This window comes from Klebsiella electrica (genome assembly GCF_006711645.1).
GTDB classification, from domain to species: domain Bacteria; phylum Pseudomonadota; class Gammaproteobacteria; order Enterobacterales; family Enterobacteriaceae; genus Klebsiella; species Klebsiella electrica.
In genome coordinates this window covers 167654-278071 of sequence record NZ_CP041248.1, presented here as the reverse complement: position 1 = coordinate 278071, position 110418 = coordinate 167654, and the positions used below count along the sequence as shown (strand labels likewise).

Sequence of the window (110418 nt, the reverse complement as noted above, 5' to 3'; positions counted from 1 at the left end):
AACCATCTTTTTTGGCAGTTCTTTATCATACTTGTATGGTTCTACGTTATTGGCATGTATCCAGATAAAGTCTTGCAGCGAGAGATCAAAATAACGCTGCACAGGAATTTCGGGTAAAAGGCCAAACTGGTCATCTTCAAAAAGAGGCGACTCCACTTCTGCACCGTAGGCATCGCACTCACTATCAGGCAAATCGTGTATCAGTTTATGCCCTGCTATTTCCAGATTCCGGTCGCTGTAGCTATACGATTCCATTCTGACAGCCCTGCCGGTTGCTTTAAACTGATTGCCAAATTGCCCGTCGACCACTTCCTTAAACCGCGTTAGTTGTTCCAGGTACTCTTGTTTCAGCTCATGCGTTTCATGGTAGATATCACGGTCGGCCAGTGTCTTAGCGACACTGCGCCGCGCCACCTCATTAGGCTCGAAATTCAGGGCGGTAAGCTGGGTTCCGTAAACCTTTTTGGAGTGCGAATATTCGCCGAACCCATACCAGCTGATTTGTAACAATAGTGATGGGGGACGGTCAGAGTTTTTTTCTGATTTTACTTCTTTTATTGCTGTAACAAGACCGGGGTACAGGTTGCCGTCATGACCGCGTCGGTATATCCAGCCATCAATTCGATTTGACTTCAGATACTGTAGTAACACACGACCGAATGCCGGAAAACTGCTCACAGGCTTATCGAAATCACCTTCCAGTGCAGTGATGATCGATTCAAGAGCTCGTCGATTTTTTGACTCTCCATCACCACGACATGCCTGTAAAAGTTCATTCAGATCATCCCGAGATAAACATAGCGGATCGACGGCAATCTCATCGTCAGAACTACGGTGGCTATAACGATTACGTAAAGCCTCAAATGTTGGGCTTGTGGTAGCTTTTAGTGTTTCTGTTTTTATCGTGAGTGCCATAGCCGTCCTCGTCAGTAATTTACTTTGATATGCCTTAAGTTCACATGGAAGGGGCAACTTCGAACGCATTAGGAACTCTGATCCGCGAGCCTATTTCCAGTTTAATGGTTGCCTTTACGTATTCACCCTCCTTCAGATAGGTGATGTCTTGGTTATGAAATGTTGACTTTTCATGTGTAGCCCACCATTCCATAGAGCTTGGGATTTTTAACGTTAGCCCAAGATGTTCAGTGAGATAGCATACTCCCATGTTTGAGTAGGTCTTAACGGGGTTCGGGTAGAATTGAAAGTTACCCTCTACGAGACAATCAGTACGAGGATCGATGAACGAAAGGAAAACGCTAAAAGTACCCTGACGTTTTAGCTCGGCGTAAGCCTCAAGAATCGTGAAACGCTTTAATGCGTCATTTGAAAACAGGGTTACAATTTTTTCCGAAAGCATAGCCACCTCATGAGCTGTTTTTTTCCTATTATCAACCGGTGTCTCCTCCTGACGAATAGGTTTGCGGCCAAAAAAAAACTGCACCAGGAGGTGCAGTTTCGATAATCAAGCAATGGCGAATTGTTATTTTTCGCTACTCAGTTTATCCGTAATAAATGCTTCAATTTCTGCCATGAGCTCGGTACTCATTCGGTTAAATTCAAAGCGAACTTTACGGCCCGATGCATTTTTGCTGATACGGGCGTATTTGTCCTTATTAGCAAAATTAGCCAGATCACGGGTTTCCCAACTTTTTGCAGGTGGCTTTTGATCGAGTAATTCAACCGCCTTTGTGATCTGCGCCATGACAATTTTCTGCGCTTCCGGGATGTCACTGATGTCCAGATTAGCAATTTCTTCTTTCACCCTATCAACTACATCTGCAAGAATGAAAAGGTTGCTCTCTACGTATTTCTGAAGTTTGGACAACCGGCTGTAGAAGGAGTTTGGTATACCTTCATAATCCGGGAACAGAGCTATCAACGAACCGTCAATACGCGCCGCCTGAATACGTTTAAAGACTGACACATGGCTTATGCCAAGAAAGAGGGCAAGCTCTTCATTTTTGGTGAATCCTTTTTCCTGCATTAGTTCCAGATACTGAAGCCCAACCTCTCGGTATGAGAATCGGCGTGATGTTTGTGCAGCGGTAATAATCGCCTTGATGTCCTCAGCTGATAGATCATCTGGTAGCACCCATAAAGGCAGATCTTTTTGAGCCGCAATACAGCAAAAACGTCTGCGGCTACCTTCAATAAGCAGGTACACGCCATCACGTTTAACGGCAACACCTTCAGTATCAACACCCCTTGACTCAATTTGTTGCAGGATATCTCGTACTGCGTTTGTGGTAAGCGCTTCCTGATTTCGCGGGTTCATTGGGTGAACGGCGGTCTCAGTAGCGACATTTTCAGCTGCTACAGTGACGTGCTCAGCTTCAAGTTTTCGCCCGTTATGAAGGGTAAAGAGTTTCTTAATGCGAGGGGGACTCTTAAGGTTAGCTAACCCGGAACGGTGGCCTACATCGGTTCGCTTTGGCGTATTTAGATAACGCGATTTATCGTTTCCGATATGCTGTTCATCACTCATGCGTTAACTCCTTCCTTCGCTGAAAAACTCTTTATCTCATTAATAAACTGTTGATATACGGACATTACGGATTCTTCGGCAATATCCAGCTGCTTTGGTGAACATAACTCTTCAGATTTCTTAATATCGAGAACCGACCTACCCCGTGACGCAGCTGCTTTGAATGCTTCAGAGTTTTTGATATTGGTTGCCATAAACAGGTCTTGAACGGTTCGAATTAACTTATCGAGGACTATTTTTTCGTATGGGCTTTTATCATCGACGTTAACGGCCAGTACTTTAAACCATTTAATATTTTCACCTTTATTGGGAGACTGACGGAATCGCTCACTGATCGTCAGCATAAAATCAGTTGTGGATGCATAGTCGTATTCTCGCGGAGAAACTGCGACAAGAATACCGTCAGCGGCCTCATCAGCGGCCCAGATAATTGGCGAGTCTTCTGGAGGGGTATCGAAGATAATAAGGTCATACTTAGCTTTCAGGACTGGCATTATCACTTCTTTGAATCGTAGCAACAACTGAGTGCGCTCTTCTTTACTGCACTGCCAGTATTTATCTTTGAATCTCGCATCGGTTGGGAACGCAGTAATTACATCAAGATTTGGCAGATGGGTTGAGAACGGCATATTCTCAATGATTTCAGCCTCAGAGTAACCCATGTCGAGGTATTTTTTATATTCAGAACCTTCTTCATACACGCCCAGGATTGCGTCGATTGCAGTCAGGAATACGTCGTCTTCAGATACGCTTTGAATCATACCGCTACCAATAGAGCCTTGCGGATCCCATTCAATTACTAAAACTCTGGCATTCAACTGGAGATCAAGTGCTGCTGCTACAGCCAGAGCCACTGAGGTCGTGCTTTTTCCTGTCCCACCTTTATGATTCTGAACAATGATTGTTCGGCTCTGGTAGTAATCTCTATAGCGCGGATAACCCAGGGCATCCATAATATTCTGGACATCCCAGCGGGTATAAAGGTGGTTTTTGTTCTGATAAATAGGTTGACCCACCAGCCTTTTTTCTTCGAGATCAGCGAGAATTTTATTGAAGGTAACTCGAGATTTTCCAAAGAAGTCGGAGAGATTTTTTTTATTCAGGCAGTGGTTATAGATAAGGCGATCTACCCCCTCCACACTGTCATCTGATACAGATACCCGGGAAGAAGCCAGTAACGATTCTTTCAATGAAATTTGTTCGGACTTCATGCGTTGCCCGACAAGGGCAATTTTATCTATTAGATTCATTCTCGTCATACCCTCAAACCTGAATTATGAATTTAAACGCATATGCGTATACTTTACGTATAATGCGTAAAATGACGCTCTATGCGTATAATTGTAACGGCAATCAGATTGAGACGCTAACATTCTATTTTGTTTTTTCTTCATTTTGCGATCTCGAAATGCAGTTCAATGACACATCATCTTTCTCTTCTGGCGATTAAGGGGGTTAAGTAATCCACGGGGCGGGCAGAACCCGGAGAGACTGACTGGCGATTAAGGGGGTTAAGTAACCCACGGGTCGGGCAGAACCCGGAGATGCTGGCTGGCGATTAAGGGGGTTAAGTGACCCACGGTACGGGCAGAAACCGGAGAGGCTGGCTGGCGATTAAGGGGGTTAAGTGACCCACTGTACGGGCAGAAACCGGAGAGGCTGGCTGGCGATTAAGGGGGTTAAGTGACCCACGGTACGGGCAGAACCCGGAGAGGCTGACTGGCGATTAAGGGTGTTAAGTAATCCACGGGTCGGGCAGAACCCGGAGATGCTGGCTGGCGATTAAGGGGGTTAAGTGACTTAGCGCTGGAGGATACGCCCTGCAACTATTGGTAAATGAATGACAAGGTTTCCCGTAAGACCCATCAAATAAAAAAGCCTCTGAAGTAGAGGCTCTTGGGTATTCGATATAGTTAGGCTAATTCGTCCGGGTCGTTGATGGCACTAACGAAGAACTCCGTGCGGTAATCATTCCCCCATCCCAACCAGACAGAAGGTGAACCCTCCTTTGCCAACGAACGGTCACCCGTCATGCTGTCCGCTTGGACAGGAACTGTCACGCATTCTTTAATAGTATCGGCCTCGGCAACCAGTCCAGTACTCTGGGTTTCAAATCCGGCAATTACGACAACAGCATCAGGGTCGTGTAGCTGAAGCTGGGCGATAAGCTCTTTAACTTTCATAGTGATCCTCTGCGCTAGAATTATCCAATTCTACCACGCTTGATGGTCAGGCGTATAAGTGCTTACTGTACAGCTCGAAAGCTTCATCATGTTCCAAATCGTCCAGGATAACGATATCAGGGCCATGTTCTTTTTTGATTTGTGCGATGTATGAAGCGTATTGAGCCTGGCTTTTGTAGCCCACTGTCCAAAGTCTACCTTCGCGTAAGACGCAGATTTTCTTGCGGTAAACCTTCTTGAAACTTGATTTAGTTTTCCGGTTACGCTCCTCGTCACTGACAAGCTGGTCGATTACTTCAATCAGGTTTGAGTCTATGAGAAATGGCTTGCCATTGTGTTCGCCAAGGCAGATTGGCAGAAGACCCTTCGCATATGATTCGGCCTGGCGGAACAGCTCTTTTTTTCCTGGTTCGAACAGTACGCGAGTTTCGCCACCATGCCCATCATTATCAGCTGTACCTATGCTCAGCCCGTCGAAGAGGACAGTAGCGTTAAAGCAGACTGTTTCCTGGCTCATGCCAGTATAGATTTTGAGGCCTTTCAATTTGATTCTTGTCTGAGTGTTCATTGTGTGTTCCCCGCTTTCTAATTGTGATTCTATTTTCAATCACCTTGAGCAGGTGACGAAGTGATACGGAGAAATAATTGTTGGGTCGCCTGATAGCCGGGCTGGTGGCAGCCGCAACCCTTAGTCAGTACTTCGGGATCGTAGTTCCGAAAAGCCACAACAGTCTCCACAGCGTTTTGGGGGTGTTAACCCCCATACGCTTTGAGACTTTGCCCTAGCGGGCCGCGAATTCGCCTAATCGCCCCGTGAGGGCTCTATTCGAATTTACATGCCGTGCCTGCTTCGCTTGAGAGCGAAGCTTTTGGACGGCGATTGCCCGCGTGGCGGGCAGACATTTTTACGTGCGCATTGCGCACGATTTTCTTCGGTTACATTACAGGGCTGGCTGGGGATTGGCTTATTGCAATATTCTACAACGAAGCTGGGAACGGCTGGCTGGAACGCGAAGATTTAAATCATACTCTATATCGACTGATATCAACGACGGTATCAGCGGGGTCTGTTGCCAGCTTACAGGTCACTTGACCTTCCTGATCCAGCATCAGTGTCGCGGTTAACGGTTCATTTTGAGCATCGATTACAGTGACATTCACGCGTAACCGTGTTGGAAGCATCATCAGAATTCGCGTAGGGCTCTCTGATAATGACACGTTTCTGGCTTGCAGAACCGCTAAAACACTCTTCATTAACTCTGCTTGGTCGATCATATAGTCACATGCCACTGGATGTATTGGGATGAAATCGTGCCTACCGCAGGGCTACACGAAAGATATAAATCAGTATGACATGCGGGCCGGACTCAAACCATCAATTACTGGAACCAGTCCGAAGATAGCGCTCTGGTTTTTATGCTGTTGAATTTACATAGTTGTTATTTAGTGAATTATTCGTACCTTATCATTCACTGATATCACTTAAATTCAAAGTGAACAGGAGAGGATTGGATTAAAAGTCCATAAAATGTGAATTAAAAGTGCGCTAGGAAATGCGATAAACTGATTGATTTGTTTTGATATGGTTTTTATGTGAATTATCGGTGAGTTACTTGTGTGCTACTTATCTCCATGCTGCTATGCCTTTCCAATAAATAGATTGGATAGGGCAGGGAGATGGAAGAGGGGAGAGGGCTTACTCCGCAGGTGATTTCACTTTAAATTCAAGCCATCTTGCCCCGAGCCTGTTTTTATCCAGATTGTAGAACAACGGTTTTATACAGACCCCTTCATACTCAGGGAACTCTATACCGCTGGCGAAGTGAATCTGTAGTGTATCAGGATCAATACCCATCATGTTTGTGTCAAACAGCCTGTGGAATGTTGGTGATAGCAAAATGCCGTTACTGGCGTTATAGCAGCCTGCTACGGATGTTGGTTCAATATGTGCTGCCTCCAGCACACCGTTGAGGTGTTTGCCCGATACCGCGCACAGGCTTCCGAAATTCTTATCCACCAACTCACGGAACTGAGACTGGACATGCACATCGCGAACGCTAACCTCTCGGCGGAAGCTCGGGGAGCGCATACGGATATCTGCATGGGGGAGGTGACCGCGTGGTAATGGCAATACAGCCGGTTGCTCATCCATTACTGGATTCTGCTCCTCGCAGTAGGTGTCCACGGACTCAATCAAACGGGATGTGTCATTACCAAATCGGCGAGTGAACCAGAGCCTGAAGTGAGCCAACCGTGATGCCGGAATTTTGTTACGTGCGTACTCCTGAGCATTCTCCTTTTCGATTTCAGTATTTAGTAAAGCCAGACGGGCCTGAGAAGCACGAATTTCTTCCTGGACTCTGAGATATCCTGCCAGTAGACAAACTTTGGATTCCTGATGTTCAGGCCGTCGCGGATAACCAGATCCTGTTTCAACCACGCCAAAGGCTTTGTACCGGAACATTCGGGGAAAAAGCGTTAATGCCACCCGGTTGTTACGACGAACGAGGGAACGAATCAGATTGGTTATCTTCCTCATGTTCTGAATAGTGCGGGGAGAAAAGAACGCGGCGTATTACCTCTGCTCTATCTATTCCCGACATTATCCCTCTGCGAATGACACCACGGAGGTGAGCATTATGTCTTGCCCCGCTTACTAGGCCGAACTCACGGGACAAACTGACATACTCTTTCAGGAGGTGATGCTTAGGGTCGGTAAACGCCTCTGGAGGAATCACCTGATATGCAACTGACGAAAGTATACGGAAAGTCAGTTCAGATGCTGTCCAGCCCTCACGCCGAAGCCGAATAATTGTTATAACGAGATCATCGATACCAGGCATATCCGGTTCGATATATAGGGACATCAGAGTGTCGTTCATTCCGGGAGGAAGGCTAGCAGAGTGTGACGGGTTGCTCATAGGGTAAGGTACTGATCGGACGTAGAAGAAGCGCTTATGTTACGGAATTCGCTCTGGTGGGTTTTAGCTCCAGTGGCGAACGCTGGAACTACGGGTAAAAAAATCCCCGGTTTACCGGGGAAGTTAACAACTACCTCCAGAAGGGTTGGAGGCAAAGCCGGTTGGGCGACCGGCCACAGGGAATGCTACGGCTTAATGCCGAGTACTACACCGCCATAGACCAGGTACATCACGATGGCGAACAGCATGAAGAAATGGGTTACCGGGTGCGCCAGCGCGGCTGCTGCCGCATTGCTTGCGCTGAGCTTCAGTGAGCCAAAAGAGTGATTACGAACAGCTTGTGCTTTCATGGGTCGCTCCTGATAACGGGTTACATGTTGTGGCTTCTGTATCCAGTATCTGGTGAGTGACTCAGGTGACGAAGAAAACCAGGGCATAAAAAGCCCTGTATTTTCAGAAAGATAATATCGGTTTCGTTTTGTGTTGTGCTTGCTATTCCGGGCATAAAAAAACCGCCTGGTGAACCAGACGGCTTTGGGATAAACAGGCTTTACACAGACAGGTCAGTGGATCATTTAAGTCACTTAACCCCCTTAATCGCCAGTGTATTGCCACCAGCAGTACGTGGTCTAACGCTTAAATATCGTAGCGACCTTCTTTGATTTGCTGGAGCTGTTCAGCCAGCACCTTCGCCAGTGGTTCGGCTTCTTCTTCATCATCAAGATTGTCGATGAGCGTCAGATTCGACTCACCCGCACGGCGGGCATAAACCCCATACGCTCGCTGGCCGGAGATATCGGTGACCGAAGTCTGAGAGTGATCGCAGATGATATTGCCGTGACGGTCTACCGGCCCGAAGCTGATGGCTTCATAATCCGCATCGTGGCCCAATGGTAAATCGCGCAAAACAAACAGGCGTAATGGGAGAACGTCGTACTCAGCACCACATTTTGCTGCCACATCCAGATCGTTAATTTCACGGAGAAAATCTTTCGCTACCACCGAGTCAGAATGCATCCGGTAAATGGTCGATGCGGCCCAGATTGCACCAGCATAAAATTGTGATTCTTCTTTTGTCATTTAGCACCTGCTCTTATTGTCATGGGTATGCCGGTCGAACGGTATCCCCGTGCAGACCGTCAGTAAACGGTTATTTCCTTTGCGCAGCAGTCGCATTGGTATTCGTTGATACCACCAGTTGCGACCCAGTTTATTGCGCCGCAGCGGCAACTCAACAGCTGGCGCATACCAGGAGCAAGTGCCCGCTCTGAAAACGACTCAACCGGGACTTCGCCCGGGTAGTAGTAACCTTTTATCAGCTTGCTGCGTGAATGCCCGTCAGTGTCGGTGTAATGCAGATACACCTTCCGGGTATAAATCATACCCGAGTCAGTGCCGAACTGCGTTTTCAGAAGCATACATATCCTCCAGACGCTGAATACATTGTTGTGCGGCCTTATCAAGTAGTTCAGCCGTGGGTTCATCATAGATGCCACGTACCAGCAGACCAAATATTTCCGGGTCTACAGACAAATCGTACATGCATACGCGAACGCCAAGCGCTGTACGTAGCGCATAGACATGGCGGTTAGGCTTTCCGCCGATACCGGTGACTGACGCGACATTTTCAAAATTACCAGGGTTAACCAGGTTAATCACGGGGCACGATATACACTCAGGGATCCGCTTCAGAGCCACAGCATCCAGATACAGGCTGTGGCCCACTTTCAGGTTTTTTGGCAACGCTTGCAACGGCATGGCTTCGAGGGCCAGATTTTCTTCAAGATGCAGGTTATCCGGCAAAGTGGTAATACGGGTGTTTGACAGCATCATACTGCCAGCTACTTTCAGCGTATCCGGCAGATAGGCGATATCAGTACACATGATGTCCAGAACGCGGCCCACCGTCAGATTTTCCGGCAGATACTTAAGACGTGAAGAATTCGCCATGAGCGTACCGGTAATGGTCAGGTTGTCAGGGAGAGATTCCAGCTCAGAGTAGCTGATAAACAGATTGCGGGCCACCAGCCCGGCAGGGATGCTATGAATGCCCGACAGAATGGTCAGGGTGTTCGTCACGGTCAGATTCGCGGGAATATAGTCGCAGGGAATTGCCGGATCTTCTGGCTCAAGCGTAAACCCGACACGAAGATCGCCTTCAACGATGATTCGTCCGTCCTGAAGGGTAAAGGCCACACCATTCGCTGCCAGTTTATCAATGAAGTCTGTCATATCGGTTTCCTTTTAATGGCCCGACGAGCCGGGCCGGAGGTTCAGAGTTTGCTGACAAAGTTCTGCTGCGTGAACAGGTACATATCGTCCTGCTCATTGAACATGCACAGATTTTCGAGGATGCGCTTTTCAATCCAGACGACCGGCTTTTCACGCATATCCTTCGCGAGCGAAAAGGTGTTTCGCAGCCGGGTAATGCGGTGCTGATCATTGATTGCCTGGTGAATTGCGGCCTTTGACGCTGCCGCCTGCTTTTTTACGTTGTTGCGGGCACACCATAATTCGCCACTAGCGGCTGATGCCCGCGCTGCTGGCTGACGTGAGGAGTCCAGTTGGTCATAACGTAAGAGATTCGGCATGATGCCCCCTGTCATAGTTTTGTCGTTATTGACCTATTATCTGGCAGGTGGGGCTGGTGACGAAGGGCGCTGAGGTTGTCTGATGGTTAAAAGATTGCCGTTAGTGTTCCATATGGTATAATTGAATTACCAAATGGGAGGGCTAGTTATGACGATGAAAGTTTTTTCTCCAGACGTTACCAAAACGAATCAGCACTGCTTATGGCAGGTTGCTGGGCTGGATAATGACGGTATCGCGCTGATGGATAAAATCAATCACGGTCTCGATGGCACAGTAGCTAAGCACATTTCTGAATGGGCTAACATCACGCCGTCTGAGCTGCGCAAAATGTCGGGTATACCTAATACGACGTTTAATCGTAGCATCAAAGACCGTTTCACTGCCGATCAGAGCGAACGTCTGGTGCGCATTATCCGCGTAATTGAACGCGCTGTAGAGCTGTTTGAAGGTGACAAAGAAGCGGCGCACAAATGGCTGAACGAAGCGAACCGTGGTCTGAGCTGGAAATCACCGGCAGAGCTTGTTTCTTCTGAGACAGGTGCGCTTGAAGTGATGCGCCTGATTACGCGTATTGAGCACGGGGTATACTCGTGATCCTTTACCGACTGACCAAGACCCGTTATCTGATGACTGCGTGGTCTGGTCTGGGTGCGAAAGAAACGGGGGGCCGCTGGAACAGCGTAGGCACTGCAATGGTCTACCTGTCTGAAACGGCCAGCCTTACCATGCTTGAAACGCTGGTACACATTCACGCGCCGCAGTTACTGGACGACTTTACACTGCTGAGTCTTGATGTACCGGATGATCAGATCCAGACCTTCGACATGAGCCGTCTCCCTGATAACTGGGCGAGTGAGGATGCTCCTGCTGAGCTGGCGCTCTACGGTGATAACTGGGCTGAAAGCGGTTCTTCTATCGCGCTGCGTATTCCAAGTGCGTTGTCTCCGGTTGAATTTAACTACTTGCTGAATCCGGCACACCCTGAACTCTTTGACCTGATGGCTACGGTTAAGAAAATTCCGTTCCGGTTTGATTCCCGCCTGAAATAACACACAGGCAACTCCCCGGCATTGACGAACTGAGGTGTCTCTGATGATTCAGAAAGCGAAAGTCGCTAAAGCGTTTATCTCTGTAATTGCCTTGTTCGCCTTTGTCTACTGGGGACTTGATCCCGATTCAATTTGTCAGGCAGTTGGTGACGCATCTCAAACCTGCGGTTACTCCGGCAAGAATGGCGATGCGAGTCTGGTTGGTTCCGTGTTTGCTCTGATGCTGACGGTGTTGGCGGGTGCGATGCTTTGGGCGTGGGTCAGGAAAGGCTAATCAGAACTCTTGCAACTCCCTCCGTGATGCCGGGTGACGCTCCTCACTGAGCGCCACCAGTCAGTCATTACAAACGGGTTGATGATTCAATCGCGGGCGGAAGGCTACTATTCAGCGCGTCGAACCCGCCAAATGCCCGGCCCTCTTTTGTCAGCACCAGATGCATCGGCGTTTCGTTGATATTACGGGCGATGTAATCGTTGATGAATGCCCGCGCCTGATCGGCATTTTTAACCTCTGCTGTTTCCGGCATGGAGTTATGGGAACGATTAAAGACGACAGAGACATAATTCCCTTCAATTCTTACCGGGCGAGTCGATACGGTGAGTTTCATGGTCATTTTCCTGTAGTGAGTGTTGTGTGTATTGGTGTTCTGCCACTATCTACTGCAACGTTGCGGCCACAGGGCGAAGAATTGCTATCGCCTTTGATAACGCCTGCCGCTCACCACCATCAAGGATTCTGACTGCTTCTACGCAAGCCGCTTCTGCTGTATCAGCACGTTCTACCAACGTCCTGACGGTATTTTCATATGATCCGCAATCAGGCTCCTGATTGCTGTCTTCGCTCAGCGTGTTCCATGACTCAGTGAGGTTAACTGCAACAGCGACCAATTGGTCAGTGCTGATATCACCTTTTACGCAACGGCAGGCCACTTCAGCGCCCAGACGTTCAGCAATGTCGTAGTACCAGACTCCCGGTTCTTCAGATGCCTGATACGCAGGTTCGCAGGCTTTACAGATCTGCTCTGCGGCATCCAACATCCAGTGAGCACATTCAATTTCGCCACCAGCCAGCGTTTCACAGATCATTGTCTGTACGCTGTCACAGTTGAAGGTGAGGGGGATAGGATTAGCCACTGATAATGCGGTCAGACGGGAGACTTCATGCTGGAAGCCCTGAAACATGAACATGGCGCAGATAGCTGGATTTAACATGGTAGACCCCTGTAGTTATGTGTGTTGTTCGTTTTGTTTACATAACCAGTTAACCACGCTCCCCGCAGGTGACGAAGGCTTTCGGGGCAGAAAATTCACAAAAAAAACCGACCATTAAGGCCGGTTATGATCTGGAGTATATGGGGCTGAAAACCGCGTTATGCCTTCACTTTCGCCATAAACAGCTGCATGGTTTCTTCAGCAAGCGGAGTGCCAACCTGCTCAAGAACATACTCCGCGACATGCGGGGTGAGAATGAAGTCGATAAACTCCGGCAAGGACATGCTGTTCAGGCTCGGTAGCTGTCTGGACAGTGCATTCTGGTAATTTTCCACTTCACCCAGTTTGCGCTCGGGCCAGCCCACCAGCTCAGGGTGCTTTTCCTTAAGTGCGAGGCCGCGCTCCGGGAAACTGTTACTGATGGGGTGTCTGGCGAGGGTGGGGATCAGGAGATTCGCCAGAAAATCCACTTTCTCGTAATCAAGACAGACAGAATTCATATAGGTTTACCTCTTGCCACTGGCTATGATGTTCGCTTGCTATCTGGAAAACTCTACCAAAGCGGCTGGCGATATCTCATTGAAAACGCCAGCAGAATGCGGTCATTTCCAGCAGGAGTTACCCCATCTGATAACTGTCATAAGATGCCCCGCAGGCTTCCACCAGCGCATCCAGATCACCGGTAAACTCTCTGGCCCGCTTCATCAATGCACGGTGTAATTCCGCTGGTGGAATGTCATCGCTACTCTTCGCCGGGTATTCAACACTGAACGCGATGGTAAACGCATGGCTATACCACGGCCCGGCATTCTGGTTTTCAAAGCGGGCCATCAGCTGGCTTTCGGTTGTATCGGTAGCAAATGTATCGAGGTGGACGACATCGACCGGCACGTTGAGTGCCCCGGCAGTGGTTGATGCCAGCTGCCGGGCTTCGTCTCCTCGCTCTGGTGGTGCGCAGTAGAGACATTTCCCGTTCAGTACCACCAGCGTCTGACCGTAGGTCGTACTGACGATACTCACGGTGTTAGCCGGTTGCGGGTGTGTGGTTGCAGTGTGCTGCATGGTGTTCTCCATTAGGTCACTCACATGGCAACCAGCTTACCCGGCACAATTCAGCTGACGAAATCAGGACGGACTGGTGTATATCGTTCGCAAAATAAAGATATTTTTTATCATCAGCACCGGTAGTTACGGGGCAAATTGCAGGTATCCGGTACAATGGTGATATGAAGGGCATTACATGCAGAATCGTGTGGCCCGGCAGACGGATACCGAATATCAGCAGAAGGAACCAGGACAATGCAGGAACTCGACTTTGACCATATCCAGATAAACCTGAACCCGCGAGCGTGTGCTGTCACACCTATCCCGGAAGACCTGAAAAGGGAGCTGGCTTATCTGGGCGCTATCGCAGAGAGAAAGAAATTCGCGGCAAGCCTGATTGTTAATCTCTACAACCCGGACGTTTGCGGGGCGAATATGTACAAACTCACGGCCTATTGCCGTAACGAGTCATGCGATACCCTTCGCGATGGCATGATGACCCTGATACAGCTTTGTGCATACATGGAGTCACATGAGATCTATGGCGAGACGTTTGTCAAAAAGCTGATTAAACAATGGGAGTTTCGTAAGTAGTCTGCTGCTTCAAAATACCTTTCTGACAGGGCGCTATGTGCGCCCTTTTATTTTAAAAAAACGGGAAGGTCTTGCCCGGGTATTACCTGCTATTTTCAACTACCAAACCACAACGGCAGAAGAAAATTGACCAGTCGAAGCAATTCGACCAGGAGTTCGACATACAGGAAATGGAAGTCTTTCATAACAGTCTCTTCATATAATTGGCTCGACAAAATCGTTGCATCACGACGATCGCAGGTGTGAGGTTTGTTTTCTTCGTGGGGGTTGTCAGCTATCACGACATTGAGGCAGGCAAGCGCAGGTGTCACAGTTTCGGGTATATTTTATGCTGGTGGGGTGACCACCAGCTGCGGGTATAGTTACTTAATGGTTTTCAGGAGGGTGAACTTGGTTTTGCACCGGGTGCATTGCGCTTTCAGAGACCCGGAGCGCACCTGTTTCAGTTTCCCGGCGCACTGGGTACAGGCTACGTCCTTCACACGTTGTGCCATTCGCTCATCCACAGCGAGTGTTTTGGTCGGGTTATGCTTACGCTTGGGAGCCTTCAAAAGCCCCAGCGCCCGCAACGTGGCTTTGTACTCCCGGGTGATCCATTGACCGTCGCGCTCATAGTGCAGGCCATCCCCCATCATATCGCCAAGCGGTATCAGCCGCTGATGCAGCACTTTTTCTTCTTCAGGACTCATATACCGTGCTCTCTTTAAATTATTGAGACGGAACCGAGCCGATTGATACCTCATATGAGGCCACCAGCGTCTTTACTGGCGTTTCAACGAAGCTGACGCTCTGCTGAGTAGAGTCGAATGAGAATCGCGTCCAGCGCCCCACAGAGCGCGATCCTGAAGCTTTCGCTATGACCGTCCCGTTCGCGCATCTCCAGAAGGGCATCCAGCTCGTTATCGTCAATCGGCAGTGGCCCGGAACAGAAGGTTTTCACCATGTCAGAGGTGTCAGGGTTTATACCTGCAATGCGCAGGATATCGGGAACCTCAGACCGGTAGATCACCGGTCGGCCTGATGGCGGTGTCCACGTTATCGGCTCTATCTTCAGTTGCGGTAAGCCAGCACCGGCGAGGGCGTTATTCAGATCGTCTATAAGCACGACATCCGCTCCTGAAGGAGGATGTACGCCGAGGGCCGCAGGGATTTCGACAGAGATATTGTGCATGGCGTTTACCTCAGTGAAGGACGTGATTAACCAGCGACGGGGGGATATCGAGTGACCCGACACTCCAGCCATTGGCAGTTGTCGCAATAAGATCTGGCCGGAACCCACCCCAACCCGTCACACGGCCCGAATCGTTGACCACCACCACCAGCGGCGCACCGGTATTTTGTGTCAGGCGAACGAGATCTGCGTTGTCCACCAGCGGGATCTCATTCACGTCCACCCCAGCCAGAGAAAAGCGGGTAAGCGTCATGCGACATTTCGGACAATCAGGGGCAGTAAACACAGTAATTTTCATTGGGATAGCCTGGTGTATACGGGATATATTCATTATCCCAGCTTTCCGCTTCTGACGAAGCGTTGCGCGGGTAATCAGAGCGTAAGCAGGTAAGATATTGTTGGGGCCATCCTGCAACATCAGTTGCGCCAGTTGCCTGGCTATTCGTCGCTCTCTCCATTAGAGAAAATAAACCAAATAAGCAGAACGCCTCCGACCCACATTCCAACAAAGAGGCAAATACCGATCAGGTCATAGACGTATTGTGGGATTTCATTCATAACGCATCCTCATTAATAATTTGTATTCAGCCTTAAACCGGTCATTTCATTAACCGAATCCGGTCTATCAAAGCGCTACCCTGCGTTGCATTCAGCCCCTCGTGCCGGTGAGTCAGGAACAGGGCAGGGCAGTCAGTTGGAAAGAGTCGAGCGGTATCGTCCACGAAGGTGTAATGCTGTAGGCCGAACCGTTTAACGACCGCCATGCATTCGTGATAACGCACGTGGTTATTCACCAGCCCATCCAGATCGGGATTGAGTCCAGCAATCCGATCGCGTATACCCGCAGGGAAATGACTCAGCACCATCTCCCGGGGTACGCCGGTACGCCAGTTTGTGGAAAGGATAATTCCCGTCTGCGGGCATTGCGTCAGCACGTGATCCAGCACAGGCATAAACTCCAGTGACCCGTTTTCCGCCCGGTGGAGTACACCGTCGATGTCCAGGAAAATCCAGTGACGACGGGCATCTATTTCCAGCCAGAACTCGCCCGCAGAGCGCCGGGTCGACATACAATCTATATCGTCCTGACAGGTAAACCTGACTAACCACTTCTGTAATAATCGGAACATAGAGGCCTCTCGCGGTAGTTGACTATATGCAGAACCGGCAACCATCAAAATCATACGGATTCTGTTGCCATGAAATACGGCCACACCCGGGGCAATTCCAGCGAGTCAGCCCCTTTGACTGTCGGCGATTTTGGCGTTTCAGCCAGGCAGGCATCAGCAGACCGGCCCCCTGCGTCATTTTACGGCGGTCTATCCGCTCAACACTGAAGGTAGGGCGCTTTGCAGCGTCAGGGATGTGATGGGGTAACCAGACGACATCAGGTCTATCTGCCTGTGGTGAGTCAAAAACTCTGGCAAGGGAAAAATCCGTGGTAGTACCCGCATCAGCCAGCCAGAACAGATCGTTTCCGTCCCATTGGCCATTAACGAAGCCGACATATTTGGTGGCGCTTTCGGAGAGAATGGTTTTTCCCGGTACAAACTGATGATCAACATGAAACACGAGATGGCGGTCGACTGCATCGGCATCAACCGGCAGGTCAAACTCCCGTCCCGTATTCCATGCGCGTTGTGCTTCCTCGCGGGTGTAAACCCGGGCATTACGCTGATCGGTGCTGTAACCTCTGCCGTGATGGCTATGAAAAGCGGTATTGCTACCAACGGTGTCACGCAAGCTGACCAGATAAAAACGGTCTTTCATGAAACACTCCAGAGGATGATGGCAGGAAAATAGCCCGGCGCGGCGGATACCGACACCGGGGAGGAGGGGTTAGCTTTCGATTTTGCTGACGTTTACGGTGTCATCGTCGTTACGCTTTACACCCAGCATGGTATCGCCATCGACTTCGATAATGCCGTCAAAGTAGTCGGTCATTTCGTCATAGCTGACTTCATCAAGGTCATCCAGCCGGTAGGAAGAGCCATCCGGCAGAACAAACTGACCATCCAGCGTGGCAAGGTCATACGCCAGCGGGGTAACCGTGAAGTAATACTCATCGGTGAACCAGACCGCGCCAACCACCAGTGGGTGAGAAATGTGGAATTCGACGGTGTTATAGCCCTGCGCTGCGATTGCATCCAGCAAATCAATGAAGCCGGGCATCGTATCGCCATCCCAGCCATCAGCCGATAAGGAAGGCTTGAGGTTATCCCAGTCGCTCAGACTGAAAAACACTGTGCCCTCACCGTCATCGCTGATATGGGATGAAATGTACGTCGCGCTTGCTTTTGAAGCCATTGCAAACAGGAAGTCCTCATCGAGCACGTGTTTGAGGGAGGTTTTAAAAACCTTGTCAGTGCCTGCTGCCGGGATAATCGCTAACATGAAACACCTCAGTGGTTGTGTTGGTCTGTTTTTATTATCGAACGACTGAGTCTGCTGACGAAGGAAAAAAGGGGACAAAAAGAGGCTGTTTTCTCAATAAAATCAGAAAGATTGTGACGGCCCGAATTCAGATGAAACGGGCGCAGACGGGGGGTTATTTGCTGGCGGATTCGGCTTCGTAAATGACTTCGTCGGCCCAGTCTCGATCAAATCCCGGCATCACCGGTAATGCTGCAACGACATCGGTAGGGAGGGCATCAATATAATCGCGCATGGCTTTTGCCACTTCCAGCAGTTCATTTTGCTTCATCATTTTCTCGCTCATTATCTCTGTCAGAAACCATCCAGCAGGAAGTCCACCGCACTTTTGATAGTGTGCCGGAACGGAGATGCGTCCATGACCGCCTGACCGAGCTGCTTCACGCGGACTGAAGCCATTTCATGCGTCATCAGGATAACGTCATTCCCTTCCACCTGTATGACCGGAGTTAATCGCGCAACCGGGGCCGAGGCTCCTTTTTTAAGCCGATGAAGGGGGATCACCAGGCGGGTATTTAACTCGCCAATGATGTCGCTCTGTATATCCAGCAGGTAAGGGTATGCCTGGCTGTTGCCGGGATTGCGGTAAACGGTATATTGCATTATCAGAACGTCCTGTATTCGTCAGACAGTAACCCATGCTCTTCAGTGATGCGGTTCAACTCCTGAATACCAGCACGATTCTGTCGTTTCCATTCTTCCGCTGCACTGGCCTTCAGTTTGCTCTGAAGCGCTTCTGCCAGCGTGGCGGACAAGTTAATCCCAGCGTCTTTTGCCTGCTGTACGAGCATTGGCTCAAGGGTGACACTGACGGTTTTTTTCTGGCGAGCAGCTGTAGCCTGCATGTGTCCTCCAATAAAAAAGCACGTGTCGATTACACGTGCTTTAAGTATGCGCCCATTTTATCCCACCAGCAAATTTGTTTGCCTCCGAGAGAGTCTACTGCGTCAGTTCAGCAGGTCAGATGGCCTAGACCGCAGAGGCTACGTTTTTCCAATCATGATAAGCAACACACGCCTGTTTGGCAGGTTGGCTGCAACTTTAGCTGCTTTATCAATGCTTTGTGCTGTATACACTACCCCTCTTTCTTTCAGGTTCTCCGCGTTCTGACGCAGCGTTTCCTCTGAAAAGCTGGACGACTCATCAATGCCAACTGGGCCGGGCTTTGCACCGCGCAAACTGAATGGCACAGGGCCATGCCAATCATTCTTTACCAGTAACAGTCGGGCATCAATGATCCGTCCTGGTAGCGTTCTTTCGATGAGGTAACTTTTTCCGGTTCCAGTGCTGCCAATCAGGCAAACGGTGTAACCGAAACGCAATGCCCATCGAATGATTAGAGCCCAATACCGCGCCCGGAACGCGGAAATGACAGGCATTTCACCTGGTCTAAATACCGCTGCGAAAAGACATGAATAGCTATATTTCTCAGCGTTACAATCTTTCATAAAACTTTATCCAGTGATGTGTTTTTGGGGAATTTTCTGCCCGCCCAGCAGGTAGCTGGTGTATCTGAAGTACATAACATCTTGTAGTTGCCTCTGACTATCTCTCTGGATATAGACTTATCAAATTCATTTCTATCCATATCAAATAGCCAGTAGAACCCATCAGCATAGATAATTGTGGTTCGATTGGGATCCGAAGCTACGACGCGAGCATCCGTAATCAAATTCTCCTCATAGCGCAAAGGCGAAGCGGAGAAAAAGAATATTATTAATACGAACCAACTCCCTATGAAACACGGTAAAACATGTTTTTTGCAATCCTTTAAACCATCTTTGTTGCCTTTCATTTTGTAGTCATAAAGACCAAGCAAAAAAAGTAAGAAAGAAAAAGCAAACCCCAGAAAAACGTGAGTATAAAACTGATGGATGCCGTCACTCCATGTAATACTGATACTTCCAGCATTTGTTCTTTTTGTTGTTATTTCTGGTAATGCTGCCAACTTACTGATTTAGTGTATGATGGTGATTTTAAGGTGCTTGCGTGGCTTCCATTTCCATCAGATGTCCTTCCTGCTCCGCTACTGAAGGCGTGGTGCGTAACGGCAAAAGCACTGCCGGACATCAGCGCTATCTCTGCTCTCATTGCCGTAAAACATGGCAACTACAGTTCACTTACACCGCCTCTCAGCCCGGTACGCACCAGAAAATCATTGATATGGCCATGAATGGCGTCGGATGTCGCGCCAGTGCACGCATTATGGGCGTTGGCCTCAACACGGTTTTACGTCACTTAAAAAACTCAGGCCGCAGTCGGTAACCTCGCGCATACAACCGGGCAGTGATGTGATTGTCTGCGCTGAAATGGACGAACAGTGGGGCTACGTCGGTGCTAAATCACGTCAGCGCTGGCTGTTTTACGCGTATGACAGGATACGGAGGACGGTTGTGGCGCACGTCTTCGGTGAACGCACTCTGGCCACACTGGAGCGTCTTCTGAGCCTGCTGTCGGCCTTTGAGGTCGTGGTATGGATGACGGATGGCTGGCCGCTGTATGAATCCCGCCTGAAGGGAAAGCTGCACGTTATCAGCAAGCGTTACACTCAGCGCATTGAGCGACATAACCTGAATCTGAGACAACATCTGGCAAGGCTGGGACGGAAGTCACTGTCGTTCTCAAAATCGGTGGAGCTGCATGACAAGGTCATCGGGCATTATCTGAACATAAAACACTATCAGTAAGTTGGAGTCATTACCTTATTTCTAATACGGAAATGAAAATGGCTGTTAACTGACTAAAACAAAATATTTTTATGCTTAATTCAGACTTAAACGCTTTGTTATATACTAATACAATCACAAAAAGTATTACGATTACAAAAGCTGTAATCATAAACTCACTCATCATCATGAGCACACTGTTATTAATACTGTAATTTATGTTCATCATCACTCCTTAATTTCACAACTTTTCATCATTTTATTTGAGAATTGACAGGCTTATCGAGTAGGGGGTTTAGCGTCCTTGAATATGTTCGCTCGTGTGGCGCTCACTAGACACCAGATAACAGAAGAAAGCAGAGCAAGCATTGCGTAAACCATTCGGAAGTTTGAATCCCACTTCGCGGTTACTATTGATTCATCGACCGCCTCGCGAACGCAGGGAGATTCGATAAGTGTCGGGGGAGTCGTGGATTGTGGCTCTTCGGTACATACCATTAGTTTGCCGACCGGAGCACCATCAATGACAGCCCTGGCTGCACTAACCAGATGCGCTGAAGGTGAACCTGAATAGTTCATGCAGATGAACGTGATAAATAAAGCAATCGCCGGGCCGGAGACCAGAGTGAAGAATGCGAAGCTGCGGCAGGCCGTAGTATGGCGATGCAAATTAGCGAGAAATGTCATCATGATTTGTCACTCTGGGTTTTAGTCGTATCCGACTCGGTGTCACATCGCTGGAAAGCTACTTGAGGAGGAATTTGATCAACCCCGGTAAAGCAATATTTCAGGGATAGTTGCTTTTTTCCCTCATCCAGTCCAACAAAAAAGATATCGACCGGATCTTCATGAAGTAGCTCTTTTGAGAGCCGGTTGTAGGCCATCCAGCTCCCAACCATATCGACCATTGGCTTAAATTTATCAGTTGCGTTATCTGTAGGTTTAAATGGAATTACACGGAAAACATTCCATCGTGAGCAACGAACCAGCAATTGAGCATCACTCTGAAAGACGTCCAGATCAGTGTTATTTGTCAGGACTTTACACAGCGACTTGAGATCGTTACCCCTGACCTCCAGTTGGCTGAAGCTTCTATAATACTTTTCACATCCAGTTAAGTGCTGAGCGTAGCACTGCTTCAACAGTGTTGTGTCGTTACTGGCCTGCAATTGAGTATCTTTCGCCACATAGGCATCACTGATAAGAAAATCGGGATAGAGGTGTCCCTCCCATAGCAGTTTCTCGGCGATAGCGCCCCCCAGCACCACCACCAATAAGATAAAAAAAATTGGGAACGTCTTACCCAGAGGTATTTTCATAAATCTCACCAGTCGTTAATTTGAGGTAAATTTGCTTTCCAGATTCAGAATGCATTTTTCATGTGCATACATGACGGCGGAATCATGGCCGTAATAGAGTTCGCCATTTTCACGCTGCCACTCACGCGCTTTTCGGGTACGGAATGCTTCTGACATATGTTTTCCACACAACTCACATGGCCCGAAAAAGTCGCTGCTGCGGCCTGTTGATTTTGTGAGTCTGACGATATTGCCTGTAGGTCTACCCATACTGCCCCCTGTGCTGCTGGCATTGACCGGCTGTCTGCCGTGCTAAATGAGTGGTTATTTATCCGCGTCATCATCGGATTCTTTCGGCACGAGTTTTGTATAGCTAAATGTCATATCAGAGGGACGGATCCCATAGCGCCACGGCTTTCTGCGGTAGTTAACTGCCTCGCTTACCATCCAGCAGATAAGAGCGATACCCGCCACTATCAGGTAGCCTTTGAGCAACAGCGAGTCCCATTGTTTAATGGCATCATCGGCATTCACCACGTGTCGCTGGCATTCTGAGGAGCGGAACGCGGCAAACACTGCTTTCTCTTCAGGGCAAACCATGACCGAGGTGCTGGTGGCATTTCCAACCAGACTACGGGCCTGATCGAGGAAGACCTTGGATGGTGAACTGGTAAGAACTGTGCAGAACAGAATGAGCAGTAACGCAACTGCCGGAGCAGTGACAAACGAGAAAATGAATGCCTGCCCGGATTTCCATAAAACGTCGCTGATGTAAAATTTCATGTCGGTGTTTCCTCTTATCGGTATTCAGGCCCAGAGCAGCCCGGGGCTTAATTTATGCTGACTGGAGTCCGCCAGATTGTTTCTCTTCAGCGCGGGTATTCCAGCGCGTCACAGCGGCTTGTTCGGAGTCCTGAAACGCCACCGTGGCCTCACAGGAATTGCAGCAGGCGCGAAAATTATTCGAAATCTCCCGAACCCGGATAGATGAACAACCGCAGAAAGGGCAGGGCTTGACGTTATCGTGTCTCATCGTATTTCCTCGCTGGTGGGCTTTATCCACCGAAGCTATTGAGCCGAATTTCAGGTTCATCACCGAGCTCGTACATGTGTCCCATTTCGTTCATGATGGTGCTACTGCCATTGAACCAGGTAACCATGCATCGCCAGTGCTGACTGCCGTTTTCACCCCAGCGGCTCACGCCCGCAGCATCCATTTCGTCTTCAGTGATAAAGAAATCCGCGCCCGGCAGTTTCTCGGCATCAAGGCAGATCTCAGGCTCAACGACGAAGCAGATACCGTTGCTGTTCATGACGTACATACGCCGCTCAAGGGTTTCAGTACTGACAATGACCTGCTTATCAGAAGTAAGGTGTGATTTAGTGACTTCCATGCGAATCAGGTTCTTTGCATTAGCCTGTCCACTCGCAAAAACCATTGACGCATTGCGAACCATTAACTCAGCAGCTTCTTCACCGAAGCTACGAAGGCCCATCAGTGCAAGCAACTCACTACATTCGGCTTTACCGAGGTTGCCAGTAGTCAGATTAACCACGCCTTGTAGAGTGCTCAGTTCAACCGGTTGTGACCGGAGGATGTCGCGAAGCAGTGTATTACCCGCCGTGCCCGGGTCGCTCCAACTGGAGGATTCGGGACGCTGATTTTCAAGAAATAGGGCGCTTTGCAGTAAAGCCGCTGGTGGCTTTCCGGCAAAACTCAGTTTTACTCTGACCGAATCGAATGGGTGCATGACGGCGGTTTCTCCATAATATCGTGAAGCTAAAAACTGTTTTAATCCTATTATCCCACCGGTCGACAATTGACGAAGTAATCGGGTATGAAATGGACACCCCTTCGATAATTCACATATAGCGAAGCCTTTACGCCTTTGTCTTATCCGCAGGCTGGGGAATGCAATAACTTAAGATGGTGATAGTTTCCCCACGCTTTGCTTTAGGCGCGGCACTCTGGCATTCATCATAGGTTTTGTAGTCAGGTATTTTCTGAGAGGTGACACCACTTGGATTAAGACCACTTGAATAAAGCCCAATCACGAGAACTAAAGTAAACATGTTATTACTCCAGAATGTATTGATGGAAAGTAAGTGAGAATGCCATTATCCATTTCTCCTAAAATCCCGAAAAAACTTTTCAAGAAAGGTACTTTTCGGTTACTTCAGCGTAAGCATACTTAGATCGCAAAATGAGTGAATAAATAACTTTGCTCTGCAATTGTTTTTGCTGAACTTCAAATTAATCAGTCATCGATTTCATCAGGCAAGTGAAAAGCTGAGACGTAAAGCTTGCCATCATGAAAATCCAAACCATCTTGGCAGTGATAATCGGAAATTCGAGAGTGCCAATATAATAAATAATAATTATCAATCCCCCCAAGGCCAGACATCCAAGGAGACCTGCTGCTGCCTTTAGGAAATCACTGCCTTCAGGATTCTGGAATGTGAATCCAGTTATAATCAGCGAGGAAAAACAAGCGAACAAACAAGTTCTATACAAAGGCCAGTCCCCGGATATAACATTTTCTCGAATAAGCACTGCCCATATCAAAAATTCAATGCTGAAAATAATCAGCGGAACTGCGAGCACACGAAATGAAAGTTTTTCATATAAAGTGGTAATAATTGATGTCATAGCAAACCCCGCTTGCAATATTCAAATTAATTTTCGTGGTTTTTACCTGCTTTTAACAAACGCGTTATTTCATCAGTAAGGCAGAAACTTTTCCCAGATGATGGTTTCCCGATAACCACAACGTGACCAGTACTTGGAGTTCCCTCTACTTTAAAAAATGCAAGTTTTGCATCGATAATTTTATTTTTCATTGCATCGGTAACCTTGTATGACGTGGGGGTAAATTTTGTGCGTTAATGTTCAATGATAATATTAATCGCGAAATACTGTATCTATAGGGTCTGTTGATTAAGACTATCCCTCTTGAAGTAAAATACAATCATCATTCCTATCTGTATGGAATAGGAAGCCAATTCAGCATATGTTACATAATTGCTTGTGATGAAGGAAAAACCTCGCGCGATTACAAGTAGGAGTATTGATGCAATAAACACTAAAACCCAAACGGTAAGCATTCCCAGCACTGAAAGAAAGTACTCATATTCATTTGGGTCGTAAAATACAAATGCTGTTGAGAATATTGCAATAATACATAACGGAAGTGATGTAGCGAGTTCCGACCATTGAAGGTCAATTTTTCCAACCACCAGCAATGTAGAAATGACAGCGTACTGTATAGCCGATAGAACTGTTACCGGAATCGCAGCTCGAATGAACTTAAAAACAGAATGTTGTGTTTTAGCCTGGTTTTTCATGTGTTACCACCTGTCATTTGTTTCGAAACCAATCATAACCAGAGTGATAGATTTCAGAGTGAATAAACCACTACAAAACGCCCCCATTTATTGCTGGACATCATCCGCAGGAGTGGCATAAAACTCACGACCTGACGCGCCGAGTTTTTTCTGAAGCTTCTTTGTTGCTTCAGCCTGACTTCGGGCCTTGAAATAGAACGTCCTGATAAAATCCCCATTGTTGTAGTTAACGTCCTCTGGATTTGCCCATTTCTGCATAGCAACAAACCGGATAGAAGGCTTCGGGATGGTTTTCACCTCGACATACCCCCGGCCCTTGCAGCGAAAACACACACCGCCTTGAACGTGCCGGAACGCTCGGATCTCACCCTTACCACCCAGACAGCGTGGGCATTCAATTTTATGCATAGCAACCTCTCGACTGTTGATTAACGAATTTCGCGCCTGAAAGGGGGCAGGGATGCGAGGATGTCTTTCCCGTAGGCTTTTGTCTTCAGGCGTTTATCCAGGATAGTCACCGCGCCGGTATCGCTCTCTGTGCGGATAAGCCGACCAACGGACTGGGTCAGTTTGAGGCAGGCCTCCGGTATCGAGATTTCCCGGAAAGCATCACGCCCGTTTTTCTCCAGCCACTCCGTCAGGGTCTGGCCCACCGGGTCGGTCGGAACGCTAAAAGGCAGCTTGGCAATGATGACGTTGTTGCAGTACACGCCAGGCAGATCCACCCCTTCACTGAAAGAAGCCATACCAAAGATAATGCTCGGCTCACCACGGTCGATTCTGAGCTTATGGCGCAGCAGTATTTCCCGTTTTGGAAGTGCCCCCTGTATCAGCAGAAGCGGTGAAATGTGTTGAGGCATCGCCTTGCTGACTTCTTCCATCTGCCTGCGGGAGGCGAACAGCACGAGGCAACCCTGAAGCCGAAGCACCAGTTTGGGAAGGAGTTCGATGATCTCCGCCGTATGTTCTTCATGATTGGTCGGAACCGAGCGCATACGGGGGATGAACAACACGCCGTTGTTCTGGTAATCAAACGGGCTGCGGGCCAGCAGGGTAGGTGTATCGACTGGAAGACCGGCCTGCTCCAGGAATGCGTCAAACTTGCTAAGGGAGCGGATTGTTGCCGAGGTCACAATGGTGGCATAAGCCTTCGACCAGAGCTCGGATTTCAGGTGTTCGCCCGCATAGACCGGACTGCAATTAATCACCACTTCGGTGCTGCGTTTAGTACGACGGACGTTAATCCACCGGGCCATAGGCATACCAGAGACGGTTTTATTCCCGCAGTATGAGGCCAGAGCCTGATGCATACCCGCCAGGCGATTTGCCAGCTCGCCGACAGCCATCTTTTGAAGGGCCAGTTCTTCCTCGCTGATATCCCGCCCGGCCTCATCTACAATCGCCGTCATTTTCACAACGATATTCTGCATCTCGTTTACTGTCTTTAACCCAGGCTTAAACAGGGCCGCAATATCTTCAGGAACGAAACCTTCCGGGAAGCGATAGATGTCCGATTCCGTGCCATTTGGCATTTCGTGATCGTTTCGCCAGTTCAGGGAGCGTAAAAGTGTCCCCCGCAGCTCACCGAGCTCATCACCGGCATGGCCCGCAAGCTCCACCAGCTGCTGCACGTGCTTTTCCATAGTCCCGCCGTAGGACTCTGGCATGGTCATTACCATGTCGAAGATTTCGCTCATGAAATGCCTGCTGGCATCGAGAGAGGCGGAGGTCGCAAAGTGGTTAATTGCTTTCTGCGGAACGTGGTGACCTTCGTCGAACACATAAATGGACTCTTCCTGCGGGGGAAGGATAATACCGCCTCCCAGTGACAGGTCAGACAATACGATGTCATGGTTGGCGATAACCACATCCACCGACTCCAGCAGGGCGCGGGCGAGGAAGAACGGACAACGGTGATAATGTGGGCAACGCTTTTTAGGGCACTGACTGCCAATAGCATTGACCCGACCCCATACCGCCTCATTGATCTCATCAGGATAGGAATCACGCTCTCCTGTCCAGTGACCACCAGCAAAGGCCTTGCTGATATCCTCCACATCATCGCGGATGTAGCCATAGGCATTCATCTCGCTTTCCATATGAACGTCACAGCGCATCTGGCAGAAGTAACGGCTACGGCCCTTCGCCATCGCATAGGAGAAGCTCAGGCCCGCTCTCGCCTGTATTTCTGGCAGATCCTTGGAGATGATTTGTTCCTGAAGCGCAACGGTTGCCGTGGAGATGATCAGCGTCTTATGCTTTTCCATCGCCAGGGGGATCAGCGGCAGACAATACCCGAGTGTTTTCCCTGTCCCCGTACCGGCCTCAATAACCCCGACGCGATACTGCTCCTCAGCGGGGGTAGCGTTAACGACTGCGCTGCAAAACGCCATCATGTCTACCTGCCCGGCACGAGGGGACAGACCCTTTGCGTCCAGGAAGAAGTGATAGGCTCGCTCAGTCATTTCAGCGGCAGTCATCCGGGGTTTATTGTCTGGCATATCCGTACCTTGTCCTCTGCTGCTCAGGAGGCACAGCCCGGCAGCGGCTATCGAAGTCAGGTACATCCTCATGCTGGTGGATGTACCGGGTTCATCAGTCTTCCAGTGAATGGCCTTTAAAGCGTCTCACATAGCGTTTAATTTCAGTTTCGGCCTGTTCCAGTACAGCTCGGTTGCAGTGCTCAAGAACACAGTAAGGCCCATGTGCTGGCCCGCCATCGCTGGTTTCGCAGGCATCAAGCTTGAGCCGAACGGAGGCATCGAAGATAAATTGGGTGATTTTCGCAATGGAGATCTGGTCTTTGTCTTCCTGCTCTTTGGTGTCGATGACATCGCCGTTATACACGTCGAAATCGAGCCGCAGGCGGTAAACTGTGTCGATTGCCATAATCGGATCCCTTCAGAGGATGTCGTAGATGACTGGGACGCGGCCACGTTCTACCTGTTGATTCAGGGTGCGGAAACCACCGTGATCAACGATGTAGAATTCACCCGCCACGGCGGAGCGATGGAAGTCGGCGAGCTCTTCAGTGCCAAAGACGAAAACCGGGGTTCCAGAGGGGACGGTCATGCAGGCAGTTTTTCCGCCATAGCCGCGAACCGTAAAGGTGATTACCCCATCCGCGCTGGTGGGCAGGAAATCGGCGAAAATCGAATGAAAGGCTTTATTCGCCTTATCGCTGAATACGTCGGTCAGTGTCTGCATGATGCGCCCCGTGATCTCGTTTTATGTTGTACTGATACCAGTACAACACGGGCCCGGCAGGTGACGAAGGCGATACGTCGGGTATTATCAGAATGAATATGTCGGTCTGAAATGGTTTATCAGTGAGCCATCAGCTCCGGCCCCGGGACGCGAATCAACGGTCGTTATGCTGTAGCACCTCCACGAACTGTCCGCAGCTGTCGCAGCAGTACTCATTGGCGAACCTGCCATCGTCTTTCCAGTTGTTTGCCCCGCAGCGGCAGAGCAGTACACGTACCTGAGAAGGGCGGATGCGAGCTTGACCGAATTTGGTTGTCCACTGAGGCTCGCCATCAAAGCGAAAAGAGTCAATGCGAAACCTGCTTTCGCGTTCGTAGGTGTTGAGGTATTTGAAGTACAGCTCTTCAGAGAGAATGGCATCGGTCATCGTGTATTCCCTGTCTGGCCCCGTGGAGGGTGATTTGCGGCAGAGTGTTGCGTTGCGAAAACTGCCAGGTTGTCGGAGCCATTACACCACGGGTCATACAGGTCACGAAGGGGGTTACTTACCAGCCAGCGCTTTCTCTTCCCTGGTAGCCAGGCGCATTTGCCCGAAACCTTCACGGATCAGCAACGGCTTTTCTTTCTTCCAGCCCTTAACGACGGACTCACCGAAACGACGCGGGGCGTTACCATTCCAGGTGGCTATGACGTGGTTATCATGGACTTCGACAATCACGACCGGGTGGACGACAACTGTTTTAAGTGTGGTGTTGCCCATATTTACCCGGCTAACCGACCAGACACTCATCCCGACTTCCAGCTGGCTTATTTTCATCTTCATTTCCTTCTAAACGAACGTAGTGCGCCACGGCGTAATGTCGTGACGCACATTACCATGCCCGGGGCTTATCAGAACATAAGCCAGGTGGCGTTACCGGCAGTATTTCTGGACTGGTAGGCTTTTGCCTGCGCGTGAAGCAGCTTCCACAGCTGACGAAGTGTAGCAGCATGATTTTCACCACCAGCATTAACCCGCAGTTCGCCGATCTCGCGGGTAACAGTGAAACAATTCCGGCTCTCATCCCAGCCTGAATGTTCACGCGCTTCCACCACCAGATCATTAGACGTATCAGGGCCGGTCTTTGCTGCATTCAGCACGAACTCCGTTTTAACAGTAATACGGCTGGCGTTATCCGGCGCATCCAGAAAGACGGTGAACCCCTCAGTTCGGCGGTCAGTTATACGACGGCTCCCCCAGGAGGTGATCCCCCTCTGGACACGCATCATTGAAAGAGCGTGGGACTCGGTTGCCTGCACTGTGCGATACAGGTCGGTCAGGGAAGAAAGGCTGAAGCTTTCAGGGGCAGTCTGGATAGCGTCGGTCATGGTAGATCCTCGGTTATATGGTGTGTTTTCTGGCTTCAGTAGCTGTCGTTTGCCACGTAATAGGACGTGCCTGGATAGAAGTAGCGGTAATCCGGCTGCATGTCATTGGTGATGACGGATGCTTCTTCCCAGACCCCGCTGGTGGACATAAACTCATCTGTCGTTTCATTCTCCAGCCGCATATAGCGTTCAGGAGCGCATTCCGCCCAGGCGCGTTTCACCGTATCCCAGTTAGCGTACTGGCTGATTTCAATATTCAGGGGCGCATTCTTCTCAGGCTGGTTACGGCGGGAACTCAGCACGAAATTCAGCTTCAGGACGATACGACTGTCGTTGTCAGGAGTATCCATCCAGATCTGGTATTCAGCCGTAGGCCGGGATGACTGGTTTTTGCGGCCCCACGAGGTGACACCGGTTTTAACCTGGACTATCGAGACTTTATGCGCATCAGTCTTGCCAACGCTGGTCATCAATTCAGACAGACTTTTAAACATGGTGCATCCCCAGTGATTATTGGTATGTTCGTTTTGTTTACTTATTAAATCACTGGTTACCCGGGTGACGAAGTCAGAGCCGGGTAAAAAAAGGACAAAATTTGCGGATTAGTGGCTGGTGGTGGTATTGGCCTGCGGGACAGGGCCATCGAACAATTTGTCAAAAAATTCCACGCCACGCTGGTACACATCGCGCAGCTCCATATCTTCACGCTCGGTCAGGCCCATCTTATTGAGCACGGCAAGGCCGGTACGAAGGCGAGGAATCAATACGGTTTCCAGATAGATCCTGCGGCCCGCAATAATTTCCGGGGATGCTTCATTGATGTAAAAATCAACGGTTTTCGTGATGCTGAAGTGCTTTACTTCGCTCATCGTCTGGTACTCCTCAGAATGATGTCATGATACTCGGTTTGATTCAGGGGAGGGGAGCAACCCGGGCAAACAAGCCCGGGCGCAGGCAGCAGTTATTCGAGACCCAGTGCAACGTGATCGCCATCATCAGAAAGGCGAATGAATAGCATCTGCGTACCGCCGCTCAAGCCGAACTGGAGATCCCAGCCTGGGACAGAAGATGTCTCGCATTCACGCACATCGATGACCTGGTCACGGTAGAGCAAGAAGCGTGTATCAGACTTGTCATCTTCAGCGACGTGGGCCATCTGATCAGCAAATTTGTCTTCGAGGTCGAACCAGCTTTCCAGCCAGACCTTATCAGAGACCAGGCTGATACCGCAGGCGGATTCCGCCGTGCCGGTCACAGCCTCAGCGACTGGTTCTACAGAAGTCATATTAAATACCGCATCAACTACCAGTGCCTGCTCTGAGGTCGCCGGGTAGATACCTTGCAGATAAACGCTATTGCCGTTCACTTCGAAGCCGTCTTCAAGACTGATGTCGTCATGATCAACGTCATAAACATCCGCGAGGTTGCGAAGACAGATCAGGTTGGCTTCATCTTCGTTCTCCGCTTCAATGCGCATCAGTGGCAGTTCGCCACCACTGGAGTCGGATTCATAGTAGTGAACGTAGAATACATTTTTCTCTTTGCTGGTGGTCATGGCGTTGCCCCGTGTTGTTCGTTTTGTTTACTTATAGTCTCACGGGGTATTCAGGTGACGAAGGAAATCGGGCATAAAAAAGCGGGGATTTAACCCCGCCAGTTTTGATATTTATAATTATGCCAACATGTAGTTCCAGCGCAGTTATTACTTAGGCCTTGGGCCTTTTCGTGTATTACTTTTTTCTGGCTCTTCCACCGACTCTTCTGCTGGTTTTTCCACCGACTCTTGTGTTGGCGTTGTAGTGGCTGCGGCTGCTGCTGCGGCAGTAGCGGTTGAATCGTCATAATCAGTGGTAGCAGTAACATCACCCGATTCAGTCATATGGAGAGTGACAGTGACAGGTTTGCCATCAACAGCAAAATTGAGACTAACTGAACCTTTCATCTTCAGTAAGAGTGCGGCCCGGGTATATCCATCGGAAAGTTTTAAACCAACAGAAGCTAAAGCATCAGCAATTTTGTTATGAATATCGTTGCTCATTTTCATTCCTTAATGTGTGTGTATTAGCGGAATATCAAATCATAAGACTTCAACTGAAAAAGGGTCAGAAGTGAAAAGTTATTTTCTATACGTATGATGGCACAGGAAGGTGGGGTGACGAAGAAGAATAAGCAAAAAAAAAGCGGGGTATTATCCCCGCAAAACTACACACAGCAATTCAATAAAACAACTTCCAGGGGGGCGATGCACACATCACAACTTCGGTCTGTCAGACGGGAACCGGCCTTGGGCGCTTGTATCCCATTTGACGAAAATTTGGTTTTAAAACCGGTAAATCGTTACTCTTTCTTCCTGCTACCCCGGTCTATCACCGGGGTAGCGGAGTCCGCCATTCTCGGCAGCGCCAGCTGATCAGATTACATAGACTCAGATTTAAAGTTACGCGTTCGCATATAACCTCCTTAGTGTGGGCCGGTTCACTGGATTGTGAATTGTCAGTAACGCTAAATTTGTAGACTTCAGGTCTACAGCCTGGCTTATATAGGCAGGCGCGGCAGTTTTTTAAGAGTTTGAACGTAACGAGAGCATTTACATAAATCCTCCTTTCTGTAGCTGACCAGATTTAACGTCTTTGTCTATTCAGTGAACCATACCCTATTCATGTGACGAAGGTTTCTGAGTGTAAAAATACGTAATAAGCAACGCTATTATCGCTAATTCTAAAAATAGGGCGAATTAAAATACCGGCAAAACGCGGACGTTTATACCGGTATTATTTCTGAGCTGCTGGTGCAATATCGCGAGGTAAGCTGTAGTCAGCGCGGCAGGTACTTAACGGCTAGGCTTGCTGGTGGTTAAGGCCTCATCCTGCGCCAGCAACGTGATCACATCCCCGGCAATCTCCGGGCGGATACCAGGCGATTTATGCGCGGCATGGGCCGCGACAGCCAGCGGTCTCCAGTTGAGTGATGCTGCAATACGTCTGATCTCTTCAATAACCCGGAATGTATCGCTCTCCAGCGCCAGACCCGCACGGGCGGTATCGAAAGATACGCGCTGCGCCGAAGTGAGCGGCGAGTGCTTCTTCAGTTCTGCGGTGATGATACGCTGCGCTTCAGCACCGATTGACGCGCCACCTTCGACGACCCCGGTTAAACCGACGAGCTTACCTCCATCACTGCGGCTATTATCGTCTTTAACCCTGGGTGGCGGGGCCAGGGCGGTCAGATCCACGTCCTGCTGTAAGAGCTCCAGCAGGTCAGCCAGCATATCGGGTTTAATCACACCTTTTAAACCCGCTGCGCGTTTCGCTAGGCTGACAGGAGAACGGCCCAGGCGGGCGGACATCGCAATAAGGCAATTAGCCAGAACAAAGAGGTCATCAACCCCAATCAGTGGCGCACACTCTTGCCTGAACGTCTGATCATCCCGGAATGCAGGAGCTGGTGGGGCCGGTTTAGGCGTTTTGGCCTTTGCCTGCGGCTTGTCATAACCACGTAGGGCTTTTTCTGCACTGTCTGAAACCTTACGGATGCTTTGCGTCAGATCATCACCACCTGCCAGGCCTGCGGTCAACTGAAGCATATAATCGAGCCTGCCGAGCATGTCAGGGGAAGCAAGCCCGGTCGCTATCTTCTGGCTGATGTCGTTAAGGTTGCTGAGTATACCACCGGCGATTTTAGACGGAGGAGTAACAACCGCCTGGACATTATGGCTGGTATGAATTTCCCGCGACACCAGGGTGAGGACTTTGCGCCAGTCAGGTTGTACACCAGCATCAAGCGTCTCAAGGTGGCTTATTGCATTTCTCAGGCTATCCCATCTGGATAGCTGTAGAGGGTCACCGTTCTGCTTTCCTGATTTCAGCCACTGAACGAGGTAGACGAAGTCAGATGTAGCTGAGGCCACCAGCCCGGCAATAACGCGCTCTCTTGCTTGAGGCGTTGTAGGGTTAGATCTTCGCACCGGCAGACGGTCATTTTTATGTGCCGTTGGTCTTTTCATTTCGAATATCTCAACTTGGTTCCATCAACGATAACTCCGCGCCCGGGAGCCAGACAGCATGAAACAATGTATTTACCATGTTTGATAAAAGCGCAACCGGCAGCGCCGTCAAAAAAATGCTATATGACAGCGCTGGTTAGAGCAGAAAGATTCAGGGAGGTTTTACATCTACTCTCGATCATCTGTGAGGAAGAGATGCAGTTGAGTCACAAAGGCATCGAGATAAGGGGTATTTCTGGCATTGTCTGCAAAGTTCATTTTGGCATTGGTGTCGTCGTATACATGCATCCAGCCGCTGTTTCTGGCAATACGACGTACATCAGTATTTGCCGGGTAGAGTTTCCCAATAGCTTCACGCAGACCTTCAATTTCTGAGATCAACTGCCGGGCATTCGCAGCAGGCTCAGGAGCCGATGGGACGAGAACCCGGAATTCAGCGGTTTCCGGCTGCATCTTAATCACTTCAATGACTTTGTCCCGGGCAACGGAATTCCATTCAGTAGTCATGCCGTTGTACTGGTTTCGGATGCGGAACTGGTAAACCGGCTGCTGTTCGTTAACAAGCAACCAGGCATCGGCAAGTGCAAGATAGAACGAGACAGGCCGGTTTATCATCTGGTGTTCCTGAAGGGCTTTTTTATAGCTATGGACATCTTCAGGAAGGACATCAGTGATACTGGAGGTGAATTTTAGCGGATCCAGTGGACAGACCGGGCCGATAACCCTAAGCACAGCAACAGGATTATTACCATCATCAGTAAACCAGAAGTCATTTTCTGGGCCGATATTGAGCCTTACATCTGCGGTCTGATTCTCTGCGAGAACGGCCTGCACCCGACGACCGTTCTGCCACCAGCGTGGTGTACCTTGCATACATACCTCGTACAGGAAATTAGCCCGAAGCCCACCTGCTGGTGGGCGGTCGGAACACAAGTCTACTGAAGGTACTGCTCTGCCTGAGCAATACGAGAAAGAGTACCGGCATTCGGTTCAATCATCTGGATACGTCGGCTGTCCTCCAGTAAACCGGCAATAAGGTGCTTGTCGGTATATGGGGCATCGTCATCCCCGAGCATACGGCGGATAGCAGATAAATCGCCGGATGGAACCGGGTATACCGACTCAATAAAGAGCTGGTCACCGTGAGGATTCTCCCACTCATATGGGGTTTGGGCGGAAGCAGCAAAACCCGAATCATTCAGACGTGCGAAATCTTCAAGCGCCTGGAGGCGGGCCGCAGATTCATCGGTAGCGTAGATTAGGATCATTCGCGCCGTCTCAGGCGATGAGCAGAACAGCAAAATGAGAAATGGCAGCATGTTATAGACTCCTTCAGTTTGCGACTTGTTGAGCTGGCGGTGTGGCTACGCTAGTGAGTTGCTTAAGGCGAATGTTCAGCTCATGAATTACATCATCGCGTTTGCGCCAGCTGGTGGATGGTAGAGCCAGGAGCGCTTCAGCTTCGGACACGGAGAGACCGGCCAGGTGAGCTTTCGATGAAATCTCTGCGTTATATAATTGCTTCAGCACAATCAATGAGTGCTGGGAGGATGCAGCCATCATCATGAAATGGCGAAGCACCGCACAATAGATTTGAGTAGACATATTAAGCCGCCTCGTTCAATGCGTGAGGTAATGATTAATGGCATGTTCAACATAGCCAACAGATTTACCCACCAGGTGTGCAAGCTGCTGCACATGATGATGGTGAACTTCACGGCACGGGCCAAATGAAGTGGTGTAGCGATACCAGAGGCTGCGGCCTACAGAAAAAAGTTCTTTCTCTGTCTGCGGGCGAACTGGATAACAAACAGGACGTGCAGATGTAGTGCGACGAACGTTATTTCGTACTTGATGAATTGCAGTATTCATAAATCACCCCGCGTATGTTTTTCGTTTTGTTTACTAACTTCAGTTAAACACACGCTGGGTGGCTGACGAATAGAAAATCCATAAATAAATGAGCTAAAGATTTAAGCTCTTTATGAAAGAATTATTCTGGGGTTGGAAACCAGATAATGTCCGAAATAGGCTTATTGCCCGTCAGTAAAGCGAGGCTGGAATGCAGTTCTTTAACGACCTGCTTATTATCCTGCGTTTGCTCAAGTGCGGTTATAGCCTTTAGCAGGGTATTTGCCACAGATGCTTTAGCATATGCCTGCGGTGAGCCGATTAGCACCTGACGCATTAGCTCCGCATTGTTAGAAGCCAAATAGCCTTGCTCCTCGGAAATTCTTTCTGCATCGGGTGCTGAAATAACCAATGCGGCAAGTTCGTGATCGTTTGCATAGTTGATAACATCAGATAGCATTTCGAGAGCTGTGGTATCTGTCATGATAAAGCCGTCAGCTACCCACTGAGGAGCAACATCGAAGCGAACTACCCAGGAATAAGGTTTAACGTTTGACATACAGAGACCTCATTAAAGAGAGATATAAGCGTCGGGATTTTCTTCAACAGAAAGAAACTCAATATCTTCGAGATGCATTCCTGCATTACGAATGCCTACCTCGGATAACCACGACAGTATTGTTTCATGATCCGGTTCACCAGAAAAATCAACAAAGGCTGGAAGAGCCCAGTCGGGTGTATAGCCAGCGCTATACATTACAGTGGCAGTAAAGCGCCCAATGTGGGGAATTTTGAAAAGGATGGATGCCTGCTCAGGGGTATTAATTACCATGCCGTGATGATAGACGACATCCCAGTTTACCCCATGCTCCCCTGTATTTCCTCGATAGAGATGGTGGCGGTCAACGGCCCAAAGGACACCTTCGCTATCCAACCAGCAGAAATAATTATTATCTGGGGATAACGTGATCCCAAGGTTCATTAACTCCGCCACCAGCAAGCAAGGGTTAATATCAGTTACAGTTTTAATAATCGTCAGCCCCATCTCGGTTCCGGTAGTAACTGTCAGTACCTTGGAGGCACTGATCCAGAATTGATAACCTGCTTCTTTAGCCTTCGCGATTAAATTAAACATTGTTGCTTCCCATTGAATGGCAGTTAGGTCAATAACAACATGAGGCTGGTGGGTGACAAACAGGGAATCTGACGATATTTCAAGAAAGAATTTAGCGATGAGAAATGCAGGGGGAACAATATGGTCTGTACTTGCCAGCGCTTCGCTCGGCCAACCCCTCGACAGCCCGAAAACAAGTTTCGGTCTGCCTCACGGTTATCTACTGACAAAGGCGGGGATTATTCGGGGTACTGTATGAACTACACAATTTCAATCGGAACAAAAGAAAGCAGCAACCCCTAAACAAATGATTGAGAGTAACCAGAAAAAGGCGAGTACTACTACAGCGCTTAAAGATAGTGGAACGGTTTTTGATAGCATAACGCCCATACCTACACCAAATGAACATAGTGCGATAGATCCTAATTTCAATTTGCTCTTATACGAAATTAACATTGGCTTCTCCTCAAAATAGGTGTGGTGCTTGCCAGCGCTTCGCTCGGCCAACCCCGAGACAACCCGAAAGCAAGTTTCGGTCTGTCCCGGGGTTCCGGGTAACGGCCAGACTTACCGCAGATCTTCTTTAGCGTTAATCATATGACATATGAATAAGAATTAATCACGATACAACTGGATAAAACTCTCCACACGGGTTCCATCACAATAGCTCGGCCAGGCGTTCATCACAGGTAGTTCTTCTGTTGTGAATCTTCCCAGTGCGAGAGCTACAGAATACCAGACCGGGAAAATCGTATTGGCTGATGTCATATTCCCATTGTTGATTAACTCATAGAGTCCGCGTCCATTAGCCCATGCACTTTCTGGTGTATCACCGGCAAGGTAGTTATCCACCCAGATGGATGGTGACAGAGCCTGACCTTTCGCCAGTCTCGCTAACAACTCGTACCACTTCAGATATTCCGTGGTTCGCAGTGAGAGAATCGGGATTCCGCCACGTCTTAACAGTGCTGCCGCAGAACGTGAGTCTACCGGTGCGGCAATTCTATCCAGGTGGTTACGGGCTTGCTTTATCCGTGCTGATATTCCCGCAGGGCTCACTCGGGAGATGTATTTCTCCACCGTCTCAGTAGCTTCAGCGATATCCGGGGCCAACGAACCATCAACATGGAGGGGACATAAAACAAGGCCGGTATCATCGTGAGTCACCCAGGCAGAATTGTCAGTCGGGTTCCTGACGATAGACAACGACTCACTTTGACCCAAGATCGTTAACCTGAATGACTTAAGCCTTTCGGCTATCCAGCTGCCTCCATCACCAAAAACCTCAATGCGCTCGTGACTCATACCGCATCACCTCTACAAGTGCTTTACATTCAGACCTAATCATAACGGCTTCCCCGTTCGGAACAAAATCAGGGCATAGCCAAACCATACTCAGGAAATTTACAGATATGTCGATCTACAAAACGCGCTCAAAACGCTCAGGCGCGTTTTAATCAATCCGATCGTGAAAATACCAGGGGGATAAGCTCAGAATCGTTCTGAGGCGATTCTGGCGTGGTTTTATCCCAATAACGGATCCTTTTGCGAATACAGATCGGTTTACAAGGGAATTTGGCTGGTATGAGACGGAGATGATCCACTTTGATAATCTGAGCGATAATTTGTTAATGGTTTCGTTTTGTTTACGCGTGTATCGGGAGGGAAGTTATTCCGAACGAGGGTATCGACTTCATATTGTCCGTTTCGATAGCCGATCACAATTTCTAAGCGGTACTCGCCGCGACAAAAACCCCCGGAGGAAAACCATGTTGGTTATTCACTTTTGGTTTTCCCCGGCGATTAAAACCAGGGCAACCTCCGGTTGCCCATAAAAACCCCCGGAGGAAATTCATCTTTCCTCCGACATCGTGCGGTTTGATTATTACCATGCTCAACCTCCCGATGTAAAAATAGAGAAAACCGACGCTATCGCTTCCGCTTTGTTTACCTTCCATATTCGCGCCCGCGAAATAGTCCGCTGCATTCCCACCCGATCATACCCGGGCGAAAACACTCGCGATCATATTGCGATCATCCTGATTCATTTCCGCCGCGATAAGTCCGCTATCGCCTGAAGGCTCACTAACAGATCGCCTGAAGGCTCACTAACAAAAATACCAGGTCATCGCCTGGTATTCATGTATATCCGTTATGTTTACTCCAGAGCGGTTTGTATTTCTAAAGCTGTTTTCTTAGGTGAGTTATTCGAAGTGAAAGTGCCTGCCGAATTGCACGGTTTTTTCGTAACTCATCACGCAACCAAATAAGCTGACCTTCATACAGTTCGATAAGCGCAAGTTCTCGCTGGCTTGCATCCTTAAATTTCGCTGGTGGATATGATTCGCCTTTGTTGAGAGGTAGGTATTTGGGAACGACACGATCAATGCCTCCACCAGCTTTGCGCAAAGGTGTCAATCTGGCCCAGCGGATCCTGATAGTTGTTCCTTGCCTGGTTACGTTAAAGCTGTACCGTGCCTTCTCGTCATCAGCAATAGCTTTGTCCCAGTATTCCTCCCGAAGACTATTGGCCTCGTTAAACAGAAGTTCTGCGGCTGAATCAACCGCATCACGAGCCTTTTCCAGATCATTGATGTACCCGACGAGTTGCATAAAACCACCTCGATGTTTTTTGATTAGGACTTAACCCCAAAAAAGAGAATCTCTATTATTACGCCAGAACTCTATGTTTCTGGAGAAAGAGAAAACTCCTTTTCAGGTTCGATTTTTAGTTTTCAGTTCCAAAACAGGAAAGATTGATTCTCCAGTTAAGTATCTTTCTGGGTGTTCTCATTTTTTGCATGTTTCTGGAGAATACAATGGCAATCTGGTGATTGAGCTATTAATATCTATCTGTACGGGTACTTTTATCAAGCCATTTTATTTTAATCAAGCAGTTTGCCAATCTCTATATGATATGGCAGAAAACTACGTTTCTGGGCATTTCTGATTTTTAATAGGTTTCTGGGGAATATAATGGAAACTTACTTCCCCTAATGTAGAGGCGATTAACGGGATGACGCCCACCGCTGCACAAACCTCTTAGTAAACGATTATGTAGAGTCGCTATATGATATGGCAGAAACTTATGTTTCTGGCTTTTCCACTTTTTGTTACCTTTCTGGAGAATACAATGGCAAACGCAGCTGAAACTTCCATCACCTCCCTCCGTCTTCAGGATCAATCCTAAATCACAGTAACTTCATAGTGATTTATGTCACATTTTGTAGGTATATATACTAGTTTGAGAGAGTTTTTTTGGGGGGGAAGTGAAGGGGAGATATGCATATTTAAGTGAAATTATAACTTGTGCTTAAGTAAAATTTTCACGAAGTGTACCCTTGAGTAATCGCCACAACATACCTTAATTCACCTCACCGAAGCATGTGTTTTTAGTATATATACTCCGCGAAATCCCCAGGCGGAAAGCCAATCTAAATGTGTTGCCCTCATACATTACCACCTAATTTCCTCAGTCTGATTTAGGTTAGGGGTTAAGGTTTTTAGGGCCGGATTTAGCCATATATGACGTCCAGTTTCATGCAGCATTTATGTACATATCTGACATTTTAAACGTCCGTATCTAGCCATTATTAATGTCAAAAATGGGGACGTTTTGCCGATAAAAAAAATGGTAATCGATGATCGTTTGAATACCATGTTACAACTTGTTAACGGTTAATTCCCGACGTTGACAGAGGGAGGCCACCTTTCTTTACGTTAGTGCGAACCCCTTTTTGGCGCTCAAATGTTATCGGAGTGGCAGTAATTCATTTTTAACTTGCAGGGTTAACGAATGAGCAATGACAAATTGGTTGTCTGCGGAATTGATATTGGATACAGCAATGTAAAAATTGCTGTAGGGGATTCAGCGGATGACAAACCCACAGTCAGTATTTATCCGGCCTACGCTACGAATGAGCCAGTAGATGATGTGCGGCTGGTAAAGCGTAGCTGCGAACATGAAGTGTTGGTGTACCCAGGAGGTAAAGAATGGCGGGCTTTTACCGAACGCCCCGATGCGCGTGAGCTGCATGACCGTTACCACATGACAGAAATGTACCTGGCACTATATCTGGCCTCACTGGATAAAATCACTGCTAAAGCAGGCAATGAAATCGACCTGGTAGTAACTGGTTTACCTGTCCGTCTTGCTAATGAAAGTGAACGCGCGAAACTGACTGCGAGGCTCACCGGTACGTTTACTATTGCGCCAGGAAAAACAGTGACTGTTAAAAAATGCCTCGTTCTTCAGCAGGGCGTTGGTGTCATCAATGACATCGTTAACAGACCGGGCCTTATCAGTCAGGAAGAATTAGAGAAGTCGACCATTCTCGTGGTTGACCCTGGCTTCTTCTCGATGGACTACATCGCCTTTAAGAGCGGAAGCAGGGTATCAGGCTCTTCAGGTTCATCATTAAAAGCAACCAGTGCAATTATCGAAAGCATTGTGAACCGCCTTAATGCCGATAACCCGGAAGAGCGAATTGATGATCTACCAGAAATTATTGAAATCGCTCTCCGTAACAATGAGCAGTCTTTCTTTAATGGGTTCCGCCACATTTCCCTACGTCCTCTGCTTGAAGAAGCTATTCCCTCCATCGCCAGTGATGTAGTCAAAGAGTTGCGAAAATCGACAAGGGTTCTCGGGCCAGTCCATATCATTGCAGCTGCCGGTGGTGGGACAAGGTTCTACGAACAGACCATACGAGAAGAATTCCCCCGAGCCAGGATCGTATCGAGCCCGTTGCCTGTTGCCAGTAATGCCATTGGTTTCTGGAACTATGGCGTTGACTTGATGCTTTACGGCGATGATTGAGCAAAGGGGGTTTCATGCAAGTTCGAGTGACGATTAATCCAATACTGTTTCCAGAGCTGATTAATTATCTGGAATCAAAACAGTCTGGCCAGCGCAGCAGTTCACTATTGGCGCTGGCAAACCGAGCATTGCTAGCAGGTGACAGTTTTATACCCGGTATCGTCCGTGAGACTTCAAAAAAACGTAAATCAGAACAGAAGAAATCAGTCCGTGGGCCGAATACAGAAAATGAGACTGGTCTGATGACTAGTCAGAGAGACGGCCACTTACCCAAAGTAAATGAGGACACTGAACCAAAATTTCGTCACGTGGTTAGCAACGATATAGTCAATACAGGCCCGCCATTTTGTGTGGGCAGTGATATTCAAGAGTTCGAAGTTAAAGATGACCAGTTATCGACGGCGAACCTTACCAGTAAGCCTGAGATTGCTGGAAAAATACCGGATCCCAATCCTGGAGATAAATCGGGCGTTGGGGAGACAGGCGACAATCAAGATAGCGGCGTTAATGAAAAGGTTACACCAAGGCGTGTTCGCATAAGTTGATGCCGTTGTAGGGTTTGTGGGGAGGGGAAATGCAGATAGCAACGAAGAGTTTGGTGCTCGCTTTACTATGTGCTGCTTACTGCACGAGTACGAACGCCAGGCTTGTAGATCTTCGTGGCACTTCTTGGGAAAAGCATTCCCAGAAAGAGTGTGGCCTCGATCCGTACCTTCTCTACGCGGTGGCACTCACCGAGAGTAAAAATAATGCAGGAACCAAGGGGTATGTTGTTCCCAGCCCCTGGGCATTGAACAACTATGTTTATGGGTCGTATTACCCGACAAGTTATGAAGATGCAAAGAGAGCGCTAGCCCGCTATCTCTCAGCCACTCCGGTAACAGATATTGGAATCGTTCAAATTAATTTTCGTTGGAACGGACAGTATGTTAACCATCCTGAAGAACTCCTGGATGTCGATACAAACATCCGAATCGGGGCAAAGACTTTGTGTGCAGCCATCAAAGCTAACCCTGGCGATATAGAACTGGCGATAGGTGGATACAACACTCAAAACCCTAAGTTGGAAGGCAAGGCTCGTGAATATGGTCAGCGCGTATTACGCGTATGGAAGAGGCTTATCGAAAATGATTAATCAAAATTTGTATTTTCTACAGACTGCCATCTCAATTATTACCCGTGCGCAATCGTTGTATAAAAGCCCTTTTGAGTTAGCAGAAGGAGACCGGGAATTTTTGATAGAGAAATCTAATCAGGCCAAGCTCGCTTTATCGATGGAGAAGTATGACTTGCCCATCTTTAATATCTGTCATGATCCCGAGCGCAAGATATCTACTGAGGTAGAAAAATTCGTTCGTCATGACTCATACATCCTACGGCTTGCCCTGCTGGTATTCAGTGTTCGTGTTTTCATTAATACGGGGACTGTTGCCCAAACGTTCTACTGGTTTGATAATGAAAAAACCGTACAGCTTGTCGAACGTATGGATGATGCACAAACAATCGATGCAATCATAACCGGCAAAATATATTTTAAACCTATTCGTCCATTTGCCGATTTAGTAGATTGTGACTTCAGTACAGTTATTGGAGCCCCCAACCCAACCTTAGAATTAACAGGTTACTTACAGTCGCGCTATTCTCATTGGAGTAATTGATTATGAAGGCTGCTCTTGTCCGGGATGAAGATAAATTTGCTTTAACACAGAAAATGGTAAAATTAGGATTTCGTAGAAAGATCATTGTGCATTCGCTTAATGCAAGTGACCGTGTTATTGATTTTTTGCGAAAAGAGTTCCATCTGAGTGATGTATCAATCGGACGACTTAAACATTCAGAGACGCTGCTCAATACGACACATAAAAAGGTTGAGGCAACCAATTTTATGAGCATCTATCTGCGTCGTTCGAAAGACCCAAACAACAGTGACAACATCGTTGATGTGGTGAGTGCGTTCGAAATCTACCGGGAACTAAACCTTAAATTCCGCCCGGAAGAAGCCTCGAAAATGATGATTGATGCCAACGAGGCCTGGACTCTTGCTCGTGATTTTCGAGCTGAAGAAATACGTATGGTAAGGTGTTACCGTTGCGATCTTTCATTTATTTCACCGCAGAGTTGTGACCGTCCACGGAAAAAACATATTTGTCCGTTCTGCTCTGATACAGAAGCTGAAAATGAAAGCTCGTAAGTGACTAAGTTAAATTTCATAAAAAAGCCCGTTTTAACGGGCTTTTTTATTGCCTGGATACTTCGTCACGTGAATGAGTCGGGTTAGTATTGAATAACAAACCTACTGGTGTCCCAAGGAAAATAAAATGAAGAAAATCTCTGGTCTTGCTTTGGTATCGCTGATGTTAGTTGGTTGCGCGGCTTCTCAACCACCAGCTATGCCGGTTGACAGCAATCCATCTGATGCTTTGAAATTTGCCCGAGCGATGGATTTACGTCAGATCACCGATGCTGGCGATCAATACCTTATCTATAACGGTTTCGCGTCCAATGGGCAGCTTGTCCCTCTCAAAACCCCGGTTAAGGCTGGTGAAAAAGGTGTAACCAACCTGGGAGGTAATGGAGTGGCCGATGTGGCTGCGGGCTTCGCGACACACACATCTTTCATCCCTGTGCTGTCTGTTTTAACGGCCCAACAGCCTACTGCTATTGTTGATGGCGTGGTGCGTGTCGCGTCATGGAACGGTAAATCTCAGGAAGATAATGAGCGTGAGGTCAATGCGATTTTCTGGAAAACACTAACCCGGATGGATGGATACAAAGTTGGTGGGATGTGTGAGGGGAAAGGCGGTGCTGTTGAAAATGCAGTTCGTCGGAAAGCGACGAACGGTGATTGGGTATCGTATGCTGATATAGCTCCAACGTTGCCGAAACCACCTATCAGCACCAGCGGTCAGGTGACATTCATTATCGGTAATGACTGCTTCAACCTCTATGCAACACGAGCCTCTAACGTAGGTCTGGTTAAAGAAATGAGTAAAGAACTGGGTGCTCAGCGGGCTCTGTTCTTACCAGGCTCTCCTGAACATGAACCAATGGTATTCAGTGACGGTAAGCAATACCTGTTCAGAAAGTAAAAAAAAAGCCCCGACATAAAGTCGGGGCTTCTTATCCTGCAAAGCTATTGAGTTTTCAAAACAGCCTCTGTGCTAGATTTCGCCGCATCAACATCGATACTGTCAACACCGCTCTGGAATCGCTCCAGGGAGTTCTGGCGAGATCCATCTATATTCAATACGTTTCCTTTACCGGTTATCTTATCCAGATTTATTTCCGACGCTTTAGGTAAAAGTTTCGCCTCGTAAAGTGAACCAATCCACTCTGACAAATCGAGTTTGTTAAAATCAATCCGTCCAAATTCTTCTAACGTCAGTGGTCGACAATCCGGGTTCTTTTTATCCCCCCAGCCGATACCTAACATTGGTCTCCCTTGTTCCTGAATGATGCGACCAATCTGAGAATCAAACGTGCAATAACTTGACCGTTTCTCGATACAGACACCCAGAAACTTTGTTTCACACCAGCTGGATATATGCACGGCCAATTTTGTTTCTTTCTTAACGGCAAGCTTAAATTCATCAGGAGTACAAGCCCAGATGATGTTGACCAGTATATTAGCAATCTGGTACGCCATGTAAGCATATCCAACCACGGATATTGCCGAAACAATAGTTGACGACAATTGAACAGATGTAGCCAGGCCAGACGATGTTACGGCTGCGCCACCGCCAGAGGCCGCACTTTCAAATATCAGATTCGTCGCAGCAGGGCCGAAGGTATCAAGAGTCCATTGAGCAACTTGTTTCGTCAGCGCTCCTATAGCCTGATTCATCAAACCGGACAAACCTGCTTCTGTAGCTTGCTGAGCCGCTTCAGTACCTGCCGACCCAACCAGACTGTTGAAAGCGGAAATAGCTGGTCGAGTTATTGTATCGATGGCATTAGTCATAAGTTCGGAACCCATGTCAAAAATACCTTTTCCCTGTTCGAACATACCGGCTTTTACAGAGACAGCATCAGCAATTTTTAGAGTGTAGTAGGACAACTGCAAATACTGAATCCAGCTGACATCTACGGGCTGATCACAACAATCCACCCATCCCCCCATCGCCGATTTACATTGTGCAGACTCACCTTTAAAAAGAGTGCAGGAACGGTTGGTTTCGTCAGTATCATCGCCACACTTCATTTCATTCAATGCGTAAGTTGCGGCCTGAAGAGTTGCAACTGCTTTGTTGAAATCGCCGCTTGGTTCAGCAGAAGGCTGTAGGCAAGACCCATTAAGGCATTGCACAGCGCCAGGACAAGTATAGGTATCGGTGGAGGAGGTATTGGGTACAACGACATCCGTTCCGCAATCCCATACCTCGGTTGCCTGCCAGCACCCATTTTTGTCACCCTCCGCACCTGTTATGCAAGTGGACTTAATGAATTTACATGCAGTGTTTGCATCGTACTGCTTGCAAGTATTGTTAACGCCACCGTCGGTTCCGCAGTTGGAAACTACCGTTGCAGACTTACAGAAAGGTGAGAGACCTCCGATCGGCGGCTTAGCAAGCTGGTTTTCGCAGATACGTGCGCCATTTATGGTTGCGCACCCATTTGCATCAGGAATGACTGTCTCGCGGCAGGTTACCGTGTAATTCTGGCAATACCCGGCGTTGATGGCCTTCAGCAACGTATCGAATTGTTCAGGTTTATCAACAGTCCAGGCGTTATCCGAGATAATTTTGTTTGGGTCAAAGTAAATATAAATGAGAGCATAACCTTCGCCGCTGCCAGTCACTGACACACGGTTTTTGAAATTAAGAACGCCATTTTGGGGGGTATTTCGGATTTGTGCTGTTACATCTACATTAATCGACTGATCCCAGCTTGTTTTTAATTCACAGGCTCCTGATGTCTCTGGCGGGAAGACGTTTAAACCTTTTGGCCCTGCCCAAACCAAACTACCCCTATCTGTACCACCGACATAAATCTGCATGTAATCATCCCATTTAGCCCTGATGATCTTGGCGCTGGTAACTGCCTGGGGATTGTAGACAGTGACGGCCATTGCCTGTTCAAATATTGTGCAGTTGCCGTCCCAGTAGTTATCACCGACAGTCCCGAGCCAGAGTTCGATGCAGTTAGTGCCGCAAGAACCGATGTTCGCCGCGCCACTATAATGCGAGAGCATACCGGCAACGTAAGGATGGTAGAGGGTGAATGTGCCGCTGACACTTGTGGTACGGGTACATTCGCGATAATCAGGGATATGGTTGACGGTGTCCTTATTCGTCATGGTCTTGGTCATAGAACAATCACCAAGATCTTGCATGTACTTATCCTGATTCTCCAGGAAGTCTTTATGGCCATCAAAGATGGAATCATCAGGTTTAATGTTTGCTGTAGTTTTCGTTGAGCCCACCAGCGTTCGGTAAGCTTCGCCGCGCAGTGAATTTTCGGTTTTCAGATTGGCGTTGGTTGTATTGCCCAGTTTTAGCGTGTTGCTGTCATCTCCGTAGGTTCCTTTCAGGCTATCCAGTGAAGTTGATGAACCTTGATTTGGATAAGCAGAGTTCAAATCAACGGCCTGGCCTTTTCCATACTGAACCGTACCATTTGACGTAGCTGAAACTTGCGGCAGTGTTTTATAGAAATTAGTGGCAGATGTAACGTTTTCCTGGGTCGTTGCTGAAAAGGCATACGGCACGTAGGATACAACACCAAGGTGACATAACATCGTTATTGTGCAGAGTGGTCTGTAAAACCATTTTTTGCGGAAAAGGTTTTTCATTCTATGATCACCTTTGTCGTGGTTACTGATTATGAAATCAGAGATCTCGGTAACTAAATTTCGTCAGCCAGCATTTCTATGCGAAGCTACTAAAATGAAGGATTAAGCAGGCAGCGTATTAAACAGACTGGTTTCAGACAATAAAGAAGGACGGCAAAACGAGGGTGTTTTCAGCGTCTTGAATATTACCGACTGGAGGTACTTATGGACATGTTTGGTATTACTGGCCTTATCCCATTATCGGGGCCAAGCGATTCAGATTATGGTGGTGGAAATGGTAAGAGGGGACGTGGAAAAAATGGCAGAACGTTCAAGAGCAAATGTGAGCGTATGTGGGAGTTTTATATTCTGCTCTATTCTTTACTGAGCCTTCCTGTCGTATACATGTTCGTGACCACATAAGAGCCCTGCAAGATTGCAGGGCTTTATTGCGAATCACTTACTCGATGAAATTATCATGTCGTCATTTCCACCACTATGACCTCCATTGTTCTCTTTATTACGTGGATGCACAGGTACATACTCCTGATGCGACTGGGTTGCACGTGCAGGTGGCGGATCACTGAACATTGTACCTCCGTTATTTGAATCACTATGACCACCAGCGCCTTGGGTATTAATGTTTGTTGTCTCAGACCCACCATAGTTTGAGTTCTGGTTTAAACCATTATGACCTTCAGCACCTTGGGCATTAACGGTCATTGTCTCAGCCTCGCCGTATCCCTGGTTGTGGGTTCCCATCGCGTAAGGGACGCCATCACCCACAGCAGAACCTCCATTTGATGCCTGATGCATCCCTCCAAGGTTGTTGGCCATGCCACCGGTGTTGTATTCGTGGGTTTGGCGATCGGTATTCAGTGCAGTAGTAGCCTGTTGAATAATGGAGCCATCATTGGCTGAACGGTCTAAACCGGCATTATCAATACGGGCTGCAATACCACGGGCAAGAGCAGTATTTCCGCCCATAACCGTTCCATTGTCATTTTCACCACCCGTCGCGAGTTGAATACGTGCCATCATGTCACTGCGGGCCTGGGAAAGTTGTTGCTCAGACGCTCCAGCTTTAGTCATGGCGTAGTAGTTCACAATAGAATCTCGCGCCGCTTCGCGGTTTGCATCTCCACCAAGCGGAATTTCCCCAGCGATGGTTCTGGCCTGATCATGTACCTGTTCATATACCGGGCTTTCTTTGAACGCATTACTGACATGAGAAACGAGTTTATTAAAATCGCCAGTAATACCGCCAAGATTATAGTGGTTGTTTTCGAAATCATTTGCGGCGGTGTTACCCGCTTTCGTCATGACTTCACCCTCATTTCCCTTGTGAATTTGCTCAACTGCACCGCTATTCTGTCCCCCGACAGTATTAACCTGGCCTTGCCCATAACCATCAGACGATGACGCATGTGCTTCACCAAGCGCTCCGTAAGATCGGCCTGTTACTGCATTAACGGAGTTGCCAACGTCCGCTGCACCAGCAACTGCGCGGCCACCAGCGCTTTCAGCTCCACCACTCACGCCACGGTATTGCTCAGATGCAGTTGTCGTCAGTACTGGGCTGGAATCAGCGTTAATGAACCCGGCTTTGGCAGCTACTGCACCGGCAACACCAAGTTCACTGGCTGCTTTGAATTGAGCAAAGGTATGCGCGTCTTCGTGAGTCATACCTAAAGAGGTCAGGCTCGCTGCATCACCGGCGATTTTGCTGGACAGTTCCGGGTGCGCCGCGAGGGTTTGAGTCAATGTTGCTTGTGCATCATGATTACGACCAATGGCTGTAGCAAGTTGCGCAGCATTCATTGTCTGGCCCATTGAGGTACTTGAAACGAAGGAGTTTGCTTCCTGGAAGTTCTTTTGTGCGGACTGCATTCTTTGATTTGCCTCAGCAAAAGAACGAGTCGATTGAGAACTCTCACCTTCTTGCGATAAGGACTGGTACATCGCACTTGCTGCGGTATTGACGATGCGTGACTGGGTCGCACTGTCTATTTTGTGCGACGAGGCGCTGTCTGTAGAACCGTACTTAGCACTGTTGTCATTACTCAGGCCACTGCTTTCTGCCTCTGAACGTGACATTCCACCTTTAACACCAACACCAGCACTTGAACTTCCCGCACCGCCACCGACACTCACATCACCTTTGGCGATAGAGACAAGCGCCTGCATATCAGAAATACCTTGTTCTTTAGCCACAGAACTGACAAGGGCACGATCTGAGCTGCTCAGGCTGGCAAATGCTGCATTGGAAGCGTCACTATAAACTTGCGAATGTCCACCAGAATTCATGTTACTGGCCACCTGGCTAATCATTGCTCCAGATTGGGCAGTCAAGGAACTGGATGCTGAATCTAGTTCTTGCTTAGCGCTGGACAGGTTGTGAGTAGCGACCTTTTTCATGTCAATGGCAGGGAGAGTGCCAGAAGACCCACCCATGATAGTTCCTTGTGTTGGGTTAAATTCAACATCGGAACCACGACTGTTTATCGCAGGAGCGTTGGTGACATCAGGTGCGAGAGTTTTAGTATCGGCAGCTGAAGGTGCTGCTGCTGAGCTTGCAAGAGAGTTAAAGGCAACAGAACTGCCCCAGACAATGAATCCACCCAGGGCCGGGATCATCGCGTATAAATTACCAGCAAGACCTATACTTTTTTGAGTCTCAAACAGGAGCTGATAAAGCTGAGCAAAGCTAAGTCCGCCAGAACCCGAACTGACAAGAATTTGGCTTGACGTATCACGGATACTGTTTAACACATACATGTTGACGACCGCTGCGAGGGGAAGCCAAGTCCATGTCCAGATGATAACGAGGAAGTACTTCATCACCAGTCGCAAACCCATAATACCCAGACCGAAAAGGAAGGCCATAAATGGTGCGAGTGCGTATATTATTCCCTGGAAAATCGGCATAAATGAACCCATCCAGCTCAAGAATGATGAACCAGAAGAAGACCATTGGAATGCCTGTTGAGTCATGGTTTGGGCGCGAGTTACAGCAGCAGTACCACGAAATGAGCTTTCGAGTCCGTACATTGGCAGTTCCCTGAAATGAGGGTACATGACCAACATCAATTGGAAATCACGAATATCAGTGCCACTTATGTTGAAGAAATTCAGTACTTCCTGGGCTTTTCCTGAACCTGAGCATGGCGCACCACCGCAAGTGCGCCCGGATGCGGTATAAGAGCTGGCAAAAGCTGAGTCCAGGCTAGAAGCGTTCTGGGTAGCGAGTCCTTTAAGTTTCGTGTACGCGTCAGAACAGGTATAAAGTGAGCCCCCATTTGAAGATTCTTCAGTACTGGTAGACCAGCCGCTACGTACATTGTCGTAAATAACAACCCGCTGGAAGGAATCGTTCGAGGCTAGCCCTGATACACCTTGATTAGAGCGATACATTGAAGCAAAGGTTTTAGACCCACGAATAATATCGTTGCCTACGCAGTTCTTCACATAGTTTGAAACGCTTGCGTCCAGATCACCGTAAGCACCAGTTTGACCCGTCCAGCGCATTGGCGTTTTCAATGTGTCGTATAAAGTGGCCAGAGTGAAAAGGGGATCCAGAGACCCATACTCAGTCATGCTTGGGACAGAAAATGCCTGCTCCATCTTCTCGGTAGTTGCATACCCAACAGTAGACAGTACAGATGCGGCAACGGCTAATCCCGCTGGTACATTATCAACAGCACGAAACTTACCCGTTGTAACATCTTCAATGTTGGTGCGCATCGATACACTGAAAAACAGGTAATACATCACGACGGCCACACACATATGAGAAAGGGATAATGATTTCCCGGCTGATATAGCAGCAGCAAGCACGACACAAATTACACCAATGAGTGCTGAAATCCTAAACAAGGATCCGTAAGTGCCATCATTCAATAACATGGCAACGGAATTGAATATATTATAAATAAATTCAATGTTGCCAACAGTATATACGTTCCATTCACTCATATTAAGTTACCTTGTTAGAGCGAGCCATCAAGAGAACCTTCAGATTCATAATGAACCTGCGGAAGCGTTGTCATATAGTTGCTGAATGATTCAGGTATACGGGCCTCGCCACCATAACGGGATATCATGGCGTTATAGGAGACATACAGATTTTGCCTTGCCTTTTCGATTAGCTCTCCAGCATCCTTATAATAAACTGACGCCGATTTATCATTTTCCTGCTGGAGCCGTGCGCCGGTCGCAGCAGCCGTAAGCATTTCGCTGAGGTAGTTATAAGCAGCTGAATAGGCTATGACAGGAGATAGTTCACGTATATAGGAATAAGATGCGGCTAAATCATGACGTGCAATTTGAGTCGCTTTACTGGTAGCACCAGCTACGTTGTAGTAGTTTGCTTGCCGTAATTTAGCATCCCCAGGGTTTGAACCAGTTCTGGCCGAGCTCAAATATCCGTTATCGATAAAGAAGAGTGTGATATTGGCAGCGAGACCTTTAATTATTTTGGTCTGTTTTTTGGGATTCTCACAAGTACTAGTCTGACCTGAACAAGACCAGAAATCGAAACTATCATCACCATTTATAAAAGAATCCAGGACATTTGAAGTTGCGAGTGGAGCAATCCTAACCACACTCTTTTTAGCTGACCCATCTTTATCTGTACCCAACTGGCTACCGACGATGATGGTGCCGGTCATAGACATAATAAGTTCTTTTTGCTCATCTTCGGAGCCGATGAATTGATTACTAAAGCTACCATTCTGGAGCAAACACCACACAATGTTACCGTAATCGTCACATGCCTTTCTTTTCCCTGCCTCTTGTTTTTGTACGTCGGGTGCTTTACCACCACCCATATTGCCCCACATGGCTTTAAATTGGTCTGAGAGGCCATCAGAGGACAGCTGAGAAGATACAGCAGCCTTTGCACTGTCACCAAATGCAGAGGCAGTGTCGACTAACAACCCCTTCGCTAACTGACACGAATTTGCGGTCAGATCGTTCATCTGCTGGATGATTGCCTGCATTTTCGAAATAGCATTATCCAGAACGGCATCCATAGCGTTCAGGGCCAACTGGAAAGCTAGACCGGCAGCATTAGAAGCAATATTACGTAGCATCTGGACGAACTGATCAGCGTTGATGAACGAGAATGACCCGCCGAAAAGGTCTATCCCTCCACATCCTCCCGACGCAGAAGGGAGACTAATACTAATAGGTGTCAATGTACGGAGCTTATTACGTAGAACAAATCCGCCACCGGTATATCCATCACGTGTAACGCTCTGATAATCACCGGGAGCTGTAACATTCGACATAGAGCCGAACATACTGTCTAGCTGAGTACTAATGCTGGTGGCCTCGCATTGAAAAGCTGTCAACCCGGAGAGGCAGATAGAAATTGCAAGAATGTTTCTACGGAATACATTCTTTATATTATAGTTGCGCGAAATCTTCATTTTTCCCCCGGGTTATTAGCATTTGGGTTAGGTGTCGAACCGTAGCCAGCTTTAGCTTGTATATATTTGATAAACTCATCAGGTTGTTGAGTTAGGTCTTTAGGCATGTCATTCAGAATGTTTGAGTCGATATAGCCGGTATCGTTATATGGCAAGGTGCTCTTATATTGCTGGTCAGAAATGATCCCTGCATCGTGGGCAATAAGGACTGTTCTTGAAATTAACTGGTCTGCACTGATAGGCCCAAATGAGACAATGCGTGTTGTAGATGGCGGGATTGCCAGAGCTATCGCAGGTGCGTTTGATATTTGGAGCTTTGATGCCTGGCCAGAATCAGGCCTCCAGTCCGGGTAAATATTCCCTGGAAGAGGTTTACCATCAAGTGAAATTGGGATGACCTTCATGTCTGTCATGAAACTAAACGTATTCATAACAGAAGCTTGCTTTACGCATATGGAGCAGTTTTCCCCACGGAAGAAGAAAAACAATCCTGCTTTTGTCGCTACGTCTTTTATGACCGTTCTCGAATTGTTTTCAGCTTCATTCGATTGATCCATTGCCCCAAATGTTGAGGTTGAGCGGCGGCTATTCTCATCTATGAGGGGGTCGGTAGAAGTAACCAACCTAGCCATATCAGTAAAGCGGCTGGCTTTATCCAGCATAATGCGTTGGGCCAGAAAATATGCCCTAACGTTTTCTTGGGTAGGATTGTCGATGGCCTGGTTGCGTAGTTTCTGAATGTTTTCATTAAACCAGGCTACGGTGAACGGAGCCGGGCCGGGCTTTTCAGTTGCGGCAGGTTCTGGAGTCGACTCCATAGGTGTTTGAGCAACCTGTTTAGGCGTTTCTTGAGGCGGTAAAGTCGGCGGAGGAGGTAACTTCACTGGCTTTTTCTTCACTGGCTCAGGTGGCGATTTACGCCAGAACCAACCTTCCTCTTTTCCATTCAGAAATGCCTGACCACCAGCGAGGTCGTCACTGGTGGTCTGAGGGGATTGAGACGTTGGGGTGTTACCCTCATCCGCAAGAACTGAGGTAGAAAAAGCAAATCCCACTAGCAGGGGAATAATGATTTTAGTTAAAAATTGATATTTCATCGGAATTACCCTCGGAAATTATTCTTGCGATAGACTCCGTCCAGAAAAAGCTATTTTTTCCACTAAAGACCCTTGCACTTTCAAGTTGGCGAGTTAATGCATAATGCCTATATCTGACCTGTCCTATACGTTTGGCTACACTATCCGACTTAACACCAATTTCGGAGCAAGCCTCATCGAGAGTCATGCGTGTTCCATATTTACGCAACAGCTCATCAGTAACTATGTTCTTAGGGTCGTCGTTAACTAATACCGCAGGGATTTTGTGTGCTGGCATAAGCATTGCCCTGTTATGAGAACATTTAAGTGTCTTCATAAAACTCCCTTATCAGAAATACGGACGGCATTACGATTAGTTTGCCATATGGGTTAAAATAACAAGTTCAAAAATGGCAACGTTTTGACTGTAAAAATCAAAAGTAATTTTCATGTGCATCCGTTTTGTTTACATGATTTGAAATCAGCAAATACAAAAAAACCCAGTCCGAAGACTGGGTTTTTCTGTGTTAGCTAATTAAAAGAATTAGATGCTTTAAAGACCAAAGTTATCTTTAAAATGGCCTTGGTTCTTCCAGGATGAATTCTCCATCACACAGCATTCAAATACTGTATTCAGGCCGTCATCTGGAAATTTAAGGGCATCGTTGCCTATACGAATGATGTTACCGATGAGTTCACGGGCTAACTGAGAATTACGCAAGAAACGCGTAAAGAACTCATTGCTGATATGTTTGCCCAGGTTATAAGCAAATTCAAGCAACGTTGCATCGTTAGCAGTCAGCACCGCACCAGATTCAGATGCGTAATAAAAAACATTCTCTTGGCAACCGAGGTTTTTCATTGCGCGGAGAAACAACATTTCTCCTTCCATATCCATAAGGCGAAAAATTATATCAATATCAGATTCATCGTTTACGACAGCACCGACAGCATCATAAAGTACGGCAGCGGGAGCTTGTTCAAACTCATCACGTTCGTAATTCATCAACATACGGTTTTGTGCGTTATTAAAGCTATCAATATGATCTGATTTAGCAGTAGTTGAAGTATACATGAGTGACTCCTTAGAAATTTTCTACCAGACAGTTTGTTCTTTCATGAAGTCAGCCTCATTCGCTATAAAGCGTTTTGCTTCATTCATCGCCGCATCGAAATGTTTATTACCCAACTTACGTCCTAGATCAGTTATCTGTTCAACAAGAAGAGCACATTCAGGGTGAGTAAATCGTCCACCACCTTGGCAGTAAGTTAAACGAGTAACCAGCATTAATGCCTTCGACTCATTTTGTGTTACATGAAAGATGGTTTTCTGAGTTCCTATCCCTCGTTCGTTCAGAATATTAATGGTATCCATATCGGCGAGTAGTAACCTTAAGTCCTGCAAATCTCTATCGATTGAATGAGGTCGCAATGACATATCGCCAGACACAAAACCATAGATATCCTCGGTTTCAGAATGAAACATATATACCTCGATAAATTAAATGAATTAGAAGATACCCGGCTTACACCGCAATAGAGCATTAAATATCTGCTCACGAGCCTCAGAAGGATTTACTTGTTTTGCAATTCCTTCAATCCACTCATCAACCGGCAATCGGGTAAAATGATGGTCTGTATTGCGAATCCTGATTGCAATGACAGCCCAGTGAGCGAGAGCATACTGAATATAATGCTTATCGCCTTGTGCAACTTCACCGCGTATTCTGGCGGTGCGGTTGTTATACTCTATCAACGCGCAGCCACTCATACAGACTCCAGTTATTAATCTATATAGTTAAAAGACAATTCCATCATCAATCGCCGTCAGGCTTTCGATCTTTGAAATGTCGATGAAGTTAAATCGTCGTACATTGTTTGCAGTAATAATCCGACCGTCATTAAGCTGAATGATCTCACTTTCTTTATCAGAACGTGATGGCCATGAAGCGATAACAGAGTCTTCAGTAATTACATAATGCCGACTATTTGATATAAACAAAATGCATGGGATATCCATTAAATGAGACTCCAGACATTCAGTCTTTAAAGATTAAAATTCTGTAGTACCAATCCATACATCATTAATATATGCATCGGCCCCAAACTCAACACCACAAGGCTGTACTTTATCCAGGGTTTCGAACGTCCATCCTTCTTCAGGAGGCCATTGGAAAAGCAATGGCGCTCCATCCAAATATTTTATGGCGAGAACCCCATGACGAAGAGGTGCGAGGATATCTGTTTCACCGGGTCTCACTTTAACCCAATAATGAATCATGATGTCACCTTTATTGATTTACCCGAGGAATGAATTGGGTTTGGGTGGTTATATCAGACATGAGTTCATAAATCTTGTATGGCCACCAATTTGAATCCATATCACGGAAGAAATGAACCTCAGTGATATCGGGACACATCGGATGCCATAGGTTAAAAACCATAAGTTCAGATGCCTCAACCTCAATGAACTGATTGATTGAGGTTTTCCTGAACTCATTCGTGGAAATAAACCCTATTAGATCCTCCAATTGATTAAGCAATAAACCCGCTTGTAGCAGTTCAGAGGAACTATCGAAGTCATGTTTTAAAATATTCATGTTAGTCTCCAGCGTGGCACGAAAAAAACGCTGACCGAAGTCAGCGTTTGTATTATTACAGAGGTTTATTCTTAAGCGGCTTCGCAGCCTCTTTAGGATAAGTGTGATAAAACGCTTTTCTGTATTTTTCGTATCCAATACGTTGGGATGCAACATGTTCCATATTAGTGGGAGCAGTAAAGTGATGACACGCAATCAGTCTTGCTTGTTTTGCCAATTCACTTGACCACTCGTGCAGGATTTCCATCCGGGTTTCGAATGGATCAAGACCCGCTATTTTGCAGCAACTCGTAAATGAACATAAGTCTTCCTGATTTTCTTCCGAACAAATCCAGAGGATTTCATCCACACGCTGCTCACCAGTACTACGGTATGCAGTCATGATATATATACTATCCCGAATTATTTCGTAAGCCATCTTTGATGAAAAACGAAGTTCATAATTATGTTCTGAATCGGCTGATATCAGATCATATTCACTTTCAGTGGCATCGAAAATACTCATGAATGAGAGTTGATTTTCGTGAACCACTTTAGATTTTGCGGTTGCAGACATAATGATCACCTTTAAAATAAATTAAATTAATTTAGAAAGCTAAAACGGAAATTAAAATACAGATTAAGACATGAGAGCTTTACGGGTTACTTCAAAGAGTTTGCTACGTAAGGCAGAAACAGAACCGACAGAAACACCGGTATCACCAAAAAGACTTTTCATCATGCGGTCACTGGCATCACCGAAACCGATGCCAATAACGATGATGTCATCATCTTTAGCGCTTTGTATCATCGCTCGCGCAGAAGCCATATCATCAGGCTGGCCATCAGTTGCTATAACCAATACATGGCGATCCGCTTTAGCTGACGTCAGGTCTGCAAGTGCAGGCCATAACGATTCGCAAAGAGGAGTACAGCCTTGCGTACCAATACCAAACTGATGAGTTCCTATAGCTGTCCGTAAAGTTTGCTCCCGTCCTTTTAACAGACCTACGCTATTATGTGCGGCGTGTGGGAAATGGTATGCCGAGGTAGTTACCCCCTGAATACCATCGAGCGCATACAACATTGATACAACAGCGGCTTCAGCCTCTTTAACCGACCGGCTCATTGACCCGCTAGAGTCCAGCAGGATAGTAAAAGCAGAACTGACATCTACTGCCTTGGACTTATGTTTAAAAAGACGCGTATTGCCCAGCATGGCACTGGTAACCAGTCGAGAATCAAGCTTACGACCAGTTTCACGATGTGTTCTTCTCACCGCTCTTACACCCTGTAACAACCCATGAAGTGATTGGCGTAACCCGGTAGCCATCTGCACCCCTAAACTTACGGATGCATTACCGGTATCGTGCCGCTTCGCAGGTGCTACTGAATATGGAGTAGGTGAAACGATACGTTGATGCGGGGGTACTTTGTCTTTGATTAACTGATTGAGCTTATCTGAAGTGTTCTGTCCAGTACGGCCAAGGTCATTCGATGTGGTTCCTTCGAAAGGGTCTTTACCGCCCTGGGACATGTTAACGACAGAAGCTTCACCCGAAGCATTTGAGCCCGGTTGGGAAGCTCCGGCTTTGTTGTCACCAGAGTCGGAAGCAGGAGTATTACGATTAGCTGACGTTGACGATGAGTTATCGTTTTCATCATCGCTATCGTTTTGCCCATGTTCTTTATCTGGTGCGCCACCGGTATTACCATCAGGATCTGAAGAAGGCCCATTCTGACCGGCTGACGATGACGGCGAGCCGCCATTACCGCCTGAACTTACAGTCTGGACATCCCCATTTTTGTCAGAACTGTCGGATGACTGGCCCGGCTCTGACGAACTGTCATCGCCTTTGCTGTCACCATAATCAGCGCCCTGATTATCATCCTGCGGAGGTTCTTCTTGCTCATTAGTTTCGTTAAATGCATCTACTGCGAGGTCATATAACCGACATGCAACTTCAAACACCTTTTTAATCGAGGTTGCTTGTACTGCTTCAGCCATAACCGTCATAGCTTTGTCGTACAGCTCCAGCCCGAAGATGCGTTCAAAGTCTTCACGCACTTGCTTTGTTGGGATAGTTAAACCGTTGAAGCGGTTCAAACCACAAGTAAGCAGGGTATCCAGAAATACCGATGAAGCTTTATCACAGGATTCCGCTTCTTCACTGAACAAAAAATGATTCAGTGAATTGAGATACTTCAATGTACCTGGATAGCGACAACTCATCGCACGTTCAATGCGCAAATCTTCGCAAAGATTGACCAGGTGTCTAAGTACCTCAACGTTGTATTTATCCGACTCCATATGCTCTTGAATGAATATCTTAAGATCACCAAAATCAGTGAAACGGATATGTGCTGCTTCATGTACGGCATACCCTAATAACGGATTTGCCAACATTTCAGCGTCCTTGAAGAATGGAAGGTTAATAAGAAAACCAGCACCAGTCTCCGTAGCATATGCTTCATTGCCGCCAACAGAAACATTAAGACCAATCTGAGAGCTTAATGCACGTGCGACAATAGGAAGGGAATTATAAATACCCATATATACCTCACAATAAATTTAAATAGATTAATTAGAAAAAAGGCCCGGAGTGGGCCTTTTATTTTTAAAACACCATTATTGTTTCGTCATCATCGAGTGAAGACGAAATTACAATTTCAGGCTCTTTTCCATCAATGACTTTTTCAGAATCCAAACCCGAAATAAGAGCTGAGTCTGGCAGAGAGCGGGGTACAATCGAATCACCGCCCAAAAATGAATCATCATCGACTATAACCGCACTAAACGCCGGTATTACAGCGTCATTAACAATTCCATGCTCCTGGGTATCGGACAAGTCGTTAACGTCAGTATCAGCCGACGTATTAACCGGTTCGATTGCCAAAGACGTATCAGCTGAACCATTGATTTCTACCAGAACAGATGGGGCTTCAGCGAGTGAATCAACGCTTTGCAATCCGATCGGATCTTCTACTACCACAGCAGATGCAAACGCATCTGTATGCGGAGGAGGAAGCGTTTCTACCTGAACCTGAGTTGCCGAAATGGCCGCTAAAGTCATGGCATCATCATCTCCAATAAGGTTCATTGAAAGTGATGGGTCAATCGCATCGTTACCATCTGTAGTACTGGCTGATGACAGCAGTTCTACAAACTGTTTTGCATGAATTGGGTCGCGTAGGTTATTGAGGAGAGAGAGAATGTCGTTATAAGGTTTGCCCGTCACTTTGCCGGTTAGCGGAATGTCTTTCATTACCTGATTAACATAGTCGCTAAGAGACTGGACGCTTGGTGCGATGAAAGCTAGGGAAGCGAGTTTATCGCCGCAGCGGCGTAAAGGATTTAGTGTGTGCTGAGAAAACGCATCGGGGTTCCTGTTTTTAAGGAAACCTTCAACAACATCAGCCACATCCTCATAAACTTCATCCGCTAAACTTTTAACTTGCCCAGTTAAACCATCCTGAATGACACTGTTACCATAAGGTGTGATATGAATCGCAGTAAAGCCAAATTGTATCTGGCTATCCATATAAGACAAATCGATCGCAGCATCACGCAAAAGTATAGAGCGATACTTTTCTTCAAAAGAATTAATCCAGCTATTAAAATCAGCTTTCATAAATTCCTTTTTGTAATCGTAAAACTCGCCCTTAAGTACATTCAGTTTACCAATTAAATCATTAACCTTGTCGGCTGGAATTGCATAGCCTCCCATAAATTTAATACCCGCTTCAAGACATAAAGCGTGAGCTGAATTCTTCTTGCGGGTAAATGGATTGATGAGTTGTGGGTCAATGATTTTCTTGCTACCTAATGAAACAAGTACATCAGGTGGCAAATCAGCACTGTTACCAAGATCTTCTCTTTTCAGCTTACGACGACCACTAATACTGGTGATATCAGAAAGAGAAACGAGAATAAGTTGTTCCAGAACCTGAGTGGCATTGGATTTGATAGTCATGACATACCTCATTAATTTAAAATTGATTTAAAAAGAATTAAAAAACCCCAAGCGGGGTTTTATTTAAGTGCTTCAGAACCGAATACAGCTTCAACGATGAGATGCAAAGATTTTTTATCATCTGCTGATGCACGATTACCAATCTGATAATCGAAAGCTGTTAATAATGCACGTGGCATCTTTGCAGCTTTCATCATTGAGTAGCGGTCAAGCCAGGCCACCAGCGAACGAGTTGAACACGTTACTGATAAACGAGTGTCGGGAAGAACACCGTCCGGGAGTTTTGCACTGTTAGTATTGACACTAGTGTCAATTTCACCGGTGATATTCTTGCCTACAAAAAGACCGCGAATCATATTCGCAACGTCAACAAATTTCTCCGCGACTTTGGTGTCGGGGATATATTTGGTAATCAATTTAGTCTCGGTTTCTTTTGGCATATAGTCAGCAGTGATAAACATATAGCGGTCAAGGTTGGCCACATTTAATGTTTTCACACCGCCATAAACGCCAGTAAAATCGCCCTGACCAATTGAGTTAGCCGTTGCAACAAATCTGAAGTTCGGGTGCTGTTTAATTACCTCGTTGGTTTCAGGAATAACTAAATTCCCTCCTTCGAGGATGGCGTTAAAGGCATTGGCACAGGATGGGTCTAATTGATCGTACTCATCGAGTAGGAAAATCAGTCCATACTTGTACGCCAGCGTCAGTGGGCCATGAACAAAAACAGTCTTGGTATCACCGGTCAGTTCATTACACTGAAGCCGGAGACCGCCAATGAGATTGTTAATATCCAGGTCTTGTGAAGCTGTAGTTTTCATGACAGGCCAGTTAAGTCTTGCTGCTACTTGTTCGACAACACTGGTTTTGCCACAACCTGTTGGGCCAGAGATCCACAGAGACTGATTTTGTGGATAGTTAATCCACATCAGTACAGATGAACGCAAATACGCTTCAAAAACATAGTCGTCATTCTGTTTAGGCACGAATGCACTAAATGGATTGGCTGAGTCAAATCCCTGGAACGGTTTAACTTTATCCATCTGATGATCTGGAACAACAATACCAAATACAGAAGGGTGGACAGGTGTAGAGCGCGCCATGATTTCAACAGACAGGTTTGCGAAATTAGTAGTCATGATATACCTCATTAAATTAGATAGATTTAAAAATTAAAAATTAATTAAGAAGAATGATGTTATGCAGCAATATCAGCACGTACTAAATCGACATGCTTATAATTGCGGCTAACACTGCCACTGTTATCAACACTGGTAACCTTTGGTGCATACGTTACATAAGAAACGATGCCTCTGGCTCTCAATGCAGAGACCAGAACAGGCATAAAATAGGTTTTGGCATAAACAAGTACACCATCAGCCTTATATTTATTACAGAGTGATGTAGCGATTTCAGCAAATTCTTTAGCTTTATCGGTCATAACATCTTCTGAAGGACAGGTATTAAAGGTCAACAGTTCACGTAATGCGTGTGATACTTGCTGATCGACATCAATAACGCCCATTTCCCGTTGTTCTGGGGATGCAAGATATGCAGTCATATTTACAAGAAACATGATCAGACTCCTCATTTAAAAAGATTAGTGAATTAGATGAATTAGGCCTTGCATGAAGGCTGAAGTTAGGTACTAGTTTCAGTTTGGGAGTGACTGAGGCACTTGTTGTTGTCTACGTGACAACAAAACACCTTTTTCGACGGACAAAAAAGCCTGCCGCTTATGAGAGCCGCAGGCTATCGAATTTGTTTAGGCGAAAGAAATCCTTGTGAATACCAGGAGGTATTCAGGAGTGGCTTGAGCGCCGAATTTAGAAGGTGTTTAAAGGCAGTTGCCTGAAGTTAAGCGGACTAAGCCGCTATTTAAAGATAATAAAGGATGTGTAATTGGTCAAGCAAAAAAAAAGCCCAGTTTTAAACTGGGCTCAATAATTAAAAAACAACGTATTGTTGGGCTGAGTCTGTCTCTTCTGCACCAGGAGATACCAGTACGGAAGTGTCATCCAAAGGAATGTAGACAGTATCAGTCAGAGTTGATTTATATTCATAGGTACTTAACGAATTTCGTACCGATGACTGACCGTAACATTCTGGATGATGTTTGGGGTCAATAGATAATTTATCGCAGATTCGTTTGTAGCTCGGTTTTTCCGGTACGCGAGACTGAAGAAAACGAAAGCCAAAGCCATCGATTCTAACCAGCTCGTTATAGGAAAAGCCAATAGAAGCACCTAGACCCTGGATCAATAAATTGACCGCGTTCTGGTATTCTTCGAACTGCTTTTTCTTTAAAGCCAACTCTTTCTCCATCTGCTGCAATGTTCCAACTTGTCTGGCTATGTCTACCACACGAGCTTCGAGGTCGTCTGGAAGCTTAAAGCCTTGTGTCTGAGACATGATTTCAGGGTCAGAGATAAGCAAAATATCTTTTTCCTTATCAAACGGTAGAGCTGTTTTTGTCTGAACCTTATTCCAGAAGTATTCGCAGGCAACCTGGACTCGATAAAACGCTTTCTTCGAAGGCATAATTTTAAAGACCTTGGTCTGGTCAGTGGCCGACCAAAACACAAGATACGCCTGGGGTGCGCCTGTTGTCAGCAGCTGGTGCTGAACTTGCCAGTAGTAATAACGGAATTCTGGCGATTTGGTTTCAAGCTGAAGAATAGAAAGATGTTTGCTCTCGCAAAGATTCTTTATCTCAAGGATTGAACCATCGTCGAACTGCCCATCCAGCGAAGCAATCATGTAAGGATACTTTTTGTTCCTTACACAGAAAGGCAGGGCGATTTGTCCAATCTCTTTTTCGCAGTAACTTCTGGCAAGTGCTTCAAGCTTTTTACCAGCATCAACCTGTTTAATGACAGAAAGGTCTTCTGCCTTAATCAGGCCAGCGTATTGCAAATAGAGTTCGTAGGGCGTTTTAGTTGCACCAGCCTCCTCTAACAGAATAGGGGAGCATGTTGCTGTCACACCAGTTTTACGCCATTCGAGCCATTCCTTTGAGCCCTGCACAACATCAACGACTTCATAAATGTCAGACATAATGATCACCTTAAGATAAATTTAGAAAGTTAAACCGGCAGTTTCCTGCCGGATAAGTTAAGCGGCCAGAAGATCTTCAATAAGACCTTCTACCATTTCTTTTAGAGGGGGAAATGTCACATTGTTGAGAGCGGCATTGAGCCTCACAAAATCAGATGTATTAACAGCCTCAAGATATAACTTGTGTATTTCCATTGATTCGGCTTGGACTTCACCGACCCATTTGGCCGCGTCGGTTTTAAACTCACCCTTACCCATTTTTTCGATGAAGTTAAGTACTTGAGTAAAATCGAAGCTACCTACTGCGTTAGTTAAATGATTTTTGAGAAGTGACCGACGGGATTTTTCTAAAGATAAGCGAGCGAATGCCAGCTCACTTTCATTCAGATCGAAACTGCTTTTTGCATCGTTTAAAATAGTTTCGTATCCAAGCGTCTTTTCTGCCCGGCTTACTAACTTTTTAATTCTGCGTTCAGCCCATTTTCTGACCCCGGGATGCTCAGACATTTCTTCATTGGACTGCCCATTGGTTTCTCCGGGTGGAGGGAGAATATCATCAGCCGAACCATTTACGTCAGCTGGAGGTGTATTTCCCTCAGCCGTATCGTAAACATCGGTTGGTGTATTGCTCTTGATGTCCTGCTGCTCGGTTGAATCAGGTTCTTCAGGGAGCTTATTAAACTCACCTTCAATAACTTTATCATCAGACTTTGCAGTTCGGATTGTAGTATCCGTATTACCAGCCGTCCTGGCTTCTTGTCTAACCTCCATTTCAGCTTCAGCAGCTGCGACGGGTATTGTTGCTGTACGGAAACCTTCACCACCAGCAGTGTTCAGATATTCAATCATTGAACTCAGGCGAGTACGGTTACCAGGAATTAAGTGTATGGTCTGCTTAATAGCTGACTTGAGCACCATCTTCCAAGGGAACTGAGTCCACGGTGAATACTGCCGTTTCTCCACTTTTGCCCAAGATTCGGATTTCGCCCGAGATTGAGCTAAATCCTGAAGGTCAATGAAAAATACCAGATGACGTCCATCCTTCATTAAATAGTCGACATAAGCCCCCCTGAACATGCCTCGATCTCCTAAAGCACCCTGATCGGTGTTTGTGAGAACGAGTCCCCCTTTATAAGCAAAGGGGTCAAATTCGTGGTCTGGGCTGGAACGACGACCATTGGTTTTAAATGAGTCCTTTTCAAAAACTAATTCAGCCACAATGTCTTCGCATAAACCTTCATCGGTGGCCATCCTGCTGAGCCCAATATAGGACACGTCAAGAATGACACGACCATCGCGTGGAACCAGGTAAGCCTGCTTCTGCGCCGGGTCAAGAGTAAGGCCGCTACTTGCAAGCTGAAGGAATGCTGTTTCGAAGGACTTTGGATTATTAACTGCTATGTCAGCCAAGTAGTTATTATTGTTGACAATATGTTTTGCAAAAACGCATTCACGTTCGAATGAGATGTGAGGTGAACTGGAACCTGCGGATGCAAACATCTTTTCGAGCGACAACATATGTCGAGCAATGCTGTCTATCTTAACGACAATATCGGTGTTCCCTTTATTGTTGTTTGAGAATGAACCAGAACTACGTGATTTATTTGAGTACATATATACCTCATTAAATTAAATAAATTATAAGATTAAAAAAGAAGAAGGTTGCTGAGGAATCAGCAACCAGTCATATCAACCGCGAACTGATGAATATGCGTTAGTTAAAGTTACTTGCCCGGAGGAGCTTAATTTTTCATTAAGTTTCATACGAGCTACAATAACGGCTGCTGTCGAATTATCGGCTGGCAGATTTGTCCAGGCTTGCATGTTGACAGGGTGCTTAGAGGTTGCGGCTTGCGGACGTGATGTCTGCACGGCTCTATTCTTAGCATCCAGCTTCGGCGAAGCTTCTGGTATCTTCTCTACTGAATTTTTATTGTTGTCTGGTGATACAGACTCTTTTCCAGGGTGCAGCTGCTTTTGCTCGGCATATACTGTTCTCCATTTTTCAGAAGCAGTTCTTACCTCTTCATCAGACATTTTCTGCCACTTCATATCGTCCTTAAGTTTTTGCGCTACTTGAGGGGATAGCGAAGTGACGGTTGATGTAGATGGTGGCTTTACAGTTTCATTTGCACGGGTATCTATTGATTGACCAGTCTGAATGATTCGAGCCATGAAAACATGAAACTCAGTCCTCATTTGGTCAATACCATGTTTTGTATAACGGAATGATCGAGCTAATGCTTCGATATACAGTTCGGTATTCATTTGAATATTATCGCGTAGAAAATCCGCGACTTTACCAAATGCTTTTATCGAATAGAACTCGGTCTGAGACTTGCCGCTAATGGACATGTCACAGCGCAAACGGAAATAAATATATGAATCTGCATTGTTAGATGCAGGCACATATTTAGGTTCTATCGCAACAATACCCTTTGCTCTGGATTGCATAGTTTATACCTCATAAATTTTTAAATTAAAAAAGTTAAAATGATTTAGTGCTATAGGCACAAAAATTAGAAAGATTTGTGAAGCATCCAGTTAGAGTGCTGGACTCACTGTATCCTCAACAAGAGGAAAAACACCTTTTTCGACGGCGCAGAAAACACGATGCATGATGCACCGTGTGTCGAATTCTATGGGCGTAGGGAAGCCGTGCGAATGAACTTATTCATTCAGGGATGGCGCGTTGCCGAAATAAAGAGTGTTAAAAGAAGTTAAGCGGGATGCCCGCGATATAAGATTATGATACGACGTTTGGTTGGTCAATCCAGAAAAGAAAAAAACCCAGCTTTCGCTGGGTTTTTATAGGGAGGTTTAGCATAACAAGCGTTCCAGACGCTTCCATGTTTGGATTGCCATGTCGGTTGAAGCATCTGATATCTCTTTATAGAGATCAGTATTTCGCCGTTCATAGTAACCTGGAAAGGTGAGCCTATGCAGGCAATCATCTAACTTTGAAAGATCTCCAAAGTCGTGAGCGCCTACATTGATTTTTGCTCTGATTGCCAGTATATCTCCCTCTATTTTCATGAGCTCAATGAGCTCATGCATTTCGAAGAAAATATTAGACTGATAACGACCAGCATGTTCTTCGCATTCGATGCTATCGCATACGTCACATACTTCAGCGTTACAGGAATGATAACCGCAGTGATTACACGTATAAGAGAATCTCTGGTTTATTGCCCCTGCAACACAGTCTTCATAAATCCGATGTCGGCAGTCTTTCCCACAATTTTCACACTCTGCAATCATTGTGTAATCATCCAGTTCCATACCACCCGGCTCAATGCTACTACCATAGACAATTGTCATAATATACCTCATATATTTAAAAGATTAAAAAGTTAAGGCTTATAGCCTGAATTAAGAATATTTTAGCTTTCGGCGAGTACTTGCATAACCCAAATGCCGCGACGTTTTTCGTTAAGGAGAGTACGATACCCTGTAACCTTACCGCTTTCGTCAAACACTTGTGCTTTGTCGGTTCTTACTTCAGACTCTTTCCAGACTGAAACAATATCACCAACTTGTGCTCCACAAGTCTCAACAGCATTTTTGAGCCCAACAGCCCAAATTTCATGGTCTTTCCCACCACTACGTATTGTGACTAAATACGATTTATCGTTATTAGGATCGTGTTTCCAGTTTTCGAGACCGTGGTAAACAAGCTTTCCTTCAAAACGATGGTTTGCATATTTGGCTTTGTCATTATTTGACCCAGCCCGAGAAACACCTTCAACCATGTTTCCATTAGTTGCTTCATTAGATTTTTTCCCAGACTTGGTAAAGAATGAATTATAAATAACGAGTAAAGCAACAACTACACATACAGTCGCGGTAACAAAACCGAGACCAGTGAACAGTAAACCGCGTTCCGTTATAAAAATTGCCAGCCAGATTGGGCCAAGGAATCTGATATATTCGGCACGGTAATACACAGCACCAAAAAATACGATACCTGCCATTAATGAGATTGGGTCAGACATAGATCACCTATAAATTTAGAATGCGAAAATTTAGCTACCTAAAAGGTAAACTAAACGGATGTACACAAAACTGCACATCTGTTGATTCGCTGGAGTTAAAAGGATTAACAATTTTTTTTGTTTGGGATTGAGAACCAAAATACCCGTTTGGGTAAGCAAAGAGACATGTCAGGTTTAACCTAAACACATCAGAGATGCTCGGGCCTGTAGAAGGCGTAGTTAACCCGGGAGGAGGTCATCCGGTGGGCGCTGGTTGAGCGCGAAATTAACTAGGAAGTTGTGCTGATGTCCGTCAGCTCGGTTCTTATTCATTTAAGCATATTGGTTTAATTTTTCAAGTCGGTTTTTCATGGTCATATTGCAGCCATTTTTCAATGACAACTATCCTGAGTTTTGGCCTAATCAATTGGCATACAAATTAACTCCGAGGTTCTGTTATGGCTAAAGCACCGGTACAAACCGTAAAACAAGCTAAAAAGAGTGGGGCTCAGGATAACCGAACCCCTAACTCTCGTGTCGAATATTCCAATCCTGAAGCTGTCGTGAAATTTACTCTTCACACCCAGGAAGGTATTCGGGTACAGTCCCGTAATTTTAACATTATCTCCCAGGCTCTCTTCAATCTGACCAATAACAGCCGAGCCCTTGAACGGCTTGGCACTAAATACAGTGGTGCGATTGAACGTACACTGAAGGCGGTTAACGAAGTAATCGACATGCCTGAGAAAGAACTGGAAAATAACATTGCTATTCTGAACCGTGCGGTAAAAGAAGAAGAACGCAGCAGCCTCAATGAAGTCGGGTATACCCATCCAAAAGAACATGAGGTTCGCATCAGAACGCCGCAAGCGCTGCGGGTTATCCGCATTATTCAGAACTTTGATAAATTGCACCAGATCATCGATACCCTCTGGTTAAATAACTGTTTTAATCAGGATGAGGTCGAGGAGTTTAAGTCTCGTCTTCATAATCTCATTCGTGATCTGGCAGCATCACTCAAACGTCACGCGCAGGCATCTGCTGATGAGCTTAATCAGGCCAATGGCCGGGCCGCTGAAAAAGAATTGGCTGGAAGCACTGAGACAGAACCTACCCAGGTAGACCAGGAAACAAAGGTGTTGCAGGATGCCAGTAATGAAGCGAATGATGATCAGAATGAGGCCATTAAACGGCAGGCTTAATTCAACGAAAAACAGAAATTAAAAACCCTGCATTGCAGGGTTTTTTTATTACATTGTGCGGCAACAATCTACCCACTGGAAAATCATGTAGGTGCTGTCCTGGCCTTTACCGGTTGGATAACGGAAAGGCCCACCTTGCCATTGGTATGGGGACTCACCGACCTCATGACTGTTTTTTGTCTCCGGGGTAGGGTAGAACATATTCAATTTGTACTGTTGCTTTGGCAACGTTGGGTAAATCTTGGAGCGACAAACAGTATCGTTTCCCATCGAACGGTAGGCCAGTCCACGACGATGTTCTGCGGCCAGCATACGGATCCCGACCAGGCTGGTTGTTCTGGGGGCATCCATACTCCGTACCGATCCAGTTAAAGGATACTGCCCACCCCAGGAACCGGCACACCACCAAAGTGAGTCTATTGGCTGTTTACCTGCAAATTGTGCCGCTGCTTCACCGGCGCAAGCCTGCATTGCTATCACGTTAGCCACAGCTGCTGATTCCGGGTTCTGGAAGAATGCCAGCATCGTATTATTCCAGGTCGGGTCAATCTCCGTGAAATTAATGATATCAAAATCGCTGTATGGGTCGGCATTACATTGACCGGGTAGATACATATCCAACATTCTTAATAACGGCATAGCATACATATGTGCGTTGTAGAAACTTATTGAGAAACGCTCCCGCTGTTCCTCGGCTGCTCCATCGGTCTGCGGGCCAAACTGCAAATCATTACCAAGGTCGAGTGTTACCCCTCCTAGGGATGACATGCACCCGGGTGTTCTCGTTAACTCGATGAGCTTTCTCGGTTCCCACATCGCGGTCAATACACCCGGGTGATAGACGTTCAATCCATCCTTACAGGCACATACTGTCCCTGATGCTGCATTGTCAGGTGCAGTACCTGTCATCGACAGATTAATACCGGCAAGCTTTATCGGGAAAATACAGTTCCAGCAAACATCCGTAATGAGTTTCGCTGATAAGACTTGGTTATCATGACAGACCTTGTTCTGTACGGGTGATGAAACGTCAGCCGCAAAAACCGGCATAGTAAAAGCCAGACATGCGAGCACCAGGGTCTTGGGTGATTTCAGAACTGAGAGAATTTTTTTCATTTCAGCTCCTCAAAATCTTTGCGTGAATATTCATCATTAATGAATCGCTTACTGTCGGCTGTCACAACGCTGGGCACGTTTATCAAACCATAATGTTCGGCCATGCCTGGCTGAATCATGTATAGCCTTGCGAAGTCACCGTATTCTTTCTTGGTGTCACGGAAGGTCTGCCAGCCATCACCATACACGTTTGTCGTGACCAGTATTGGCGTGAGGGAGGCTGGTGTATGTTCAAACTGATACCTGGCGAACTGGCGTTGCCATTCTTCACGTGCATCGAAAAAGATTAGCTTGATGGTAAATGGCATCACAGTTAGCGGGTTAAATCGCCCCCGTTTTGCAACGATATCGCCGTTAGGTGAAGTAATGTTTTGAGGGATAATGACCGTCGGATCGATGGTTCTGGTAGCTCGCTTTGTCGCTTCCGGGAATTCCTGGAAAACCTGGCGGGGCCAGTAGTTATCAATGGCCTTTTTCTTCATGCCATCAAAATCGAGTTTAGCGACACTCTCCTGTAGTTCATCAATAAGGTTCTTCTCTACGACCCCAACAGCGGGCCCGGCCACACCAAGGTCGCCGGTCTTGTCTTTCAGGTACGCGATGTCATAGATGCCTGTCACCCTGGCCACCAGCTCACCATCTTTTTCATGGATAATGGTCGGTACAGAACTAACGTTGTAGTTTTTGAATACAGTTGGATCGAGGTTTACGGCCAGAGAAGACTTGGAGTCGAAGGAAAGTTTCTGCCAGTGGGTAAGTTCATCAAGCAGGTTCTTTTTATCTTTTGCCCCCTGGACAACCAGAGCGATATCCGTGCGTCCATCGTATAACTTGAGAATGTCGGTGATTTCAGCATCGCTGAGAGACGCGGAGACGAGAATATAAATAAAATCACCGGCTGGCTTATTTTGTTTCTCGTTAGTCATATCAGACTTTGCTAACGCTCCTCTTACCGCATCATCGACTAGTTCATCTGTATTTTTATACTCGGGCATTTCACCCATCATTTTTCGATTATCTTTAACCGTGTCAGTAGCGCGGTCGGCAGTGGCATTTTGATTATCACGAGCCGCTTTTATGAGACTGTCAATATCTTTCATTTCAGTTGCAGATAATTGACGCTTAGCTTTTTGAATGTCAGTGACTGAGTAGTTATTAGCCGGTCTTGTCGGAATATTATCTAAGTTGGATACCGGTCTTGACGGCAGATCACTTAAATAGATACCAGTGTTTTCGGCCCAGACTGGAGTGAAAACAACAGCGGTTACAAATGCCAATATCGAAAGTCGAAAAGGTGTTTTTTTTACCATAATGGATACGCTCGGCCTATAATTTGTGACTCGTCTAATGATCCCCAGTACCTGGAATCAAAACTGTATCTGGTGCGCCCCATCATCCACAGGCGACCATTCGGTACGACACCACTACGCGTTAGCTCCTGTTCGGTATGGCCAGATTCTGCTGCTAATGCCAGTCCCTCACCGACCATAGAGCCGTTAATTGCAGTCTCTTCGGGATCAACGGAGACTGTGTCTCCCGCAATGCCATCAACAATTTTCAGCCCTTTGCCATATGGTTGCATTAGCTCAGAATGAAAGGCGTAAATTTTCCCTTTGACGATTGATTTGTCCATTTTATCGACGAGATATATTCGGTACGGAGGAAGACATTGGTTATTTTGTGGATCGATACCAATCTCATACCGGTTAAGCACGTATAGCGTCAGCGGTGCGGTTAAGAAAATAACAACGATGCTGAAAACAATATGTTGCCTCCAGCTTCGCTTTTTACGAAATATTAAGCTCCATACTGATTTGGGTGTATTCATTCGCCCACCGCTATTGCTGAGTGTTGATGGTCTGGGGGATCTTGAGCCCCGTAGGGTAGCTATAAAGGGCTGAGGCATTGAGCACAAGATACCCCGCCTCTGACAGTTTCTCAGCGCGGGCTAATACCAGCCTTGACTGGGCTTCACCTAACGGTTGACCTTTATCGTCCATAAAGTTGATGACTGCAACATAGTCATAGGGCGAGGCTGGTGGGAATAACCGCCCAAAAAGGGCGGCTCCGATGAAACCAAAAAGCAGCGCAATTGCAGCGGTTTTAATCATGCGGCTAACCCCCGCTCAACCAGAATTTCGTTGATAGCCTCTTCGGTATTGATCCCCCGGGACTTTCTGTCTTTGATCGCGGCAACGTCTTTCGGGTCAGTCGAATAGAGAAGTAAGCTGAATGGGTCAACCACAAGTCTGCAAATACCCTGGCCCGCTTTAGAAATGACAAAGATTTCTGAGTAGACACCTTTCGTGGAACGAACGGTTTTAAGGAACCGGTAACCAGCCTCGTCCAGCGCCAGACGTTTATTTGCTTCAGCTTCGTTCACTGCGGATTCACTTTGCCCCAGCAAGAGCATAAAGGCTGAGTTATCTGCGATCGATTTCCCGATACTATCTTTGTAAATATCGTTGATAGACTGGGTGATGGTAATTGCAGCTCCGTTATATTTACGGAACCGGCGATAACCTTTCTCGATGAACGCCCCGATATTTCCTGATAACAATGCCCAGGCCTCATCGATAATGACCAGCTTCATCTGGCTACGGTCGCCCATGAACATGTCCTGCTGGATTTGATAAATCAGCTGAAGGAGGACAACCTGTTTAAGGTGTTCTGAACTTTCCAGTCGGGAAAGTTCAAGTACAGTGAACGGATTTTTGAAGTCGATATTGTTCTTACCAACAAAGTACTTCCCGTACTGGCCCGCACTCGTGAACGGATAGAGCTGATGGCCAATACGTTTAATGTCTTTATCTTCATCTTTCAGCAGTGAATCAGCAACCATATCAACGGTGGTCAGCTTCTTGTGTACACGGACAAGATCAGCTACATGTTGTTTAAGTCGAGACTCTTCGAATGAATTCAGACCTTCTTTAGGAGCTGCCATCACCGATAACAATCCGATGATCAGATCTTCTTCACCGCCACTGGAGTCATCATCTTCAGACTCACCGAAATAGTCTTCGATCAGTTCGAAGAAGTTAAGACATGGCCTGGTTTTGGGATTGAAGTCGAGATAATCGCCCTGGTAGGTCTCACAGATATTTTTGTACGAGTCACCTACATCAATACACCAGACTTTAGCCCCGAGGCTTCTGTAGGCGGTGATAATGTAGTTTGTCAGGAATGACTTACCCGACCCCGACTCAGCTGCGATACAGGCGTTATAGTTAGTATCAGAATCAAACAAGTCCAGTGATTGGATCTGGCCAGAGCGCGATGTCAGCATTAAGGCGGGTTTGTCTGTACCTTGCCAATCTGCATAGAGAGGTGAAAGTACCATCGCTTCACTGAGTGCCATTGTTCGATATCGGCCAATGGACTTTTCTGCTGATGCTTCGTTAAACATTGGCAGAGCTGACAGGAAAATTGGCGCAACATAGTAGGTATCTGGGATCATCTTAAACTGATAGGTGTTCAGATAACTTGCAGCTTCCTGAGCAGCGCGTAACACGCCATCTTTTGAGTTAGAGAAGATTGATACCGTAAATTTGGCTTTGCAAATTGGGTCGTTGTTATCAACTTTTTCGCTAAGAAGATCGAAGCCCTCACGCAAGTTTATGAGTGATGGAACCCACTTAATTAATGGGCCACTGGTTTGCTGAACAACCCAGTTACGTTTCGAGGTGAATTTAGTTTTTTCACTTTGCTGATCAAAGAAAATCAGGCTCATTGAGATGATGCAGGATGATTTAATTCCAGTAACACCACTCATCATATCGCCGAGAAAGTATTGCGCTTGCCCGGGAAAGAATCTTTTCGGGAATTTTCGCGCACTCAATGTTTTCACAAACGTTGTCGGTGTAGGTGCTTCTCCACGAAGCTCGGAATCTGTCGGATCACCAAAACCGCAATAGTCTTTCTTAATGAAAAACATGCGATCGTGGTCGACTAACTGTTCTGAAATGTACTTGTCTTCTTGTGGCTGTACCGGCGTCCGGTCTCTCCAGGAGGCGCTTTCACCCTGGTTGCAAATGGAGCTCAGAACATCGATGTAACTTTCACGCGTCAATGCACCGGGACACAAACCAGTGATGCTCAGCGTCGTTTCGAACACATTCCGCAGCTCGTTAACGTGATTGAATTCTTCTTCACGCATTTCATAGTTATATTTGATCGGAATTTTTACTGTAATGAGAAGCACACAATTTCGGACGCGAGTCCCGGTTCGCTTCATCGGCGTTTCGGTGCTTTTCAAAAGGAATTTAGAGCGGTTATAAATTGCGTTACGCAGGATTGCGTCCCGGCAATCCATACGCAATACGTCCATCCGGTTAATTTTCTGTACGATGTTTGGGCTTGCAACCAGGTCAAACTGAACGATAGTTTTGGCGGGGAAGTTGGAAGACAGCAACGTTTGAAGGTTAGTCATCTCCTTGCCGGTTGTCCCGCTTAAGGGACGACAAACAAATCCGAAACCAACATATTTGTTGTCGCACATAAACAAATGATTGGATTCGTCATATGCACGTACAGGACACAAGTCAGAAAAACGCTTCAGGTTTTTGAGTCGCTGAAAAATTAAAGATTCACTCATAATGCCTCCAGGATTCCCAAGAAAGTGTTACTTGTTCTCGATAAAGTTTTTGAGGCCTTGTTTTGGTGAGCCGAGTACGTAGGAGCCGTCATCACGCACAATGAAAGGGATCATGCTGACACCTAGTATCTGAGCCGTAACTTCACGTCGAGCCAGAGCCTGCATATCGCAGTTCTTTACCTGGTCGAATTTCTGAGTGGAATTTCCGCTGATAATTGCGCGGTCTGCGCGGTAGCGGTCGGATGCACAATACAATTCAATATTTCGCTGCTGGCTTGCCGGGCCCAGAGCTCCGAGCGACAGAACGCTAACGGTGAATTCTTTCGGGTCGAGGTCAGCAAGTGCTGAAAGTGGGGCTGCACAGGCTTCACAACCAGGTGCGGTAAATATCATGACCTTTTTAGGCCCATCGCCCCATACGGCTGGGCGCAAGTCCGCGATATTTAGGTTCAGCTCTTTCATCGGAATGATGCTGGCGTTCTTGGTTATTTCGCTCATGGTGGTCAGAGGCTTTTTAGCCCATGTGTCATAGAGCGTTCCCTGTATAACGAAGCGGCCATTAGAAGACAGCAAATTAACTTTCCCATCAATCTCTAGTGCGATGATGCCGTTAGTAGGGACGACAAAACGTTTTACTTCCTGCGAATTCTGAGGAATGTTCTTGAACGCTTTTTCATTGAAAATCGTATCGATATTCCCGGTGTTTGTTTTTACTGTATCGGCGAATACAGAAGCTGATGCAGAAAGTGCCACCAAAAGTGCCGCAGTCGCGACATGTTTGATAAAGTTCATAGTAACCGCTCCAAATGAGAGAGGTTTCATTTTCACATATTGATTTATTTTGCCGCAGGGAAAAGGGCTGCAAACTGTCCCCAAAAAAAGGAAGTGATGAAATGTTAATATCGGTTTTAATTACTCAATTAGTCCAAATAAAAAGCCACAAAAAAGTGGCTTTTTATTTATGCTTTATTATTACTGGAAGCCAACCGCAAATCCTGCACCAGCTCCAACACCACCGGCTGTATCAGCCGACATGCTAAAGCGGACGTTTACTTTTTCATTGATAGCGTAATTCGCTCCTCCCGAAATTGCCCCCTGGTCTCGGTACGCGCCCATCGCCATGCCAAAACCCGACACGTTATTGAGGAAGGGAATTGAAGCGATAGCAATTGCGCTTGCTGAGCCTGCTTTTGCTCTTTTATCATTACGGTCAACCGTCTTTTTAAGGTCAGAGAACTTCTGGTTTGTGTAGCTATTAGCTGAAGCCAAGGTCTGTCGGTCACCATCAATCCGTGACTGGCGCTCAGTATCGACAAGGAAATCAGTCCTTGAGTTGATGACAGATTCACGGGCATCCGTATGACTGTTTGCACTTACAAGAGTTTGAGCATCGCCAGCAACTCGGGATGCGCTTTCAGTTGCAATTAGACTGTCGGTACGAGCGTTGATCGACACTTCACGCTCGTCGGTATAAGTATTAGTATCCGTGGCAGTCTGGCTATTGTCGTTACTGCTACCAGACCCTGTACCACTTCCTGTCCCGCTGCCGTCCGTACCGTTATTGTTATTTCCGCCTGTAGTAGGTGGCGTTGTGTTAGAGCCAGAGCCAATGGATGAAAGGTACGAACTGATGGCACTATCAGTGTACGCCTGAAGTGAACTAACGGAATTCATGAGCTGACCATAGTTCACCGCATCATACCGGCTGGAACCATCAGCAACATTAGTCAGTGTTCTTTGTACCGTAGCTGAACCAAACGATACGGTATCAGCACTATTGGAGAATGAACCGTTCCCAATGGAAATACCTCCATTTGAAGCAGAAGCATAATTACCAATAACAATTGCGTTATCATCGGATACAGTATTGTAGTTGCCAAGCACGATCGATTCGTCGGAATCAATGGTATTAATTGTGCCGATTGTGATGTTGCCAAATTTAAAAACAGCAGAGGGGTCATTAATCGGTGCAGCTGTAATATTGTTTAAGGAACCGATAGTCAAAGCGTAGGAACCACCACTCACCGTATTGAATGTACCCATTATAGAACCAGCGTAATTAGTAGCAGTGTTTCTGGAACCAAGAATTGCTCCCATACCTACCATATCCAGTTCGTTATAAGAGCCTATTACTTGCAATGCACTTCCTGAAACGTTATTGCTATAACCCATAACGGCAAGGTTTTGTCCTAGAACTTTATTGTCACTCCCAACCAGATTCAAATCAAAAAGACCAGTGCCAGTATTATTATTCCCGTAAACATTGAAACTATTGGCGTAGTCATTCCAGAATTGGCTTGGGTCGTAACTAAATGATAAGTCATTATTGCTTCCGGTAATAATATAGTTTGTTAACGAAGTAATTGTGTTGTTATTCCCTGAAACACTTGAGTTGCCGAGTGGTGATTTACAGTTTGATGGGGTTGCACAGGGTGTTAGCCCTGAAATGTTATTGCCATCACCATTTACAGTAACTTCGTCAATTTGGGTGCTATCGATTGAGTTATCTGCCACGGCTACAGCACAATGAAGTGCCAGAACAATAGCAATATATAATGACTTTTGTTTCATGTGCTTACCTTTTCAGTGATGGGTATTAAAAAGACGACCAAGGAATACAGCACATGAAAAAAGTAGTACCGGTATACCGGTACTACTGGACAATTATTTAATGTAACTCCCTTTCTGAGGAGGTTGTGATGTCTCACCCTGGGATTGTGCTGGAGCAGCGGCAACCGGTGCAGACATTGGTCTGATAACAGCAGTTGATGTGGCACTATTTCTTGCACCGACTTCCCAACGACGCGGCTCAATCTCGGTATAGACGTAGCCAGGGACGTTAAGGTCTCCATCTGCGGTCTCATAGGGGTCAACCAGCACCCGCATGACGATAGATTGCGTTCGGATGGGTTGAGGATCAGCAGCAGTAGCAGGCACAGGGACGTATCGACCACCATCGGCAGTATTCCGTCCACCGTTCCCGGCTGTAGTGCGCAGCCGCTTAACCTCCACAGGCTTTCCCGAAAGTTGGTTTTCAGATGCGGTGTCAATCTGCTCCTGGTAATCATCTCCATCGGTCAGGGCATACACATCTCGGACATTCATACATGTGACCGAATTGGGCATTCCCTTGCATCCATATTCATCGTTCTGGCCCAGTAGTGAGCAACCCGACATCGCAAAACCGGCACTAACTAAAAACAATGCCGATACAATTTTCTTCGTCATCATTTCTTGCCCCCAACGGTTTGAGTTTTTGAAGTAACACGTGTGAATTTCAGCATGACCCCTTTTTGCACAATAAAATCAACACTACGGCCTGGATCAATTTCAATTACAGGGAAAAGGTCACCGGCCATTTGCATATAGAAATCGGCAAGACGATTCAATGCGCCACCTACGCCAGAAACTGCTGCGCCCTGGAGTGCGTCAGAGCTCATAACCTGCTGGTAAGGAGTAGCGTCACTACTATCTCCATCGCGTTTAATACTGATTGTCGGAATACTCTGTACGTTAAAGAGCTGAGATGCAGCCTGTAGGAAGCCAGCGGTCAGGGCTCGTGCCAGGTATTGCCCTTGTTTGGTAACCAGTCGACCACGAACACCTGATTTACCATCTTCACCAACAGCGTAGGCTACGAGTGGGGCTTCAAAAACTGCACCGTCATCCCGAATGCACGTTATGACTTCCGATCTGAAATAAGCTCTTTCGGAGGACAAATCACCGAACCCAGCTGCAAGCATTCCGCATTCACGTATATCTGCACGGAAACGGTTTGGGAGAATTGCATCCTTTTTCACCCTGGCCAGCGCCGGATAAGGGTCTTTTCGTGCATCACGAGATGTTGGTGCATCCATCCCCGCAATCAAAACAGTACTTATGATCGACGTTGCAGGAAGGTAGGTCTGGTTCTCGGGGTTATCATCTTCGTCAGCAACGGGTGCGGCTTCAATATCTTCCTGTACAGTGATGATTTCAGGAGTTGCCTGGCTTGGTACTGCTTTGCCATCCTTCCCTTTCTGCTGACGCTGGTTTGCTGCGGGTTCCGGTACGACAGGGGGGGCCGCATCTTCGTATACGCGCTGTAATGTTTTCCCGTTATTGAAACTTCCTGAGTTTCTTGGCGCAACTGAAGGGGCAGATATCTCTTCAGGTTTATACAGAGTAGGGACGTTACGTTGGCCGTTTCCAGCCAGTGGTGTCGCTCCGCGAGACTGTTGTGAGTAAGGCACAGGGTTAGAGACGGTATCAACGCGTTTCTTAATAGCTGCAACCTCAGCGCCTGATTTTTTCTGGTTGTTCTCCAGATTGCTAAGACGCTGAGCTGTCTGATCAGCACCATATTTCTCGGTTAACGTTTTAATCAGTTGACCTTGCTCTTTAATGGTCTTGTCGAGTGCGCGAATTCGCGCCGCAATAGCATTCTGGCTAACTCCATTGGTATCACCATCGGTAAGGACGCTGGCAATCACTTTTTCTTGTGGCGCTCGATTTCGGGGGCCAGCTGAGTCGGGTATAACCAAGAGCAAAAAAAGAACGGCGAAAGTAAATACGCCAGCCCATAAAACCCATTTTTTATGCTTTGCTGAAATTGAGGCCCATTTCTCTTTTAAGGGGATAAGCATGATTTTACTCCGCGAGTTTAGGGCGCATGGAATCGTTAGCTTGTTCGTTTGGCTGGATGTTGCGGATAACGAAGTAAGCTTCAGTTCGCTGGCCAGGCTGGAGAGTGTTGCGACTCCATAGTGCTCTTGCTGCAAGCTGAGGATGGGTGCAGAGTGATTCATCAACCATTACTGTTGATGAACCAGTGTTTTGTGCAACGCCGATGATGACACTGAATTGACTACCCTGAAGATACTGGCCATTTGCAAAGGAGTAGCGAATCTGATCCTGGTCAGTACCCGTGCGGAAATTACAGTTCGGGATACCAACTCCTGAAGAGAGATTTCCCAGAGAGTATCCGGGTGGAATGTCCCCAAGCGCGATGGTTCGCATTATGTTGCGAATCGTCTCGATGTAATTATCTTTCTGTTCCCATCGCCTGGCTTTGACTTCGCTTCCACCATAGTTGTTATATGCCGCAGGCATAACACCAGAAGTACTCGTGTTGTTCAGCTTTCGTGAAAGCATGAGAGTGGCTTGCACCGGTGCAATTTTCTGAGGTACTAACGACACGGAGATCGCTACACTTTCGTCACCTTTCTCACTGATATAGAGACTTGCCGGGTTACTGTCTGAGGTGGAAACGTAGAGAGCGTTATCTTTTACATTTACAGTTACACCCTCCTGTTTAACTTTCTGCACTACAGGGTGTTCAAACGGTGTAACAAGCCGGTTGATCTGGTTAATCGAAATCGGTACGAGGGTGTTCACGCCAGGCGCAACGATATATTCCAGCCGAGAAGGAATGACTTCTTTTGTGAGTGGAACGGGACTGGCAATTGCAGCAGGTACTGGTTGAATATTACGGCCATCAATAGCTGGTTCACTCCCGCCATTGATAGAGTTACTTGCTGGTGGTGTATAGTTGTCAGGATATGGGCGTGTTTCTGTGCTGAGCATTGCCTGAGTTGAGGATGCTGGTCGAGAGGCGAGTTTTGCAGTGACTTTGGGTTGCGACTGCGCATCAGGCTGCTCAAATACCATGCCTTGATCAACAGACATTTCGCCCGCCGTTACGCTATGGGTCGCTAATGTGGACGACGCGGTAAGCAACAGGATAATTATGCGTTTACTATTCAACATTTAGCCCCCCGATAAGTGGCAACACTACGTTCATTTTTAAATTGGCTATTACCAATCAGAAAATTCATTTCGGCACATCCGTTTTGTTTACTGATTGCTGATTTATTAATCTCTCGCTTAAAGATTTATATCTCGGTTAAATCAACTAACGAAATTCTGTCAGGAAGTTCGAGCTGCCGAAGATTTCTGCCTTTGACCTTTGTGTTTATCTTCTTCACTTGGCAGCAACGGTTTGCCACTCTTTATCTCAATGAACGTAATAATGGGCCGGTAGCCTTTTACGTTAACAGTAATCTCGTAATAGACTGGCGTGGTCGATGGTTTGCCGGTGATACCTTCGAGAGTTTGGTTACCGGTGACATAAAAAGTACCAACTGCTAACGGGTCGGTGATAACCCCGACCGGATTAAAAGAAAGCGAGATTCGGTCGCGCTTAATTTGGTCAATCTGGTCGTCCATTGCTTTCATAACTTTTGTGTAAATTGAAGCGTCAAGAAACGGGCCGATAGAATTCTTGAGTAGATCTAAAGTGGCTGGGTTAGCATTTCCAAAACTGTCGGCTATATATAACGCCCATGCCTTCATATAAGAGCTGCTGGCGGCTTTTTCATCCAGCCAGGCTGTTTCTGTAAGGTTTGGCGGAATAATAGTGATGGGTTGTGTTTTGGCTAACAGAGCATAACCAAGTACAAGGTTTGCCAGAATCATTGAGGCAGAGATTAACTTGAAACTTTTGTTTTCTAACTGAAGTCCAACTAACCCTTTTTTGAAATTATGGATATTCATACAATAAACTCCCGGTCGAAGGATTCAGGTACAAAAGTGCCACCACCGAATGTGACTCCGAATTTCCAGTAACAGAGGTGCATAAAATATTTCTCAGAAGCTCGCGCCAGAAAACCGCCATAAACACGTGAAACTACAACACCCAGAATTATCATCGGTAATAATCGTCCAGTGATAATCCCAACCGCGAGAGCAACGAAAAATGGCATGGCTTCATCAATCGACCAAAAAAATAACTTTGGTGGTTCGTCAATCGAGTGAGAAATATAAACAGGTTCCATGATGACCTCTCATATGAATTTTTTCAGATTTATTGACGACAAAATGCGCCTATTTCTGACCAGAGCCTGCAAGCTGAGCCATCATTTGCATAAGGCCTGCTCCATCTACTGCGCCCTGAACAATGGCTGACTTATCACCGTAGACAACAATGTTTGTAGGGGTCTTTTGGATACCAAGCTGACCTGCTTCACGAACGTCGTCGGCTATCTTGCTGGACGGCCTGGCCGCATTGATACATTCAAGTAAGCGGTTCGGGTCTAAACCAGTTTCGCGGGCGATTTGGTCTAGCGGTGCGCTAAGACCGTGCCCGTCAGATTGGCTGTAGCGGAATAACGCTTTAGATAACTGGAAGAAAGATGGATTTCCTCCCTGCTCAACAGCACACTCCGCTGCTAAAGCTTCAGTACGGGAAGCCTGCCCGTGAACAGGAACATGTTTGAAAACCATCGCAATATTCCCTTGTGATGAATCCACGAGATCCATAACGATTGGGAAATGTTGTTTGCAGTACTGACATTCAAAATCGGAATACTCAATGATATAGAACTGAGCATCCGGGTTCCCATAAATACGTTCGTTGTCCGTAGAAGGCGCATAGGCGGTATCGGGTTTGTTTCCAGTCCGGTAACCGACATTGGATTGTTTCTGCGATTCAGGTTTTAGGCCCGCTGCATTAATGTATTTTGCAAATGCGTCCAGTAGTTCGCTTTTGTTGTTTACTACGGGCTTGTGAGTCTCAGCAACGATCGCTAGGTCATTAAGAAGTTGGGACTGTCTATCGATTTGGTAAGTAAAAAATGCAGCCGTGCTTACCATAACCATGAGCGGAATTCCAAATATAAGAGAGTTCAAAATGTTCTTTTTCATTTGTAGCCTCTTGATTGCTGCAATTGTTCCGGCGTATAGATTTCGTTTGGCTTTTGGACTTTGACCTGAGACGCCTCAGCAGCTTTTTGCTTTTTAAGATAGGGCAGTATGATTTCAGCCATGTCTTTGTTCAGGACATCCCGTGACTGAGGGTAAGTTGATGCCGTGATCTTCTGATTGAGGATACGGATTTTTTCTGGGACATCAGAAATTAGCAAATAGCTAATCATCCCTACGGTAAACGTCAGGCAGAGCAGGGCAGAAAGAATAAATGGTTTCGAATTAGTCATGCATCACCTCGCACAGCTAATTTAACAAACATGAAATATTGAGGAAAAAGAAAAGCACCGCAAATTGAGGTGCTTTTCTTAAGGTTAAATACGTTTTGGTAGGTTTGAAATAAGTAGAGATGAACCAATAGGAATCATTACTATCATTATGAGTGCCCCGATCATTGGAGGCACAGGTAACGGTATAAAAAGCGACAGGAGAACGCTATATACACCCCAGCCAATCAATACCATGCTACGACGGTTAAGAAACGGACTGGCATATCCAAAGTTATATCTTTTTGCCATCCACCGCATTACCCCTGCAAACAGAGACGGGATGATGACCACGGCCATGTACGGTAACCAATACATATCAAGTGTTAAACGATACATAATCATGTAGAGCCAATAATTCAGGTTCTCGGCAATGTTCTGGAAAAGCCCAACAAAGTATTTCAGTGGCCCGCCGTGGTTGGCCATGTCGCTGGGAGGAAGCTGGTAAAAATCCTTTAACGCCTTATCAATCCCCGTATTTACAAATGCTTCAGTATAATTGTCGCGAGCCTTTTGCAATACCATGACGAAATCTTTTTCGCCTATCATTTTATGACCCCATGCGATTTCTTTCAGAGCATTAGACTTAAAATACTCAACCGGAAAGAAGACAGAGATAAAAAGGAGAATCGTCGAACTCCAGATGATCAGTGTCTTTATCGTCTTAGGCCACTTTTCCTCATTCAACTTATCAGACATTCGATATCCCCAATCTTCGCCTTCCTCCCAGCCTGGATAATCAGTTCGTTGGTTAGCTTTCTCGGGAGATTTATCCGTGAAGTAATTTCACAGAAATTCAACGTGTGTTGAAGTTCCCGGCAAACGAACAAGCCAAGCTCAATGATATAGATCGCAAGCCGCTCCCAGTCATTCAGCTCCTGCTCGTTGTCCTGATGATAAGCTTTGATAGCGGAGCTCACTGCTGCACCAACGCGTTCATCAGGAGTAAGGGTTTTCAGTAGAGCTAACATTTGCCCAGTGATGCCATCAACACATGGCCAGATCATGGTCAAACCGTCATATGAGGCTTGATCATCTTTACGCTTTAATAGAGTTTTGGTTTTAATCATATTTACCCCTCGGCGCTGATACGTGATTTTTCACCACGAACCTTTTGTTGACGTTCGTAGATTGAAAGGTACTTTTTAGCGATAGTTCGGACATCGCTTAACTCGGACTCATTCCTCGGCATTAATATGACGGGGACTTTACCTTTTACTATTTTATTAGCCTGATTTATGGCCATGCATTCGAGGTTGGGTAACCAACCTAGCAGTTGAGATTGAAATAACTCGCCTTCTTCCTCCATCAATCGTTCCCCGACACTGCCGGTGATTTGTTCAGGATCTGCACCTGCGCTGGAGCCATGACCACGCATAATATATTTGAACTTTGTCGGTGGTACTCGTTTCATGACTGCTTCCTGGGCATCAGGATCTGGTGTGCGTAGCGCCGTAAAGTGGTTCGTATTGGTTATAACCTGCTTCATTTTGGCTTCTGAACCGAGACGGGCTTCGAAGTCGGAAGTCGATTGCGACGAAATAAATAAGCGGAACCCAGCACCACGGGTTTTATTCAACATTTTAATAACTTGGTCATTAATAACTTCAGCTGCTTCATCGATTAACACCATTACAGAAGCCAAGTCCTGACCACCAGGTTTTAAAAAATTGTACACAGTCGAGCTAACAGATGTTATATCAGACAGGAAAATAGAACCGACCGCAGATCCAGTCTCAGCATCTGCAAGGGAATTTAACCCCAAATACAACATTCCCCCGGTAGTGATGATATCCTGAATATTCGAAATTGGACGAGTATCATTCAGTTCATCTTCATCAGCACTGTCAGGGGATAACAACTCTGACATAAACCCTTGAGTTAGTTGACTAAGAATTGGCATCACGTTCAGAATCATTTTCTGGAAGTGTTCGCGCTGATGACCGAACATATCAATACCGGCTTCAATTGAAGTATCGCCTTTCCCTTTATTACCTTTAATGTCATTTCGGTAAATGTCTGCACATATTTCTGCTATTTCTTTTGGGCCTTTAATTTTAGACGAGTAACGGTCAATTTTCGCCTGTAAAATAATGTCGAAATCGGACTCTCCTAAAGTCTTGTGGCCGAATTTAGTGATGGCCATAATCAATAGAGATGCTAATGAAGAGATGTCAGCACTCAGTTGTGATTTAATATTGCGTAAAGTCGGTTTGATTTCACAGATTTTCATCAGCTCAACAACCGTAGTTAATGACATAATACCAAATGAAACAAACGGATTGCTCGTACTATCAGCACGTTGAATAACCGATGTAATTCTGTTAGCTACCTCGCCAGCCTGAGTGTAGTTAGTAATTGGAGATATTCGAGCTGATTTTTCAGGATGCGCCAATGAAACGTAATTATATTTCGTTGAGCGATCCACCAATTCCAGACAGAACTTCATCCATTCAGCCAGTTCTTCATCATTTTTGGGGTCAATGAGGATTAGTGGTTGTTTTTTTAGTGCGGCTTGAAGAATAAGTAGTTTAAAATATGTTGTTTTGCCTGAGCCGGTTGTGCCAGTTATAAGCGTATGCAACGATAAAAGTTCTTCAGAAATTCCGATCCATTCGTTTTTTTTACCTAGCGCATGAATCCAGCCGAGGCCCATAAAATTTTTGGATGGTTTGGCTACAAATTTCTTTATGTCACGCTTTATCAACTCAGATGCCAGTTGACCCTCATTCTGGCCCCACTCAAAGCCTCTGCAAATAAGATAGCTGTCAGGCTCACGAATCATCTGTTCGATAAATGATTTCATGTCCATTACGAGTGGTTTTGGTTTTCGCTTCAGGCGGCGTTTGTGCGTATAAATATCCCATGCTGCCGGGAGACTACGAATACCATAAGCAGCCTGGACTGCAACTGAGAGGTAACAGGGTAGAGATGGCATGTTAAACAGTGTATTAACCCCGATAGTTGCGGCTATACCTGCTGTCCAACCAAGAGTCTCAAGGCCTTCAAAATTTGTGCGCCAACGTAAGTTATATTTCCACTCACTCATCTTTATCCACCATTTGATTATGCATTCGTTCACTATTAGGAAGAATGTAGTCAACACCGGTCTTTGAATAGAAATCAAAGTGCATCAGCATAATCTTCTGCAATTGAGTAATATCAATGCCGAGTTCATCCGCAATACGTCGCTTTAAGGCAACGCTTACGGCAATGACAGGCTCTCCAGAATAGGTTCGCTTCAGCATACCTTTTGAAATCATTTCATTGCATAAATCTGTAATGTTGTAATCTTTATCAGAAACATCAGTTAAAGCAGAGTAAAGCAGATCGTTAAACTTCCCATCCATCAGCAAGTCGATATCATTATTAAGTTCTTTTCTGAGATATAAGCACTTCTGAGTACGATGGAAATAATACTGGGCTGGGGCTTCCATAAACCTTTGCCATAACCAGTTGGAGTCCTGAAGCAGAGCATAATTACGCTCATCAAAATCTTTATCAATAGCAATGATTAAGTGGCCTGATTCAATGAAAAGATCGTCTGAGTGGTCGGTAACATATTTAACGAGAAATTCTTTGGCCGCTTCAAGACCAGATACGTATAGCTGACTAAATTTATCGTAAAATTTTACGTTAGCCGGTATGTTGGCCGAAGTATCCGCATGAGCCGAGTAACCAAAATCGTTATCAGCTTTCACGTCATCCTGCCACATGGAATCATAATCTTCGTAAATTGAATAATCATCAATTACCTCACCAGACTGAATGCCGGTATCGACAGCATCCTGGTGCAGCTGAATTTCCTTTAATGCCTGACGGGTAGGTGAGGGCTGGGTCTGATCCAATGCATCGCTTGAAGTTGGTTCGTTGCTATTATACGAGTTGATGATTGAATGAAACTCAAGGGTTTCGTTCAGAGTTTTATGGTTTGGTTCTTTTATAAGTGAACTGGGTACAGAGAACTCAATCTCTGTTTGTGCCGATGCCAGGGTTTCTTTGAGGGAAAGACGGCGCTTGGGTTCATTATTCTCCGACACTGGCTTTGGTTGATTATCTTTGAGCCCTTTTGATTCCCCGCTGCCCGCCAGCTCAGTTGTTGGTGAATTAGTGTCATCCAGACAATCTTTTTGATTTTTGGTACTGGTATTTCTTTCCTTTACACGATTGTAGTCCTCATCAGAAAGCAGATTGAGCTTATGCAGCAGTTCGTGGGCGTTTTCCGGCGTAACCTGTCGGTTTCCAAAAATACTCTCCAGTGGAGATTCCTGTTCATCAGCAATGATTGTTCCGCCCTGTAAAACTGAGCGGTCGACCTCATTCGGTATTCCGGTTGACGGAACCGGCTTCTGACCAATGTAGGGTTCGCTTTCGACGAGTTTTGGCTGGTTTGGCCTCCCGGTCAGGTATTCCACCCATTTACCTTCAATACGGATGCGGCTGCTGCATGGTAGAGGGTCAACAGTATCGACAAATAGTACTTCTGGAGATATCAGAAGGATGCAGCTCAACGCAACTTTAGGGTCTTTGCTTTCTCTTGAACTTTTATCATTCAAGATATGAGGGGCAATACGCCAGTATGCAGTGTCATCGTCCTGGTGAACGTTTGGTCGACAGAGATGATAACTTAGCATCAGGTCAGCCAGACTATTCTGGGTTTGTGGAATAACAGCGCCGGAGTTCCTAACGGTCTCAATAATATCCTTGACCGCAACACCCCAGACGATGAATACGCCATAGGTAGTCACCCATACAGGGCTTCCTGGCTTGTTGGGAATCCAATCTCCTTTTTTCAATCTATGGCGCATGGCATCAACTACACGCTGAACCGCAGGTACACCTGACTGGCTTGCACGAATCGCATCACCGGCGTATTGCCGCATATCATAGTTAACGGATGCTGAGTCGGCGGCCTTAATGGTAGTGAGGATCTTGTTTTTGACGTCCTGACCACTGATTTTTTCTGCATTGAGCTGCGCACTGGCATTCAGTGCCCGGGTCAATTCATTGAAAATATCATTCCCGCCGTTAAGAAGGTAAACATGCATTTCTTTTGGCATGATCATCAACAACATATTGCTCGTGCTGGAGGTATGCTGGCGGTGACGGCCTGGTTTCCATACAAGATAGTATCTTTTTACATTGTTCTCTTTTGCCCAGACATGGATTGGTTCATGGCCTGGAGGCCAGTGAATTTTCCCGTCTTCGTTCCATACTTCAAAATCGGTAAATGGTTTCCCGAGGTCATGAAGTAGCCCACCAGCTGCGACTGCAAGTCGCCATGCTAATGCACGATTTGATTTATGTACGGGAACCGCCATTGAATCAAACTCGATGTTTTTAGAACGCCGGATACACTGGAAACACACTTCCAATGAATGACGCAACAATCCGGTTGCAGCACGGTGATGATGGTTTTCGGATGCCGGGAAGAGGTGAACAAAGTTAGCGAAATTTATCAGCATAGGAAGAATAAGCTGATTAAACTCAGAGTCCCTAATATCCAGTTCTCGTTTAATCGCCATCACAAGTGGTTTCTGGTAATGACGTAATACGTACTCACCCGGTACTTGAGCCGGGAATCCGATTTCGCTTGCCGGATAGCGCATATTATCTCGTGATGAAATGAGTTTCCCGATTTCTTCATCTACTGACATATCGATTTCGTCACCGAATAGATCAGTGGTAGCCTTTTTGTTATCAGGCAAAAAAGTATTCAGAATATTTTTAATGTGTCTCAGCATTAAAAGATTTCTCCGGTTAAGTACCTTGTAAGTTAACCGATTGAGAAAAAAATCGTGCTGGAAAATGACGACGTTTTGTCTTCATAAAACATAACGTCAAGGGTGAGAAATTAAGATAATGACGTTGCTATCCAATTGGAGACTAGGCTGTGTCCCTTAATCGTCTGAGCTATAGTAACCATCTGTTTCTACAACATATTGAACTATGGCCCGCTACGACCTTCCCGATGAAGCATGGGATATCATCCAGCCTTTACTGCCCGCTCAACCTGCAACACCACGGGCCGGACGCCCATGGGCGGAGCATCGTATGATCATCAATGGCATGTTCTGGGTGTTGTGCTCTGGTGCCCCATGGCGTGATTTACCTGAACGATACGGCCCATGGAAAACCGTATATAACCGCTTTAACCGGTGGTCTAAGTCGGGTGTGATTAATATTATTTTCAACAGGTTGCTTTCTTCTCTTGATGCTCACGGCCTCGTTGACTGGTCAGCTACTGCGCTGGATGGCAGCAATATCCGGGCACTCAGGTGCGCCGCCGGCGCGCAAAAAAACATCCCGATATCGCCGGAGATCATGGGCTGGGTCGCTCTCGCGGTGGTTTTGGCACCAAAATCCATATGGCGACGGATGCAGGCGGTCTCCCGTTAAATATCGTGCTGAGTCCCGGACAGGCTCACGAAAGCCAGTTCGCATTACGCCTTCTGGACGGAATTGGTGTTCAGCGCCAGAACGGCAGCATGAAACGTCGTGGTTATGCGGTGCTGGCTGACAAAGCCTACTCAGGACATGCGCTTCGCAATGAGCTGAAACGAAAAGGGATAAAAGTGGTTATCCCGCGGAAATCTAATGAAAAAATGGCAGCAGATGGTCGTTCACAGCTTGATCGTGATGCTTATCGTAATCGCAACGTTGTTGAGCGGTGTTTTGGCTGTCTGAAAGAATACCGTCGCATTGCCACGCGTTACGACAAAACGGCGAGGAATTATCTGGCGATGGTGAAACTGGGTTGCATTAGACTGTTTTACAAAAAATTATGCAATTAAAGGACACAGCCTAAGCAATGAAATTGGCGAATAAAATTGTTTTGCCCCTGCTGGTGGTTATTACCGGCGTAATCACCAGCGGTTGCAGTGGGACAGGTAAGCCACAACGTACTTACCTCGACGAAACGCGCAATCTCCCCGCCAGGGCCGAGTACCCCTACCAGTATCAGTACTCCGAATCCTGGCGTGGTACAGAACGCGGTGGCGCGGCTATACGTTACCCTGGGTATGAGCATACGCTCGTGAGTCCGTATGCCATCAATGATCCATCCGGGAAGCGATATGTGGCACATGACAATTACACCCAGGTCTTGCTCACTTCAGTGGCAAACACAAAGTATGCCAATGGGCCGCGTGGCACGTTCACACAGACCCCAGCATTTTGCGGGGAAAATACCTTTCTCCTTCCTAATAACACACAGAACGCCAGTAGGGCTGAATACCTCCGTATCAAAGATAAATACTGCTCAACACCTGGCTATCGGTTAAGTGCCCACGAATTAAATGTGCTTTCCAGTGGTGAACCGGAAGAGCTGCGGAAATATCGAATTCAGATGCAGATCGATAACCAACAACCTAAGTCCTAATCCATCAAAATGCGAGGGTACAATGGATAAGCAAAGAAATGAAAAGTGCAGTTCTGGAAATAAAACAATTTTTGCCTGGGCCGGGGGAATCGTTGTTGTAATCGGAATGGTTTGGTTGATGGTAATTAGTTTTATCTCGTACAAAACCCAGGTGATGACCAATCAACTGCTGGATAAAATTAGTACATCGCTGGCCAAGAACCCCGCAGTTCAACAGGGAGTGAACGGAAATATTCAGGACGAAGTAAAGGGTGCTCTTAAGTCTATCGCCGACCAAAAGCTCGCGGAAGAACGAAAGGCACTCTATAAAGGCTGGGACAAAGCAAATAAAAATACTGATGGCCGTTATATCTATGGCGAGCCTGGCGCTCGGTTTTCGTTGATCAACTATGAAGATCTGGAGTGTCCATTCTGCAAACGCTTCAAAGAAACGCCGAAGTATATCGTTGATACCGCGACAGCCGGGGCTGTTAACTGGGAATGGCGTCATTACCCTATGTCATTCCATGAGCCGGTCGCATCGAAGGGCGCAGCTGTTGCTGAGTGTATTGCGGAGCAGAAAGGGCCGAGTGCTTTCTGGGCCGTTACTGATTATTGGTTTAACCATACTGAAACAAACGGTAAAGGTTTTAAGGATGCGGACAGCATCCCAGCACTGTTTGAGGTAGACCAGGCGAAATTTGATACCTGTATGGGCAGTACTGAAGTGATTAAGCGCATTAAGCAGGATATGGAGGCCGGTTCAGCTGCCGGTGTTGATGGTACACCAACCACGATTGTGCGTGATAATGTCACCGGTAAAGAAGTCTCTGTTGTAGGCGCACAGCCCTTCTCAAAATTCGTTGAAGTGATCCAGTCTATGGTTGTCGATTCTCAGAGAGACACATCAGGCGAAGCCTCACCAGCTCAACAAGATAAATAGAAATAAAAAAGAGCCCTGAATTAACCAGGGCTTTTTTTGTCAGATTATCACTACTGAAACATTTCGCTCAATACGACTTCGGTATTCTTCTAATAGCTCCATTAACGAAGTATTGATGTTTACAGATTTCTTGGTTCTGGTAATAGTTACGTACAGCAGATTAAGTTCGTCAATAATTACTTCCCGTGGCTTCTTCATCACAACGGCTTCTATAATGGATGGGAAGTCGTCATTGATGATGACATGGTCAAATTCCTTTCCCTTCGAGGTATGGGCTGTGGTAACAATTAAATCAGCTTCCTTTTCTGTTCTGGCTTCATTCATCCTCATGGTCTCAACCATCCCGGGGATATCAGCATAGACTTCCATTAACTTAATCGCCCGCACCATGTCCACGTCCTTGGTGGTTTCTGCGATCTCTAAAAAATTTGCCCAGTTCCCGTATTCCGTAGTGATACGGTTATTTTTAATAGCAGCAATGTTACCTGTTTTTAGCGCATGTAAATCAAGGAGCTCGTCGAGACGGTATTTTGAAATACCTCCATTCCACATCACCCGTTTGCCCCACATAATCGACTCGTAGGCAGATTGTATGACTCCCATGTAGGTGCGGCTGATGATGGCGTAAAAGTTTTGATCCTGTATCGCCGATGGCTCAACGATAGCATCAAGACTACCCAGGCCTACCAAGGGGAACGTTTCACCCTTCATTGACAGCACAACGTTGGCCAGTGCTGCAACAAGAGGCCCAAACCGGAATGACTTAGTCAGGCGCATAACCTGAGCCCCGTGGTCTTCAACAATCTCAAGGGCGTTTTCCGCACCGCGCCAGCGGTTTATCACTTGGTGCTGGTCGCCGACAAAAACTTTGCAGCAGTTGTTTCTAAGAACGATATCGATCGTTACCGGATTTGCGTCCTGCGATTCGTCGAAGAGAATGACATTGTAGAACTGGTCTAGGGCTGGGTTCGATAACTGGAACAACTTGAGGATGGTATTCGGTGAGCAATAGGCATCGTTGAGTGGGTCAGATTGCATTTGCCATGTACGTTTTGCTGCACGTAGCGCTTGATCCAACCTGCTTTGAGATATTTTATCGGTTTTACTTAAGTCTTTAAGTACGTGTTCAGTAGTAATTTCGTGTTCATCTGAATTCATGAAATGGGTAAGCCCATTTATTGCAAGCTTAACCACTCTCCAGTCATCTTCACCCATCATTGCGCGGTATTCGCTCACGGATATAAACTGTCTGTATTTATGAGCAAAGTGTTTGTACCGGGTCACGGCCAAACCATGAGATGTTTTACACTCGACGTTTTTTGGGAATTTCTTTTTTGCATCATCTTTAATAGCTTTATTAAAAACGATATAGAGAATTTTGAGTGAGGGGTTTGCATCCGCGAATTCTTTTAGTGTAAAGGTCTTACCAGACCCCGCGTATGCCTGTACTGAAACAATACTGCCAGGTGTAGGTTTGAAACCTATGATCACGTTCTGTTCATCAGTTACCGGCATCAGAATTACCTTTATGTTAGATATCGTTTCATAGTACCTTTTGACACGGCGCGAATGATTTAAAAATGGGGGCAAATTGTACCCATTTTTAAGAATACAAATTTATCTGTTCATGAGTAATACAATAAGATAGTACCATCAAACTATTACTGCGGCCCTCAACAGGAGGTAATCTATGTTTTATTTATCGTCCTTTGTCTGGATGTCAATCTGGAGTCTGATTTCGATTTACATCTATTACAAAGATAAAAAGGCCGCGACTGCTGGCGAGTACCGTGTGGATGAACTGACGCTGGATGCGCTCATTGTGCTGGGCGGGTGGCCAGGTTGTTTCATTGCTCAACGAATGTTTAAACACAAAACACGCAGTGCTTACCAACGTCGGTTCCGGGTTATCGTTGCGGTCTGGATAGTTCTTTACATCGGATTATGGAATTTTCTATGGGCGGGAAATAAAATATGAAGATGTAAAAAAACCGGCCAGAGCCGGTTTTTTTTACATCCATGATGGTTACATGAATGCCGGTAAAGTGGTTTGCACTGCGTGGGATGCGGCCATCATGCCATTGATAATGTCCGGTGAGTAGTACAGGGAGATCGCACCACCAACAGCAACCGCCAGTGACATCAGACTCTGACGTACAACAGCAGCTGCGAGACCAACCAGAACGATAAGACCGATCAGCACCTTACCCAGAGAACCCTGCATGTAATCAGAGATTTTGAGCCATACATCGTCAAAACCTGCCTGGGTTGAACCAGAAGCGTGAGCGGTAACAATGGCAAGAATCAGAATGCCGGTGATCACCAGCGGGGTTTTAAACTTCTCAAATTTGATAGCGTTCATTTAAACATCCTTAATAACGAGTTTTAATAATTTCGATCTTTGGATGTTCTCCAGCTATTTAACGAGTTTGAGCCGGGAACTTTATTAATATAAAATTTGTTTTGTTTGATTTCATTGTTAAAGCAGGGCGTTATACAATAGCAATGTGTGATATAAGGTGACATTTATCCGTGTCTATTAACATATATGAAAATCTGGATGAAAACTTCTTTTTGAGTATGAAAGCCAACTTTACTAGTGTCACATTTAAACGAGGTGGATATGTTGAAATCAGAGGTGTTGGTCAGTACGTTGACATCGTTGGGATTATTATTTTTTTCTACTTTTGCACAGGCTGATAATCCAACAGAAGTAATGCTACCGGCTGGTGGCGTTAGAGTCGTTGTCGGATTTTCACCTGAAGGGTCTGCACAGAAAGCAATACTGGATCTGATCAATTCAGCTCAGCAGGAAATCCGTATGGCGGCATACTCTTTTACGTCACCCGTAATTGCGAAAGCATTAATTAATGCTCACCGAAGGGGAGTAGATGTCAGGATCGTAGTTGACAAAGGGCAAAATAATAACCGATATGCAGTCTCGACTATGAATACAGTAGTTAACGCGGGCATTCCGTTACGGACGAATGATCAATTTCTTCTGCACCATGATAAGTATTTGTGTGTTGATAGGATATCTGTTGAAACCGGTAGTTATAATTACTCAAGTTCGGCTTTCAATAAAAATAGTGAAAATAGCCTTGTACTTTATAACGCACCAGATGTTACAGCGCTGTATCTGGCCCACTGGGAATCTCGTTGGACTGGTGGTGTGGATTACATACCTAATTATTGAATTTTAATCAGGGTTCGGGATGAACCCTGATTTTATCATTTAAGAAACGCTTCAAGTTCGTCCATATCCAGGTCGTTATAAAATGAACGCCAACCTTTACGGGCTAAATTCGGATGCAGCATTTTGATGTTGCTTAATGGCATAATGCTGCTTAGTCCCATTTTAATAAAGTATTCATATACCAGGCGGCTGTACCGGTCAAAATCGGTAAGCGGTCTCGACAGAAGGTATGCTGCCTCTGACATAGTCAATCCCTGTATATGCAACCTGTAACCCAGCAGACGGCTGCATGTATCGCGCATAACACCGCGTGTTAGCGGGAATAACTCATCACTTACAAGATGTTCAGGTAAGTGAGTTCTCGGGCACTGAACAGGATTTATACCCCTGATATAGCACTCATCATTCTCAAGGATACAAAACTGGGGTTCCGGGCCGGAAAAAGAGTTACCAAGAAAGCCGCAGGGATCGATCACGCCACCACCCTTAAGTGCTATCCATCCGTACTGAGTTTCAGTGACTTGGTATAACCCACGATCTCCTGGATTGATGCGTTCTTTGACCTTTTTTCGACGTGTTCCTATAGTAGCAGTTCCGGCAATTACTCCCTGATCTACCAGTGCTCGGCATACGATGTAGGATCTCGCCTCTGACCATTCAATCCAGGGTAAACCAATGTGGTAACTGGTCGAAACCAGCCTTAAGCCGTCGATGCATGAATCTGTCATGTAACTTCTCCCGAAAAAAAAGCGCACCAAAGATGCGCTCGTATTTTCAATTCAACAGTCAGGCTTTGGATTTTTTGGCCAACTTGTCCGTTTGCTTAGAAAGTTCCTTTTTTGTGAATTTGAGGGAATCGGTTCGTTTATCAGGATCGCCAACAGCCTGAAGAATCAACGAGTAGGAGTTTTCGCCATTGAGTACAAAGAGGTCGGTTGCCTGCGACCATGCCCCCTTGTTTTCAGAACGCTGTACCCGCAGGATATTTCCTGGGAGGAGTGAGACTGACCAACCTTTTTCATCAGAAAGGTATACGTTGACCTTACCTTTCGATGGTAACAAGAATACTTTTGATGAAAAGGTTGAATAAACGAATACCGTATTTTGTCCCTGCGAATTGTATTCAACAGTTTTAAAGTGCCCACTATAGTCCAGGTCAGCGCCAGTAAGCGCATTCTTCTCCTGAACAACAAACTGTTGGGCTGTATAGCCTTCTGATGCTGCTTTATAGTCTGACGTAGCAGTAGTTTTAGTGGGTTCCGTATAACCGAACTCAGCTGGGTCAATTTGATGGCCAGAGGTATCTTTAGTGATGTTTTCAACACCTGCAATATCACGTGTGGTAGGTGATGGCGGTGTTTGAACCGGGTTGGTCTGCGCCGCAGCGTGTTGATTTGGTTCTGCTGTAACTGGAGCTGAAGCCGGGGCTTCACTAGTGGCCCCAGATAGTGCTTTTTTAGCGATTTCCTGTGCAGGAGTTATCTCAACCGTTCCAGGTTGCTCTGCGTTTTGTGAAACCTCGCTACCGTCAGTAAACCCAGGTTCAGCCTTAATTGAGTCAACCAATGACTGCGTAGCAGGATCTGACTTAGATACAACTGGTGAATTTGCATCCGGGTTAGCTGGTGGCGTGGTTGTGGCCATTTTTAGCATCTGATCGCCAAGATTATCAGACGATGCAGGGGAAACACCGGCGCTATCTTGCTTTGTGACAGTAGGTTCACTTTTATCATCATCAGGGGGCGCTGATGCGGGTTCCTGTTCATTATTTGTGATAGGAAGTGTCAGTGTTGGCTGAGGCCCAGCCTCATCGGTATCAAGGTCATCGTCATCCACATCGATACCATGTTGTTTTGCAATATCCGGGTTAACGCTGATCCCACTCTTTGCAACTTCGACGATAGATAGGTTCGGTTCTTTGTCTGGTTTACCATTCATTAAAATAAATGCGCCTAATGTGCTTACCGCAAAGATACCGGCAACCAGGATACTCAAGGTTTTTTTAGAAAATCGCGCCTTAACACTGGGGGTTTCATCTCCAGCATTCTGCGCTGCGCGTTCGCGTAATTTCTCCTGGCCGTATTCAGCACTTGTGCCACGTTTTTCACTCGTCATTGAAAACCTCGTTGATCACTATTCGTTCTGGCCGAAGCCCCAACTCACGGTGTATATGAAAGTGAGCATGATATGGAAAGCCCCATAATCGCGTGAGATGGTTGCCCCGGAATTGATTAGGAAAATATGCTCTCGCGATAATAAACGGATTATATCTTGAGGGAGGTAGCTCTCGAAATTTTGCGGCCTGAAAACGACCGCAAAATGAGATGGTTTTCTTGAAAATAGATTTCTAGAGGTTACGGGTTCCTTTACAAATTGGGTAAGCCGAGCAACCATAGAAATAATTTCCATTCGACATTCTTCTAACCATTTTGCTATGGCAACGGGGACAGCTAGGTATGACATTAAGATCGTATATTTGATTCTCACCTGGACCAACATTTATTATCTCAGTGGCAGGCGGGGGGATTTCTTTATCCTTGATTATTTTCAGAAGTCTGGAACCATCGATAAGCGATAATGTTCCTTTAACATTTGCGCTAAGAGCGAATTCCCATGCATCCTGAGTAAAGAACCCAGAGGTGATGATATAACCCCGCTCATATGCATTGGCTTGCACTACACCGTAAATTTCGCGGACTACCGAGACTCCTACTTTGCTGGTTTTCCATAATTTGCACTGTACCATTTCGCGGCGACCATCTTTTTGCAGCAGAATGTCGACTCCGCCGTCAGCTCCTGTATTAGTCAGAGTTGCTTTGTAGCCATTGAGTTCGAAATGCAGTCTTATAATCTTTTCGAATTGCTCCCATGTCATATTCGAGAGAATTTTCTGGGAATCATTTCCATCCTGAATGGAGGAGTAAATTCGACGTACTTCAGCAAGTTGTACATTTTTTAGCAATGTTGCGACAAACATCATCATCGAAAGGGTTAGAGATGCGCCTCGAAGGATTTCAGGGAGTATGTTACTCACGCCTACAGCAAAACGATTCATTACGAGTGCTAGGTCATCAGTACTGCTTGCAATAAACTGATAATACAAATCGCCTGGAACGTACACATAATTAGTAAGAGAAAGAATATATAGCAAGCAGGAAATCGGGAAGCCGATATACCACCGGAAAAAATTGGTTTGCTGGCTAGCACCACTGTTTCTCCATGACTGGATATTAAAAATAACGCCGAAGACTTCCTTTCCTGTACGGGTCATCGACATCTGGAGAGACAATTGTGTAATAAAGAGGCCCGCAATGACCAACGGGCCATCATGTAGAAAGAATAAAGCTAATGACGCTAGCAGGAAAAAGCACCACTGGAATTTGGCGCATCGGGACATTCCTTTTGCTGCCAATTTTCTAAAAACCATATGGTCACCATTCATTCAGAATTAATTCTAAGAAAGGTGCGCCTCAGTATCCCATTACAGTTATCAATGAATACATCGTAAAACATGACTGATAAACAAATCAGGGCAAATGTATAAACGATGATTTCTTCAACATATGGAAAATCAGGGTAAATCGCACCTAAATAAATTGCTGACAGTACAAGATACCCACCCCACAATTGGAACAACCGTGGTCTTACTAACAACCATGTGAGTAACGCCAGTACCACTAAGTTTGCAATGCCTATGGCGTTGATCGTCTTTATGGAAGTGAGCGGCACAAAGTACAGAACGCAATAAACGCTACATATCAGAATCACAATGGCGTAAATCACAACACGCTGGAGTAGAGAGTTCATGGTTTCCTCATACACTTTACAGGCCTGTATAACAGAATACCACCGTGTAGCGATTGACGAAGCATATCAGTGTATCTAGTTAATCATTCTCATCTCCCTCACAAGCAATTTGGCTCGGCATCCAATAAGGATGATTTGAAGTCTTGACGTAACTGAACACCATTCTGCATGGAACGCTCGTTAAGTTCGCAACTATCATACTTCTGTCACTGTTTTCAAGGAATTCAGCGCCAGAAAGTTCATTTTCATTCCAGAGACCAGCATTAGAAAGGGTTGCCATCGCATCTGGAAGCGCGTTTATTGCCTTGGTTGCGGGAATTGGTAATTTATCCCGACTTCCACAACCCAGGATAAGGAAGCATAAAAGAACAGTCGTGATAGATTTCATTCTCTCTTCCTCATTTTGGTGTTGTGGGTATTAAAGAGGTCGATGGCTTCAGTTCCCGTGATGGGTATCCAGTAAGGAGGGATGGCTGGAGCCTCATAAAATGGAATTCTCCCGCAGCCTGCTACGGGTAGAGAACAAACAAACAGGATTTCGTCGAACTGGTTTTCAAGTGCCCACAACTGGCTGTACCCAACTAATCCATTTAATTTTGCTTCATGGTGAATTTTCAGAATCGAAAATACAGCCTTCGCAAAACCAAATGGTGGGTTACCAAAGCGTATTGGATCGATACCCAGCGATGTCAGTGCAGACTTCGATATATCATTAAACCTATTGAATAGCGCAGAGCCATGTTCATGGTCTGTTCTTAGGGCAAAAGGAATAGTATTGTCGGGGCTAATTAAGCATTGCTCTTTGAATTGACGGAAACCAGACACACGTTGGATATGGCATTCGACTGATCGCAGAAACAAATCAGGCACACAAAAATCATGAGCAGTAAAACCTTCGAATCCTTCATCGTTACAGAGCTGGTTTGTTAACCTGAACCACAATTGGTAGGCAGATAGTACCTCCTCGTAAGTGCTTCTGACCTCCACATTATTGGTTTTGTAAAAGGTTTCGATCATCATGACTGATTACCTTTGATGCGGCTGCTGTCGTTGTTTAATGGAACGGTCACCTGAATCCCCACGCGCCAGAAAGCCTAAATTGACGATCCTGAAATTTACTCGCCCTACGAGACTATCATGGGGAATGAGACCTCTGAGGTTCCTAGGTGTGCCAGGGGGATTGTCCCAGTAACGGGAATCAAGCGAATGGTCTCGGTTATCACCGGCCATAAAGTAGTATCCTTCGGGAATGATCCATTTCTTACCCGTTTTCACGTAGCCGATACGGTTATCTGTCTGGAAGATATAACTTTGACCGGCAGTGTCGGTATCTGCCTGGTATTGAGTAGTAAAACCATCTTTTTTAATCTGGTTTCCGTTTTGTTTACCGTTTATCGAGAAGATTTTCTCTTCGTTGTATGTGACGGTATCGCCAGGAATACCTAATACGCGTTTGACATAGTAAACGCCGGGAACAGAAGGGGCGTTAAAAACGAGTACGTCCCCACGCCTAATAGCGCGATGATCGAATAAACCACCTACACGCTGAGCGATAACCAAGTCTCCAGGTTTTATAGTTGGGTACATGGATTCTGTCGGGATCAGGAATACACCGCCGAGAAACTGAAAGGACACAATAACCGCAAGCGACAATGAGGAGGAAACTATCAACCAATGTTTTGGACGACGAGACCTTATCAGCTGATAAGAGAGGTAAAGTGCAGAGATGATAAAAACAATAATTAACGGTTTCATGGAGTTATATACCACGCTTAATATTTTTTGCGTAATTAGAGAGCGATTTACCCAAAAACAGGTATACGAGACAGGTGAAAAGGTAAACAAAATGGATGCTGGTGGTTTTTTGGGCTAAAGTGAAAAATTGGTTCGCCTGCCCACCAGCTAATGTGTAATTGAGTTGAACTGTTGGTTTTTCAGCATCGACATAAAAACTTCTAGTTTTCATGAAGGTTAACGGCTTGAAAAATACTTTATAACCAACTCGTGCATAAATTGTGCATGTTGTAATGGTTATTACCAACGGCACATAGAATGGAATAATTGTATTGAGCCAGCACAATAATGACCACACCAGCACTGAATCCAGTAGAAACCTGGCAATAGAGTTGGCCTGCGTTCTGCCCGCTACCACCATAATGGGTATAAATTTAACCATGAAATCCACCATAGTTATACTTGTTTACACCATCTTATAGACAGACAAATTTTCTCCGACTTTTTTTGAACGCAAAACGACCCCGAAAAACGGACATTATATGGTCAGGAATTTCGATAGTTTAAGAGAACATGGTAAATTTTTTCTATCGAAATTTGTGGAGAATTGAAATGAGCAGTGATGCCACTAAGATGGTTGAAGCCTTTGTTAAAGACCCATTAAGTTACGATAGATTTGGGCCAGAGCTTATTTCAAATCAAAAATGTGTCCTCAACATCAATGGGCATGAAATGTCAATTGATGAAGCAGTTAAGATGAGTGATATTGAAAAGTCGCTCTTAGATGAAATTTACCATCTCATAGACGCAATGACAAAAGCGGAAGTCAATTTCTCAAAGGGAAAAAAGAATCTTTTTCGTCGGATGTTCGATCATTTAACAGGTTCCGAAATCTTACGGAAAGCCCAGCTAGATATTTATAACAAAGTAGTTATGAAACTATGCGAACGGATACCTGATCATTTCAAAATGCTAACCGCTCATGCTGAAATCACGAAGGGTTTGGAGGCAATCTATGCGCAAGATATTCATCAGCTAGAGGTTTTCATAGATGTTGTTGAGTCATATCTGAAAAATAAGAACGAGTGTGACTATAGTGTCACAAGCAATGAATATATGGCAATTAACAGGCTACGGATAAGAGTTAATAACTTTCAGGGAGTTCTTGTTGGTTTAAAACTAAGTCAGGTTCAAGCACAAATGAGCTATGAAACAGCTGTCGATGTAAAAGATAGCCTTCGAGATATTAAAGATAATTTATTACCTATGTGGGAAGGGCAGGCTAAGAACATCAACGCCAGTGGTGTTTGTAGTGGTATTGATGAAGTGGCTCATGAAAAATTCAAGAAGCTGGTCAATAAATTAAATAAGAACATAAGGTGAGATAACATGAAGATCATAAATAGTATTGATATATTAGATGTCAAAGTGGCTAAGGAATTTGATAAATATGCTGTTGATGTAAGTATGGAATCATCAATAAAAGATGCAGTCAGATCTTTCCAGATTGGTGATATTGATGCCGCGCATAACTTTGGACGATTGGAGGACACTACTGATATTAATTATCTTGATAACCTCCTTCTCAGCGTCAGCTCATCATCTCAGGGCAAGAAGGGAGAGACTCTGAATGAGATTGTTGCACTGGCTCGTGAAGTCAGTAATGCAGTCGAACCAAGTTATCTTCAAAAGAAACTGTCACGGATACCGTATGTTGGGCCTTTCATAATGAAAGCCATCGGTCTTCATTTTAGTGCAATGTCAAGATTTGATTTAGTTAAAGGACAAATCGATATTTTAACCTCGGATATCGAAAGCATATCGGAGGGGTTGTTTGAAATGAATAAAAATATTGATGGAATGTATGACCAAGCTTTAACTAGTGTAAAAAATACAGGGGTTAACATTGTAGCTGCCTATTACATTCTGGAGAAGTTACAAACAGTTCAGGCTTCTATTCGTAAGGAACTAAAAAATCAGCCTGATAATACCATGCTGAGCATGGAAGCAATGAATATTGAACATCAAATCGCCCTCATAACAAAACGTCGAAATGACATGATCACGGAACAACAAAAGGCATTTGAAGACCTAAAGATGATGAAAATGATGAAGTTCAATAACCTCTCGATGGTAGACCAGTTTGAAACTATTATTAAAGTAACGATACCATCTTCTAAACGCAGCCATCTTATTATTGACCAGGCCGAAAGGAGTGATAAAAGCTCATTACTGATTCAGGCAATTGGTGATTCTGTAAATCAACAAGCCAGACGTCAAGCTTTGTTAGTAAAAGAGAGCAGTATTCGTGTAGCCAAAACAGCTAATCGTACTGTATATGATGTTGAGACAATTGATTACATATCAAACCAGATCAATGAGGCCGGTCGAGAAATTAAAAAAATCCACGACCGAGCCAAGACGCAACATACCCAGCTTGAAGCTCGCGCAGCGCAATGGAAGGAGAAGCGTTTTATGGTAGCAAAAGAACTGTCTTCCAAATAATAGTTAAATTTAGAGGATGTGCTATGGCTAGAATCAGACAAAGTAATCCATATGATGATGTTGAGAATGCTATTAGACGGAAGCGTGATAGAGCTATATATTTTACCTTAGCTATATCTCTAATCTTCGCTATTATATTTCTAATATTATGGTTTTGTATTCCATCAGACATGCCAGTAGATGAGCAAGTCAAACAGGTTTCTGACGATATATTCAACATTCTACGCTCCAATGAGTTAGTTCCTGAAAATGCTTTTGATACGATAGGATCATTTATTTCCATATATGGAAGAGTTGGTGTGGGTGTATGTATATTGATTGTAATACTAGGGGCAATTATTAATGGGAATGGTTTACAACTTGAGATAATGACAAGTTGCATAGTATTGTTTGTAGGGTTTAATTTATTTATTGCTGCATTTGGTGATGAGCCTCATAATTATAAATACAATACCGACAAAATAAGTACTGCTATGAAAACTGGAGACTTGGACTCTTTGTATGAAATCTATGGAGACAGAGGGAGTTTACTAAGAAAGTCAGTTGAAAAAGCACTTGCAGATCCTAAACCAGCTACTGCAAAAAAACTGGGAGATATCGATGGCCTGTTACTCAGAGGTGTAATAATTACTGCTGAAAAAGTATCTGATAGCAATTATAAAAATCATCTTGGAAACTTGGTTTTGTTAATGCCTGAATATAAAGAGGATAGTGTCAAAGACAAAAACACACTGTTTGATTCACAACTTTATAAAGCTATTGATTACCATATTTATGACATTGGTTACAAGTCTGGTGCGCTTGCTTCAAATCCTCTTTCTGCTTGGAAGTCGGGAAATGATCTTAAATCCAATTATATTAAATATATTATAAAAAGTACTGCTCTAATATTTTTTATACTTGCCGTAATTTTTGTGGTGATTATACTGCTGACGGTTAGAAATGGCCGTAGGCTTACTTATTTGATAGAGTCTAATATTAAATATCTGTCGAAATAAAATAAAACGCCCCTGCGGAGTATATAGTAAAAACAGTGTCTATTCGCGTGTGAGTGAGTGACAGGGCTTTACATATAACGTCAGCGGCTTTCATTTCAAACGTACATACTGTGTATAATGGTATGTACGTTTTTTATTTGCGCCGAGTCCTTCGGCGGTAACCATTCATCCATGAATTTTTGTTCAGTGTTTAATTGCACCTTGTGAGTGCGACTTGTTCCAACAAGTCGGGAGAGATAGGAGTTACGTCATTGGTTTAGCAGGACGGGGATAGTTATTTGCGGCAAGTACAGAGTTGTCGCCGCATCCATGCGGCTTTGACAGTTCAGTTGTTCACTCATTGATTCACCTTCTTGATTAATTGCACTTAATTTACCACCACATTGCAACCGCTCCTTACCACGTGTTGCAAATTAATCGCACCACAACTTTCACGGAAAGTACCACTTCGTCGGATCTCGGCTTTGTGCCAAAAACGGACATTGACTTTGGCTGTTACTGAATTGCAGGTTTTAGTTAATCCACGAATAAATCTCCCAAACACCTGCACTATCCATCAACAGTATAAGCTGATTTAACGTTTAGTATTTCTTATTAAGTTTTTAACCACGGTCTTGCGGGCGCGAAACCGCTAGAGCGCTTACTTAGCGAAATGATGTACGCTTGGAAGCAATTGATTTAGCGTGGATTAAAGGTTAACTTCTTCTGAGTAAAATTCATAAAAGAAGGCAATAGTGACCTGCTCCCCGTTGATTAGTACACCCCGATGTTAGTAATGTCTTCATAAGCCACATGAGGACATCCCCATGAAGAAGCGTTTTTCCGACGAACAGATCATCAGTATTCTCCGCGAAGCCGAAGCCGAAGCTGGGGTACCCGCCCGTGAACTCTGCCGCAAGCATGCCATTTCCGATGCCACGTTTTACACCTGGCGTAAGAAGTATGGCGGTATGGAGGTGCCTGAAGTTAAGCGCCTGAAGTCGCTTGAGGAAGAGAACGCCAGACTCAAGAAGCTGCTTGCCGAAGCCATGCTGGATAAAGAGGCGCTTCAGGTGGCTCTTGGGCGAAAGTACTGACGACAGACCAGAAGCGGGAAGCCGTGATGTTGATGTGTGATGCGACCGGTCTGTCGCAACGTCGTGCCTGCAGGCTTACAGGTTTATCCCTGTCGACCTGCCGCTATGAGGCTCACCGTCCGGCTGCTGATGCGCATTTATCAGGGCGCATCACTGAGCTGGCACTGGAGCGCAGGCGTTTTGGCTACCGTCGTATTTGGCAGTTGCTGCGCCGTGAAGGGCTTCATGTTAATCATAAGCGCGTGTACCGGCTTTATCACCTCAGTGGCCTGAGCGTAAAACGCAGAAGACGTCGTAAAGGGCTGGCAACAGAACGTCTGCCGCTGCTCCGTCCGGCGGCGCCCAATCTGACCTGGTCGATGGATTTCGTCATGGACGCACTTTCCACCGGTCGCAGGATCAAGTGTCTTACCTGCGTCGATGATTTCACAAAGGAATGCCTGACGGTCACTGTTGCCTTTGGGATTTCAGGCGTTCAGGTCACGCGTATTCTGGACAGCATTGCACTGTTTCGAGGCTATCCGGCGACGATAAGAACTGACCAGGGGCCGGAGTTCACTTGCCGTGCACTGGATCAATGGGCCTTTGAGCATGGTGTTGAGTTGCGCTTAATCCAGCCGGGCAAGCCAACGCAGAACGGATTTATTGAGAGCTTTAACGGACGATTTCGCGATGAATGTTTGAATGAGCACTGGTTCAGCGATATCGTTCATGCCAGGAAAATTATTAATGACTGGCGGCAGGATTATAACGAATGCCGCCCGCACTCCACGCTGAATTATCAGACACCGTCTGAATTTGCAGCGGGCTGGAGAAAGGGTCATTCTGAGAATGAAGATTCCGACGTTACTAACTGAGTGTTGTATCTAATCGTGGGGGCAGGTCACTTGGTCGGTGCCATGACGCGACTATTTTCAGGTGATTGCTGATACAACTCACAACAGGCTTGAGCAATGTCGCTCTTTGCCGTTTCGTGGAAGTGAATAGCCCCCGTACTTAGTTTTTCAGGCACGATACCTTGATTAATGAGCTTGGAGTATTCAGGAAGGCACTGTTGCAAAGTTAGCGATGAGGCAGCCTTTTGTCTTATTCAAAGGCCTTACATTTCAAAAACTCTGCTTACCAGGCGCATTTCGCCCAGGGGATCACCATAATAAAATGCTGAGGCCTGGCCTTTGCGTAGTGCACGCATCACCTCAATACCTTTGATGGTGGCGTAAGCCGTCTTCATGGATTTAAATCCCAGCGTGGCGCCGATTATCCGTTTCAGTTTGCCATGATCGCATTCAATCACGTTGTTCCGGTACTTAATCTGTCGGTGTTCAACGTCAGACGGGCACCGGCCTTCGCGTTTGAGCAGAGCAAGCGCGCGACCATAGGCGGGCGCTTTATCCGTGTTGATGAATCGCGGGATCTGCCACTTCTTCACGTTGTTGAGGATTTTACCCAGAAACCGGTATGCAGCTTTGCTGTTACGACGGGAGGAGAGATAAAAATCGACAGTGCGGCCCCGGCTGTCGACGGCCCGGTACAGATACGCCCAGCGGCCATTGACCTTCACGTAGGTTTCATCCATGTGCCACGGGCAAAGATCGGAAGGGTTACGCCAGTACCAGCGCAGCCGTTTTTCCATTTCAGGCGCATAACGCTGAACCCAGCGGTAAATCGTGGAGTGATCGACATTCACTCCGCGTTCAGCCAGCATCTCCTGCAGCTCACGGTAACTGATGCCGTATTTGCAGTACCAGCGTACGGCCCACAGAATGATGTCACGCTGAAAATGCCGGCCTTTGAATGGGTTCATGTGCAGCTCCATCAGCAAAAGGGGATGATAAGTTTATCACCACCGACTATTTGCAACAGTGCCGGCAGATTTACCCGCTGATCTGGTTACACAGGCCAGTGCTTCTATCAGTGAAACCATTCAGGTGGTCAATAGCCTTGGTGGGGACGAGCATCTACTGAGCAGCGCCAAACTGGCCTTTTCTGCCTCACATAGTCTGGTATTAGGTACTGCCAGCGTACTGTTAATTCTGCTGGCGGTAGTCGTTTGGTTTACCCTGCCAGAGAGGAAAATACGGCAATTGGGCAAACAGCGTGCCACACCTCACTGATTAGGGTGTGGTTAACACTTCATTAATTAAACAGTCATTACTCTTACTTAACTGTGTGATATACCTATTTAGGGTTTGAAACATTAGAGTTTGAAATAGGTAAGGTCTGAGCAATGACTGAGCAAACGTCCCCCGCACAACTTGATCTCGATAGCGCGGCTCAGCCCCCCAGAGTTTATATCCGGGGGGACTGGGTGTTGGCGCATTACTGCGTTTTGGAGCCGCGCGTTGCGCAATTGCGCGCTAATATGCCCAGTGGGGGGGTATTTGATCTCAACCAACTGGGGGCGTTAGATACCGCCGGTGCAACGTTGTTAGCTCTGCTTCTGGGTGAGGACCGTGTAGCAAATTTACGCGAACTTGCGCCTAAATTGCCAGAAGAGCGGAGGATATTACTTGAAACGGTAAGCCATGTATTGCCTGACTTAACCCCTGAGTTGTCTGAAAAACCCACACGGTTTTGGCTTGAGATGCTGGCTAATACCGGCCGTTCGGTAGATAACTTATGGCAAGATATTAAGTCACTATTGGGCTTTATTGGTCTGGCGCTGGAAACCTTGCTGGGAACACTTTTTCGCCCCTCCCGCTGGCGCATTACCTCATTAATTGCCAATATTCAACAGATTGGCCTCAATGCTGTGCCGATCATTATGTTGCTCACCTTTTTGGTGGGGGCAGTTATCGCCTTTCTCGGTGCAACCGTACTCACTACTTTCGGCGCGGGCATTTTTACCGTCGATTTGGTGGTATTTTCTTTTCTACGTGAATTTGCGGTACTGCTTACCGCGATCCTGATGGCAGGGCGAACAGCCAGTGCTTTTACCGCTGAAATTGGCTTGATGAAAGCCAATGAAGAGATTGATGCTATCCAAACACTGGGCTTGAATCCGGTCGAACTGTTGGTGCTACCGCGCGTCTTGGCACTATTGATCTCTCTGCCGATGCTAACCTTTATTGGCATGGTTTGCGGTATTTTCGGTGGCATGGTGGTGTGTGCCTTAACACTGGATATCTCTCCCACTATGTTTTTGTCGATTATGCAAAACAGTAATGGGTTGCAGCATTTTCTGGTGGGAATAAGTAAAGCCCCTATTTTTGCTTTCCTGATTGCTATTATTGGCTGTCTGGAGGGGTTCAAAGTAACCGGTAGTGCTGAATCAGTCGGGGTTCATACCACCACCAGTGTGGTGCATTCGATCTTTGTGGTGATTTTGCTTGATGCCGTGGCAGCGCTATTTTTCATGGAAATGGGGTGGTGAGCCAAATGACGCAAGATGCAATCATTCAAATTCGCGATCTGGTTAACTGCTTTGGCGTACAGTGCGTGCATCAAGGGTTGAATCTTGATGTTAAGCGCGGCGAAGTTCTTGGCGTGGTTGGTGGCTCGGGTACCGGTAAATCTGTTCTGTTACGCAGTATTGTTGGGTTACGTCGTCCGACTGACGGGAAAATTCATGTTTTTGGCAAGGATTTAATGGCACTGTCAGGTCAATCCCGCGCCATGGTCGAGCGCCGATTCGGCGTATTATTTCAACGAGGCGCACTGTTCAGTTCTCTAACCGTGACCGAGAACGTGGCATTACCATTAATAGAAAACGCCGGATTACCCCGGTCTGAGGCTGAGCGATTGGCTCAGGTTAAACTGGCACTGGCTGGGCTACCGCCGGGCACTGGCAGTAAGTATCCAGCATCTCTGTCGGGTGGTATGGTCAAGCGTGTTGCGCTAGCCCGTGCCTTAGCACTGGACCCGGATATTCTGTTTCTTGATGAACCGACTGCGGGTCTTGATCCCATTGGTGCGGCGGCGTTTGACAGTTTGATCCGCACCCTGCGGGATGCCCTCAATCTAACGGTATTCTTGGTGACCCACGATCTGGATACGCTGTATACACTGTGTGATCGTGTGGCGGTGCTTTCGCAGAAAAAAGTGCTGGTGGTTGATACTCTGGATAAAGTTGCAGCGACTGATGATGGCTGGATTCAGGCGTATTTTCATGGCCCACGTGGCCGGGCTGCTTATCAGGCAGCGGCAATTAACAGTGGAGAGAGGTTGTAATATGGAAACCCGTGCTCATCATGTCGTTATTGGTTTGTTCACTCTTATTGTGGTGAGTGCCGCGCTGCTGTTTTGCCTATGGCTGACAAATTCCGGTTCTGATCGCCAGTTCAGATTGTACGATATCGTTTTCAATGAGCCTGTGAGTGGCCTGTCACAGGGTAGCACCGTTCAGTACAGCGGGATTCGAGTCGGTGAGGTGACGCAATTACGCCTGGACCGAGACAATCCGAATAAGGTTTGGGCACGTATTCGCGTTTCTGCATCTACTCCGATACGCGAAGATACCCAAGCTCGTCTCACCGTCGCGGGTATTACCGGCACCTCAAATATTCAATTCAGCAGTGGCAGCCAGACCAGCCCGTTGCTGGAGGGCAAAGATGACGAGGTTCCTATCATTATTGCTACCCCTTCGCCGATGAGCCAGTTACTGGCTAACGGTGAGAATTTCATGACCAATGCGAATGAAGTGTTGGTGCGTTTGAACCAGTTGCTGGCACCGGATAACCAGCAGCGCCTAGTAACGACACTGGATAATCTCGCGCTGGTCACCCAAACTGTGGCTGATCAACGTGGTGATCTCCGTACCCTGTTGCAGCAGTTGGCGCAGGCCAGTAAACAGGCTAATGAGACACTGACTCAAACCAATCGCCTGCTGCGTAATGCTAACGGCTTAATGGATGGGCAGGGGAAACAACTGGTCAGTGATGCCGCCAAAACCATGGCATCGTTGCAAAATACCAGTACCATCCTCAATAAATTGGTGAGTGAAAATAAAACCTCACTCAATAACGGGATGCAAGGGATGAATGAGCTGGGGCCGGCAGTAGATGAGCTGCGCAGAACATTAGCGACATTACGTGCCGCCGTTTCTCGTTTGGAAGAAAACCCAGCGGCCTTGTTGCGCGGCCGTGAAAGAACACAGGAGTTTACGCCTTAATGCTCTCTTTTAATGTGATGCGCTATGCAGGCCGCCGCGTGTGGCTATTGATGATATCCGGGGGGGCGATACTGCTCTCTGCCTGCACCATTTTACCTTCGGCCCCTGTATCACAAGTTTATCTTCTGCCGGTGCCACCTGCAGTCAGTGTGCCACACGCGCAGACAGTAAACTGGTCATTACGGGTTTCACAACCGGCGACGAACCAGTTTCTTAATAGCTCACGCATAGCGGTGCAGCCTCAGGGCCAGGAGATTGCGGTTTATAAAAACTCCCGTTGGAGTGATTCGGCGCCGATTTTGGTGCGCAATCGTCTTATTCAGGCGTTCCGTAGCGATGGGCGAATCCGTGCAGTCAGTAGCGACGATGATAGCTTGCAGGCTGATGTGGAGTTGAGTGGTGATCTGTCCGCGTTCCAAGGGGTATACCATGTTGGTAGCAGCGAAGTGCTGATCCGTTTTGATGCTCGGCTGGTAAGAATTTCAGATCGTAGGATTATTGCGACTCGCCAGTTTGACATTCGCCAACCGATAAAAGGTAACGAGATGAACGAGGTGGTTCAGGCCTTTGGCCTGGCCAGTGACCAGTTAGCCACTCAAGTGCTCAACTGGACGATGCAGCAATCCCCTGCGCAGGGTTGATATCTAAACCAGCACCGGTTGGTTTTATCTGAGGCGAGTTGGCAGTAGCTAACTCGCCTTTTTTATCGTCTAGTTTAATGATTCAAGGCGAATAATTGCGTCTAAGGGGAAAATATTCTCTTTATTGTTTTGTGATTAGTATCTCATTGAGTAAGGGATTAATGGTGTTTGAGTTATCTATTTCATTGTTTTTAATATGTTTTTATTTAAATTGTTCTGTGGTTATCTTTTTTGTTAAAGAGAACAATATTCTCCAAGCATTAAAAACAACAAGAAAATAGGAAAAGTATTTCTCCCCGTAAAACCCTAAGATAAAAATAATCCAAATCACTGATTAATTACTTCAAATGCAAAAAATAACACATCAACAATTACTCGATTGGTTGAAAAAGGAAGTGAAACTTTCATTAGGTTGTACTGAGCCTATTGCTATTGCGTATGCTGCCGCAGTGGCTGCTAAATATCTCAACGCACCGATATTAAAAATAACGGGGAATATATCGGAGAATCTGTATAAAAATGCGATGGGAGTCACTATTCCGGGAACAAGCTATTGCGGAGTCACTCTTGCGGCGGCAATAGGGGCTATTGGTGGTAACGCGGATGCCGATTTAGAAGTATTAAAAGATATTACTGCGACACAAATTACCGAAGCCTATATATTTAATGAATCAGGTAACGTGTGTCTAAACGCAGTAGATGCTACGGATTTTATTTTTATCGATATTAGGTAATGACTCCAACTTACTGATAGTGTTTTATGTTCAGATAATGCCCGATGACCTTGTCATGCAGCTCCACCGATTTTGAGAACGACAGTGACTTCCGTCCCAGCCTTGCCAGATGTTGTCTCAGATTCAGGTTATGTCGCTCAATGCGCTGAGTGTAACGCTTGCTGATTACGTGCAGC

At 46.2% G+C, this 110418-nt stretch carries 134 protein-coding genes and 1 pseudogene (2 of these 135 only partly in view); 27 read left to right on the top strand and 108 right to left on the bottom strand.

The annotated features are described in order from the left end of the window. The 13 genes from Electrica_RS26850 to Electrica_RS26795 all read right to left on the bottom strand — a co-directional run. Positions 1-915, bottom strand: partial view of an AAA family ATPase gene (locus tag Electrica_RS26850; protein WP_224771500.1) — the 5' portion only. 717 nt of this gene lie to the left of the window's left edge; 915 of the gene's 1632 nt are visible here — the first part of the coding sequence; the start codon lies at positions 913-915; its stop codon lies off the left edge, out of view. A 40-nt stretch (positions 916-955) separates the two neighbouring features. Beyond that, positions 956-1441 carry a hypothetical protein gene (locus Electrica_RS26845; RefSeq protein ID WP_172745723.1) on the bottom strand — a complete coding sequence of 162 codons (486 nt, stop codon included), beginning with the start codon at positions 1439-1441 and terminating at the stop codon, positions 956-958. Between the two features lie 39 nt (positions 1442-1480). Then, positions 1481-2485: a ParB family protein gene (locus tag Electrica_RS26840; RefSeq protein WP_007372313.1), complete on the bottom strand. Its 1005-nt coding sequence runs from the start codon at positions 2483-2485 to the stop codon at positions 1481-1483. Then, a complete protein-coding gene (locus Electrica_RS26835; RefSeq protein ID WP_007372312.1) occupies positions 2482-3735 on the bottom strand; it encodes a ParA family protein in 1254 nt (417 codons plus the stop codon). Before Electrica_RS26835 ends, Electrica_RS26840 begins: the two co-directional genes overlap by 4 nt. Positions 3736-4398: 663 nt before the next feature. Further along, positions 4399-4668 (bottom strand): hypothetical protein, encoded by a 270-nt coding sequence (locus Electrica_RS26830; RefSeq protein WP_008786584.1) that lies wholly within the window; start codon positions 4666-4668, stop codon positions 4399-4401. A 46-nt stretch (positions 4669-4714) separates the two neighbouring features. Continuing rightward, positions 4715-5236, bottom strand: a complete 522-nt coding sequence (locus tag Electrica_RS26825; RefSeq protein WP_007372310.1) for a hypothetical protein — start codon at positions 5234-5236, stop codon at positions 4715-4717. A 455-nt stretch (positions 5237-5691) separates the two neighbouring features. Beyond that, positions 5692-5943 (bottom strand): hypothetical protein, encoded by a 252-nt coding sequence (locus Electrica_RS26820; protein WP_024196080.1) that lies wholly within the window; start codon positions 5941-5943, stop codon positions 5692-5694. 421 nt (positions 5944-6364) lie between these two features. Beyond that, positions 6365-7207 carry an HNH endonuclease signature motif containing protein gene (locus tag Electrica_RS26815; protein ID WP_007372307.1) on the bottom strand — a complete coding sequence of 281 codons (843 nt, stop codon included), beginning with the start codon at positions 7205-7207 and terminating at the stop codon, positions 6365-6367. 567 nt (positions 7208-7774) lie between these two features. Next, positions 7775-7939 carry a hypothetical protein gene (locus Electrica_RS28535; RefSeq protein WP_007372306.1) on the bottom strand — a complete coding sequence of 55 codons (165 nt, stop codon included), beginning with the start codon at positions 7937-7939 and terminating at the stop codon, positions 7775-7777. Between the two features lie 286 nt (positions 7940-8225). Next, on the bottom strand, positions 8226-8669 hold the full coding sequence (locus tag Electrica_RS26810; protein ID WP_007372305.1) for a hypothetical protein: 444 nt from the start codon (positions 8667-8669) through the stop codon (positions 8226-8228). 59 nt (positions 8670-8728) lie between these two features. Then, a complete protein-coding gene (locus Electrica_RS26805; RefSeq protein ID WP_007372304.1) occupies positions 8729-9007 on the bottom strand; it encodes a hypothetical protein in 279 nt (92 codons plus the stop codon). Continuing rightward, entirely contained in the window at positions 8979-9821 is an 843-nt protein-coding gene (locus tag Electrica_RS26800) for a hypothetical protein (RefSeq protein ID WP_007372303.1), read from the bottom strand. The genes Electrica_RS26805 and Electrica_RS26800 overlap by 29 nt, the downstream gene beginning before the upstream one ends. Positions 9822-9862: 41 nt before the next feature. Next, the gene (locus Electrica_RS26795) at positions 9863-10195 is read right to left on the bottom strand and encodes a hypothetical protein (protein ID WP_008786587.1); all 333 of its coding nucleotides are present in this window, start codon (positions 10193-10195) and stop codon (positions 9863-9865) included. Positions 10196-10334: 139 nt separating this feature from the next. Here Electrica_RS26795 and parS point away from each other — a divergent pair, with 139 nt between their 5' ends. The 3 genes from parS to Electrica_RS26780 are packed head-to-tail and all read left to right on the top strand — an operon-like array spanning position 10335 to position 11504. Further along, positions 10335-10775: a type II RES/Xre toxin-antitoxin system antitoxin gene (parS, locus tag Electrica_RS26790; protein WP_007372301.1), complete on the top strand. Its 441-nt coding sequence runs from the start codon at positions 10335-10337 to the stop codon at positions 10773-10775. Next, positions 10772-11230, top strand: a complete 459-nt coding sequence (locus Electrica_RS26785) for an RES family NAD+ phosphorylase (protein WP_008786589.1) — start codon at positions 10772-10774, stop codon at positions 11228-11230. Before parS ends, Electrica_RS26785 begins: the two co-directional genes overlap by 4 nt. A 43-nt stretch (positions 11231-11273) precedes the next feature. Beyond that, positions 11274-11504 carry a hypothetical protein gene (locus tag Electrica_RS26780; protein ID WP_007372299.1) on the top strand — a complete coding sequence of 77 codons (231 nt, stop codon included), beginning with the start codon at positions 11274-11276 and terminating at the stop codon, positions 11502-11504. Positions 11505-11571: 67 nt separating this feature from the next. Here Electrica_RS26780 and Electrica_RS26775 read toward each other — a convergent pair whose 3' ends face one another. From Electrica_RS26775 to Electrica_RS26760, 4 genes are all read right to left on the bottom strand, one after another. After that, a complete protein-coding gene (locus Electrica_RS26775; protein ID WP_007372298.1) occupies positions 11572-11838 on the bottom strand; it encodes a hypothetical protein in 267 nt (88 codons plus the stop codon). A 49-nt stretch (positions 11839-11887) separates the two neighbouring features. Next, the gene (locus Electrica_RS26770; protein WP_007372297.1) at positions 11888-12442 is read right to left on the bottom strand and encodes a hypothetical protein; all 555 of its coding nucleotides are present in this window, start codon (positions 12440-12442) and stop codon (positions 11888-11890) included. A gap of 158 nt (positions 12443-12600) precedes the next feature. After that, positions 12601-12942 carry a hypothetical protein gene (locus tag Electrica_RS26765; protein ID WP_007372296.1) on the bottom strand — a complete coding sequence of 114 codons (342 nt, stop codon included), beginning with the start codon at positions 12940-12942 and terminating at the stop codon, positions 12601-12603. A gap of 118 nt (positions 12943-13060) precedes the next feature. Then, positions 13061-13504 carry a hypothetical protein gene (locus Electrica_RS26760; protein ID WP_007372295.1) on the bottom strand — a complete coding sequence of 148 codons (444 nt, stop codon included), beginning with the start codon at positions 13502-13504 and terminating at the stop codon, positions 13061-13063. A 237-nt stretch (positions 13505-13741) separates the two neighbouring features. Here Electrica_RS26760 and Electrica_RS26755 point away from each other — a divergent pair, with 237 nt between their 5' ends. Then, positions 13742-14080: a hypothetical protein gene (locus tag Electrica_RS26755; protein ID WP_007372294.1), complete on the top strand. Its 339-nt coding sequence runs from the start codon at positions 13742-13744 to the stop codon at positions 14078-14080. A 362-nt stretch (positions 14081-14442) separates the two neighbouring features. Here the strand turns inward: Electrica_RS26755 and Electrica_RS26750 are convergent, their stop codons facing one another. The 11 genes from Electrica_RS26750 to Electrica_RS26705 form a co-directional block, all read right to left on the bottom strand. After that, positions 14443-14769, bottom strand: coding sequence for a hypothetical protein (locus Electrica_RS26750; RefSeq protein WP_142255944.1), 327 nt, complete (start codon positions 14767-14769; stop codon positions 14443-14445). Between the two features lie 83 nt (positions 14770-14852). Beyond that, positions 14853-15251, bottom strand: a complete 399-nt coding sequence (locus tag Electrica_RS26745) for a hypothetical protein (RefSeq protein WP_007372292.1) — start codon at positions 15249-15251, stop codon at positions 14853-14855. A gap of 10 nt (positions 15252-15261) precedes the next feature. Continuing rightward, positions 15262-15549, bottom strand: a complete 288-nt coding sequence (locus Electrica_RS26740) for a glutaredoxin family protein (RefSeq protein ID WP_016241556.1) — start codon at positions 15547-15549, stop codon at positions 15262-15264. Between the two features lie 301 nt (positions 15550-15850). Then, entirely contained in the window at positions 15851-16321 is a 471-nt protein-coding gene (locus Electrica_RS26735) for an HAD domain-containing protein (protein WP_007372290.1), read from the bottom strand. 82 nt (positions 16322-16403) lie between these two features. Next, positions 16404-17021 carry a hypothetical protein gene (locus Electrica_RS26730; protein WP_007372289.1) on the bottom strand — a complete coding sequence of 206 codons (618 nt, stop codon included), beginning with the start codon at positions 17019-17021 and terminating at the stop codon, positions 16404-16406. 69 nt (positions 17022-17090) lie between these two features. After that, positions 17091-17645: a hypothetical protein gene (locus Electrica_RS26725; RefSeq protein WP_007372288.1), complete on the bottom strand. Its 555-nt coding sequence runs from the start codon at positions 17643-17645 to the stop codon at positions 17091-17093. Between the two features lie 154 nt (positions 17646-17799). Next, positions 17800-17958 (bottom strand): hypothetical protein, encoded by a 159-nt coding sequence (locus Electrica_RS28530; protein WP_016241558.1) that lies wholly within the window; start codon positions 17956-17958, stop codon positions 17800-17802. Between the two features lie 20 nt (positions 17959-17978). Beyond that, positions 17979-18287 carry a CcdB family protein gene (locus tag Electrica_RS26720; protein ID WP_007372286.1) on the bottom strand — a complete coding sequence of 103 codons (309 nt, stop codon included), beginning with the start codon at positions 18285-18287 and terminating at the stop codon, positions 17979-17981. A 2-nt stretch (positions 18288-18289) separates the two neighbouring features. Continuing rightward, complete coding sequence (locus Electrica_RS26715; protein WP_007372285.1) at positions 18290-18529, bottom strand: type II toxin-antitoxin system CcdA family antitoxin; 240 nt, start codon at positions 18527-18529, stop codon at positions 18290-18292. Between the two features lie 138 nt (positions 18530-18667). Then, complete coding sequence (locus tag Electrica_RS28685; RefSeq protein ID WP_008786596.1) at positions 18668-19132, bottom strand: hypothetical protein; 465 nt, start codon at positions 19130-19132, stop codon at positions 18668-18670. Beyond that, complete coding sequence (locus Electrica_RS26705; RefSeq protein ID WP_227675202.1) at positions 19129-19632, bottom strand: hypothetical protein; 504 nt, start codon at positions 19630-19632, stop codon at positions 19129-19131. Before Electrica_RS26705 ends, Electrica_RS28685 begins: the two co-directional genes overlap by 4 nt. Before the next feature lie 41 nt (positions 19633-19673). Here Electrica_RS26705 and Electrica_RS26700 point away from each other — a divergent pair. Beyond that, a protein-coding gene (locus tag Electrica_RS26700; protein ID WP_094106546.1) for an IS1 family transposase occupies positions 19674-20371 on the top strand; the annotation gives its coding sequence in 2 pieces (ribosomal slippage) (positions 19674-19923 and positions 19923-20371; 699 coding nt in all). Between the two features lie 665 nt (positions 20372-21036). Here the strand turns inward: Electrica_RS26700 and Electrica_RS26690 are convergent. The 29 genes from Electrica_RS26690 to mobI form a co-directional block, all read right to left on the bottom strand. Next, positions 21037-21669: a hypothetical protein gene (locus Electrica_RS26690; protein WP_007372282.1), complete on the bottom strand. Its 633-nt coding sequence runs from the start codon at positions 21667-21669 to the stop codon at positions 21037-21039. A gap of 15 nt (positions 21670-21684) precedes the next feature. Continuing rightward, positions 21685-21825 (bottom strand): hypothetical protein, encoded by a 141-nt coding sequence (locus Electrica_RS28525; RefSeq protein WP_007372281.1) that lies wholly within the window; start codon positions 21823-21825, stop codon positions 21685-21687. 147 nt (positions 21826-21972) lie between these two features. Continuing rightward, the gene (locus Electrica_RS26685) at positions 21973-22431 is read right to left on the bottom strand and encodes a hypothetical protein (RefSeq protein WP_008786599.1); all 459 of its coding nucleotides are present in this window, start codon (positions 22429-22431) and stop codon (positions 21973-21975) included. Positions 22432-22483: 52 nt separating this feature from the next. Beyond that, complete coding sequence (locus Electrica_RS26680; RefSeq protein ID WP_032155220.1) at positions 22484-22681, bottom strand: Lar family restriction alleviation protein; 198 nt, start codon at positions 22679-22681, stop codon at positions 22484-22486. A 22-nt stretch (positions 22682-22703) separates the two neighbouring features. Then, positions 22704-23399: a hypothetical protein gene (locus Electrica_RS26675; RefSeq protein ID WP_007372278.1), complete on the bottom strand. Its 696-nt coding sequence runs from the start codon at positions 23397-23399 to the stop codon at positions 22704-22706. 130 nt (positions 23400-23529) lie between these two features. After that, the gene (locus Electrica_RS26670; protein ID WP_016241560.1) at positions 23530-23721 is read right to left on the bottom strand and encodes a hypothetical protein; all 192 of its coding nucleotides are present in this window, start codon (positions 23719-23721) and stop codon (positions 23530-23532) included. Positions 23722-23902: 181 nt separating this feature from the next. Continuing rightward, positions 23903-24298: a hypothetical protein gene (locus Electrica_RS26665; RefSeq protein ID WP_024196081.1), complete on the bottom strand. Its 396-nt coding sequence runs from the start codon at positions 24296-24298 to the stop codon at positions 23903-23905. A gap of 26 nt (positions 24299-24324) precedes the next feature. Continuing rightward, positions 24325-24489: a hypothetical protein gene (locus Electrica_RS28520; RefSeq protein WP_007372277.1), complete on the bottom strand. Its 165-nt coding sequence runs from the start codon at positions 24487-24489 to the stop codon at positions 24325-24327. Positions 24490-24570: 81 nt separating this feature from the next. Further along, complete coding sequence (locus tag Electrica_RS26660; RefSeq protein ID WP_024196082.1) at positions 24571-24993, bottom strand: hypothetical protein; 423 nt, start codon at positions 24991-24993, stop codon at positions 24571-24573. An 87-nt stretch (positions 24994-25080) separates the two neighbouring features. Further along, on the bottom strand, positions 25081-25401 hold the full coding sequence (locus Electrica_RS26655) for a hypothetical protein (protein WP_016241561.1): 321 nt from the start codon (positions 25399-25401) through the stop codon (positions 25081-25083). Positions 25402-25421: 20 nt separating this feature from the next. Beyond that, positions 25422-27494: an ATP-dependent DNA helicase DinG gene (gene dinG, locus Electrica_RS26650; RefSeq protein ID WP_016241562.1), complete on the bottom strand. Its 2073-nt coding sequence runs from the start codon at positions 27492-27494 to the stop codon at positions 25422-25424. 94 nt (positions 27495-27588) lie between these two features. Further along, positions 27589-27882 carry a hypothetical protein gene (locus Electrica_RS26645; protein ID WP_007372274.1) on the bottom strand — a complete coding sequence of 98 codons (294 nt, stop codon included), beginning with the start codon at positions 27880-27882 and terminating at the stop codon, positions 27589-27591. Between the two features lie 12 nt (positions 27883-27894). Beyond that, on the bottom strand, positions 27895-28200 hold the full coding sequence (locus Electrica_RS28515) for a hypothetical protein (protein ID WP_016241563.1): 306 nt from the start codon (positions 28198-28200) through the stop codon (positions 27895-27897). Between the two features lie 154 nt (positions 28201-28354). Continuing rightward, complete coding sequence (locus tag Electrica_RS26635) at positions 28355-28627, bottom strand: hypothetical protein (RefSeq protein ID WP_007372272.1); 273 nt, start codon at positions 28625-28627, stop codon at positions 28355-28357. A 114-nt stretch (positions 28628-28741) separates the two neighbouring features. Next, positions 28742-29017: a hypothetical protein gene (locus Electrica_RS26630; protein WP_007372271.1), complete on the bottom strand. Its 276-nt coding sequence runs from the start codon at positions 29015-29017 to the stop codon at positions 28742-28744. Positions 29018-29091: 74 nt separating this feature from the next. Beyond that, a complete protein-coding gene (locus tag Electrica_RS26625) occupies positions 29092-29568 on the bottom strand; it encodes a hypothetical protein (protein WP_007372270.1) in 477 nt (158 codons plus the stop codon). Positions 29569-29603: 35 nt separating this feature from the next. Beyond that, positions 29604-30062 (bottom strand): hypothetical protein, encoded by a 459-nt coding sequence (locus tag Electrica_RS26620; RefSeq protein ID WP_007372269.1) that lies wholly within the window; start codon positions 30060-30062, stop codon positions 29604-29606. Positions 30063-30170: 108 nt separating this feature from the next. Beyond that, a complete protein-coding gene (locus Electrica_RS26615) occupies positions 30171-30437 on the bottom strand; it encodes a hypothetical protein (protein WP_007372268.1) in 267 nt (88 codons plus the stop codon). A 92-nt stretch (positions 30438-30529) separates the two neighbouring features. Next, a complete protein-coding gene (locus Electrica_RS26610; protein ID WP_007372267.1) occupies positions 30530-31123 on the bottom strand; it encodes a hypothetical protein in 594 nt (197 codons plus the stop codon). Positions 31124-31270: 147 nt separating this feature from the next. Further along, positions 31271-31606 (bottom strand): hypothetical protein, encoded by a 336-nt coding sequence (locus tag Electrica_RS26605; protein WP_007372266.1) that lies wholly within the window; start codon positions 31604-31606, stop codon positions 31271-31273. 792 nt (positions 31607-32398) lie between these two features. Then, a complete protein-coding gene (locus Electrica_RS26595; protein WP_048213837.1) occupies positions 32399-33571 on the bottom strand; it encodes a hypothetical protein in 1173 nt (390 codons plus the stop codon). A 168-nt stretch (positions 33572-33739) separates the two neighbouring features. Then, entirely contained in the window at positions 33740-34444 is a 705-nt protein-coding gene (locus Electrica_RS26590) for a hypothetical protein (protein ID WP_007372263.1), read from the bottom strand. 62 nt (positions 34445-34506) lie between these two features. Beyond that, a complete protein-coding gene (locus Electrica_RS26585; RefSeq protein ID WP_007372262.1) occupies positions 34507-34890 on the bottom strand; it encodes a hypothetical protein in 384 nt (127 codons plus the stop codon). A 13-nt stretch (positions 34891-34903) separates the two neighbouring features. After that, positions 34904-35176 carry a hypothetical protein gene (locus Electrica_RS26580; RefSeq protein ID WP_016241565.1) on the bottom strand — a complete coding sequence of 91 codons (273 nt, stop codon included), beginning with the start codon at positions 35174-35176 and terminating at the stop codon, positions 34904-34906. Positions 35177-35191: 15 nt separating this feature from the next. After that, positions 35192-35443, bottom strand: a complete 252-nt coding sequence (locus tag Electrica_RS26575; protein WP_007372261.1) for a hypothetical protein — start codon at positions 35441-35443, stop codon at positions 35192-35194. A gap of 121 nt (positions 35444-35564) precedes the next feature. Continuing rightward, positions 35565-35981, bottom strand: a complete 417-nt coding sequence (locus Electrica_RS28680; protein ID WP_016241566.1) for a hypothetical protein — start codon at positions 35979-35981, stop codon at positions 35565-35567. 12 nt (positions 35982-35993) lie between these two features. Further along, positions 35994-36557, bottom strand: a complete 564-nt coding sequence (locus tag Electrica_RS26565) for a hypothetical protein (protein ID WP_007372259.1) — start codon at positions 36555-36557, stop codon at positions 35994-35996. A 594-nt stretch (positions 36558-37151) separates the two neighbouring features. Next, positions 37152-37841, bottom strand: coding sequence for a hypothetical protein (locus tag Electrica_RS26560; protein ID WP_009652897.1), 690 nt, complete (start codon positions 37839-37841; stop codon positions 37152-37154). Between the two features lie 876 nt (positions 37842-38717). Continuing rightward, positions 38718-39149: a conjugative transfer protein MobI(A/C) gene (mobI, locus tag Electrica_RS26550; RefSeq protein WP_016241569.1), complete on the bottom strand. Its 432-nt coding sequence runs from the start codon at positions 39147-39149 to the stop codon at positions 38718-38720. A 73-nt stretch (positions 39150-39222) separates the two neighbouring features. On the opposite strand from mobI, the gene Electrica_RS26545 reads away from it, so the two are divergent. From Electrica_RS26545 to Electrica_RS26515, 7 genes are all read left to right on the top strand, one after another. Next, positions 39223-39486, top strand: coding sequence for a hypothetical protein (locus Electrica_RS26545; RefSeq protein WP_128297794.1), 264 nt, complete (start codon positions 39223-39225; stop codon positions 39484-39486). Positions 39487-40332: 846 nt separating this feature from the next. After that, the gene (locus Electrica_RS26540) at positions 40333-41355 is read left to right on the top strand and encodes a ParM/StbA family protein (RefSeq protein WP_007372253.1); all 1023 of its coding nucleotides are present in this window, start codon (positions 40333-40335) and stop codon (positions 41353-41355) included. Positions 41356-41369: 14 nt separating this feature from the next. After that, positions 41370-41900, top strand: a complete 531-nt coding sequence (locus Electrica_RS26535) for a hypothetical protein (protein ID WP_016241570.1) — start codon at positions 41370-41372, stop codon at positions 41898-41900. A gap of 29 nt (positions 41901-41929) precedes the next feature. Then, positions 41930-42490 (top strand): transglycosylase SLT domain-containing protein, encoded by a 561-nt coding sequence (locus Electrica_RS26530; RefSeq protein ID WP_016241571.1) that lies wholly within the window; start codon positions 41930-41932, stop codon positions 42488-42490. Next, entirely contained in the window at positions 42483-43013 is a 531-nt protein-coding gene (locus tag Electrica_RS26525) for a hypothetical protein (RefSeq protein WP_016241572.1), read from the top strand. Before Electrica_RS26530 ends, Electrica_RS26525 begins: the two co-directional genes overlap by 8 nt. Positions 43014-43015: 2 nt before the next feature. Beyond that, on the top strand, positions 43016-43546 hold the full coding sequence (locus Electrica_RS26520; protein WP_007372252.1) for a FlhC family transcriptional regulator: 531 nt from the start codon (positions 43016-43018) through the stop codon (positions 43544-43546). A 127-nt stretch (positions 43547-43673) separates the two neighbouring features. Further along, positions 43674-44444, top strand: coding sequence for a putative periplasmic lipoprotein (locus tag Electrica_RS26515; RefSeq protein WP_007372251.1), 771 nt, complete (start codon positions 43674-43676; stop codon positions 44442-44444). A 44-nt stretch (positions 44445-44488) separates the two neighbouring features. Here Electrica_RS26515 and traN read toward each other — a convergent pair whose 3' ends face one another. The 21 genes from traN to Electrica_RS26410 form a co-directional block, all read right to left on the bottom strand. After that, the gene (gene traN / locus Electrica_RS26510; protein WP_007372250.1) at positions 44489-47146 is read right to left on the bottom strand and encodes a conjugal transfer mating pair stabilization protein TraN; all 2658 of its coding nucleotides are present in this window, start codon (positions 47144-47146) and stop codon (positions 44489-44491) included. A gap of 435 nt (positions 47147-47581) precedes the next feature. Then, positions 47582-51100: a conjugal transfer protein TraG N-terminal domain-containing protein gene (locus Electrica_RS26505; RefSeq protein ID WP_007372249.1), complete on the bottom strand. Its 3519-nt coding sequence runs from the start codon at positions 51098-51100 to the stop codon at positions 47582-47584. A 14-nt stretch (positions 51101-51114) separates the two neighbouring features. Then, positions 51115-52557, bottom strand: coding sequence for a conjugal transfer protein TraH (locus tag Electrica_RS26500; protein WP_009653894.1), 1443 nt, complete (start codon positions 52555-52557; stop codon positions 51115-51117). Continuing rightward, complete coding sequence (gene traF, locus Electrica_RS26495; RefSeq protein WP_007372246.1) at positions 52554-53654, bottom strand: conjugal transfer protein TraF; 1101 nt, start codon at positions 53652-53654, stop codon at positions 52554-52556. The genes Electrica_RS26500 and traF overlap by 4 nt, the downstream gene beginning before the upstream one ends. Beyond that, complete coding sequence (locus Electrica_RS26490; protein WP_024196083.1) at positions 53632-53970, bottom strand: hypothetical protein; 339 nt, start codon at positions 53968-53970, stop codon at positions 53632-53634. Before Electrica_RS26490 ends, traF begins: the two co-directional genes overlap by 23 nt. Before the next feature lie 216 nt (positions 53971-54186). Then, the gene (locus Electrica_RS26485) at positions 54187-54708 is read right to left on the bottom strand and encodes a hypothetical protein (protein ID WP_007372245.1); all 522 of its coding nucleotides are present in this window, start codon (positions 54706-54708) and stop codon (positions 54187-54189) included. A 21-nt stretch (positions 54709-54729) separates the two neighbouring features. Beyond that, a complete protein-coding gene (locus Electrica_RS26480; protein WP_016241575.1) occupies positions 54730-55119 on the bottom strand; it encodes a hypothetical protein in 390 nt (129 codons plus the stop codon). Between the two features lie 24 nt (positions 55120-55143). Beyond that, positions 55144-55404 (bottom strand): hypothetical protein, encoded by a 261-nt coding sequence (locus tag Electrica_RS26475; RefSeq protein WP_016241576.1) that lies wholly within the window; start codon positions 55402-55404, stop codon positions 55144-55146. 27 nt (positions 55405-55431) lie between these two features. Beyond that, entirely contained in the window at positions 55432-55653 is a 222-nt protein-coding gene (locus tag Electrica_RS26470) for a hypothetical protein (protein WP_007372244.1), read from the bottom strand. A 33-nt stretch (positions 55654-55686) separates the two neighbouring features. Beyond that, positions 55687-55914 carry a hypothetical protein gene (locus tag Electrica_RS26465; protein ID WP_016241577.1) on the bottom strand — a complete coding sequence of 76 codons (228 nt, stop codon included), beginning with the start codon at positions 55912-55914 and terminating at the stop codon, positions 55687-55689. 10 nt (positions 55915-55924) lie between these two features. Next, positions 55925-56233, bottom strand: a complete 309-nt coding sequence (locus Electrica_RS26460; RefSeq protein ID WP_016241578.1) for a hypothetical protein — start codon at positions 56231-56233, stop codon at positions 55925-55927. A gap of 55 nt (positions 56234-56288) precedes the next feature. After that, entirely contained in the window at positions 56289-56789 is a 501-nt protein-coding gene (locus Electrica_RS26455) for a hypothetical protein (protein WP_016241579.1), read from the bottom strand. Between the two features lie 63 nt (positions 56790-56852). Next, complete coding sequence (locus Electrica_RS26450; RefSeq protein WP_048242086.1) at positions 56853-58766, bottom strand: VWA domain-containing protein; 1914 nt, start codon at positions 58764-58766, stop codon at positions 56853-56855. Positions 58767-58830: 64 nt separating this feature from the next. Then, positions 58831-60186 carry a DUF3150 domain-containing protein gene (locus Electrica_RS26445; protein ID WP_016241580.1) on the bottom strand — a complete coding sequence of 452 codons (1356 nt, stop codon included), beginning with the start codon at positions 60184-60186 and terminating at the stop codon, positions 58831-58833. A 59-nt stretch (positions 60187-60245) separates the two neighbouring features. After that, positions 60246-61325, bottom strand: coding sequence for an AAA family ATPase (locus Electrica_RS26440; protein WP_007372241.1), 1080 nt, complete (start codon positions 61323-61325; stop codon positions 60246-60248). A gap of 59 nt (positions 61326-61384) precedes the next feature. Next, a complete protein-coding gene (locus tag Electrica_RS26435; RefSeq protein ID WP_007372240.1) occupies positions 61385-61762 on the bottom strand; it encodes a hypothetical protein in 378 nt (125 codons plus the stop codon). A gap of 371 nt (positions 61763-62133) precedes the next feature. Continuing rightward, the gene (locus Electrica_RS26430) at positions 62134-63243 is read right to left on the bottom strand and encodes a lambda-exonuclease family protein (RefSeq protein WP_007372239.1); all 1110 of its coding nucleotides are present in this window, start codon (positions 63241-63243) and stop codon (positions 62134-62136) included. 57 nt (positions 63244-63300) lie between these two features. Next, on the bottom strand, positions 63301-64857 hold the full coding sequence (locus tag Electrica_RS26425) for a recombinase RecT (protein ID WP_007372238.1): 1557 nt from the start codon (positions 64855-64857) through the stop codon (positions 63301-63303). A gap of 75 nt (positions 64858-64932) precedes the next feature. Continuing rightward, entirely contained in the window at positions 64933-65697 is a 765-nt protein-coding gene (locus Electrica_RS26420; protein WP_016241581.1) for a single stranded DNA-binding domain-containing protein, read from the bottom strand. Between the two features lie 366 nt (positions 65698-66063). Further along, positions 66064-66564 carry a hypothetical protein gene (locus Electrica_RS26415; protein ID WP_016241582.1) on the bottom strand — a complete coding sequence of 167 codons (501 nt, stop codon included), beginning with the start codon at positions 66562-66564 and terminating at the stop codon, positions 66064-66066. A 62-nt stretch (positions 66565-66626) separates the two neighbouring features. After that, positions 66627-67238 (bottom strand): hypothetical protein, encoded by a 612-nt coding sequence (locus tag Electrica_RS26410; RefSeq protein ID WP_009653893.1) that lies wholly within the window; start codon positions 67236-67238, stop codon positions 66627-66629. A 437-nt stretch (positions 67239-67675) separates the two neighbouring features. On the opposite strand from Electrica_RS26410, the gene Electrica_RS26405 reads away from it, so the two are divergent. Then, entirely contained in the window at positions 67676-68419 is a 744-nt protein-coding gene (locus Electrica_RS26405) for an AcaB family transcriptional regulator (RefSeq protein ID WP_048242087.1), read from the top strand. A gap of 48 nt (positions 68420-68467) precedes the next feature. On the opposite strand, the gene Electrica_RS26400 is transcribed toward Electrica_RS26405, so the two are convergent. From Electrica_RS26400 to mobH, 18 genes are all read right to left on the bottom strand, one after another. Continuing rightward, positions 68468-69535, bottom strand: a complete 1068-nt coding sequence (locus tag Electrica_RS26400; RefSeq protein ID WP_007372234.1) for a TraU family protein — start codon at positions 69533-69535, stop codon at positions 68468-68470. Further along, the gene (locus Electrica_RS26395) at positions 69532-70845 is read right to left on the bottom strand and encodes a TrbC family F-type conjugative pilus assembly protein (RefSeq protein WP_016241583.1); all 1314 of its coding nucleotides are present in this window, start codon (positions 70843-70845) and stop codon (positions 69532-69534) included. The genes Electrica_RS26400 and Electrica_RS26395 overlap by 4 nt, the downstream gene beginning before the upstream one ends. Continuing rightward, positions 70839-71363, bottom strand: a complete 525-nt coding sequence (lepB, locus tag Electrica_RS26390; RefSeq protein WP_007372232.1) for a signal peptidase I — start codon at positions 71361-71363, stop codon at positions 70839-70841. Before lepB (Electrica_RS26390) ends, Electrica_RS26395 begins: the two co-directional genes overlap by 7 nt. A 10-nt stretch (positions 71364-71373) precedes the next feature. Beyond that, complete coding sequence (locus Electrica_RS26385) at positions 71374-71646, bottom strand: hypothetical protein (RefSeq protein WP_007372231.1); 273 nt, start codon at positions 71644-71646, stop codon at positions 71374-71376. Beyond that, positions 71643-74129, bottom strand: coding sequence for a type IV secretion system protein TraC (gene traC / locus Electrica_RS26380; protein WP_007372230.1), 2487 nt, complete (start codon positions 74127-74129; stop codon positions 71643-71645). The genes Electrica_RS26385 and traC overlap by 4 nt, the downstream gene beginning before the upstream one ends. A gap of 27 nt (positions 74130-74156) precedes the next feature. After that, positions 74157-74921: a DsbC family protein gene (locus Electrica_RS26375; RefSeq protein WP_007372229.1), complete on the bottom strand. Its 765-nt coding sequence runs from the start codon at positions 74919-74921 to the stop codon at positions 74157-74159. Positions 74922-75101: 180 nt separating this feature from the next. Continuing rightward, positions 75102-76700, bottom strand: a complete 1599-nt coding sequence (locus tag Electrica_RS26370; RefSeq protein ID WP_007372228.1) for a YadA-like family protein — start codon at positions 76698-76700, stop codon at positions 75102-75104. A gap of 93 nt (positions 76701-76793) precedes the next feature. Next, the gene (gene traV / locus Electrica_RS26365) at positions 76794-77360 is read right to left on the bottom strand and encodes a type IV conjugative transfer system lipoprotein TraV (RefSeq protein WP_016241587.1); all 567 of its coding nucleotides are present in this window, start codon (positions 77358-77360) and stop codon (positions 76794-76796) included. Continuing rightward, a complete protein-coding gene (locus Electrica_RS26360; protein ID WP_007372227.1) occupies positions 77357-78754 on the bottom strand; it encodes a TraB/VirB10 family protein in 1398 nt (465 codons plus the stop codon). Before Electrica_RS26360 ends, traV begins: the two co-directional genes overlap by 4 nt. Before the next feature lie 4 nt (positions 78755-78758). After that, positions 78759-79796 (bottom strand): TraK domain-containing protein, encoded by a 1038-nt coding sequence (locus Electrica_RS26355; protein ID WP_007372226.1) that lies wholly within the window; start codon positions 79794-79796, stop codon positions 78759-78761. 240 nt (positions 79797-80036) lie between these two features. Next, on the bottom strand, positions 80037-80663 hold the full coding sequence (locus Electrica_RS26350) for a TraE/TraK family type IV conjugative transfer system protein (protein WP_007372225.1): 627 nt from the start codon (positions 80661-80663) through the stop codon (positions 80037-80039). Further along, the gene (gene traL, locus Electrica_RS26345) at positions 80660-80944 is read right to left on the bottom strand and encodes a type IV conjugative transfer system protein TraL (RefSeq protein ID WP_007372224.1); all 285 of its coding nucleotides are present in this window, start codon (positions 80942-80944) and stop codon (positions 80660-80662) included. Before traL ends, Electrica_RS26350 begins: the two co-directional genes overlap by 4 nt. 49 nt (positions 80945-80993) lie before the next feature. Beyond that, complete coding sequence (locus Electrica_RS26340; protein WP_007372223.1) at positions 80994-81812, bottom strand: DsbA family protein; 819 nt, start codon at positions 81810-81812, stop codon at positions 80994-80996. Then, on the bottom strand, positions 81809-82102 hold the full coding sequence (locus tag Electrica_RS26335) for a hypothetical protein (protein WP_007372222.1): 294 nt from the start codon (positions 82100-82102) through the stop codon (positions 81809-81811). Before Electrica_RS26335 ends, Electrica_RS26340 begins: the two co-directional genes overlap by 4 nt. A gap of 84 nt (positions 82103-82186) precedes the next feature. Continuing rightward, positions 82187-82837, bottom strand: coding sequence for a DUF4400 domain-containing protein (locus tag Electrica_RS26330; RefSeq protein ID WP_007372221.1), 651 nt, complete (start codon positions 82835-82837; stop codon positions 82187-82189). After that, positions 82822-83208 (bottom strand): hypothetical protein, encoded by a 387-nt coding sequence (locus Electrica_RS26325; protein WP_009654243.1) that lies wholly within the window; start codon positions 83206-83208, stop codon positions 82822-82824. Before Electrica_RS26325 ends, Electrica_RS26330 begins: the two co-directional genes overlap by 16 nt. 2 nt (positions 83209-83210) lie before the next feature. Further along, positions 83211-85187, bottom strand: a complete 1977-nt coding sequence (gene traD / locus Electrica_RS26320; protein ID WP_048242093.1) for a conjugative transfer system coupling protein TraD — start codon at positions 85185-85187, stop codon at positions 83211-83213. Further along, complete coding sequence (mobH, locus tag Electrica_RS26315) at positions 85180-87882, bottom strand: MobH family relaxase (protein WP_007372219.1); 2703 nt, start codon at positions 87880-87882, stop codon at positions 85180-85182. Before mobH ends, traD begins: the two co-directional genes overlap by 8 nt. A gap of 205 nt (positions 87883-88087) precedes the next feature. Between mobH and Electrica_RS26310 the strand changes: the two genes are divergently transcribed. From Electrica_RS26310 to Electrica_RS26300, 3 genes are all read left to right on the top strand, one after another. Next, positions 88088-88932, top strand: a protein-coding gene (locus Electrica_RS26310) for an IS5 family transposase (RefSeq protein WP_141963343.1) whose coding sequence is annotated in 2 segments (ribosomal slippage) — positions 88088-88433 and positions 88433-88932 — 846 coding nt in all. Because the reading frame shifts where the segments join, the coding sequence is not laid out codon by codon here. Between the two features lie 17 nt (positions 88933-88949). Then, the gene (locus Electrica_RS26305; RefSeq protein ID WP_016241589.1) at positions 88950-89519 is read left to right on the top strand and encodes a hypothetical protein; all 570 of its coding nucleotides are present in this window, start codon (positions 88950-88952) and stop codon (positions 89517-89519) included. Positions 89520-89541: 22 nt separating this feature from the next. Continuing rightward, complete coding sequence (locus Electrica_RS26300) at positions 89542-90441, top strand: DsbA family protein (RefSeq protein ID WP_016241590.1); 900 nt, start codon at positions 89542-89544, stop codon at positions 90439-90441. Positions 90442-90480: 39 nt separating this feature from the next. On the opposite strand, the gene Electrica_RS26295 is transcribed toward Electrica_RS26300, so the two are convergent. Beyond that, a complete protein-coding gene (locus Electrica_RS26295; RefSeq protein ID WP_007372217.1) occupies positions 90481-91956 on the bottom strand; it encodes a UvrD-helicase domain-containing protein in 1476 nt (491 codons plus the stop codon). A gap of 175 nt (positions 91957-92131) precedes the next feature. Between Electrica_RS26295 and Electrica_RS26290 the strand changes: the two genes are divergently transcribed. Continuing rightward, positions 92132-92419 (top strand): DUF1294 domain-containing protein, encoded by a 288-nt coding sequence (locus tag Electrica_RS26290; RefSeq protein WP_007372216.1) that lies wholly within the window; start codon positions 92132-92134, stop codon positions 92417-92419. A gap of 48 nt (positions 92420-92467) precedes the next feature. On the opposite strand, the gene traA is transcribed toward Electrica_RS26290, so the two are convergent. Further along, positions 92468-92803, bottom strand: a complete 336-nt coding sequence (gene traA / locus Electrica_RS26285; RefSeq protein WP_007372215.1) for a TraA family conjugative transfer protein — start codon at positions 92801-92803, stop codon at positions 92468-92470. Between the two features lie 261 nt (positions 92804-93064). On the opposite strand from traA, the gene Electrica_RS26280 reads away from it, so the two are divergent. Further along, positions 93065-93637: a phospholipase D family nuclease gene (locus Electrica_RS26280; protein WP_016241591.1), complete on the top strand. Its 573-nt coding sequence runs from the start codon at positions 93065-93067 to the stop codon at positions 93635-93637. Between the two features lie 35 nt (positions 93638-93672). Here the strand turns inward: Electrica_RS26280 and Electrica_RS29060 are convergent, their stop codons facing one another. The 8 genes from Electrica_RS29060 to Electrica_RS26240 all read right to left on the bottom strand — a co-directional run bounded on the left by Electrica_RS29060 (position 93673) and on the right by Electrica_RS26240 (position 99620). After that, the gene (locus Electrica_RS29060) at positions 93673-94365 is read right to left on the bottom strand and encodes a hypothetical protein (RefSeq protein ID WP_016241592.1); all 693 of its coding nucleotides are present in this window, start codon (positions 94363-94365) and stop codon (positions 93673-93675) included. A gap of 58 nt (positions 94366-94423) precedes the next feature. Next, positions 94424-95752 (bottom strand): prolipoprotein diacylglyceryl transferase, encoded by a 1329-nt coding sequence (locus tag Electrica_RS26270; protein ID WP_007372213.1) that lies wholly within the window; start codon positions 95750-95752, stop codon positions 94424-94426. Between the two features lie 232 nt (positions 95753-95984). Further along, the gene (locus Electrica_RS26265) at positions 95985-97064 is read right to left on the bottom strand and encodes a restriction endonuclease (RefSeq protein WP_142255943.1); all 1080 of its coding nucleotides are present in this window, start codon (positions 97062-97064) and stop codon (positions 95985-95987) included. An 11-nt stretch (positions 97065-97075) separates the two neighbouring features. Then, on the bottom strand, positions 97076-97444 hold the full coding sequence (locus Electrica_RS26260) for a hypothetical protein (protein ID WP_016241594.1): 369 nt from the start codon (positions 97442-97444) through the stop codon (positions 97076-97078). 79 nt (positions 97445-97523) lie between these two features. Continuing rightward, on the bottom strand, positions 97524-97832 hold the full coding sequence (locus Electrica_RS26255; RefSeq protein WP_016241595.1) for a hypothetical protein: 309 nt from the start codon (positions 97830-97832) through the stop codon (positions 97524-97526). Continuing rightward, positions 97829-98464 (bottom strand): hypothetical protein, encoded by a 636-nt coding sequence (locus Electrica_RS26250; protein ID WP_016241596.1) that lies wholly within the window; start codon positions 98462-98464, stop codon positions 97829-97831. The genes Electrica_RS26255 and Electrica_RS26250 overlap by 4 nt, the downstream gene beginning before the upstream one ends. A gap of 6 nt (positions 98465-98470) precedes the next feature. Continuing rightward, positions 98471-99199 (bottom strand): signal peptidase I, encoded by a 729-nt coding sequence (gene lepB, locus Electrica_RS26245; RefSeq protein ID WP_007372211.1) that lies wholly within the window; start codon positions 99197-99199, stop codon positions 98471-98473. A 4-nt stretch (positions 99200-99203) separates the two neighbouring features. Continuing rightward, positions 99204-99620: a hypothetical protein gene (locus Electrica_RS26240; protein WP_016241597.1), complete on the bottom strand. Its 417-nt coding sequence runs from the start codon at positions 99618-99620 to the stop codon at positions 99204-99206. 170 nt (positions 99621-99790) lie between these two features. Between Electrica_RS26240 and Electrica_RS26235 the strand changes: the two genes are divergently transcribed. The 4 genes from Electrica_RS26235 (at position 99791) to Electrica_RS26220 (ending at position 104614) form a co-directional block, all read left to right on the top strand. Next, on the top strand, positions 99791-100561 hold the full coding sequence (locus tag Electrica_RS26235; RefSeq protein WP_016241598.1) for a hypothetical protein: 771 nt from the start codon (positions 99791-99793) through the stop codon (positions 100559-100561). 6 nt (positions 100562-100567) lie between these two features. After that, entirely contained in the window at positions 100568-101683 is a 1116-nt protein-coding gene (locus Electrica_RS26230) for a toxic anion resistance protein (RefSeq protein ID WP_016241599.1), read from the top strand. 23 nt (positions 101684-101706) lie between these two features. Then, the gene (locus Electrica_RS26225; protein WP_016241600.1) at positions 101707-102681 is read left to right on the top strand and encodes a hypothetical protein; all 975 of its coding nucleotides are present in this window, start codon (positions 101707-101709) and stop codon (positions 102679-102681) included. 806 nt (positions 102682-103487) lie between these two features. Further along, positions 103488-104614 (top strand): IS3-like element ISSen4 family transposase gene (locus tag Electrica_RS26220; protein WP_085954994.1). Its coding sequence is split into 2 segments (ribosomal slippage): positions 103488-103752 and positions 103752-104614, totalling 1128 coding nucleotides; the frame shifts between segments, so codons are not numbered across the junction. A 242-nt stretch (positions 104615-104856) separates the two neighbouring features. On the opposite strand, the gene Electrica_RS26210 is transcribed toward Electrica_RS26220, so the two are convergent. Next, complete coding sequence (locus Electrica_RS26210) at positions 104857-105561, bottom strand: IS6-like element IS26 family transposase (RefSeq protein ID WP_001067855.1); 705 nt, start codon at positions 105559-105561, stop codon at positions 104857-104859. Between the two features lie 423 nt (positions 105562-105984). Between Electrica_RS26210 and Electrica_RS26200 the strand changes: the two genes are divergently transcribed. The 5 genes and pseudogenes from Electrica_RS26200 to Electrica_RS26180 form a co-directional block, all read left to right on the top strand. Then, the gene (locus Electrica_RS26200) at positions 105985-107130 is read left to right on the top strand and encodes an MlaE family ABC transporter permease (protein ID WP_001325018.1); all 1146 of its coding nucleotides are present in this window, start codon (positions 105985-105987) and stop codon (positions 107128-107130) included. 5 nt (positions 107131-107135) lie between these two features. Then, positions 107136-107927, top strand: a complete 792-nt coding sequence (locus tag Electrica_RS26195; protein WP_001325019.1) for an ABC transporter ATP-binding protein — start codon at positions 107136-107138, stop codon at positions 107925-107927. Position 107928: 1 nt separating this feature from the next. Beyond that, complete coding sequence (locus Electrica_RS26190) at positions 107929-108867, top strand: MlaD family protein (protein ID WP_000449980.1); 939 nt, start codon at positions 107929-107931, stop codon at positions 108865-108867. After that, the gene (locus tag Electrica_RS26185) at positions 108867-109508 is read left to right on the top strand and encodes an ABC-type transport auxiliary lipoprotein family protein (protein ID WP_000948259.1); all 642 of its coding nucleotides are present in this window, start codon (positions 108867-108869) and stop codon (positions 109506-109508) included. Before Electrica_RS26190 ends, Electrica_RS26185 begins: the two co-directional genes overlap by 1 nt. Positions 109509-109855: 347 nt before the next feature. Continuing rightward, positions 109856-110147 (top strand): annotated as a pseudogene (locus Electrica_RS26180) (serine dehydratase subunit alpha family protein); the annotation flags it as partial. A gap of 105 nt (positions 110148-110252) precedes the next feature. Here Electrica_RS26180 and Electrica_RS26175 read toward each other — a convergent pair. After that, positions 110253-110418 (bottom strand): IS1 family transposase gene (locus tag Electrica_RS26175; RefSeq protein WP_223429336.1); it runs 532 nt beyond the window's last position. Within the gene, positions 110253-110418 belong to an annotated coding region that runs on past the window's edge; the region does not span the whole gene.

What these genes read in the sequence shown, in the direction of transcription:
- Electrica_RS26840 (WP_007372313.1), bottom strand. Translation starts at nt 2,485, where the DNA reads ATGAGTGATGAACAGCATATCGGAAACGATAAATCGCGTTATCTAAAT.
- Electrica_RS26835 (WP_007372312.1), bottom strand. Translation starts at nt 3,735, where the DNA reads ATGAATCTAATAGATAAAATTGCCCTTGTCGGGCAACGCATGAAGTCC.
- Electrica_RS26830 (WP_008786584.1), bottom strand. Translation starts at nt 4,668, where the DNA reads ATGAAAGTTAAAGAGCTTATCGCCCAGCTTCAGCTACACGACCCTGAT.
- Electrica_RS26825 (WP_007372310.1), bottom strand. Translation starts at nt 5,236, where the DNA reads ATGAACACTCAGACAAGAATCAAATTGAAAGGCCTCAAAATCTATACT.
- Electrica_RS26820 (WP_024196080.1), bottom strand. Translation starts at nt 5,943, where the DNA reads ATGATCGACCAAGCAGAGTTAATGAAGAGTGTTTTAGCGGTTCTGCAA.
- Electrica_RS26815 (WP_007372307.1), bottom strand. Translation starts at nt 7,207, where the DNA reads ATGAGGAAGATAACCAATCTGATTCGTTCCCTCGTTCGTCGTAACAAC.
- Electrica_RS28535 (WP_007372306.1), bottom strand. Translation starts at nt 7,939, where the DNA reads ATGAAAGCACAAGCTGTTCGTAATCACTCTTTTGGCTCACTGAAGCTC.
- Electrica_RS26810 (WP_007372305.1), bottom strand. Translation starts at nt 8,669, where the DNA reads ATGACAAAAGAAGAATCACAATTTTATGCTGGTGCAATCTGGGCCGCA.
- Electrica_RS26805 (WP_007372304.1), bottom strand. Translation starts at nt 9,007, where the DNA reads ATGCTTCTGAAAACGCAGTTCGGCACTGACTCGGGTATGATTTATACC.
- Electrica_RS26800 (WP_007372303.1), bottom strand. Translation starts at nt 9,821, where the DNA reads ATGACAGACTTCATTGATAAACTGGCAGCGAATGGTGTGGCCTTTACC.
- Electrica_RS26795 (WP_008786587.1), bottom strand. Translation starts at nt 10,195, where the DNA reads ATGACAGGGGGCATCATGCCGAATCTCTTACGTTATGACCAACTGGAC.
- parS (WP_007372301.1), top strand. Translation starts at nt 10,335, where the DNA reads ATGAAAGTTTTTTCTCCAGACGTTACCAAAACGAATCAGCACTGCTTA.
- Electrica_RS26780 (WP_007372299.1), top strand. Translation starts at nt 11,274, where the DNA reads ATGATTCAGAAAGCGAAAGTCGCTAAAGCGTTTATCTCTGTAATTGCC.
- Electrica_RS26775 (WP_007372298.1), bottom strand. Translation starts at nt 11,838, where the DNA reads ATGAAACTCACCGTATCGACTCGCCCGGTAAGAATTGAAGGGAATTAT.
- Electrica_RS26770 (WP_007372297.1), bottom strand. Translation starts at nt 12,442, where the DNA reads ATGTTAAATCCAGCTATCTGCGCCATGTTCATGTTTCAGGGCTTCCAG.
- Electrica_RS26765 (WP_007372296.1), bottom strand. Translation starts at nt 12,942, where the DNA reads ATGAATTCTGTCTGTCTTGATTACGAGAAAGTGGATTTTCTGGCGAAT.
- Electrica_RS26760 (WP_007372295.1), bottom strand. Translation starts at nt 13,504, where the DNA reads ATGCAGCACACTGCAACCACACACCCGCAACCGGCTAACACCGTGAGT.
- Electrica_RS26755 (WP_007372294.1), top strand. Translation starts at nt 13,742, where the DNA reads ATGCAGGAACTCGACTTTGACCATATCCAGATAAACCTGAACCCGCGA.
- Electrica_RS26750 (WP_142255944.1), bottom strand. Translation starts at nt 14,769, where the DNA reads ATGAGTCCTGAAGAAGAAAAAGTGCTGCATCAGCGGCTGATACCGCTT.
- Electrica_RS26745 (WP_007372292.1), bottom strand. Translation starts at nt 15,251, where the DNA reads ATGCACAATATCTCTGTCGAAATCCCTGCGGCCCTCGGCGTACATCCT.
- Electrica_RS26740 (WP_016241556.1), bottom strand. Translation starts at nt 15,549, where the DNA reads ATGAAAATTACTGTGTTTACTGCCCCTGATTGTCCGAAATGTCGCATG.
- Electrica_RS26735 (WP_007372290.1), bottom strand. Translation starts at nt 16,321, where the DNA reads ATGTCGACCCGGCGCTCTGCGGGCGAGTTCTGGCTGGAAATAGATGCC.
- Electrica_RS26730 (WP_007372289.1), bottom strand. Translation starts at nt 17,021, where the DNA reads ATGAAAGACCGTTTTTATCTGGTCAGCTTGCGTGACACCGTTGGTAGC.
- Electrica_RS26725 (WP_007372288.1), bottom strand. Translation starts at nt 17,645, where the DNA reads ATGTTAGCGATTATCCCGGCAGCAGGCACTGACAAGGTTTTTAAAACC.
- Electrica_RS28530 (WP_016241558.1), bottom strand. Translation starts at nt 17,958, where the DNA reads ATGATGAAGCAAAATGAACTGCTGGAAGTGGCAAAAGCCATGCGCGAT.
- Electrica_RS26720 (WP_007372286.1), bottom strand. Translation starts at nt 18,287, where the DNA reads ATGCAATATACCGTTTACCGCAATCCCGGCAACAGCCAGGCATACCCT.
- Electrica_RS26715 (WP_007372285.1), bottom strand. Translation starts at nt 18,529, where the DNA reads ATGCAGGCTACAGCTGCTCGCCAGAAAAAAACCGTCAGTGTCACCCTT.
- Electrica_RS28685 (WP_008786596.1), bottom strand. Translation starts at nt 19,132, where the DNA reads ATGAAAGATTGTAACGCTGAGAAATATAGCTATTCATGTCTTTTCGCA.
- Electrica_RS26690 (WP_007372282.1), bottom strand. Translation starts at nt 21,669, where the DNA reads ATGAAAATACCTCTGGGTAAGACGTTCCCAATTTTTTTTATCTTATTG.
- Electrica_RS28525 (WP_007372281.1), bottom strand. Translation starts at nt 21,825, where the DNA reads ATGTCAGAAGCATTCCGTACCCGAAAAGCGCGTGAGTGGCAGCGTGAA.
- Electrica_RS26685 (WP_008786599.1), bottom strand. Translation starts at nt 22,431, where the DNA reads ATGAAATTTTACATCAGCGACGTTTTATGGAAATCCGGGCAGGCATTC.
- Electrica_RS26680 (WP_032155220.1), bottom strand. Translation starts at nt 22,681, where the DNA reads ATGAGACACGATAACGTCAAGCCCTGCCCTTTCTGCGGTTGTTCATCT.
- Electrica_RS26675 (WP_007372278.1), bottom strand. Translation starts at nt 23,399, where the DNA reads ATGCACCCATTCGATTCGGTCAGAGTAAAACTGAGTTTTGCCGGAAAG.
- Electrica_RS26670 (WP_016241560.1), bottom strand. Translation starts at nt 23,721, where the DNA reads ATGTTTACTTTAGTTCTCGTGATTGGGCTTTATTCAAGTGGTCTTAAT.
- Electrica_RS26665 (WP_024196081.1), bottom strand. Translation starts at nt 24,298, where the DNA reads ATGACATCAATTATTACCACTTTATATGAAAAACTTTCATTTCGTGTG.
- Electrica_RS28520 (WP_007372277.1), bottom strand. Translation starts at nt 24,489, where the DNA reads ATGAAAAATAAAATTATCGATGCAAAACTTGCATTTTTTAAAGTAGAG.
- Electrica_RS26660 (WP_024196082.1), bottom strand. Translation starts at nt 24,993, where the DNA reads ATGAAAAACCAGGCTAAAACACAACATTCTGTTTTTAAGTTCATTCGA.
- Electrica_RS26655 (WP_016241561.1), bottom strand. Translation starts at nt 25,401, where the DNA reads ATGCATAAAATTGAATGCCCACGCTGTCTGGGTGGTAAGGGTGAGATC.
- dinG (WP_016241562.1), bottom strand. Translation starts at nt 27,494, where the DNA reads ATGCCAGACAATAAACCCCGGATGACTGCCGCTGAAATGACTGAGCGA.
- Electrica_RS26645 (WP_007372274.1), bottom strand. Translation starts at nt 27,882, where the DNA reads ATGGCAATCGACACAGTTTACCGCCTGCGGCTCGATTTCGACGTGTAT.
- Electrica_RS28515 (WP_016241563.1), bottom strand. Translation starts at nt 28,200, where the DNA reads ATGCAGACACTGACCGACGTATTCAGCGATAAGGCGAATAAAGCCTTT.
- Electrica_RS26635 (WP_007372272.1), bottom strand. Translation starts at nt 28,627, where the DNA reads ATGACCGATGCCATTCTCTCTGAAGAGCTGTACTTCAAATACCTCAAC.
- Electrica_RS26630 (WP_007372271.1), bottom strand. Translation starts at nt 29,017, where the DNA reads ATGAAAATAAGCCAGCTGGAAGTCGGGATGAGTGTCTGGTCGGTTAGC.
- Electrica_RS26625 (WP_007372270.1), bottom strand. Translation starts at nt 29,568, where the DNA reads ATGACCGACGCTATCCAGACTGCCCCTGAAAGCTTCAGCCTTTCTTCC.
- Electrica_RS26620 (WP_007372269.1), bottom strand. Translation starts at nt 30,062, where the DNA reads ATGTTTAAAAGTCTGTCTGAATTGATGACCAGCGTTGGCAAGACTGAT.
- Electrica_RS26615 (WP_007372268.1), bottom strand. Translation starts at nt 30,437, where the DNA reads ATGAGCGAAGTAAAGCACTTCAGCATCACGAAAACCGTTGATTTTTAC.
- Electrica_RS26610 (WP_007372267.1), bottom strand. Translation starts at nt 31,123, where the DNA reads ATGACCACCAGCAAAGAGAAAAATGTATTCTACGTTCACTACTATGAA.
- Electrica_RS26605 (WP_007372266.1), bottom strand. Translation starts at nt 31,606, where the DNA reads ATGAGCAACGATATTCATAACAAAATTGCTGATGCTTTAGCTTCTGTT.
- Electrica_RS26595 (WP_048213837.1), bottom strand. Translation starts at nt 33,571, where the DNA reads ATGAAAAGACCAACGGCACATAAAAATGACCGTCTGCCGGTGCGAAGA.
- Electrica_RS26590 (WP_007372263.1), bottom strand. Translation starts at nt 34,444, where the DNA reads ATGCAAGGTACACCACGCTGGTGGCAGAACGGTCGTCGGGTGCAGGCC.
- Electrica_RS26585 (WP_007372262.1), bottom strand. Translation starts at nt 34,890, where the DNA reads ATGCTGCCATTTCTCATTTTGCTGTTCTGCTCATCGCCTGAGACGGCG.
- Electrica_RS26580 (WP_016241565.1), bottom strand. Translation starts at nt 35,176, where the DNA reads ATGTCTACTCAAATCTATTGTGCGGTGCTTCGCCATTTCATGATGATG.
- Electrica_RS26575 (WP_007372261.1), bottom strand. Translation starts at nt 35,443, where the DNA reads ATGAATACTGCAATTCATCAAGTACGAAATAACGTTCGTCGCACTACA.
- Electrica_RS28680 (WP_016241566.1), bottom strand. Translation starts at nt 35,981, where the DNA reads ATGTCAAACGTTAAACCTTATTCCTGGGTAGTTCGCTTCGATGTTGCT.
- Electrica_RS26565 (WP_007372259.1), bottom strand. Translation starts at nt 36,557, where the DNA reads ATGTTTAATTTAATCGCGAAGGCTAAAGAAGCAGGTTATCAATTCTGG.
- Electrica_RS26560 (WP_009652897.1), bottom strand. Translation starts at nt 37,841, where the DNA reads ATGAGTCACGAGCGCATTGAGGTTTTTGGTGATGGAGGCAGCTGGATA.
- mobI (WP_016241569.1), bottom strand. Translation starts at nt 39,149, where the DNA reads ATGCAACTCGTCGGGTACATCAATGATCTGGAAAAGGCTCGTGATGCG.
- Electrica_RS26545 (WP_128297794.1), top strand. Translation starts at nt 39,223, where the DNA reads ATGTTTCTGGAGAAAGAGAAAACTCCTTTTCAGGTTCGATTTTTAGTT.
- Electrica_RS26540 (WP_007372253.1), top strand. Translation starts at nt 40,333, where the DNA reads ATGAGCAATGACAAATTGGTTGTCTGCGGAATTGATATTGGATACAGC.
- Electrica_RS26535 (WP_016241570.1), top strand. Translation starts at nt 41,370, where the DNA reads ATGCAAGTTCGAGTGACGATTAATCCAATACTGTTTCCAGAGCTGATT.
- Electrica_RS26530 (WP_016241571.1), top strand. Translation starts at nt 41,930, where the DNA reads ATGCAGATAGCAACGAAGAGTTTGGTGCTCGCTTTACTATGTGCTGCT.
- Electrica_RS26525 (WP_016241572.1), top strand. Translation starts at nt 42,483, where the DNA reads ATGATTAATCAAAATTTGTATTTTCTACAGACTGCCATCTCAATTATT.
- Electrica_RS26520 (WP_007372252.1), top strand. Translation starts at nt 43,016, where the DNA reads ATGAAGGCTGCTCTTGTCCGGGATGAAGATAAATTTGCTTTAACACAG.
- Electrica_RS26515 (WP_007372251.1), top strand. Translation starts at nt 43,674, where the DNA reads ATGAAGAAAATCTCTGGTCTTGCTTTGGTATCGCTGATGTTAGTTGGT.
- traN (WP_007372250.1), bottom strand. Translation starts at nt 47,146, where the DNA reads ATGAAAAACCTTTTCCGCAAAAAATGGTTTTACAGACCACTCTGCACA.
- Electrica_RS26505 (WP_007372249.1), bottom strand. Translation starts at nt 51,100, where the DNA reads ATGAGTGAATGGAACGTATATACTGTTGGCAACATTGAATTTATTTAT.
- Electrica_RS26500 (WP_009653894.1), bottom strand. Translation starts at nt 52,557, where the DNA reads ATGAAGATTTCGCGCAACTATAATATAAAGAATGTATTCCGTAGAAAC.
- traF (WP_007372246.1), bottom strand. Translation starts at nt 53,654, where the DNA reads ATGAAATATCAATTTTTAACTAAAATCATTATTCCCCTGCTAGTGGGA.
- Electrica_RS26490 (WP_024196083.1), bottom strand. Translation starts at nt 53,970, where the DNA reads ATGAAGACACTTAAATGTTCTCATAACAGGGCAATGCTTATGCCAGCA.
- Electrica_RS26485 (WP_007372245.1), bottom strand. Translation starts at nt 54,708, where the DNA reads ATGTATACTTCAACTACTGCTAAATCAGATCATATTGATAGCTTTAAT.
- Electrica_RS26480 (WP_016241575.1), bottom strand. Translation starts at nt 55,119, where the DNA reads ATGTTTCATTCTGAAACCGAGGATATCTATGGTTTTGTGTCTGGCGAT.
- Electrica_RS26475 (WP_016241576.1), bottom strand. Translation starts at nt 55,404, where the DNA reads ATGAGTGGCTGCGCGTTGATAGAGTATAACAACCGCACCGCCAGAATA.
- Electrica_RS26470 (WP_007372244.1), bottom strand. Translation starts at nt 55,653, where the DNA reads ATGGATATCCCATGCATTTTGTTTATATCAAATAGTCGGCATTATGTA.
- Electrica_RS26465 (WP_016241577.1), bottom strand. Translation starts at nt 55,914, where the DNA reads ATGATTCATTATTGGGTTAAAGTGAGACCCGGTGAAACAGATATCCTC.
- Electrica_RS26460 (WP_016241578.1), bottom strand. Translation starts at nt 56,233, where the DNA reads ATGAATATTTTAAAACATGACTTCGATAGTTCCTCTGAACTGCTACAA.
- Electrica_RS26455 (WP_016241579.1), bottom strand. Translation starts at nt 56,789, where the DNA reads ATGTCTGCAACCGCAAAATCTAAAGTGGTTCACGAAAATCAACTCTCA.
- Electrica_RS26450 (WP_048242086.1), bottom strand. Translation starts at nt 58,766, where the DNA reads ATGGGTATTTATAATTCCCTTCCTATTGTCGCACGTGCATTAAGCTCT.
- Electrica_RS26445 (WP_016241580.1), bottom strand. Translation starts at nt 60,186, where the DNA reads ATGACTATCAAATCCAATGCCACTCAGGTTCTGGAACAACTTATTCTC.
- Electrica_RS26440 (WP_007372241.1), bottom strand. Translation starts at nt 61,325, where the DNA reads ATGACTACTAATTTCGCAAACCTGTCTGTTGAAATCATGGCGCGCTCT.
- Electrica_RS26435 (WP_007372240.1), bottom strand. Translation starts at nt 61,762, where the DNA reads ATGTTTCTTGTAAATATGACTGCATATCTTGCATCCCCAGAACAACGG.
- Electrica_RS26430 (WP_007372239.1), bottom strand. Translation starts at nt 63,243, where the DNA reads ATGTCTGACATTTATGAAGTCGTTGATGTTGTGCAGGGCTCAAAGGAA.
- Electrica_RS26425 (WP_007372238.1), bottom strand. Translation starts at nt 64,857, where the DNA reads ATGTACTCAAATAAATCACGTAGTTCTGGTTCATTCTCAAACAACAAT.
- Electrica_RS26420 (WP_016241581.1), bottom strand. Translation starts at nt 65,697, where the DNA reads ATGCAATCCAGAGCAAAGGGTATTGTTGCGATAGAACCTAAATATGTG.
- Electrica_RS26415 (WP_016241582.1), bottom strand. Translation starts at nt 66,564, where the DNA reads ATGACAATTGTCTATGGTAGTAGCATTGAGCCGGGTGGTATGGAACTG.
- Electrica_RS26410 (WP_009653893.1), bottom strand. Translation starts at nt 67,238, where the DNA reads ATGTCTGACCCAATCTCATTAATGGCAGGTATCGTATTTTTTGGTGCT.
- Electrica_RS26405 (WP_048242087.1), top strand. Translation starts at nt 67,676, where the DNA reads ATGGCTAAAGCACCGGTACAAACCGTAAAACAAGCTAAAAAGAGTGGG.
- Electrica_RS26400 (WP_007372234.1), bottom strand. Translation starts at nt 69,535, where the DNA reads ATGAAAAAAATTCTCTCAGTTCTGAAATCACCCAAGACCCTGGTGCTC.
- Electrica_RS26395 (WP_016241583.1), bottom strand. Translation starts at nt 70,845, where the DNA reads ATGGTAAAAAAAACACCTTTTCGACTTTCGATATTGGCATTTGTAACC.
- lepB (WP_007372232.1), bottom strand. Translation starts at nt 71,363, where the DNA reads ATGAATACACCCAAATCAGTATGGAGCTTAATATTTCGTAAAAAGCGA.
- Electrica_RS26385 (WP_007372231.1), bottom strand. Translation starts at nt 71,646, where the DNA reads ATGATTAAAACCGCTGCAATTGCGCTGCTTTTTGGTTTCATCGGAGCC.
- traC (WP_007372230.1), bottom strand. Translation starts at nt 74,129, where the DNA reads ATGAGTGAATCTTTAATTTTTCAGCGACTCAAAAACCTGAAGCGTTTT.
- Electrica_RS26375 (WP_007372229.1), bottom strand. Translation starts at nt 74,921, where the DNA reads ATGAACTTTATCAAACATGTCGCGACTGCGGCACTTTTGGTGGCACTT.
- Electrica_RS26370 (WP_007372228.1), bottom strand. Translation starts at nt 76,700, where the DNA reads ATGAAACAAAAGTCATTATATATTGCTATTGTTCTGGCACTTCATTGT.
- traV (WP_016241587.1), bottom strand. Translation starts at nt 77,360, where the DNA reads ATGATGACGAAGAAAATTGTATCGGCATTGTTTTTAGTTAGTGCCGGT.
- Electrica_RS26360 (WP_007372227.1), bottom strand. Translation starts at nt 78,754, where the DNA reads ATGCTTATCCCCTTAAAAGAGAAATGGGCCTCAATTTCAGCAAAGCAT.
- Electrica_RS26355 (WP_007372226.1), bottom strand. Translation starts at nt 79,796, where the DNA reads ATGTCTGTTGATCAAGGCATGGTATTTGAGCAGCCTGATGCGCAGTCG.
- Electrica_RS26350 (WP_007372225.1), bottom strand. Translation starts at nt 80,663, where the DNA reads ATGAATATCCATAATTTCAAAAAAGGGTTAGTTGGACTTCAGTTAGAA.
- traL (WP_007372224.1), bottom strand. Translation starts at nt 80,944, where the DNA reads ATGGAACCTGTTTATATTTCTCACTCGATTGACGAACCACCAAAGTTA.
- Electrica_RS26340 (WP_007372223.1), bottom strand. Translation starts at nt 81,812, where the DNA reads ATGAAAAAGAACATTTTGAACTCTCTTATATTTGGAATTCCGCTCATG.
- Electrica_RS26335 (WP_007372222.1), bottom strand. Translation starts at nt 82,102, where the DNA reads ATGACTAATTCGAAACCATTTATTCTTTCTGCCCTGCTCTGCCTGACG.
- Electrica_RS26330 (WP_007372221.1), bottom strand. Translation starts at nt 82,837, where the DNA reads ATGTCTGATAAGTTGAATGAGGAAAAGTGGCCTAAGACGATAAAGACA.
- Electrica_RS26325 (WP_009654243.1), bottom strand. Translation starts at nt 83,208, where the DNA reads ATGATTAAAACCAAAACTCTATTAAAGCGTAAAGATGATCAAGCCTCA.
- traD (WP_048242093.1), bottom strand. Translation starts at nt 85,187, where the DNA reads ATGAGTGAGTGGAAATATAACTTACGTTGGCGCACAAATTTTGAAGGC.
- mobH (WP_007372219.1), bottom strand. Translation starts at nt 87,882, where the DNA reads ATGCTGAGACACATTAAAAATATTCTGAATACTTTTTTGCCTGATAAC.
- Electrica_RS26305 (WP_016241589.1), top strand. Translation starts at nt 88,950, where the DNA reads ATGAAATTGGCGAATAAAATTGTTTTGCCCCTGCTGGTGGTTATTACC.
- Electrica_RS26300 (WP_016241590.1), top strand. Translation starts at nt 89,542, where the DNA reads ATGGATAAGCAAAGAAATGAAAAGTGCAGTTCTGGAAATAAAACAATT.
- Electrica_RS26295 (WP_007372217.1), bottom strand. Translation starts at nt 91,956, where the DNA reads ATGCCGGTAACTGATGAACAGAACGTGATCATAGGTTTCAAACCTACA.
- Electrica_RS26290 (WP_007372216.1), top strand. Translation starts at nt 92,132, where the DNA reads ATGTTTTATTTATCGTCCTTTGTCTGGATGTCAATCTGGAGTCTGATT.
- traA (WP_007372215.1), bottom strand. Translation starts at nt 92,803, where the DNA reads ATGAACGCTATCAAATTTGAGAAGTTTAAAACCCCGCTGGTGATCACC.
- Electrica_RS26280 (WP_016241591.1), top strand. Translation starts at nt 93,065, where the DNA reads ATGTTGAAATCAGAGGTGTTGGTCAGTACGTTGACATCGTTGGGATTA.
- Electrica_RS29060 (WP_016241592.1), bottom strand. Translation starts at nt 94,365, where the DNA reads ATGACAGATTCATGCATCGACGGCTTAAGGCTGGTTTCGACCAGTTAC.
- Electrica_RS26270 (WP_007372213.1), bottom strand. Translation starts at nt 95,752, where the DNA reads ATGACGAGTGAAAAACGTGGCACAAGTGCTGAATACGGCCAGGAGAAA.
- Electrica_RS26265 (WP_142255943.1), bottom strand. Translation starts at nt 97,064, where the DNA reads ATGGTTTTTAGAAAATTGGCAGCAAAAGGAATGTCCCGATGCGCCAAA.
- Electrica_RS26260 (WP_016241594.1), bottom strand. Translation starts at nt 97,444, where the DNA reads ATGAACTCTCTACTCCAGCGTGTTGTGATTTACGCCATTGTGATTCTG.
- Electrica_RS26255 (WP_016241595.1), bottom strand. Translation starts at nt 97,832, where the DNA reads ATGAAATCTATCACGACTGTTCTTTTATGCTTCCTTATCCTGGGTTGT.
- Electrica_RS26250 (WP_016241596.1), bottom strand. Translation starts at nt 98,464, where the DNA reads ATGATGATCGAAACCTTTTACAAAACCAATAATGTGGAGGTCAGAAGC.
- lepB (WP_007372211.1), bottom strand. Translation starts at nt 99,199, where the DNA reads ATGAAACCGTTAATTATTGTTTTTATCATCTCTGCACTTTACCTCTCT.
- Electrica_RS26240 (WP_016241597.1), bottom strand. Translation starts at nt 99,620, where the DNA reads ATGGTTAAATTTATACCCATTATGGTGGTAGCGGGCAGAACGCAGGCC.
- Electrica_RS26235 (WP_016241598.1), top strand. Translation starts at nt 99,791, where the DNA reads ATGAGCAGTGATGCCACTAAGATGGTTGAAGCCTTTGTTAAAGACCCA.
- Electrica_RS26230 (WP_016241599.1), top strand. Translation starts at nt 100,568, where the DNA reads ATGAAGATCATAAATAGTATTGATATATTAGATGTCAAAGTGGCTAAG.
- Electrica_RS26225 (WP_016241600.1), top strand. Translation starts at nt 101,707, where the DNA reads ATGGCTAGAATCAGACAAAGTAATCCATATGATGATGTTGAGAATGCT.
- Electrica_RS26210 (WP_001067855.1), bottom strand. Translation starts at nt 105,561, where the DNA reads ATGAACCCATTCAAAGGCCGGCATTTTCAGCGTGACATCATTCTGTGG.
- Electrica_RS26200 (WP_001325018.1), top strand. Translation starts at nt 105,985, where the DNA reads ATGACTGAGCAAACGTCCCCCGCACAACTTGATCTCGATAGCGCGGCT.
- Electrica_RS26195 (WP_001325019.1), top strand. Translation starts at nt 107,136, where the DNA reads ATGACGCAAGATGCAATCATTCAAATTCGCGATCTGGTTAACTGCTTT.
- Electrica_RS26190 (WP_000449980.1), top strand. Translation starts at nt 107,929, where the DNA reads ATGGAAACCCGTGCTCATCATGTCGTTATTGGTTTGTTCACTCTTATT.
- Electrica_RS26185 (WP_000948259.1), top strand. Translation starts at nt 108,867, where the DNA reads ATGCTCTCTTTTAATGTGATGCGCTATGCAGGCCGCCGCGTGTGGCTA.